Below are 89,985 nucleotides of genomic sequence, written 5' to 3'. Positions count from 1 at the left end.
AACATCCGTGCCCAGGTCGAGGGCGCGGCGCTGTGGGGCCTGTCGCTCGCGATGTACGAGAAGGCGACGTTGAAGGACGGCGGCATCGAGCAGACCAACTTCGACAGCTACACGCCGCTGCGGATGAGCCAGGTGCCGGAGGTCGCGATCTCCGTCATTGCCAATGGCGAGAAGGCCACCGGCGTCGGCGAGCCCGCCGTCACCGTGGTTGCGCCGGCGCTCGGCAACGCCATCTACAACGCCTGCGGCGCAAGGCTGCGCTCGCTGCCGATCACTGCCGCGGCGGTGAAAGCGGCGATGAAAGCTTGATAACAACAAGCAGGGTGGGGCGGTCCGCCGCTCCACCCCTGTCTACACGAGTTCTTAGCGCTGCCGATTTCTCTGCACGCGCGGTTCGTTTCGATTAGTTAGCTGATTTGTTTTGAACTTGGCGATCGGTCTGGCGACCGTATCTCGTCGATTTCTTCCGTGAGTTCGCCGCAGCGCGGCGCGCCGACCATCAGGGAAGTAAGTAGATTGGCAATCTGCCAGTCTCCGACCTCTGCTGTCGTCCCGGACAAGCGCGCTCCCGGCCACGCAGCGTTGTCGGGCCAGCGCGCGCTGGGACAACACCTGTGGTGTGGCGACTTGTGTGACCAGCCCCAAAGTAGGTTCCGAGGACAGGGCGCCTCAAATCCTGCCGCAGATCCTCAAGGAAAGTTCCGCCAAAGCGCCTTGATTTGAATTCGAATTCGGAATACGAACTCAAAACGGAGGAGGGAACGACGATGAGGGACCTCTTGAACTTCGGGCAGATGCTGTTCGCCCACGCCCGCATGTCGCCGGATCGCACCGGCGTCCGTGACCTGGAGCGCGCGATGAGTTTTGCGCTCTGGAACGCGCGTGCCTGCCGGCTCGCCAATGCGCTGCTCGGGCTCGGCCTCAGCAAGGGCGATCGCGTCGCCATCCTCGCCTACAATTGCGTCGAGTGGTGCGAGATCTACGCCGCGACCGCCAAGGCCGGACTGGTCGCGCTGCCAATCAATTTCCGCCTCACCGCGCCCGAGGTGCAGTTCATCGTCCAGAATGCCGAAGCGGCCGCCGTCATCGTGCAGGACGAGCTCACAGGCCTCGTCGAAGAGGTACGCAAGGATCTCGGCATCGCCGACGATCGCTTCATCCATTTCGGCACCAGGCCGCGTCCGGCCGGCTATCGCGGCTACGAAGACATCATCGCCGCGGCTGCAGATCGCGAGCCGGATCAGCAGGTCGCGCTGTCCGATCCCTGGACCCTGATGTACACGTCGGGCACCACCGGCAAGCCCAAGGGCGTGCTGCGCAGCCATCGCAGCGCCGTGCTGCTGTCGATGGTCACCGAGATCGAGTTGAAGCTGAGCCGCAACGACGGCGCGCTGCTGGTGATGCCGATGTGCCATGCCAACTCGCTCAATTTCTTCGGCGCGTTCGGCTATATCGGCGCCGTCAACTCGATCTATTCGCGCAAGAGTTTTGATCCCGAGCACGCGGTGACGACGCTCGCCGACGGCGGCTCGACCTTCACCTCGCTGGTCCCTACGCATTACATCATGATGCTCGACCTGCCGCGCGCGATCCGCACGCAGCACGATTTCAGCGCGATCACCAAGCTGATGATCTCCTCGGCGCCGGCGCGCCCGGAGACCAAGCGCGAGGTGATGGAGATGTTCCCGAAGTCCGGCCTCTACGAGCTCTACGGTGCGACCGAGACCGGCTGGGTGACCATGCTGCATCCGCATGAGCAGTTCACCAAGCTCGGCTCGGTCGGGCGCGAATGCGTCGGTGCGGCGCCGATCCGCATCCTGGACGACGCCGGCAACGAGGTGCCGGACGGCGAGGCGGGCGAGCTCTATTCCTCCAACGCGCACACCTTCGACTGCTACTGGCGCCTGCCGGAGAAGACGAAGGAGGCGTTCCGCGGCGACTATTGCTCGGTCGGCGACATGGCCCGCCGCGACGCCGACGGCTACATCCACCTCGCCGACCGCAAGAGCAACATGATCATCTCTGGCGGCGAGAATATCTATCCTTCCGAGGTCGAGGCTCTGGTCGGCGCCCATCCCGGCGTCAAGGACATCGCCGTGATCGGGCTGCCCGACGACAAATGGGGCGAGCGCGTCCATGCCGTGATCGTGCCGCGCGACGGCATGACGGTGAAAGAGTGCGAGCTGGTTGACTGGGCCAAGGAACGCCTCGCGGGCTTCAAGCGTCCGCGCTCCTATGCCTTCATTACCGACGCCGAGATGCCGCGCAACGCCACCGGCAAGATCCTGCATCGCGAGCTGAAGAAGAGATTTTCGTGAACGAGTGGCGGCAATGCGCTGCGGTCTGATAGATAGCTGCGATGCAGGCCGTCCTCAATTCCGCTCTCCCCATCTTCGCGCTGATCCTGACCGGATTTTTGTGCGGACGGTTCGGTGTGTTCGATCGCACCGCGACCGACAATCTCAACCGCTTCGCGGTGTACCTCGCGCTGCCGGCGCTGATCTTCACGGCGATGTCCAAGATCGGCGTCGAGCAGGTCAGCCAGTTCGGCTTCATCGGCGCGTTCTGCGGCGGCATCGCCGCAACCTTTGCGACCGGCTTCATCATCAGCCGGCTACGCGGACGCCGTGTTGCGAATGCCAGCATCGAGGGGCTCGATGCCGGCTACAGCAATGTCGGCTTCATGGGCATTCCGATGTGCCTGCTGGTGTTCGGCCCCGACAGCGCGCCGGCCTCGATCATCGCCACCCTGTTCACGGCGTGCGTGCTGTTTCTGTTTGCGATCGTCGTCGTCGAGATGGATCTGCAGAAGGGCGCCACTCTGGGTGCGACGATCGCCAAGGTCGCGCGCTCGCTGCTGACCAGCCCGTTGTTCATCGCGCCCGTCGCAGGTCTTGCGGTGGGACTCAGCGGCTTTTCGCTCCCCGCGCCGTTCATGAGCTTCACGAGCCTGCTCGGCGGTGCAGCCTCGCCGGCGGCGCTGGTCTGCATCGGCCTGTTCCTGGCGCAGGAGCGCGTCGTGACGCACGATGCGACATCGATCGCCATCCTGGTGTCGCTGAAGCTCGTGATGCAGCCCGCGGTGACCGCGCTGCTCGCCTTCCACGTCTTTGCGATGCCGCCGCTGTGGTCGCATTCGGCCGTCATCCTCAGCGCGCTGCCGATCGGCTCCGGGCCGTTCACGATCGCCAAGCTGTATGGGCTGGAGGCGGGCGTGACATCAGGCTCGATCCTCGTCTCGCACATCTTCGCCGTTCTCACGGTCTCGCTGCTCGTGGCCTGGCTCGCGCCGGGCTGATCGCATCCTCATCCGCCGGAGTGGTCCGATGAAAGTCTCTCCCGACAGTGCCGCCGACCTGATCGCCCGCCTGCTCAAGCGCCGCGGCGTCAGCCGCGTCTTCGCGCTGTGCGGCGGCCACATCATGCCGATCTGGATGCGGCTCGACGCCGAGGGCATCCGCATCATCGACGTGCGCGACGAGCGCGCCGCCGTGCACATGGCGCAGGCGCATGCGGAGTTGACCGGCGAGCTCAGCGTCGCATTGGTCACGGCGGGACCCGGCATGACCAATGCGATCACCGGCATCGCCAACGCGCATGTCTCGCGGGCGCCGGTGCTGGTGATGTCGGGCGGCAATCCGCGGCCGCAGGAGAATCGCGGCGGCCTGCAGGACATGGATCACACCCAGCTGGTGCGCTCGATCACGCGCTATGCCCGCACCGTGCGCGAGCCGTCCTTGGTGCTGCAGGAGCTCGACGAGGCGATCTCGCGCGCCTTCGGCGATGGCGGCGAGCCGGGGCCGGTGTTCATCGACTTTCCGGTCGACACCTTGCGCGGCATCGTGCCCAAGGCATTGCAGCTCGAGGAGCATCTCGCGCCAAAGTCGCGCGTGTCGGTGCGGCCCGATCCGGCCGAGGTCGAGAAGGCTGTGGAGCTGTTGTGGTCGGCGCGACGCGTGCTCGTGATTTCCGGCCGCGGCGCGCGCGGCGCCGGTCCTGAACTGATCGCGCTGCTCGACCGGCTCGGCGCTGTTTATCTCGACACCGGCGAGAGCAGGGGTCTGGTGCCGGACGACCATCCCTCCGTTGTCGGCGCGATGCGCGGCGCTGTCATGGGCGATGCCGATGTGATCCTGACCGTCGGCCGAAAGCTCGATTTTCAGCTCGCCTACGGCTCGCCCGCTGTGTTCAAGGACGCGAAATTCGTCCGCATCAGCGACACCGCGAGCGAACTGCGCGACAACCGTCGCGGCGCGGCCGAGATTCTCGCATCACCAGCTGAAACGCTGCGCGCCATGATCGCGCTCGCCGGCAACCGCGAATCCGCCGTCGACAGATCATGGACGGCGAAGCTGCACGCCAGCCATCAGGAGCGCGCCGCCAAGCTGAAGCAGAGCATGGCGGCGGCGCCAGCCGGCTCCGACGGCCGGCTGCATCCCAATCGCGTGCTCTCGGCGATCCAGGACGCCATCGGTAACGACGCCGTGGTCATCACCGACGGCGGCGACTTCCTGTCCTTCGCCCGCGTGGGCTTGAGCGCGCCCCTGATGCTCGATCCCGGCCCGTTCGGCTGCATCGGCATCGGCGTGCCCTACGGCATCGCCGCGAGTCTCGCTTATCCCGACAAGCCGGTGGTGGTTGCGACCGGCGACGGCGCGTTCGGATTCAACGCGATCGAGGTCGACACCGCCGTGCGCCACAAGGCGCCGGTGCTGATCGTCGTCGCCAACAACGGTGCCTGGCAGATCGAGGTGCACGACCAGACCGTGACGCACGGCAAGGTCGTCGGCACGAAACTTCAATTCGCCGATCACGCTGCCATGGCGCGCGCCTTCGGCATGCACGCCGAGCGCGTCGAGACCGCGGAACAGCTTGGGCCTGCGATTGAGCGTGCGCTGGCCAATCGCCCGGCGCTGCTCGACATGGTGGTGACGCCGGAGGCGGTGTCGTCGGATGCCAAGACAGGACTTGCGTGGGTGCCGGATCTTCAGCCGCTCGCGGCGTGGGACGAGGCGGAGCGGAAGTGGCGGGGGACTTGAGGACTAGCTCAATCGATCCGCCGTTTGCTCAAAGGCGGAACGACGACGATCAGTCCCCCACGTGTGAGCACAAACAATGAGCCGCAGCGGTGGTGCACCCTCTCCCCTTGTGGGAGAGGGTGGTATGAGCGCGCAAAGCGCGGTCATACCGGGTGAGGGGTCTCTCTCCACTGGGACGGTCGTGCGTGCGGAGACAAACCCCTCACCCGACCGAGTTTGACGCACCGTCCTACATGCCCTCTCCCACAAGGGGAGAGGGCGCAATTACTTGGACTGCCGAGTGAACTCATTTTCCGCTTAGTGAGCGCTCGCCGAGCGAGTGGCTCGTAGCGAGCCTTACCGAGGCATCACCTCGCGCGACGACTACGTCTGCTGCAGCTGCCGCGGGGCACTCAGCCACAGCGCGAGCAATGTGCAGACCGCGCCCGACAACAGATAGCCGCCGGCCGAGAGCACGCCGAAATACGACGCCAGCAGCAGCGCTGCAAGCGGTGCGAATCCCGCGCCGAACAGCCACGCCAAGTCCGCCGTCAGCGCCGACGCCGTGTACCGATAGGTTCGCGCGAAGTTGGCGGCGATCGCACCTGACGACTGGCCGAACGACAGGCCGAGCAGGATGAAGCCGAGCACCATGTAGATGGTCTCGCCGACCGGGCCGGCGTCGAGCAGCTGCGGCGCGAAGCCGGAGAACACCGCGATCGCGACCGCCGAGCCGATCAGCAGCGATCTGCGGCCGATGCGGTCGGCGAGCATGCCCGAGGCGATGATCGCGATGACGCCGAACACCGCGCCGACGGCCTCGATGATCAGGAAGCGCGCCGGCGTCTCCTTGGTGAACAGGAACACCCAGGACAGCGGAAACACGGTCACCATATGGAAGAGGGCGAAGCTCGCCAGCGGCGCGAAAGCGCCGATCACGATGTTGCGGCCCTCGTGGCGAATGGTGCTGCTGACGCTGGCGGGCTGCAGTTCGCGCGACTGGAACAATTCGTCATATTCTGGCGTGACCACCATGCGCAGCCGCGCGAACAGCGCCACGACGTTGATGGCAAAGGCGACGAAGAACGGATAGCGCCAGCCCCAGTCGAAGAAATCGGCCGCCGAGAGATGGCCGACGAAGAACGCGAACAGTGTGCTGGCGACGATCAGCCCGAGCGGGGCGCCGAGCTGCGGAATCATCGCATACCAGCCGCGCTGATGCTCCGGCGCGTTCATCGCGAGCAGCGAAGCGAGGCCATCCCAGGCGCCGCCCCAGGCAAGGCCTTGGCCGATGCGCGCCAGCGCCAGCAGCCAGATCGCACCGGCGCCGACGGTGTAGTAGCTCGGCAGGAAGGCGATGGCGACGGTGGAGGTGCCGAGCAGGAACAGCGCGAGGATCAGCTTGGCGCTCTTGCCGTAGCGGCGGTCGATCGCCATGAAGATCACGCTGCCGAACGGGCGCGCGATGAAGGCGAGTGCGAACAGCGCGAAGGAGTAAAGCGTCTGCGTCAGCTCGTCGGCGAACGGGAAGACGAGGCGCGGAAACACGATCACGGAAGCGATGGCGTAGACGAAGAAGTCGAAGAACTCCGAGGTGCGGCCGATGATGACGCCGATCGCGATCTCGCCCGGATTCGCCTCATGCCTGCGGGAAAGATTGGTCTCGCCGTCCATGGCCGCTGCCTGTGTCATCGCCGCTCGCAGTCCTCTCGCACTCTATCTTAGCCCGTAAATGTCTGGCCGGGCGTCGGTCCGGTATTGGACAAATTGTCCAATGTTGGGCGTGACGTCCGGTCGCTACGTGAGGCCTCGTTCAGCGACTTCGACGAGGTTAATCGTGCGTTACTGGAAAACGTTGGCTCTGCTACTCCTAGGGCTTGCGCTCGGGGGCTGCAATCTGGTGGTGCTCGCGCCGTCAGGTGATGTCGCGGCCCAGCAGCGCGATCTCGTGATCATCGCCACCGTGCTGATGCTGCTGATCGTGGTCCCGGTGATGGTGGCCACCGCCATGATCGCCTGGCGCTACCGCCAGTCCAACCAGGCGGCGACCTATACGCCGGACTGGGACCACTCGACCCAGCTCGAGCTCCTGATCTGGGCCGCCCCGCTGCTGATCATCATCTGCCTCGGCGCGGTGACCTGGATGGGCACCCATCTGCTCGATCCCTACCGGACGTTGGGCCGCATCTCGGCCGACCGCGCGGTGACGCCGCAGGACAAGCCGCTTGAGGTCAACGTCGTCGCGCTCGATTGGAAGTGGCTGTTCATCTACCCCGAATACGGCATCGCCAGCCTCAACGAGCTCGCTGCTCCGGTGAACCGGCCGCTCGATTTCCGGATCACGTCCTCGTCGGTGATGAACTCGTTCTATATTCCGGCACTCGCCGGCCAGATCTATGCGATGCCGGGCATGCAGAGCCGGCTGCACGCCGTCATCAACAAGCCCGGCGTCTATCGCGGTTTCTCGGCGAACTACAGCGGCTCGGGCTTCTCCGGTATGCGCTTCGCCTTCCATGGCCTGTCGGATGCGGAGTTTTCGAGCTGGGTCGAGAAGGCCAAGGCCAGCGGCACTCAGCTCGGAAAGAGCGAATATCTGATGCTGGAGCGTCCGAGTGCCAACGAGCCGGTGCGCTACTACGCCTCCGTCGATGGGGACCTGTTCCGCGCCATCCTCAACATGTGCGTCGAGACCGGCAAGATGTGCATGAGCGAGATGATGGCGATCGACGCCCGGGGCGGCATGGGCATGGCCGGTATCAGCAACACGCTGCCGCTGGCCTATGACAAGTTCGCCGGCCGCGGCGCGGTGTTCGGTGCCGAGCCGAGCTTCGTAGCCGGTGGCGTGTGTCTGCCGGGCGACCAGGTCACGCGCATGGCCGAGGACTCCTCGCCGACCGTGCTGGCGCCGCTCGACTGGACACCGCTGCAGGGCCGCGGGCTGGAACGGCCCGGCCTGCTGCGGCCGTCCAAGGCATCCTTCATCACGTGGTCCACCTCCAAGTCAAATTCGTGAAGTCGGATTCGTGAGGGTCCATCATGTTCGACACGGCCAATCTCACCAAATTCATCTTCGGCCGGCTGACCCTGGAGTCGCTGCCCCTGCACGAGCCGATCATCGTCGGCACCTTCGCGATGGTCGCGCTCGGCGGCCTCGCGCTGTTGGGCGCACTGACCTATTTCCGGCTCTGGGGCTATCTCTGGAAGGAGTGGTTCACCACCGTCGACCACAAGCGCATCGGCATCATGTACATGGTGCTCGGCATCGTCATGCTGCTGCGTGGCTTCGCCGACGCGCTGATGATGCGGTTGCAGCAGGCGATCGCCTTCAACGGCTCCGAGGGCTATCTCAACTCGCACCACTATGATCAGGTATTCACGGCCCACGGCGTGATCATGATCTTCTTCGTGGCGATGCCGCTGGTCACCGGCCTGATGAACTATGTCGTGCCGCTGCAGATCGGCGCGCGCGACGTGTCGTTTCCGTTCCTCAACAATTTCAGCTTCTGGATGACCACATCAGGCGCCGTGCTGGTGATGTGCTCGCTGTTCGTCGGCGAGTTCGCCCGCACCGGCTGGCTGGCCTATCCGCCGCTCTCGAACCTGTCCTACAGTCCTGACGTCGGCGTCGACTACTACATCTGGGCGCTGCAGGTCGCCGGCGTCGGCACGCTGCTATCCGGCGTCAATTTGATCTGCACCATCGTCAAGATGCGGGCGCCCGGTATGACCATGATGAAGATGCCGGTCTTCACCTGGACGTCGCTGTGCACGAACGTCCTGATCGTCGCCTCCTTCCCGGTGCTGACGGCCGTGCTGGCGCTGCTGTCGCTCGACCGTTACGTCGGCACCAACTTCTTCACCAATGATTTCGGCGGCGATCCGATGATGTATGTCAACCTCATCTGGATCTGGGGCCATCCGGAGGTCTACATCCTGATCCTGCCGGCGTTCGGCATCTTCTCCGAAGTGACCTCGACGTTCTCGGGCAAGCGGCTGTTCGGCTACACCTCGATGGTCTACGCGACAGTCGTCATCACCATCCTGTCCTATCTGGTCTGGCTGCACCACTTCTTCACCATGGGCTCCGGCGCCAGCGTGAACTCGTTCTTCGGCATCACGACAATGATCATCTCGATCCCGACCGGCGCGAAGATGTTCAACTGGCTGTTCACGATGTATCGCGGCCGCATCCGCTTCGAGCTGCCGATGATGTGGACGGTGGCGTTCATGATGACCTTCGTGATCGGCGGCATGACCGGCGTCCTGCTCGCGGTGCCGCCGGCCGACTTCGTGCTGCACAACAGCCTGTTCCTGGTCGCGCATTTCCACAACGTGATCATCGGCGGCGTGCTGTTCGGCCTGTTCGCCGGCATCGCTTACTGGTTCCCGAAGGCGTTCGGCTTCAAGCTCGATCCGTTCTGGGGCAAGATGTCGTTCTGGTTCTGGACGGTGGGCTTCTACTTCGCCTTCATGCCGCTCTATGTGCTCGGCCTGATGGGGGTGACCCGTCGCCTGCGCACCTTCGACGATCCGGGCCTGCAGATCTGGTTCGTGATCGCCGGCGTCGGGGCGTTCCTGATCCTGCTCGGCATCGCCAGCTTCCTGATCCAGATCGCCGTGAGCGTCCTGCGCCGCGAGCAGTTGGTCGACGTCACCGGCGATCCCTGGGATGCGCGCACGCTGGAATGGGCGACGTCGTCGCCGCCGCCGGCCTACAACTTCGCCTTCACGCCCGTCGTCCACGACAACGACGCGTGGTGGGACATGAAGCGTCGCGGCTACACGCGTCCGCTCGCCGGCTTCAAGGCGATCCACATGCCGAGCAACACCGGCACCGGCGTGATCCTGGCGGGGCTCAGCACCACCATGGCGTTCGGCCTGATCTGGTACATGTGGTGGATGGCGGCGGGCAGCTTCGTCGCGCTGCTGGCGGTCGCGATCGCCCACACCTTCAACTATCACCGCAGCTTCCACGTCCCGGCCGATGAGGTCGTCAGTGTCGAGCGGGCGCGCACCGCGCTGCTCGCGGCAGGAGCGAAGTCATGACAGTTGCAACGGGTACCCTGAAGGCCGGCGAGCCGGTCTTCTACCTCGTCGACGAGCACGAGCACCCGGAAGGCAGCAGCACGATGCTCGGCTTCTGGATCTATCTGATGAGCGACTGCCTCATCTTTGCGATCCTGTTCGCGGTCTATGGCGTGCTTGGGGCCAGATATGCCGCAGGGCCGGCACCGAAGGACCTGTTCGATCTGTCGCTGGTCGCGTTGAACACCTCGTTCCTGCTGCTGTCCTCGCTCACCTACGGCTTCGTGATGCTGTCGATGCAGCAGAACCGGCTCGGTGCAATGCAGGGATGGCTGGTCGTGACCGGCCTGTTCGGTCTCGCCTTCCTCGGCATCGAGCTGACGGAGTTCGCCCACATGATCCATGAGGGCGCGACGCCGCAGCGCAGCGCCTTCCTGTCGTCGTTCTTTACTCTGGTTGGAACTCACGGCCTGCACGTGACGTTCGGTTTGGTCTGGCTGGTCACCCTGATCGTGCAGGTGCAGCGCTTCGGCCTGATCGAGCCCAACCGGCGCCGGCTGGTCTGCCTCAGCCTGTTCTGGCACTTCCTCGACGTGATCTGGATCGGGGTCTTCACCTTCGTCTATCTGATGGGGATGCTGCGATGAGCTCGGATGTCCACGCCCACGCGGACGCGCACCACTCGGCCGATGATCATGCCGGCACCCGGCAGGGTCAGCTGATCGGCTTCGGCCTCTCGGTCGTGCTGACCGCGATTCCGTTCCTGCTGGTGATGAGCGGATCGCTCGACAAGCAGGTGACCGCGCTGATCATCACGGCGTTTGCCGCCGTGCAGGTCGTCGTCCACATGATCTTCTTCCTGCACATGAACACCAAGGCCGAGGGCGGCTGGAGCATGATGGCGCTGATCTTCACCATCATCATGGTGGTGATCGCGCTCTCTGGCTCGCTCTGGGTCATGCACCATCTGACGACCAACATGATGCCGGTGCACGAGATGGGGTCGACGCCGTGATATCAGCTCCTGCCGACGGGGCAGGGGGACGAGTCGCGCGGCGCGCGCTGCGGCCGGCGACGCTCGCGATCGGCGCGGTGTGGATCGCGTGCGTAGTGATCCTGCTGGCGCTCGGCGTCTGGCAGGTCGAGCGCCGCGCCTGGAAGCTCGATCTGATCGACCGCGTCGAGAGCCGTGTTCACGCCGAGCCAGTGCCCGTGCCGGAGCGGGCCGCGTGGGCGACGGTCAATCGCAATGACGATGAGTATAAGCGGGTCACCTTGAGCGGCCATTTCCTCAACGACCGCGAGACGCTGGTCCAGGCGCTCACGGTCGAGGGGCCCGGCTATTGGGTGGTGACGCCGTTGCAGACGGCCGACGGCGTCGTGCTGGTGAACCGCGGCTTCGTGCCTTCGGAGCGGCGCGATCCTGCCAGCCGCAGCGCCGGGAACCCGGATGGTCCGGTGAGCGTGACCGGGCTGCTGCGCATCTCCGAGGCCGGCGGCGGCTTCCTGCGCCACAACGATCCCGCCGCCAATCGCTGGTATTCACGTGATGTCGCGGCAATCGCGGCCGCAGGCGGCCTGTCCGATGCCGCGCCCTTCTTCGTCGATGCCGATGCGACGCCGAATCCCGGCGGCTATCCGATCGGCGGCCTGACCGTGATCGCGTTTCCGAACAACCATCTGGTTTACGCGCTGACGTGGTTTACATTGGCCCTGATGCTGGCCGGCGCCGGCGTGCAGCGGCTCTGCCGCGCGCGCGGCGAGACCGGCGCGGCGGCAGCGCAGGATGCGGAATGGGACGATCGGCAGCAAGGCATGCGTGGACACGAGGCGTCATCATCTTGAGCGGCGCCGTCGCATGAGGAATGAAGCGCCGAAACTGCCGATCGGAGCCGTGGCGGCGCTCGCCGCGCCCGAGATCCATGCGCCCGTCACGACCAAGGACGCCACCAACCGCAAGAACATGGTGCTGCTGATCCAGCTGCGCTGGATCGCCGTGGTCGGTCAGATCGTCACCATCGCCTTCGTCACCACTTGGTTCGGCATCGCGCTGCCGGTGCTGCCGATGGCTGCGATCATCTGCGCGCTGGTGGCGCTCAATATTGCCAGCCACATCTGGCTGCGCCGGCGTGACGACGTCGGCAACCGGCATCTGCTGATCGCGTTGATGCTCGACGTCGTGGCGCTGACGTCCGAGCTCTATCTCACCGGCGGCGCATCCAATCCGTTCACCTGTCTCTATCTGCTGCAGGTGACGCTTGGCGCCGTACTGCTCGATGCGCGCTCCTCCTGGTCGCTGGTCGCGCTGACCGTGCTCAGCTTCGTCTGGCTCACCATCGAGTACCGGCCGCTGGCGCTGCCGCAGCATCACGTCAGCGATCCTTTCACGCTGCACATCACCGGCATGTTCGTCGGCTTCGTGCTCGACGCCGTGCTGCTGGTCGTCTTCGTCACCCGCATCAATCGGAATTTGCGCGAGCGCGACGCCAAGCTCGCCGATCTGCGCCAGCACGCCGCCGAGCAGGATCACATCATCCGCATGGGCCTGCTCGCGTCGGGCGCCGCGCACGAGCTCGGCACGCCGCTGGCCTCGATCTCGGTGATCCTCAACGACTGGCGGCGCATGACCGCGATCTCGGCCGATCCGGCGTTGGCCGAGGATTTCACCGAGATGGAAGCGGCCGTGCAGCGCTGCAAGTCGATCGTCACCGACATCCTGGTGTCCGCCGGGCAGGCGCGCGGCGAGGGCTCGTCGCCGACCACGTTGAAGGCGTTTCTGACGACGCTGGTCGACGAATGGCGCGCCGCGCGCTCGGCGCGCAATCTGATGGTCCGCAACGAGTTCGGCTCGGATCCCACGATCGTCTCCGACGTCGCGCTCAAGCAGGCCATCGTCAACGTGCTCGACAACGCCTTCGAAGTGTCGCGCGAGTGGGTGGAGTTCGCGGTCGAGCGCGACGGTGATCAGCTGCTGCTCAGCGTCAGCGATCGGGGCCCGGGCTTCGATCCCGCCATGCTGGCGCAGCTCGGGCGTCCCTATCAGTCGAGCAAGGGCCGTCCCGGCCGCGGCCTCGGGCTGTTCCTGGTGGTCAACGTGATCCGCAAGCTCGGTGGCGGCGTTTCGGCTTGGAACCACCGGGGACGCGGGGCCACCGTGCGGCTGTCATTGCCGCTCTCGATGCTTGCGATTGGAGAGCCCCGTGGAAATTGAACGCTCGCTCCTGATCGTCGAGGACGACGACGGCTTTGCGCGCACCTTGAAGCGCTCGTTCGAGCGCCGCGGCTACGAGGCCGTGATCGCGCCCTCGCTCGAGCAGGTCGACGAAGTTCTAAAGGACAAGAATTTCGGTTATGCCGTCGTCGACCTCAAGCTCGGCGGCGGCTCCGGCCTCGTCTGCGTCGAGAAGCTGCACGCGCATGATCCGGAGATGCTGATCGTCGTGCTCACCGGCTTCGCCAGCATTGCCACCGCCGTCGAAGCGATCAAGCTCGGCGCCTGCCACTACCTCGCCAAGCCGTCGAATACCGACGACATCGAGGAAGCCTTCCGCAAGGCGCAAGGCAACGCCCAGGTCGCGCTCGCCGAGCGCTCGACCTCGATCAAGACGCTGGAATGGGAGCGCATCCACCAGACCTTGATCGACACGGATTTCAATATCTCCGAGGCAGCACGACGGCTCGGCATGCATCGGCGGACGCTGGCCAGGAAGCTGGAGAAGCGGCCGGTGAAGTAGGTCGGACCGAGGCATCAGGAAGCGCCATTCGCGATCGAGACAGGCTCCGCGGCTTGTATTCCTCCTGAGGTTGTGGTTGGCTCCGCGAGCGGCGTCTCCGGAAGGGCAGAGTATGTCGAGCGAGCCAATGCGGGTCTATGTGCTGTGGGCGCCGTCGGGACCGGAGGCACGTGACGACCCTGGTGCTCGCCTTGCCACGGCTCTCCATTATCAGCTCGATGCACTGGGTATGACGCGTGACGGCGTTGGTTTTCGCATTCCCGTACGCAAGCGCAGCACAAACTGGCGCGATACCGATCGACCCCAGGCCATTGATTGGACGACGGCGCGCTCCAACATCGTCATTCTCGTGGTCGACGACGTCATGCGCAATCGTCCGGCCGAATGGGCAGACTACATCCGCGATGTCGTCACGCACGTCAAGGACAGCCAATCAGACATGTTGCTGCCTGTTCGCGTGTCGCAGGGCGAGTTGAGCTACGTACATCTGGCCACGCAGGGAATCGTCGCAGATACACCTGAGGCCGACGAAGGGTGGGAGAGCTGGACTCGGCGCATCACGATGTATGTGATGGGGGCGGTGTGGGCTCAGCAGCGCAACGTGCGGCTAGCGATGAGCCGAGCTATGATCGAGCAGAGCACGAGCGCCCAAGGGCGCTCGCCCGCGGATCTGAAGATCACGATCTTCCTCAGCCATGCCAAGATGGACGGCGAAGGCGTCGCGCTGCTGCTCGAGCGGTTCAAGGAGGCCAAGCCGAACCCGAGAGCGGGTGAGGTCCGCGTCAACAGCGTGGAGATGTTCTTCGACGCCAGCGACACCGTGGCAGGTGATGAATATGCCAAGCAGTTCGAGGACACAATCAAGGGGGGCGCACTCCTCGGGATCATCACCGATGCGTATCACGGCCGTCCCTGGTGCATGTGGGAAATGCTGACGGCGAAGAGGCATGGCAGCCCGATCGTGGTATGGGACCTCTCGCATACGGGAACCTCCCGCAGCTTCCCCTATCTCGGAAACGTGCCGCTGATCCGCACGCCGAAGGTGGGCTATGACAATAGCCAGGGCATGCCCCGCATCGACGTGAACAGCATAGACCGCGCCGACGTCGAGCGCGTACTGCTTGGGTTGCTTTCCGAAGCAATGCGGATGGAAGTTTGGGCTGCTGACGCGCAAAGGCGGGTTGATGATCGGCTGGCGCCGGGCCAGGCGATTGTGGTCTGCCCGCGCCCGCCGGAGCTTGCCGAACTGGCGCATCACCACGCGCAGACGCCAACCGACATCGTGTATCCCGACCCGCCGGTCTGCCGGCACGAGAAGGAACTGATCAACAAGGCGTTTCCGAATGTCAGGCTCATGGCGTTGAGCGAGCTGCTGTGATGATTGAACAACCTCCCAAGTACGATTGGACGCTGGCGCTGTCCGTGTCGGAAACGCCAGACCTCGCCGCGCTCGGAATGTTCGAAAACGACGACAAGCGCGTGCTTAGCGCGGTGCTGACCCCCCTGGTGTATCGTGGTGCGCGGATCGCCTATGGCGGTCGGATCGATCCACCCACGCAGACCAATTTTACACTGGAGATCTCAACCCAACTCGCTGCGGCCTATCGCTCTACGGGGCGGGCCTTGAAGAGCCGGCCGTTCATCCATTATCTCCGCGCTAACGACCTTCATCGCAAACTCCTCCCTGACGACCCCTATCGCGAACGCGAGGATAAGGTCTGGGCGCATACGCTTCGGCTTGGCGCCTTCAGCGAGATCAAGCTGCTGTCCGGTGAGACCACCGTGGCGACACTCATGTCATCCGGAAAGATAGCAGACGTGTATATCGGCGATCGGAGGCTGCCGGAGGTGCTCAAATCCGCAGCGCGGCTGAAGACCGTTCCTCAGATCGCTCTGCTGTTCGACGAAGAGCCGCCCCGCGATGGCCTCGCCGCGTTGCGGCGTGCGATGGCCAGGGAGACCGATGCGCGAATTATCCTCGGCTGCCGGGTCGCCGGCAGCAGGCATTGCGATGGGACTTGGTGGGGCGACGGTAGCTCCGGCATCGCGGCCGAGGCAGTGGCCACGTTGGAAGAAAACAAGCCGCTGATCGTGATTGGCGGCATCGGCGGTGCCAGCCGGGATATTGCTGCGGAGCTGGATCTGATCGACGCGAAGGACCAAGTGCTTCACGCGCGGTCGGGCGATCCCGGTGAGAACCAACAGTTCGACAACTACGACGCATCGATGAAATTGGTCGGCGGGTTCGCCGACGACTACCGAGCGCGGCTTGAGGCCGCGGCCTCTGGGATGACGCCAAGCGCCTCGCCGTGTCCGACAGCTATACCGAGATCGCCGAGCTGGTCATGACCATGCTGACTCGCCTGCTGCCGGCAAGCTGAAATTACTCCGCCGCCTCGCTCCTGCCCTCGATCAGCAGCACGTCCAAACTCTCGATCTCCTGCATCGCGCGGCCGGCGATGCCCTGCAGGTCGCCGTAGAGTCCCGCCGTCGAGTCCAGCACGCCGCGCAGCTGCTCCTCGCGCTTGGCCCACAGACGCATCATGGTCTTGCGCTCGCGGTCGAGGTCGGACTGCATCTCGGTGAAGCGCTCGACGATGGCGTCGATGCGGTGGCGGAAGCGCGGGCCGGTGAGATAGGCGTAGACCATCTCCATCTTGGTCTGCTGGCCCTCCTGCGCGAGCTTGCTCGAGGCGACGTCGATCAGCGACTGGCGCAGCGCCTGCGACAGCGGCAGCGCGAAGCGCGGCTCGGCGACCCACACGCCATCGATCAGGTCGAAACCGTCGACGCCCTTCGGCAAAGCCGTGGAGACGATCAGCGCGATGTCGGCCTTCGCCGCGCGCAAATCGTCGCGCAGCTTCACCAGCCAGCCATCGCTCCAGTTCTTGGTGCGCTTGGATTCCCACAGGATTGCGCCGCAGGCCTGGCCGCCGGGGCCGACCACGCGGTGGATCACGTCGCCGCCGAATTCGCCCTTCGGCACCGGCTCGACCAGGTCGCGCGGAAAGCGCGCGCGCAGCTGCGATTCCAGCTCGATCTCCAGCGCCTCGCCCTGCAGCTGCTGCGAGCCTTGCTCCGCCTTGCGGCGGAGCTCCTCGATCTGGCGCTGCATGCCGGCGATCTGGGTCTCCTTTTCGGCGACCTTCGCCTTCAACGATTCCTCGGCTTCCAGCCGCGCCTTGTCGCGCACGGCGACGAGCGACTCCTGCACCTTGGTCTCGATGGTGAGGTCGAGCTCGCGGCGGGCCTCGTCGAGATCGCGCTGCTTGCGCAGCATCTCGGCCTGCGCCTTCTGCGCGTCGGCGAGCTTGGCGTCCTTGCTGACGATGGCTTCGTGCAGTTCGGACAGCTGGCGATCGCGGTTGCCGATCTCGTCGGCGACCGCCTGCCGGGCCTTCTCGGCCTCCGCCTGCGCGATCGCCGCACGCTCGGCCTTCAGCTTGGCGGCGACCTGCTGGTCGATCGCGGCCTTGGCCTGCGCGATCTGCTCCTGCGCCGCCTTGAGCTGCGCCTCGCGGCGGCCGAAATCGGCTTCCTTGGCCAGCAGCTGCCGCTCGAACTGCCGGCGCGTCTCCGCGATCAACGGCGCCGCGAGCTGCTCGGTGAGCTTGATCTCGGTGCGGCAGGAGGGGCAGACGATCTGTGGATCGGTCATGATTCGCGTCCTTGCATGGACATCGAATCTACCCGGCCGCCGCGTGGCGTTTAACCCACGCGGACGGCTTATCCCGTGCAATTATCCGCGATTCATGCGGCGTGAGGCTTGGCGTCCGGCTCCGCCGTCGTGTCCGGCGTCTTGATGCGGAACCAGGCGACGTACAGCGCCGGCAGGAACAACAGCGTCAGGACGGTGCCGACGATGATGCCGCCCATCATCGCATAGGCCATCGGGCCCCAGAACACCTCGCGGGCAATCGGGATCAGCGCCAGCGAGGCCGCCGCCGCCGTCAGCATGATCGGCCGCATGCGGTGCTCGGTCGCCTCCATGACGGCTTCCCACGGTGGTCGTCCCTCGTCGCGCAGATGCTCGATCTGGACGATCAGGATCACCGAGTTGCGGATCAGGATGCCGATCAGCGCGAGCACGCCGAGGATGGCGACGAAGCCCAGCGGCGCGCCGCTCGGCAGCAGCGCCGCGACCACGCCGATCAGCGCCAGCGGCGCCACCGCGAACACCAGGAACAGCCGCTGGAAGCTCTGCAGCTGCAGCATCAGGATCGTGGCCATGGTGAACAGCATGATCGGCACCACCGCGATGATCGGCGCCTGGCTCTTGCCGCTCTCCTCGACGCTGCCGCCGGTCGCGACCTTGTAGCCGGCCGGGAGCTTGGCGTTGAAGGCGGCCATGGCCGGCTTGAGCTGATCGACGACCGTGTTCGGCTGCACCTGGTCGATCACGCTGGCCTTCAGGGTCAGCGTCGGCAGGCGCGAGCGGCGCCAGATTTCCGGCTGCTCGATCTGGTAGCGCAGGGTTGCCAGCGCCGCGAGCGGGATCGATTGTCCGTTGGACCCGGACAGCTGCAGGTCGCGCAAGGTCTCGAGCGATTGCCGCTCCTTGGCCTGGGCGCGGCCGCGGACGTCGATCAGATAGATGTCGTCGCGCACCTGGGTGATCGAGGTGCCGTCGAGCACGCCGTTCAGCGCGTTGGCGATGTCGGAGGAGGTGACGCCGAGCTGGCGCGCCTTGTCCTGCAGCACGTCGACCTTGACGACGCGAGCCGGCTCCATCCAGTCGAAGATGACGGCGCCGAGATGGCTGTTGTTGCGCATCACGCCGGCAGCTTCCTGAGCGATCTCACGCACCTTGGCGACATCGGGCCCGCTGACGCGGTACTGCACGGGGCGGCCGACCGGCGGGCCGATGTCGAGCAGATGCACATAGGCGTCGGTGCCGGGGAAGGTCTTGGTCAGATAGGCCTGCAGCTTGGCGCGTGCGCGATCGCGCGCCTCGAGGCTCTTGGTGACGATGATGATCTGGCCGAACGAGACGTCGGCCGGCTGCACGTCGAACGACAGCACGAAGCGCTGCGCGCCCGAGCCGACATAGGTCGACCAGTGGTCGATGTCGGGATCGCCCTTCAGCGCCTCCGCTTCGAACTTCGCCATCTGCGCGTTGGTCTCGGTGATCGAGGAGTTCTGCGGCAGGTTGAAGTCGATGACCAGTTCGTTGCGGTCGGAGGAGGGGAAGAACTGCTGCTGCACGAAGCGCATGCCGAACACCGACAGCCCAAAGATCAGGACGGTCGCAACGATCGTCGTCCAGCGGTGCCGCATGCAGGCGTTGAGCATGGCGCGGAACATCCGCGTGAGGCGGCCGCCCTCGGCATGATGGCTCGGCAGCGAGGCCGGCAGGATGGTGACGCCGAGCAGCGGCGTGAACAGCACGGCGACGATCCACGACACCAGCAGCGACACGGCGATCACGACGAACAGCGTGAAGGTGAACTCGCCGGCGGCGCTGTTGTTGAGGCCGATCGGAATGAAGCCGGCCACCGTCACCAGCGTGCCCGTCAGCATCGGGAACGCGGTCGAGGTGTAGACATAGGTCGCGGCCTTGCGCAGGGAGTCGCCGACCTCCAGCCGCGCCACCATCATCTCGACCGCGATCATGGCGTCGTCGACGAGCAGGCCGAGCGCGATGATCAGCGCGCCGAGCGAGATGCGCTGCAGGGAGATGCCGGTATAGGCCATGAACAGGAAGGTGATCGCGAGCACCAGCGGGATCGAGATCGCGACCACCAGGCCGGCGCGCACGCCGAGGCTGACGAAGGAAATCGCGAGCACGATGATGACCGCCTCGTACAGCGCCTTGGTGAAGCCGCCGACGGCCTCCTCGACGATCTTCGGCTGGTCCGAGACGAGATGCACGCCGACGCCGACCGGCAGGTCAGCCACGACCTTGGTCATCTCCTCCTTGAGCGCCTCGCCGAACTCCAGCAGGTTGGCGCCGGACTTCATGCCGATCGCGAGCCCGATGGCGGGCTGGCCGTTGAAGCGGAACAGCGAGGTCGGCGGATCCTCGTAGCCGCGGGTGATGGTGGCGACGTCGGTGAGCGGGAAGAAGCGGTCGTTGATGCGCAGGTTGATCGCCTTGAGGCTCTCCTCCGAGGTGAACTGTCCGGAGACACGCACCGCGATGCGCTCGGGGCCGGCCTGCAGCACGCCCGACGGCGACACCGCGTTCTGCGCCTGCAATGCGGTCAGGATGGTGCGCTGGTCGATGCCGAGGGCTGCCACCTTGCGCGGCGAGAATTCGAGATAGATCACCTCGTTCTGCGCGCCGACGATGTCGACGCGGCCGACATTCGGCACGGTCAGCACCTTGGCGCGGACCTCTTCGACACGGTCGCGCAACTGGCGCTGGCTCAAGCCGTCGCTGGTGAAGGCGTAGATGTTGCCGAACACGTCGCCGAAACGGTCGTTGAACCCAGGGCCGATGACGCCGGAGGGAAAGTCGCCCTTGATGTCGTTGATCAGGTTGCGCACCTGCAGCCAGGTCGGCACCACGTCGCGCGCCTTGGTGGTCGCGAGCAGATTGACGAACACCGTGGTCTGGCCCGGAACGGTCAGGCTCTTGGTGTAGTCGAGCGCCGGCAGTTCCTCGAGCTTCTTCTCGATGCGGTCGGTGACCTGGCGCGTCATCTCCTCGGCGGAGGCGCCGGGCCACTTCGCCTGGATCAGCATCGTCTTGATGGTGAAGGAGGGATCCTCCTCGCGTCCCAGATGGACGTAGGAGAACAGGCCCGCAGCCATGAAGGCGATCATGAAGTACCAGACCAGCGAGCGGTGCTCGAGCGCCCAGTCGGAAAGGTTGAACGATTTCACGGCTGCGAATCCTGATCGATGCGGACGGACTGGCCATCCTTGAGGCTGTGGACGCCGGCGGTGACGACGCGCTGTCCGGCGCCGAGACCGCCGGTGACGCGGACGCTGCCGTCCTCATTGCTGGCGATCGTGACTTCCTGCCGCTTGACGGTCTTGCTGCCACCGTCGACCAGCCAGACGAAGCGCTTGTCGTCCTGCTCGAGCACGGCCGAGCGCGGCAGCCGGATGACCGTCTTCTGATCGGTCTCCATCGACGCCGTCACCGTGGTGCCGAGCCGCATGATCTCGGGCGGGCCGTCCAGCGTGATGCGGATGCGGCGCGTGCGCGTGGTGGCGTCGGCGCGCGGCGCGATCTCGCGGACCTTGCCGGTCGCGCTGACCTTGGGATCGACTTGCAGCCGCACCGTGAAGGGGGTGCCGATCTGCAGGCTGCCGGCGATGTCGTCGCCGACGTCGATGACCGCTTCGCGAATGTCGGGCCGCGCCACCGTCACCACGCTCCGGCCCGGCGACACGACCTGGCCGACCTCCGCGCTGACCGCGGTGACGATGCCGGCGAAATCGGCCTTGAGCTGCGCATAGCCGAGCTGCTCGCGCGCCTTGGCGAGATTGGATTGCGCCTTGATCACCGAGGCCTGCGCCGCCGCGCGCGATTGCTCCGCACTTTCCAGGGTCGCCTTCGTCGTCGCGTCGGTTTCCAGCAGGGCGCGCTGCCGCCCCTCGGTCCCCGTTGCATTGGTCAGCTGCGCCTGGCTGCGCGAGACCTCGGCGGCCGAGGCGCGCACGGCCAGCTCGAGCGCGGCAGGATCGATCGCCGCCACCACCTGGTCCTGCTTGACCATGTCGCCGACATAGACCGGACGCGCGATCAGGCGCCCCAGCACGCGGAAGCTTAGATCGGCCTTGTAGCGCGGCTCGATCGTCCCGGTCACGGCGGCGGCATTGGCGGCCTGCGGCTCGACGGTCATCGACAGCACCGGCCGGACCGGCTCGGGGCTTGCTGCCTTTTCGTTGCAGCCGGCGAGCACGGCCAGTGCGCCAAGCGAAACGACACAACGCATCGGCGTCATCACGACCGAGCCTCCTCGCTGAATGTGATCTGCTGCCCGACGCTCAGGAGCTTGCCGCCCTCTGTGACGACGCGGTCGCCTGGCTTCAGCCCCACCGAGACGACGATTGCGCCGGTCTCGTAATCCTCGATCTTGATCGGCTCGAGCGTGACGGTCTTGCTGGTGGGGTCGACCAGCCAGACGGCCGGTGTCTTGCCGTCCGCGTTGAGCGCGCTCCACGGCAGCACGATGCGCTGTTCCGGCTTGATGAAGCCGGTCGCGCTGACGGCGCTGCCAAGGGTCATCTCGGGAGGCGGATTCTCGATCGCGATCTTGACCCGCACGGTGCCGGACTTCGCATCGATCGTCGGCGAGACCTCGCGCACGGTGCCCTTGGCGGTCACCGAGGGATCTGAAAGCAGCGCGAGCGCCACCTTGGTGTCGTCGAACTTGAGCGACAGCGCCGCCTCATAGACGTCGATGACCGCGTCGCGATTGCCGTCATGGGCGAGCGTGAACACCGATTGCGCCGCCTGCGCCACCTGGCCGACTTCGATGTTGCGCGCGGTGATGGTGCCGTCGGCGTCGGCGCGCAGCTCGGTGAAGCCGAGGGCATCCTTGGCGGTGTCGCGCTGGGCCTTGGCGGCCTCCAGCGAACCTTCCGCCGCGCGTAGCGTTTCCTGCGCCTGGTCGAAGGCTGCGCGCGTGGTGAAGCCGCTGGTGATCAGCGTCTGCTGGCGGCCGAAATTGGAGGTCGCGACCTTGACCTGCGACTGCGCCGCCGCGACGGCGGCTTCGGCCGAATCGAGATCGGCCTGCTGCTCGGCCGGATCGATCCTGGCGAGTAACTGGCCGGCCGTGACATGCGCACCGACCTCGACCAGCCGCTCGGTGACCCGGCCGCTGACCCGGAATGACAAGTCGGCCAGCACCCGCGCCTGGACGTCGCCGGTCAGCGTGATCGATTGCCGCCGTTCCGATAGTTTCACGACCTCGGTCCGGACCGACCGTACCGGCGGCGCGGTCGCCGCCGTCTTCTGGTCGCAGGCCGCGAGCAGCAGCCCGGTTGCGGCACAGATGGCGCCGGCCAGCAGGCGGGAGCCGGACCTGCGGAGGGAAGGTGGAGATCGCGTCAGTGAATTCATGGTTGCACGTTCGGGCCCAAGCGGGGGTTGCAAGCGGAGTTGACGGTCGTTCCGACCGGGGTCGGAGACCGTCGGTCGTCTTCTGCGTCCGGGATTGGAGGACGGTCGTTGCAAATTCGGGCCATTGAACCCCGACCGGGGTTTGGCCGTTGAGAAAGGGGATCATGGCTTTCGGAACCATGCTGAGCAGCATCCCCTTGACAGCACGTGAATTAGACAAACATTTCTAGAAAAAAATGTCTAGTAACATTCCCGTTGATGGGATTAGGCTTGGCCCAACGTCGTCGGTGGCGGCCAAGCCGGCCGCGTCGATCTGCGGAGGATCAACCGGGAGCTCGAACGCAACGTGCGACGGAAGGATGTGATCACCCAGGAAGCTTCGGTCCGAACGCCCCGCGCTCCGCGTCAGGCGCGCGGCCGCGAGCGCCGCGAGCAACTGCTCGACGCCGCGGCGGCGCTGATTGCGGAATCCGGGTTGGCTGCGGTGAGCATGCACGCGACCGCCGCGCGCGCCGGCGCATCGATCGGCTCGGTCTATCACTTCTTCCGCGACAAGGATCAGATGCTCGACGCGCTCGCCGAGAGGCACGACGTGGAATTGCAGCCTGCCTTCCATCGCATGCGCGAGCGAAGCGATGCCGAATGGGCCGCCTTGTCGGCCTCAGAGGTGCTCGAGCAATTGATCGGCTGGGCGCTGCGCTACTTCGTCCGCCATCCCGACGCGCTGGCGACGCTCGATCTGCACGACAAGACCACGCATGCCGAGTTCAGGGCCGTGATCGATCGGGTCATGCGGGCCAGGCTCGGCGCGGAGCTCGGCGCGCAGGCGGCCACCACCTTCGAGGCCGTCGTGCTCGGCACCTTGCTGTTCACGCGCGAGCAGGACCCGCGCAGCCGCGACGTCGTGGTCGCCGCGCTGCCGGAGATGATGGCGGCCTACCTGACGGCGCTGGAGGCGAAGCGGAAGCGGGCGAAGGGCTGAGGTACAGGCGGCGGATCGATGCGATCAGTGCTGCTACTTGAACACCCACTCGTTCTTCTTCCGATGGATCACCACCGGCCGCGGGCTCGCCGTGTCCCCGGTCGGCTTCGCCGAGAGGATGACCTCGTTCTCGCTGTCCCAGCGGTCGAATTCGTAGCGCCATTTGCCATCCTCCGGCGTGCGGTAGTGCCAATCCTTCAGCGTCCGGTCGCGCTTTGTGGGGATGACGTCGATGCCGTCGGGCGGCCCCGACGATTCGAGGCGAGACGTGACCGACACCAGCCAGCGCTTCTCCGGCGAATAATGCGGCGGGGCGACGATGCCGATCTCGTCGCCGACGTCGGCGCGCACCAGCAGCCAGTCGATGCCCTCAGGACGGCCGCGCTCGAGCAGCAGCAGGTCGTGATCGGGGAAATATCCGGTCAACTGATATTTGACGCAGCCCTTGTCATCGCCGGCACATTTGGCGTCCTCGTTGCGATAGACGCGCGTGCGCCGGTTGCGAAACGTCAGCTGCAACGCAGCGCCGCGGCGCTGGGCCACATCGGGGATCTGCGCGAGGCAGGCCGCCTCCGAGCGATCGAGGTCGCCGGTTCCGTTGTCGCCGATGCAGCGCCCGTCCTGCGACGGGTGATCGACGACGGCAAAGGGGGGCCGTTCAGCATGGGCAGCGCCGCCGGCGAAACAGCAGAGCGTTACGAGCCCGATCGCAAGCGCCTTACTCATAAGCCACCTCCTGCTGAAGGCGTGTTGACGTGATCCACCGTGGTCGTCCGCATCGGCTGGGGGTTGTCGATGTACGCCCTGCGACAGCGGCGGCCCCGCCGTCTCTCGGGTCCGCGGTGTCGCCGGGAGGCGAACTCCTCGACGACTCGCGCCACGACACCGACGACGGCAAAGCTGACGAGCAGCGAGACGCACAGCAGCCCCAGGTAGAGCTTGAGAACCGAGCTTGCCAAACAGGCAAGCGCGACGAGCGCGACAATGGCCAGCCGGCCTTTGGCGGAGATCGACATTGTGAGGGCGTTTCGCTGTGAGCTGATGTGGCCGGCACTCTAGCGGCGCGTTCTCTCAGCGGACAAGCAGCGTTCAGGTGGGTGGTAAATTTTGCCGCAAGGTCGTGCCGACAATCGAATGTGCTGCAGCTCCATTGTAGTTGCGCGCGCAAGTGATCAACTAAGCGTTGCGAAATTCCGGTTGTCGCGACGCGCACCTCTCGCAGCAGTCGCGACAGCTGAAGCGAAGTTTGAATAGAACTGTCTCGATCGCGCGTTCGGGAAACCTGCGGGTGTCTTGGAGGACATGTATCTGAATGTTTCTGACGGGCTGTCGCGACGAACTAATCTGGCATTTAGTAACTCCGTCATGCCCGGGCTCGCCCCGCCTGCGCGGCCGAAGCCGCTTCGGCGCGGCGAAGGCCCGGGCATCCACGTGGTTCTCGGCGTGCTGAACGACGTGGATGGCCGGGACAAGCCCGGCCATGACGACGTGGAGACGGACGAGCGCACCACTCCGACCGTCATCTGCGAGACCCCCGGCGTCCGTGGGGACGACACCTGCAATTGCAGAGCGAATAGGTGGGGATGACACGACTGTCAGCCTCTCGCTCAGCTGTCGTCCCCGCGAACGCGGGGACCCATACCGCGTGATCCTTCGAGGCACGTGGCTGCTCGTTGACCTTGCCTTCGAGCGGCGCCGATTTCCCGGCGTTTGGCGACGACGGCGGAGTGTTCGTCACTCGCTGAGCACATCCAGGCGCGTGCGCGCAGAGAAAAAATCTCCAGTCCTTTCAAGCTGATTTGGCCTGTCCAGTCCCTCCGCGAAAGATATTCTTGTTTCGTTTTATCTGAAATTGTGGTTGTCTCCTGCCATCCCGCCTCGAGCAGAGGGGCGTACGCGTCGTCACGATACGCGAGGTGGGGAGCGGTGGCCGCGACCGGCAGTGCCCGACGAGCACTGTGCGGCGTGGACGCGAAAGCGTGTGGTCCTGGCGCCCCGATGCTGGCGCCAAGTCTTTGGCCGATGATGAAGCCGAAGGCGACGGTGGCTCAACAGCCGGACACCGGGGAGAGCGCGCCATAAGCGTAAAGCCATCGCGCAGGGAGGGCCGGGTCTGTCCGGCTGTACCTGTGGTTCCTGCCCCGTGCACTTCTTTCGCACGGGGGCCACGGGCCTCAGCCGAGGTCCGGCCTTCCCTGCGCCCTCTGCATTTGCGAGAGGGACACCGTCAATGCATCACCCGGGCGCCACGCGTCGCGGGACGGCGATCGTATGTCCCGTGATGTCCTGATGTCCGTACTGATCCGCTATGCCGCGCTCTTTGAAATGTGAATCAGCTGTTTCCCCATCGTCGTCCCGGACAAGCCGCGACGCGCGACAGCGCGTTTGCGGCGCCGATCCGGGACCCATACTCCGCAGCGCTGGTGATGAGCAAAAAAGCCAATGACCGGCGTGCCTCAAACCGCTCCCTGGGGGTATGGGTCCCGGCTCGAGGCCGGGACGACAGCGAGTTTGTAGCTGCCGTAGGGTGGGCAAAGCAGCCGTCCGTCCATCCGCATCGTTGGTGGGAATGGTGGGCACGGCGCACGATAAAGCGGCGCATCACGTGGAGCGCGGTGGCGCGCCTTTGCCCACCCTACAGATCCAGCGGGCACCGTCACCACGCCTGCGACAAATTCCGGTCTCTACTGCCCGCCCGCCCAGGCGGCGAGCACGGCTCGCTCCTCGCCGGTGATCTCGGTGATGTTGCCGGGCGGCATCGCGCTCGACCACGCTGCGTTTCGCGCGATCAGCCGGGCGTTACGCTGGATGTTGTCGGGCGTGTCGAGCAGCACGCCCTTCGGGGCTGCGACGATGCCGTCCCAGACCGGCTCGGCGGCATGGCACATGCTGCAGCGGGACGTCACGATGTCGGCGACCTCCGTGAAGCTCGGCGGCGCGCCGGCGACTGTCCTGGCATCGCGCGGACCGGCCGCGGACAGCAGCAGGATCGCGATCATTCCGGCGGCGGCGACGCCCCATACCCACCACGGCGACGGGTTGCCCTTGTGGCGCTCGTTGAAGAAGTGACGGATCACCGGCCCGAGCGCCAGCACGACGGCAACGATCGCCCAATTGTAGCGGGTGCCGAACAGCAGCGGATAGTGGTTGCTGATCATCAGCACCACGACCGGCAGAGTGAGGTAGTTGTTGTGGACCGAGCGCTCCTTGCCGGTCTTGCCGAGCTTGGGGTCGGGCGCCTCGCCCGCGAGCAGCGCGGCGACGATCTTCTTCTGGTTGGGAATGATCACCGCGAACACGTTGGCGACCATGATGGTGCCGATGATCGCGCCGATCTGGTTGAAGGCGCCGCGACCGCTCAGCACGTGGGTGAAGGCGTAGGTCAACGCCACGAGGAAGATGTAGCCGCCGATCGCGAACGGCAGCTCATGCTTGGCCAGTCCGCTGCGGCAGGCCGCCTCGTAGAGCAGCCACGCCAGGGCCAGCGAGCCGAAGCTGAACAGGCCGGCCTGGATGGGCGTGAGATCGAGGATCGACTTGTCGACCAGGAACAGATCGGCGTTGAGATAGTACACCACGATCATCAGCACGAAGCCGGACAGCCAGGTGGTGTAGGCCTCCCATTTGAACCAGGTCAGCTCGCTCGGCATCTGCGCCGGCGCCACCAAATATTTGACGATGTGGTAGAAGCCGCCGCCATGGACCTGCCAGGCCTCGCCCATCACACCCTTCGGCAGGTTGTCACGCGGCTTCAGGCTGAGGTCGAGCGCGATGAAGTAGAACGAGCTGCCAATCCACGCCACCGCCGCGATCACGTGCAGCCAGCGGAAGATCAGGCTCAGCCATTCCGATATGATCGAAGCCCACATCGCGTGGTCATCTCCTATTGTTCGCTTGAGGCCGTATCGTCAGGGCTGATGCACTGCCGACTTTTCCCCGCCCAAGCAGTAGCTGAGACATCCGGCGTCTCAGACGTGCTGCGCGGACGACGCGGCGGCGGCTGCGTCGGCCTCCGCCGCGTTGCCGCTGCCGAGCCCGTTGAAGAAGGCATTGAGCAGCACGGCCGCGACGGCGCACAGCAGGATGCCGGACTCCAGCAGCGGCTGCAGATCCCTCGGCAGATTGTGGAAGAAGCCCGGCGCGGCGAGAGGGATCAGGCCGAAGCCGACCGAGATCGCGACGATGAACAGGTTGAAGCGGTTGGTTTTGAAATCGACATTGGCGAGGATGCGCGCGCCGGTCGCCGCGACCATGCCGAACATCACGAGGCCGGCACCGCCGAGCACGACCTGTGGCACCGCCTCGACCAGCGCGGCCATTTTCGGCAGCAGGCCGAGCAGCAGCATGATGGCGCCGCCGGTGATCGTCACCCAGCGCGTGCGCACCCCTGTGACCGAGACCAGGCCGACGTTCTGCGAGAACGACGTGTAGGGAAACGTGTTGAAGACGCCGCCCAGCAGCGTGCCGAGGCCATCGGCGCGCAGGCCGCGCGACAGCGCCTCGCGGTCGACGGTCTTGCCGGTCATCTCGCCGAGCGCCAGGAACATGCCTAGCGACTCGATCATGACCACGATCATGACGATGCACATGGTGACGATCGGCACCAGGCTGAACTGCGGCATGCCGAAGCGGAACGGGATCACCAGCGCGCCCCAGGGCGCCGCGGCGACCTTGTCGAAGTGCATCACGCCCAGCAGCGTCGCGAGCACCGCGCCGGCGACGATGCCGAGCAGCACCGAGACGTTGGCGACAAAGCCGGTGCCCCATCGGATCAGGCCGAGGATGAACAGCAGCACGAACAATGCGATGCCGAGGCCCTGCAGCTGGCCGTAATCCGGATTCGGGAAATTGCCCCTGACGCCGTCGACCACCTTGATGATGGTCGGCTGGCCGCCACCGGCCCAGTTGATGCCGACGCGCATCAGCGAGATGCCGATGATCAGGATGATGGTGCCGGTCACCACGGGCGGGAACAGCGGCAGCAGCCGGCTGACGAACGGCGCGACGATGATGCCGAAGATGCCGGCGGCGATCACCGAGCCGTAGATCCCGAGCAGGCCGATCTCGGGCGAGGCGGCCATCGACAGCATCGGACCGACGGAGGCGAAGGTGACGCCCATCATCACCGGCAGTCGGATGCCGACGCCGGGGAAGCCGATGCACTGCACGAGAGTGGCGAGGCCGCAGGCGAACAGGTCGGCGCTGATCAGGAAGGCGACGTCCTCCGGCGGCAACTTCAGGGCGCGGCCGATGATCAGCGGCACCGCAACGGCGCCGGCATACATCACCAGGACGTGCTGCAGCCCGAGCGCCAGCAGCTTCGGCACCGGCAGCATCTCGTCCACCGGATGAATCTTGTCGCTCATGTCTCCCCCCAGATCATCCCCATGATCATTCCTGAGATCGCGTCAGTCTCCGAATGCCTCATGTAGCTGCGGAAACAGCCGGTCCGGCTTGAACGGCGTGGCCGTGAAGCGGATGCCGGTCGCCGCGCGCAGCGCGTTGCCGAGTGCGGCGGCCACCGGATTGTACGGGCTCTCGCTCATCGATTTCGCCCCCAGCGGCCCGATGGAGTCAAGCGTCGCCGCAAACAGCACCTCGGTGCGCGGCACGTCGGCGTAGGACGGCAAATGATAGTCGCGGAAACGCGGGTTGACGACGCGGCCCGCCGCGTCGATCACGATCTCCTCGTAGAGCGCAGCACCCAGCGCCTGCGCGACGCCGCCCTCGACCTGGCCGCGGCACTGCATCGGGTTGGCGACGCGGCCGGCATCGGCGGCCTGCACGCTCTTGAGGATCCTGACCGCGCCGGTGTGCCTGTTCACGGCCACGCGAAAGCCCTGGACGTTGAACGCCACCGACCGTGGCGTGCCCTGCGAATTGCCGCTGGCGGTGAGCAGCGATCCGCTGGCCTTGGCAAGCTTGGCGAAGGTGAGGCGCTGCGCGCCGCAGGCGATGGCATCATCGGCGATCCGGCAATCGTCGGGAGCGACCTGCCAATGTTGTGCGGCGAAACTCTTGAGCTGGGTGGCCAACGCCTCGGCCGCAGCCTGGGTGGCGCGTCCCGCGACGAAGGTGCCAGTCGAGCCATAGGCGCCGGTGTCGTGGCCGCCATGGGCGGTGTCGGACTGCCTAAGGCTGATGCGGTCCACCGTGGTGCCGATTACGCTCGCCGCGATCTGGCGATGCACCGTGCTGGTGCCGTTGCCGAACTCGGCGGTGCCCACGGTGAGGTCGAAGCCGCCGTCATCGCGCAGGCTGATCGCGGCATCGGCGAAGTGGCCGTCCGGCGGCACGGTGTCGATCATCGTCAGCGCGATGCCGTCGCCGGTGAGCCATTCGGCCGACAGCTCGGGCGCCGGCGCGGCCTCGGCCATGGCGCGCTCGACCAGGTCGAGGCACTGGTCGAGACCGTAGGAACCGTACAGTACGTCGCTATGCTCCGAGCCCGGCGGCGTCAGCATCGGATCACCGGGCCGGACGATGTTGCGGCGGCGCATCTCGTAAGGGTCGATGCCGAGCTGCAGCGCCAACTCGTCGATGGCAGCCTCGACCGCGAACGTCGTCTGCGGCAGGCCGTAGCCGCGATAGGCGCCGGCCGGCACGGTGTTGGTGTAGACGGCGAGGCCGTCGACCTTCTTGTTCGGACAATTGTAGACCGAGATCGACTCGCCGCAGGCATGGAACAGCACCGGCCCGGCGTGATTGCCGTAGGCACCGGTGTTGGAGAGCACGTCGAGCTGCAACGCTGTCAGTTTGCCGTCCTTGTCGGCGCCGGCCTTGACCGTGACGCGCATCGGATGGCGCGTCGAGGTTGCGATGAACTGCTCCTCGCGGGTGAATTCGAGCTTGACCGGCCGCTTGGTCTTCAGCGCGGCGAGTGCCAGGATGTCCTCGACGAACATCTCCTGCTTGCCGCCGAAGCCGCCGCCGACGCGCTTGCAGAACACGCGGACCTTGTCGGGCGCGAGGTCGAAGATCTCGGCGAGCGCCCGCCGCGTCAGGAACGGCACCTGCGTGCTGGAGCGGACGGTGAGAATGCCATCGTCGTCGAGCCAGGCAAGACCGCCGTGAGTCTCGAGCGCGGCGTGCTGCACGCGTTGCGTCGTGAACGTACCTTCGTAGGTGGCGGCAGCGGACGCGAGCGCGGCGGCGACGTCGCCGAACTCGCCATGGGTCTCGGCGACGATGTTGCGGCTGACGTCGGCGATGCGATGTTCGCTGCCGCGGCCGGCGTGGATGACCGGGGCGCCGGGCGCGATGGCGTCGGCGGGATCGACCACGGACGGCAGGATTTCGTAGTCGATGACGAGACGCCGGCAGCCTTCCTCGGCCGCAGCTTCCGTCTCGGCGACGACGGCGGCGACCTTCTGGCCGATGAAGCGGACGACGTCATCGAGCACGCGGGTGTCAGCCGGATCCATCCAGGCCTGCTCGTGGCGCGCGGTCGAGAACAGCACGGCCGGCGCGTCCTCATGCGTCAGCACGGCGTGGACGCCGGGCACGGCCAGGGCGGCCGCCTTGTCGATGTTCTTGATGCGCGCATGGGCATGTGGCGAGCGCGCGAGCTTGACCTGCAGCAGGCCTTCGATGGCGGTGTCGAAGGTGTAGCGCGCCGCGCCGCGCACGACGTCGGGCCCGGCCGGCGCCGGCAGGCTGCGGCCGAAGGCCTCGCCGGCCGCGACGTCTTCCACATGGGTACGGCCGAGCAGCGCGTCCTCGATCGCGCGATAGCCGGTGCAGCGGCACAGATTGCCCTTCAGCGCTGCGCCGAGGTCCTTCTTCTGCGCCTGGTTGAGCGAGGCGCAGGTGACGATCATGCCGGCGGTGCAGAAGCCGCATTGAAAGGCCTGCGCGTCGAGGAAAGCCTGCTGCATCGGATGCAGGGCTTCATCAGTCGCGAGACCTTCGACTGTCGTCACCGCCTTGCCGTCGGCGCGGACGGCGGGGATCAGGCAGCTGTGCACCGGCTCGCCGTCGAGCAGCACGGTGCAGGCGCCACAGTCGCCGGCGTCGCAGCCCTTCTTGACGCCGAAATGGCCGGTATCGCGCAGGAACGTGCGCAGGCACTGCCCCGGGCGCGGCGCGGCATCGACCGCTTTGCCATCGACGATCACGCTCATGGCCTGGCGCCTGCGAGCTCGGCACGGATCTCCTCGGCGAGGCGCAAGGTCATCGCCTTGCGCCAGGCCGGCTTGCCGTGGACGTCGTCATGATAGAGCCCATCAGTGATCTCGCCGAGAATTCTGGCGCGGAGCGCGGCGGCGTCGGGCATCGTTGCGAAGCGCAGCTGCAGCGGCCTGACCGTCGAGCCGGTGACCGTGAGCAGCAGGTCGCCGTCGCGTCCGGCCGTTCCGATCAGCAGCGCACCGGAGCGACCGACCGGCGTCAGTGCGATCTGGCGGAACGCGGTGCGACGCTTCAAGGCGGCGATCGGAATGTCGATCTGGCGCAGCAGGTCGCCGGGCCCGAGCACGTTGCGGTTGTTGCCGGTGATGAAGTCCGCCACCCCAATGCGCTGCTCGCTGCCGTCGGTCTTCCAGATCGTGCAGACGCCTTCGAGCGCGGCGAGCAGCGAGATCATCGGGCCGGCCGGCAACGACATGCAGAGGTTGCCGCCGACGGTCGCCGTCTTCCAGATCTTGAACGAGGCGAGGAACGCGCGGCAGCATTGATCGATGAGCGGCGCGGCGATCCAGTCGGCGGGGCATTGCAGAGCATCGAGCTCCGCGACGCTGCAGGTCGCGGCGATGCTGAGGCCGTGGTCGCTGATGGCGAGCGGCGGCCAGGCGAGATCGCTGAGGTCGATCAGGCGCGACAGCTGCGCCTGCGGTTCCGAGAACAGCCACGTGCCGCCGGCGAGCCAGGCATCGCCTGCCTTCCAGGCGGGCAGCTCCGCCCGCGTTCGCGGGCGCACGACCTCGGTAATGGTGTTCAGGTCCATGATCACGCAAGCTCAATGGCGAAGCAGATCGCCGGTGAAATCCTTGCAAGACCAGCGCCAACTGGCAATAGGATGACGTTGGCCTTCGGCTTGCAAGTCATCCGCAAACGCGAAGGTCGCAGCAGCGAGACGAGACCGTCATGAGCACCACGCCGATCTGGATCAAGGACCCGCTCGCCATCCTGGCCGAGGACGCCGCGCGCGGCATCGTGGTCAAGGATGGCCGCATCGTCGAGCTGGTGGGGGCGGGGAAGGAGCCGGCCACCGAGGGCGCCGTGGCATTCGATGCGAGCGCCCATGTGGTGATCCCCGGGCTGATCAACACGCACCATCACTTCTACCAGACGCTGACCCGCGCGCTGCCCGCCGCGATGGACCGCGAGCTGTTCCCGTGGCTGAAGGCGCTCTACCCGGTCTGGGCGAAGCTGACGCCGGAGGCGCTGGATGCCGCCGTCACGCTCGCCATGGCCGAGCTGATGCTGTCCGGCTGCACCACGACGACCGATCATCACTACGTCTTTCCGGCAGGGCTCGAGGATGCCGTCGGCATCGAGGTCGCCGCGGCGAAGCGGCTCGGCATCCGCGTGCTGCTGACGCGCGGCTCGATGAACCTGTCGGAGCGCGACGGCGGGCTGCCGCCGGACAGCGTGGTGCAGGACGAGGATACGATCCTGGCCGATAGCGAACGGGTCGTCGCGCGGTATCACGAGCGCGGGCCGGACGCGATGGTGCAGATCGCGCTGGCGCCGTGCTCGCCATTCTCGGTGACGGGATCGCTGATGCAGAAGACCGCCGCGCTGGCGGACAAGCTCGATGTACGACTGCACACGCACCTCGCCGAGACCGAGGACGAGAACCGCTTCTGCGAGCAGATGTTCGGCTGCCGTCCGCTCGACTATCTCGAAAAGAACGGCTGGCTCGGCCCGCGCACCTGGCTCGCCCACGGCATCTTCTTCAACGCTGACGAGATGAAGCGGCTCGGCAAGGCCAGGACGACGATCAGCCATTGCGCCTGCTCGAATCAACTGCTCGCCTCCGGATGCTGTCCGGTGTGCGAGATGGAGGAGGCCGGCGTCGGCATCGGTCTCGGCGTCGACGGCTCGGCGTCGAACGACGGCTCCAATTTGATGCAGGAGGTGCGCGCCGCGTTCCTGCTGCAGCGGGCGCGCTATGGCGTGACGCGCATCAGCCACAAGGATGCGCTGCGCTGGGCAACGAAGGGCTCGGCCGCCTGCGTCGGCCGGCCCGAGCTCGGCGAGATCGCCCTAGGACAGGCGGCTGATCTGGCGCTGTTCAAGCTCGACGAGTTGCGCTTCTCTGGGGCGGGTGACCCGATCGCGGCGCTGGTGCTGTGCGGCGCGCATCGTGCCGATCGCGTCATGGTCGGCGGCCGCTGGACGGTGGTCGAGGGCGCCATTCCAGGACTGGACGTCGCCGGCCTGATCGGCCGGCACAGCGCGGCCGCACGTCGCATGCAGGCTGGGTGAGTCAGGCCACTGGCGCGTCCAGGAAGCGCTCGGCGTAGTGGCAGGCGACAAGGCGGCCGTCGAGCGGACGCAGTGCCGGGCGCTGCGCGCGGCAGAGATCCGTCACATGCGGGCAGCGGGTCGAAAACACGCAGCCTGCCGGCGGATCGAGCGGCGACGGCAGCTCGCCCTTGGGCACGATCCGCTGCCGCTTGCGGCCCAGGCCGGGCGTGGCATCGACCAGCGCCTGCGCGTAGGGATGCAGCGGCCGCGCAAAGATGCGCTCTTTTGGCCCGTGCTCCATCACCAGGCCGAGATACATGATCAGGACATCGTCGGCGATGTGCCTGACCACGCCGAGGTCGTGCGAGATGAAGAGGAAGGCGAGGCCGAGCTCACGCTGCAGGTCGGCGAGCAGATTGAGCACCTGCGCCTGCACCGACATGTCAAGCGCGGAAACCGGTTCGTCGGCGACCAAGAGCTTCGGCCGCAGCATCAGGGCGCGGGCGATCGCGATGCGCTGCCGCTGGCCTCCCGAGAACATGTGCGGATAGCGGCCATACTGCTCCGGACGCAACCCGACCTTGGCCATCATGTCGAGCGCCTGCGCACGCCGCTCCTGCCGGCCGAGGCTGGTGTTGATGATCAGCGGCTCTTCCAGGATGGCGCCGACGCGCTTGCGCGGGTTGAGCGAGCCATACGGGTTCTGAAACACGGTCTGCACGGTGCGTCGCAGGGTCTGCACGGCGCTGGCCGGCGGATTGACCGCATCGCGCCCGTCGAGCGTGAGCGTGCCGGCCGAAGGCTTCTCGATCAGCGTGACGAGCCTGGCGAGCGTCGACTTGCCGCAACCGGATTCGCCGACGATCGCGAGCGTCTTGCCGGCCTTGATGGCAAACGATACGCCGCCGACGGCCTGCAGATGCGCTGAAGCACGGAACAGGCCCTGCTTGATCTCGTAGCTCTGCTTGAGATCGTGGGCGGTGACGAGCGCCGTCATGACGATGCCTCACCCGCAATCGCATCGGTCCGGGCGCGATCGGCCGCGAGGCGCTGCTCCCGGGTCGGATCGCCGAGCGGATAATGGCAACGGATCAGGCCGTCGCGCCAGGGGCGCAGATCGGGACGGATCGCGTCGCTTACGGGCGTCGCATAGGCGCAGCGCGGGCTGAACAGGCAACCGCGCGGCCGGTCATAGACGCCGGGAACAACGCCCGGAATGGTGGCGAGCCGTCCGCCGTCGCTGACCTCCGGGCGTGCCGCCAGTAGCGCGGCCGTATAGGGGTGCTGGGGCGCGGCGAGCAGGCTCTCGGTCGGGCGCTGCTCCATGATCTGGCCGGCATACATCACGGCGACCCGCTCGGTCGTGTCGGCGACGACGCCCATGTTGTGCGTGATCAGGATCAGCGCCATGCCGCGGTCGCGCTGCAGCGACAGCAGCAGATCCAGGATCTGGGCCTGGATGGTGACGTCGAGCGCCGTGGTCGGCTCGTCGGCGATCAGGAGTTTTGGATTGCAGGCGATCGCCATCGCGATCATGACGCGCTGGTTCATGCCGCCGGACAACTGGTGCGGATAGGCCGACAGCCGGGTCTCCGCGGCGGGAATGCCGACCTGCTCCAGCAGCTCGATCACGCGCCGCCGCGCCGCCTTGCGGTCCATACCTTCGTGGATGCGCAAGGTCTCGGCCAGCTGATAGCCGATGGTGAAGGACGGATTGAGCGAGGTCGTCGGCTCCTGGAAGATCATCGCGACGTCCTTGCCGGTCAGCGCACGCCGCTCGCGCTCGGACAGGCGTTGCAGGTCGCGACCCTCGAACAGCAGCTTGTAGGCCTCGACGCGTCCGGGATGGGGAACGAGCCCCATCAGCGCGAGCATGCCGACGCTCTTGCCGGATCCGGACTCGCCGACGATTCCCAGCACCTCGCCCTTGTCGAGCGTGAGGCTGACGCCGTCCACGGCCCGCACCATGCCGTTGCGGGACGGGAAGGCGACCGACAGATTTTCGATCTCGAGAAGCGGCATCGGATCGCCTTTACGGCCTTGTCTGCATCATCGTTTGAGCTTGGGATCGAGCGCGTCGCGCAGCCCGTCGCCGAGCAGGTTGAAGGCCAGAACGGTCAGCAGGATCGCAAGGCCCGGCAGGGTCACGACCCACCAGGCCCGCAGCACGAATTCGCGCGCGTCCGCCAGCATGGTTCCCCATTCCGGCGACGGCGGCTGCGCGCCGAGGCCGAGGAAGCCGAGCGCGGCTGCGTCCAGGATCGCGGTGGAGATGCCGAGCGTCGCCTGCACGATCAAGGGCGCCGCGCAATTCGGCAGCACCTCCTTGAACATCAGCCGCAGCCGGCCGGCGCCGGCGACCTTGGCCGCGGTGACGTAGTCCTTGGAGATCTCGCTGATGACGGCGGCGCGCGCGATCCGCACGTAATGCGGCAGCAGCACGATCGCGACCGCCAGCATGGCGTTCATGAGGCCGGGACCGAGGATCGCGACGATCACGATCGCCAGCAGCAGGCTCGGCAGCGTCAAGGTGATGTCCATCACCCGCATGATCGCGATCTCGGTCACGCCGCGAAAGAACCCGGCCACCAGACCCAGGATCGTTCCCGTCACCACCGACAGCGCCACGACCGCGATTCCGATCAGAAGCGAGAGCCGCGCGCCATGGATGAGGCGCGACAGGATATCGCGTCCGATCGCGTCGGTGCCGAGCGGGTAGGTGAGCGACCCACCCTGCTGCCAGAACGGGGGCCTCAGGAACGCGGTGTTGTCGGTGAGAACCGGCGAATGCGGCGCGACGACATCGGCCGAAAGCGCGAGTATGACCAGAACCGCGATCACGGCGAGGCCTGCCACCGCGCCGGCATTCTTCTTGAAATCAAGCCAGAACTCCACGAGCGGAGACGGCGGCGCGGCCGGCTCGGTCACGATGCGGCTCTGCAGGCTCTCGCTGGTCATCGCGTGTACCGGATGCGGGGATTGATCAGCCCATAGGTCACGTCAACCAGCAGATTGATCGTCATGACGATCGCGCCGATCAGCAGCGTGCCGCCCTGCAGGACCGGATAGTCGCGGCGGTTGATGCCTTCGATCAGCCATTTGCCGACGCCCGGCCATGAAAAGATGGTCTCGGTCAGAATGGCGCCGGTGAATAGAACTCCGACCTGCAGCCCGATCACGGTCACCACCGGGATCAGCGCATTGCGCAAGGCATGGATCGCGATCACGCGGAAGCGCGGTAGGCCCTTGGCGCGGGCGGTGCGGATATAATCCTCGCCCAGCACCTCCAGCATCGCCGAGCGCGTCATGCGGGCAATCACCGCGAGCGGCACCGTGCCGAGCACGATCGTCGGCAGTACCAGATGCGACAGCGCCGACCTGAACGCGCCGAAATCGCCGTCGAGCAGCGTATCGATGAGCAGGAAGCCGGTGACCGGTTCGACGAAATACTGCACGGCGATCCGGCCCGACACCGGTGTCCATCCGAGCTGCACCGAAAACAGCAGGATCAGCAGCAGTCCCCACCAGAAGATCGGCATCGAATAGCCGGTCAGCGAGATGCCCATCACGCCATGATCGAAGATCGAGTTGCGCCGCACCGCTGCAATGATGCCGGCTGGAAGTCCGAAGCAGAGCGCGAACAGGATGGCGCAGACCGACAATTCGACGGTGGCGGGGAACAGGCTCTGGAATTCCGAGATGACAGGCTCATGGGTGACGATCGAGCGCCCGAGGTCGCCGTGCACCAGCCGCGCCAGATAGAACCCGTACTGCACCATGACCGGCTGGTCGAAGCCGTATTCCTTGCGCAGCTGCGCCAGGCGCGCCGGATCGATGCCGCGCTCGCCCGCCATGGTCTCGATCGGATCGCCTGGGATGAGCCGGATCAGCACGAACACGAGCAGGGTCAGACCAATGAAGGTCGGAACCACGAGGCTCAGCCGGGTCAGAGCGAAACGCAGCATGCCTTGCTTCTATCGTCCTCGATCGCAGACAGGCGCGGGGCGGCGTCCACCGCTCCGCGCCGTGTCCGTCAGTCCTTGACGTCGACGCCGTAGAAGCTGTGGCGGCCGAACGGCGACAGCTTGAAGTCGATCACGCGCTTGCTGACCGGCTTGAGCTGCACCGCATGGGCGATGGTGAACCACGGGGCCTGTTCCTTGAAGATCACCTGCGCCTCGCCGTACAGCTTGGTACGCTCGGCCTGGTCGCTGACCGTCTTGGCCTTCAGGACCAGATCGTCGAACGGCTTGTAGCAGAACTTGGCGACGTTGGAGCCGCCGGATTGTGCCGAGGCACAGCCCAGCAAGGTGTGCAGGAAATTGTCCGGGTCGCCGTTATCACCGGTCCAGCCAAGCATGCCCATCTGGTGCTCACCGGCCTGCATGCGCTTGCGGTATTCGCCCCATTCAAACGACTTGATCTCGGCCTTGACGCCGATCTTGGCGAGGTCGGCCTGCATCAGCTCGGCGATGCGCTTGGCGTTCGGATTGTAGGGGCGCTGCACCGGCATGGCCCACAGATCTGTCTCCAGGCCGTTCGGAAAGCCGGCCTCGGCGAGCAGCTTCTTGGCCGCCTCCGGATCATAGGGATCGTCCTTGACTGCGTCGTTGTAGGACCACATCGACGGCGGGATCGGGTTCTTCGCCGCGATGCCGGTCGACAAATAGACGGCGTCGATGATCGCCTTCTTGTTGATCGCCATGCTGATCGCCTTGCGCACGCGCACATCGTCGAACGGCTTCTTCTGGGTGTTGAACGCAAGGTAGCCGACGTTGAGACCGGGCTGCTCGAGCACCGTGACGTTCGGGTCCTTGCGGATCGCGTCGATGTCGGCAGGGTTCGGATAGGGCATCACATCGCATTCGCCCTTCTGCAGCTTGGCCCAGCGCACCGAGGAGTCCGGCGTGATCGCATAGACGAGATCGTCGATCTTGGCCTTGCCGCCCCAGAATTGCGGGAACGCCTTGTAGCGGATCACGGCGTCCTTCTGGTACTGCACCAGGTAGAACGGACCGGTGCCGATCGGATCCTGGTCGATCTTCTCGGGCGTGCCGGCCTTCAGCATCGCATCGGCATATTCCTTCGACTGGATCGCTGCGAACGGCATCGCGAGATCCGCCAGGAACGGAGCTTCCGGCTGATTGAGAGTGATCTTGATCGTGTAGTCATCGACCTTCTCGACCGACTTCAGCAGCTTTGGCATCGCCATGTCGCCGAAATAGGAATGGTTCGGACTGGTCACCTTGAAGTAGGGATTGTCCTCCTTCCACTGCCGCTCGATCGAGAACAGAATGTCGTCGGCGTTGAAGTCGCGCGTCGGCTTGAACGATTTCGAGGCCGAATGCCACTTCACGCCCTTGCGCAGATTGAAGGTGTAGGTGGTGCCATCCGGCGAGATCGTCCAGCTTTCGGCAAGGCCCGGCCCCACCTGGGTGCCGCCGCGCTCGAACTCGACGATGCGGTTGTAGATCGGCTCATTGCCGTCGAACGACGTTCCGGTCGTGTTGACGCCGGGATAGAAGTTCTCCGGGCTGCCTTCCGAGCAGAACACGAGGGTCTTGGCAACAGCCGACGGACTTGCCAGCAGCGCCGAGGCGCAGACGGCAACGAGCAGGTGATATCTGTTCACGGTTGGAACTCCAGGTGAGAACCGGCAACGCGCATGCGCCAGGGGCTGCATCGCGGCGTCCAAGCCGAGCTTGCTATCGGGTGTTGCCGCTGTCAACGCACCGGAAGATGGGGCGCACCGGCGCCTGCGCCGCGCGATGGCTGCGCTGCGCCATGCCGGCATTCCGAGGAGCCCGGAAGCGGAGCCTTGCTGCGTCACCATGCGTCGCAGCAAGGCTCGGGATCGATGGTCGTCACCGTCACCCTGCCGCCGGCGGGCGGCAGGGGGCTGTTGGCTGCTTGCCGCGCCTACTTGCCCGGCAGCTTGTCGTCGACGCCCTTGACGTAGAAGTTCATGCCGAGGATCTGGCCGTCGGCGAGGTTGGCGCCGCCCTTGCACTCGACCTCCTTGCCGTCCTGGCCGATGACCGGGCATTTGAACGGATGCAGCTTGCCGGAGGTGATCGCGGCCTGGGTCTCCTCCGCCATCTTCTTCACGTCGTCAGGCATGTTGGTGTAGGGCGCCATCTCGAACATCTTGGAGTCGAGCCCGCCCCAGGTGTCCTCCGACTTCCAGGTACCATCGAGCTCGGCCTTGACGCGCGCGATGTAGTACGGGCCCCAGGTGTCCAGGATCGACGTCAGCTGCGCCTTGGGACCGAACTTGATCATCTCGGAGTCCTGGCCGAAGGCGAGCTTGCCGCGCTCGGCTGCGACCTGCATCGCCGCCGGGCTGTCGGTGTGCTGCATGATGATGTCGGCGCCCTGGTCGAGCAGCGCCTTGGCGGCGTCGGCCTCCTTGCCCGGGTCGAACCAGGTGTTGACCCAGATGATCTTGACCTTGATGTTCGGATTGATCGACTGCGCGCCGAGCATCGTGGCGTTGATGCCGGAGACGACCTCGGGGATCGGGAACGAGCCGATATAGCCGAGCACCCCGGCCTTCGACATCTTGGCCGCGATCTGGCCCTGGATGTAGCGGCCCTGGTACCAGCGGCCCGAATAGGTCGACATGTTCTTGTCGCGCTTGTAGCCGGTGGCGTGCTCGAAATGCACGTTCGGATATTTCTTGGCGACCTTGAGCGTCGGATCCATGTAGCCGAACGAGGTCGTGAAGATCAGCTTGTTGCCGGCGCGCACCAGCTGCTCGATGGCGCGCTCGGAGTCCGGGCCTTCCGGCACGTTCTCCAGATAAGTCGTCTCGATCTGGTCGCCGAGCTCCTTGACCAGTGCCTGGCGGCCGAGCTCGTGCTGATAGGTCCAGCCGAGATCGCCGATCGGGCCGAGATAGATGAAGCCGACCTTCAGCTTGTCGGCGGCATGCGCCACGCCCGCGATGCTCCCCGCCAGCACCAGCGCGGCGGCAGCGCCCAGAAGCTTTTTCATCATCGTCAATATCTCCAAACAGCCAGGGGAAAAGGTGGTGATCCCAAGCGTGCGCCCCATCGCAGGCGCTCGGGATGAAGTCGTCAACGATCGGGAACGAACACGGTCCCCAGCGCCGCCGGGGCGGTCGAGCCGCCGGTGCGCGCGCGGGACAGCAGCACCAGCACGATCACGGTGGCGAGATAGGGCAGCGCCGACATCAATTGTGAGGGAATGCCGACACCAGCGCCCTGCGCATGCAGCTGCAGGATCGTCACCGCGCCGAACAGGTAGGCGCCGATCACGAGCCGGCCGGGCCGCCATGATGCAAACACCACGAGCGCCAGCGCGATCCAGCCGCGTCCGGCGGTCATGCCGGGGATGAAGAACGGCGTGTAGGCGAGTGGCAGATAAGCGCCGGCGAGCCCGGCGCAGGCGCCGCCGAACAGCACGGCCAGCAACCGGATGCGCAGGACGGGATAGCCGAGCGCGTGCGCGGACACGTGGTTGTCGCCGCAGGCGCGCAGCACGAGGCCTGCGCGGGTGCGGTAGAGGAACCACCAGACGGCGACGATCAAAGCGAGCGACAGATAGACGAAGGCGTCCTCGCCGAACAGGATACGGCCGACCAGCGGCATGTCGCTGAGACCGGGAATAGAGAGTTTCGGCGCGGTGGTGATGCGTTCGCCGACGAAGCGCGCGCCGATCAGCCCGGACAGGCCGATGCCGAGAATGGTCAGCGCCAGCCCTGTCGCGACCTGGTTCACCGCCAGGCCGAGCGTCATGAACGCGAAGATCAGCGACATCAGCATGCCGGCGACGATGCCGCACAGCGCGCCGACGATGATCGAGCCGGACAGCCACGCACCGCCGAAGCCGCAGGCGGCGCCGACGATCATCATGCCCTCGACGCCGAGGTTGAGGACGCCCGCGCGCTCGGTGACGAGCTCACCGGTTGCGGCCAGCAAGAGCGGCGTCGATGCGGCCAGCACCGACAGGATGATTGCTTCAACCAGCACCACTTTGCACCTGTCGCGACGCGAAGACGAGCTTGAAACGATAGAGGATGAGGGAGTCGCAGGCGAGCACGTAGAACAGCAGGATGCCCTGGAAGACCTTGGTGACGTCGAGCGGGATCTTCATCGTGATCTGGGCCTGCTCGCCGCCGATGAACGTTAGCGCAAGGAACAAACCTGCAATTAGTATTCCAATCGGATTGAGCCGGCCGAGAAAGGCGACGATGATTGCGGTGAAGCCGTAGCCCGGTGAGATCCCCGGTTGCAGATGCCCGATCGGTCCTGCCACCTCAATGATGCCGGCCAGGCCCGCCAGCGCGCCCGAGACGGCGAAGGTCAGCAGCACGAGCTGGTTGGCGTTGAAGCCGCCGAACCGCGCCGCGCGGGGCGCGACGCCGACGACGCGGATCTCAAAACCCTTGATGGTGCGGTCGAGCAGCACGAAGGCGGCGGCAACGACCACGAGCGCAATGATGCTGCCGAGATGCAGCCGGCCGCCCTCGATCAGCACCGGCACGGTGGCGACGGGATCGAACTCCGCCGTGGTCGGAAAGTTGAAGCCCGCCGGGTCGCGCCAGGGGCCGCGGACGAGGTAGTCGAGCAGCAGATCGGCGACATAGACCAGCATCAAGCTGGTGAGGATCTCGCTGGCGCCGAACTTCACACGGCACAGCGCAGGGATCAGCGCATAGAGCGCACCGGCGACGGCGCCGGCGATCAGCATGGCCGGCAGCACCCAATGACCCGCCTCGGTGCCCTGCGTCTTAACCGCGATCCAGCTGCCCGCGACGGCGCCGATCAGGAACTGGCCCTCGGCGCCGATATTCCAGGCGTTGGCGAGATAGCACAGCGACAGACCGATCGCGATCATCACCAGCGGGGTGGCCTTCACCGCGATCTCCTGCAGCGAATAACCGTCGGTCAGCGGCGCGACGAAGTAGACGCCGAGTGCGGTGAGCGGGTTCTTGCCCAGCACCGCGAACAGCACGCTCATGGTGATGAGCGTCAGCCCGATCGCGATCAGCGGCGAGACGAGGGCAATGCTGCGCGATCGCTCGGCGCGTTTCTCAAGCACCAGCTGCATGCGCGGCCTCCTTCTGCTCCAGACTGGCGCCGCCCATCAGCAGGCCGAGCTTTTCGCGCGTCGCCTCGGCGCGGGGAAGGGCCTCGGAGAGATGACCATGGAACATCACCGCGATCCGGTCGGCGATCTCGATCAGTTCGTCAAGATCCTGGCTGGTGACGAGCACTGCCGCACCGGAGCTGGCGAGATCGATCAGAGCCTGGCGGATGATTGCGGCGGCGCCGGCGTCCACGCCCCAGGTCGGCTGGTTCACGATCAGGACGGCCGGCGCGCGCAGGATCTCGCGGCCGACGACGAACTTCTGCAGATTGCCCCCGGACAGGCTCGCGGCCTCGGGATCGCGCTTGGCCTTGCGGACGTCGAACGTCTCGGTGGTGCGATCGACGGTTCGCAAGGTCGCGGCGGCGTTGACGAAGCCGTGCCGGACCATCTCGCCCGCCGCGTGTCCCGTCAGCAGCGCGTTCTCGGACAGTTTCATGCGCGGCGCGGTGCCATGCCCGAGCCGTTCCTCCGGCACGAAGGCCGCGCCCATCTTGCGCCGCTGGGTGATCGAGAGGTTGCCGCAGGCGAGCCCGTCGATGATGATCGTGCTGGGCTCCTTGACGAGGCGCTCGCCGGAGAGCGCGGCGAACAGCTCGTCCTGCCCGTTGCCGGCGACGCCGGCGATGCCAAGGATCTCGCCGCCCTTGAGCTCGAACGAGACGTTCTGAAGCCGCACGCCGTGCAGCTCGCTGGGCACCAATGTGAGATCGTTGACGACGAGGCGCGGCACCGTGGTGTGCCGCTCGGCCGGCGGCTTTACTTCCTTGATCTCGGTGCCCACCATCATGCGCGCCAGCGAGGCCGCGGTTTCGCGCTTCGGATTGCAGGTCGCGACCTTCTTGCCGCCGCGCAGAATCGTTGCGGTGTCGCAGAGGCGCTTCACCTCGTCGAGCTTGTGGCTGATGTAGAGGATGGCGCGGCCCTCGGCCTTGAGCCGCTCCAGCACGACGAACAGCTGGTCGGCCTCCTGCGGCGTCAGCACGGCGGTGGGCTCGTCCAGGATGAGGAATTTCGGGTTCTGCATCAGCGCGCGCACGATCTCGATGCGCTGCCGCTCGCCAACCGACAATTGCCAGACCTCGCGCTTTGGATCGAGCGGCAGACCGTAGTCGCGTGCGACGTCCGCGAGCCGCGCCGAGACAGCCTTGAACGGCTCCTTGCCGTCGAGGCCGAGCGCCACGTTTTCGGCGACCGTCAGGTTGTCGAACAGGGAGAAATGCTGGAACACCATCCCGATGCCCAGTGCACGCGCCTCGGCCGGACCGGACAGCTTGATCGGTTTGCCCTGCCAGCGCAGCTCGCCGGCGCTCGGCTGCACCAGGCCGTAGATGGTCTTGACCAGGGTCGACTTGCCGGCGCCGTTCTCACCGAGCAGTGCGTGGATCTCGCGCGGAAAGATGTCGATGTCGATCCTGTCATTGGCCAGGAAGTCGCCATAGCGCTTGGTCAGTCCGACCGTCTGCAGGAGCGGCGGCGTCGGATGGGAATTGGCCGGCGTAGGGTCAAGCATAGGCTGCGTCGCGGGCAGGAGATGGAACTGCCTCAATTGTGAGCTAAATTGCGGCGGCGCGTAAGAGGCGAAAAGCGCCAACCTGTGCCCAACACTTGCTCAAGCGCTGATCGAGCAGACACCGCGCGCTGCAGCGCTTTCTGGCGCAGCGGCCCTACCGTTGCGAGTGGCCGGTTTGAATAATCGGAAATGGCGTGTGGCACATTTGTGACAGTGTGTGGAAATCGCTTGGCTGAAGCAGTCTGCCCGTTGGATGAGCAACGTCATCCTATGCCTGGTCCGACGCAGCGCTCGCGGTCGCGCGTGATCGCGCTGGCGTGCGGAAGGCCAAACGCGAACTTCCGAAAAACCTCAGCAAAGTGAAGAGCCAAGGCGCACCGTTTGCGGGACGTCGGTCGCGGCCAATCGTCTCAGGCCGTGGAACCGTTCAGGGCGCGTGCGCTCCGCAATGCGGCTGAAGCTTGATGAAACTGCGGGCAAGGCCTGGAGAAAGTTGAGGCTTCTCGCGCCGAAGCAACGGCGCAACTGTGCAGGCAAGTCCGGAATCGGCGCTTGTCAATTGGGGGTGTTCTACATGTCGTTCTCTAAGTCCATCGCGGCGGCCATTGCGCTCGGCGCAGCGGTCTTCGCATCCGCGGCGCCGGCCTCGGCCGCCGATCTGCCGGCGAAGGCTGCGAAGAAGGCTCCGGCCGACGTGCCGTTCTTCCTCGTCGTCGACAACCGGGTGAGCTACTCGTACATCTTCAACGCCGTTCAGCCCGGCGCCTGGAGCCGGAACGCCAACGGCACGTTCAACGCGAACACCGCCAAGCAGGTCTACTCGTTCACCCATTTCGACGTCTGGGGCTACGGCACCAACTTCTTCACCATTTCGCTGTTCAAGTCTGACCACAACGATCCGGCCGGGCCGTGCACGCAGACCGGCGGCATCGTGTCACCGAACGCGGGCTTCGCCTTCACGCCCGCAAGCTGCGCCGGCGCCACCGAGATCTACGGTCTGTTCCGCTCGACCTTCGGCTGGAACCAGATCTTCAACACCAAGGCCTTTACGATGGGGCCGCTGCAGAACATCTCGTTCGAGGTGGGCATGGATGCCAACACCGAGAATCGCTATTTCGGCGCCGCCAAGCGCGACGTCGTCGCTGGTCTGCAGTTCGCGTTCAACCTGCCGTACAAGGGCTACTTCAACGTTGCGCCCTTGATGTACTGGGAGTTCGCCAACCACAATTCGTTCTCGCAGTGTGGCGCCGGCTGGTCGAACCCGTGCATCGCCGATGGCAATACGTCGTTCAAGCCCACCTGGGCGGTCGAGACCAACTACTACATGGACCTCGGCTTCATGCCCGAGAACATGCAGTTCTTCTCGATCTCGGGCCGCGCCGGCTGGTACGGCAAGAAGGGCACTGACACCGAGCCGCTCCCGGCCAGCGTCGCGAACGGCGTCTACCCGACCAAGATCGAGTTCAACTCGGAGCCGATCCGTCTGACCTTCGACGCCTCGAAGGCGATGTGGGGCGAGAAGCAGAGCCACATGATCGATGTCTGGGTGGCGTATCGCTACTGGCAGAACAAGTTCGGTCTCGACCACAACAACGCAGTGGGCTGCTCTGTCCCAGGTGCGGGTACGACGCGCATCTCGACCGGCGCGTGCACCGAGTCGTCGCTGTATTCCGGCGTGACCGTGAAGTTCTGAGTTCAATCGAATGGCTCAAGGCGCCGCGGCCCTGTCGCGGCGCCTTTGTTATTTGTTCCAGACCCCCGCATGCAGCGCGGCGGCTTCGTCCTCCAGTAGGGGGCCGACGACCTCGGTTGACCGCTGGCCGCTCGCGAACACGTCTCGGCAGGGCAGGTCGAGTGTCGGGTTCTCCGGATGATTGCCCGTCAAGTCGCGCAGCCGCCGCTCGCCGAGGCCGTAGACCACGCGTCCGATGCCCGCCCAATAGATGGCGCCCGCGCACATGGCGCACGGTTCTGCCGACGAATACAGCGTGGCTGTCGCTCGGACCTCTGGCGTTATCGACGTGCAGGCCTGGGTCGCAGTCAGCCGCTCCGCATGAGCCGTGGCATCGTGTGTCGGCATGTAGCCGTTCTCGGCCTCGATCAGAATGCGGCCGTCGGCGGCTACCAGCACCGCTCCGAACGGGTGATTGCCACGAGCCATCGCGCGGCGCGCGACAGCGAAGCTGTGACGCAGGAAATCCACGTCGCGCTCGCGTGGATCGGCGAGCCTCTCTCCGTCTCTCGACTCGTCCGGTCTCGTCATCAGCTCTGCCCCGTTGCGGATCGGGTGATCCTGCGCCTGCATGATCAAGTCCGCAAGCGCATGGCGGAACCCGATGGCTGCAGATTGCGTTTCCCGGCGCACGATCAGCATGACACCAGGGCAGGCGAGATGGCGGCGAACTCGGATTCCAAGATTGCCGTCTATGCCGCGCTTGTCGGCAATCTGCTCGTGGCCTCCACCAAGATTGCGGCTGCCGTCTGGACTGGCAGCTCGGCGATGATGAGCGAGGCCATCCACTCGGTCGTCGACACCTCCAACGAACTGCTGCTGCTGTACGGCATCCATCGCGCAGGCCGGCCGCCCGACCGCGAGCATCCGCTGGGCCACGGACGCGAGCTCTACTTCTGGAGCTTCATCGTTGCGCTGCTGCTGTTTGCGCTCGGCGCCGGCGTCTCGCTGTATGAAGGCGTGGCGCATCTGGTGCAGCCGCAGCCGATCGAGGATCCGACGGTGAACTACATCGTGCTCGGCCTCTCCTTTATTTTCGAGGCGGGGTCTTGGTGGGTGGCGGTGCGGCGCTTTCGTGCGGCCGCTCCAGGCCTGTCGTATCTCGAAGCTTTCAGGCGCAGCAAGGATCCGCCGGCCTTCATGGTCGTCTTCGAGGACAGCGCGGCGCTGATCGGCATCGTGATTGCCGCTGCCGCCACGGCGGCGGCGGTCGCGTTCGAGCAGCCGGCCTGGGATGGCATTGGCTCGATCCTGATCGGATTGCTTCTGGCGGCCACCTCGATGGCGCTCGCGCGGGAGAGCAAGAGCCTCCTGATCGGCGAGCCTGCGGACCCCGAACTGGCGCGTTCGGTCCTCGACATCGCGCGTGCCAGGAAAGGCGTCGAATCGGCAAACGGCCTGCTCACCGTGCAATTATCTCCGCAGCAGGTCGTGGTGGCGCTCAGCATCGAGTTTGCCGATGATCTGCGTGCCGACGACATCGAGCGCGCCGTTGTTGCGATCGAAGCCGAGTTGCGCGCTCGGCATCCGACCATTGCGGCGTTGTTCGTCAAGCCGCAGACCAGCCTCCGCTATCGACAGGTCCGCGAGCGCCAGCTCCAGGATCGCTCGGCGCCCGCATAGCGGCCTGTTGCCGCTCCGCCTCAGCGATAGACGACGTCGCTTCGCGCAGAGGACAGCCGCACCAGCATGCCGATCTGGTAGATCGCCGAGATCGCGACCAGCACGTAGACGATCCGGGCGATGGGGGAGGATGTCGCCGTTTCGGCCGCGCCGTTGCCGAAGATGGCGGTCACGAGGTCGAAATCGAACAGGCCGACGAGGCCCCAGTTCAATCCACCTACGATGACGAGAATAAGTGTGATGATGTTGAGTGCGCGCATGAAGTTGCTCCTTGACCGCGGCGTGTGATGCGAGGTCAAAGCGGCACTTTGCGGCTCGTTCCTATCCCTTCGCGGTCGCGACAAAGGGCGCGCTCGCGAGCACGATGATAAGCAGCGCGGCGAGCATCCAGAATGCAGCGGAAAGGCTGGTGGCGGCGGCGACGAAGCCGATACCGGCCGGGCCGAGCAGCACGCCCGAGTAGCCGGCAGTGGTGACGGCGGCGACGGCAAGCCCGACGGGCATCGCGGTCTGCGCGCCGGCTCTTCGGAACAGCACCGGGACCAGGTTGGAGGCGCCGAGTCCGATCAGGGCAAAGCCTGCCATGGCGGCGACAAGGGAGGGAACCGCAAGCAGGACGATGAAGCCCGCCATCGTGATGGCGCTGCCCCACAGCAAGGTCGCGCGATCGCCGATCCGCGCCACGACGGCGTCGCCGAGCAGCCGTCCGGTCGTCATCGCGATCGAGAACATGATGTAGCCAAGTCCTGCCTGGGCCGCAGGGAGACGGCCTGAGCCGGTCAGCAGCAATGCGCCCCAGTCGAGCATCGCTCCCTCGACCAGGAACATGATGGCGGCGAGTGCGGCGAGCAACATCACTGCGCCGTGCGGCAGCACGAGCAGGGGTCCGGACTGCGCCGGCTTGCCGGCCAGCAGCCGCGGCGCCGTGACGATCATGGCGACCAAGGCGAGCGCGCTGCAGGCGAGCGTTCCCGGCAGCGGCGCAACGTCGAAGGCGAGCAGCGCGGTCATGGCGCCGGACCCGGCAAAGCCGCCGATGCTGAACTGGGCGTGGAAGCCGGACATCAGCGTCCGCTCGCTCAATCGTTCGACCTCGATCGCCTGGATGTTCACGGCGACGTCGAGCGAGCCGAGCGCCGCGCCAAAGACGAACAGCGCGATTGCGAGCGTGGCGGGCGTGGCGGCGATCGTCAGCGGAGGCAGCAGGAGACTGAGAGCAATACCGCTGACGATGACGACCGGCTTGCTGCCATAGCGGGCGCTCAGAAGTCCGGCCGCCAGCATCGATGCGACCGAGCCGACGCCGAGCGAGAGCAGCAACAGCCCCAGCGTTGCGTCGTCCACGCCGAGCCGCTGCTTGGCGAACGGCACCAGAGGCGCCCAGCAGGCGAGGCCGAAGCCGGCCACGAAAAAGGCCAGGCGGGTCGCGAGCCGCGCCGCGCGAAGGTCGGAGAATGCCATGGATGATCCGGACGCAGAGAGGTCACGCCCGATGGGCCTGCCTAGAGAGAGGGAGGAGGCGCGGGGCAGCTTTGCAACGCGGCAACCAGCTTGAACGGCGGACGGCGATCAAAGCCCATGCCGCGCTTGTCGGCTTGACCTATCATGCCTATACGGCTGACGTCACCCGAAGCGACGTCTGACGGTGTCGCAGCCCGGCCGCAGAGGAACGATGAACCCGGCAGACAAGTCTAAGACGGCCTCTTCCAAGGCGGCCTTTGTTGCCGTCGACTGGGGAACCTCCAGCTTCCGCGCCTGGCTGATGGCCGGCGACGGGACGGAGCTTGCCGAGAGCCGCGGCAGCGAGGGCATGCTGCATTGTGCAACGTCCGGATTCGCGCCGGTGCTGCGTGCGCATCTGGCGAAGCTCGGCGCGCCGGAGGACACTCCTGTGCTGATCTGCGGCATGGCCGGGGCGCGGCAGGGCTGGGTCGAGGCGCCCTATCTGCACACGCCGACCCGGCTCGACGCCTTGCACGCAGGCGCCATCCGCGTCGACACCGACGGCGATGTCCGAATTCTGCCCGGGCTCGCCCAGGCGCGGCCGGAGCAGCCGGACGTGATGCGCGGCGAGGAGACGCAGCTTCTCGGCGTTACCGAGCCGGACTTCACCGGCGTCGTCTGCATTCCCGGCACGCACAGCAAATGGATCCGGATCGACAACGGTGCCGTGGCCGAGTTCGCGACCTACATGACCGGCGAGCTGTTCGCGGTCGTCTCCGAGCACAGCATCCTGAAGCACGCCGTCGAGCCGGCGGCTGCAGAGGATAACACTGCCTTCGCTTCGGGGCTGGCCACGGCGTTGTCGTCGCCGACGAGCTTGACCAGCGCGCTGTTCCGGCTTCGTGCGGCGCAACTGCTGGGCTACGAGCAGCGGTCCGGAGGGGCGGCAAGATTGTCGGGACTTCTGATCGGCAGCGAGATCGCCGATGCGCGCGCGCGGTTCGGCGTGAATGTTCCGCTCAGATTGATCGCAGCGGGCCGGCTCGGTGGCTTGTATCGTGAGGCTCTGGCTGCAAGCGGGTTCAATGCAAGTGAATGCGATGCCGAGCAGGCGTCGCGCCGCGGTCTGATCAAGGCCGCCCGGCAGATCTGGGGAGCGCGTTTTTGACATGACACAGTCCGTGGCCTGGCCCTCCGTCAAGCGGTCGCTCGTCGCGATCCTGCGCGGCATCAAGCCCGACGAGGCCGAGGGGATCGTCGAGGTCCTGATCGAAGCCGGCTTCGAGATGATCGAGGTCCCGCTGAACTCTCCGGATCCGTTCCTGTCCATCGAGCGCCTCGCCAGGCGCTTCGGCAAGGACTGCCTGATCGGTGCTGGAACGGTGGTCAACGCGCCCGATTGCGTGCGCGTCGCGGAGGCCGGCGGGCGGCTGATGGTCAGCCCGAACGTCGATGCCGAGGTGCTGGCGACGGCGCAGGCCTACGACATGGTGACGATGCCCGGCGTGCTGTCGCCGACCGAAGCGTTCCTCGCCTTGCGCTGCGGCGCCTCGGCGCTGAAATATTTTCCAGCCTCCGTGCTCGGACCGTCGGGCATCGCTGCGCAACTGGCCGTGCTGCCGAAGGGCGTTGTGGTCGGGGCCGTCGGTGGCGTATCCGACGCAAATCTCGGCAGCTATGTCGCCGCTGGTGTGCGCGCCTTCGGTCTCGGCTCGAGCCTGTACAAGCCGGGCATGACCGCGAACGACGTGCGCAAGACCGCGTCGGCCTCGGTGCTTGCCTATGATGCGGCGATCGCCCCTGCGGGTTGACGGCAGCATCGCGAACGCCTCGATCGCGGCCACGATGTCCGGCGTTGATAACGGCCCGCACATCTGCGGGCCGTTTGATTGTCGATCGATCTCAGCCGCGCCTCATCAGCTCGCGGCGGCGTTGATCTCCGGCGAGCTGCTCTGGTCTGCAGGCTGCGTGAAGGCCTGCAGCGCCTCCGCCATCTGCGCGCGGCCGCCGGTGCCGGTGATGACGACGTCGACCATCGTGAACGACGAGTGGAAATGGCCGCGCGCCTTGAGCTGTCCGACCGGCACCCCTGCAGCCGCAAGCGCTTCCGCATAAGCGACACCCTCGTCGCGCAGCGGATCGAATTCGCAGGTGACGATGTAGGCCGGCGGCAGGTCCTGCAGCTTGCCGCGCAGCGGCGACACGCGGGGATCTGTCCGATCGGCCGGCGAGCAGTAGATGTCCCAGAACCAGAACATCAGGCCGCGGGTCAGGAAGTAGCCGGCGGCGTTCTCGGTGTAGGACGGGCGGTCGAAGCTGCAATCGGTGACCGGACACACCAAGAGCTGGCCGCCGATCGCCGGTCCGCCGCGGTCGCGCGCCAGCTGGCAGGTGACGGCGGCGATGTTGCCGCCGGCGCTCCAGCCGGCGACCAGCACCGGTCCCTCGCGGCCGCCGAGTTCGGCGGCGTGCTCGGCGACCCACTTGGCCGCCGCGTAGCCGTCCTCAGCCGCAGCCGGGAAGCGATGCTCCGGCGCGTGGCGGTAGTTCACGCTGACGAAGATCATGTTGGAACGGCGGCATAGGTCGCGGCAGAACGGATCGTCCGACTGCTCGTCGCCGAGCACCCAGCCGCCGCCATGGAAGTAGACCACGATCGGATGCGGGCCGGGCGTCGCCGGCCTGTAGAGGCGATAGGCCAGGGGACCCTCGGCGCCCTGCAGCGTGCCGTCCTTGACCTCGCCCACCGGGCGGCCCGGCGGCCGGGCCTTGTTGAACTCGGCGACGAAGTCGCGTGCGCCCTGCGCGCCCATCGATTCGATCGGCGGCAGGTTCATCCCGGCGAGCATGTTGAGAACCAGACGGACATCCGGCTGCAGCTTGACGATCTCGCCGTCGTTGCACTGGGACAGTCCGTTCGGACCGGTCAGCTTGAAGCCGAGCATGCCGCGGCTGACGATCTCGTTGCAGATGCCGCGATAGGGACCGACGCCGCCGGTATAGGGCATCAGCGCCTGCGGCTTGCCCGGCACGTTGGCGCCCGTGTACCAGGTATTGGCGAGCCGATGCAGCGTCACCGTGGCGCAGTCCGCCATGTGGCGCGACCAGCCGGCTTGCGCGGTCTCCGTGGGCTCGATCGTGGTGAAGCCGGCCTCTCGCAGCGCCGCCAGCCGATCGACCACGAAGTCGACATGCTGCTCGATCGACACCGCCATGTTCGACAGCACCGACGGGCTGCCCGGACCGGTGATCAGGAACAGATTCGGGAAGCCCGCGACGGTGAGACCGAGATAGGTCTCCGGGCCATCAGCCCAGCTGTCATCGAGCGACTTGCCGCCGCGTCCCTTGATCGGATGCACGGCGCGGATCGCGCCGGTCATGGCGTCGAAGCCGGTGGCGAACACGATGACGTCGACGTCGAAGCTGCGCCTGTCGGTCTTGATGCTGTTGGCGGTGATGGACGCAATCGGCTCCTTGCGCAGGTTGACGAGGGTGACGTTCGGGCGGTTGAACGTCGCGTAGTAGTTCGTATCCAGGCACGGCCGCTTGGCGCCGAACGGATGATCATGAGGCGTGAGCGCCTCGGCCGTCTCGGGATCCTTGACGACGTCGCGAATCTTCGCGCGCAAGAGGTCGGCGGCCAGCGCGTTGCCATCGGCATCGACGCCCTGGTCGGCCCACAGCTGGGTCAGCATGCCGACGAGGTCGCCCGCGGCCCACAGCTTCTCGAAGCGCTCGCGGCGCTCGGCCTCGCTCATCGCCCAGCTGAATTCGGTGGCCGGCGGGATCGGCACCCCGGTCATCGACCAGCGCGCCTGCTCGCGCAGGCCGTTGCGATCCTCTGCCAGCTGCGCGGCGCGATCGGCCGGCAGCGGGCCGTTATGCGCCGGCAGAGCAAAGTTCGGCGTGCGCTGGAACACCGTCAACTGCGCGGCCTGCTCGGCGATGATCGGGATCGACTGGATGCCGGACGAGCCGGTGCCGATCACGGCGACGCGCTTGCCGTGGAGATCGACGCCGTCATGCGGCCAGCGGCTGGTGAAGTAGATCTCGCCCTTGAAGTTGTGCACGCCGTCGATTTCCGGCGGCTTCGGCTGCGACAGGCAGCCGGTCGCCATGATGTAGTGACGGCAGGAGACGGCAGGGCCGTTATCGGTGGTGAGTAGCCAGCGCTCTCCAGCTTCATCCCAGGACGCGCCGAGCACGCGGGTACCGAACCGGATGTCGCGGCGCAGATCGTAACGATCGGCGACGAAGCCGAGATAGCGCAGGATCTCCGGCTGGGTGGCGTATTTCTCCGACCACTGCCAGGCGGTCTCGAGTTCCGGATCGAAGGTGTAGCTGTAGTCGACGGTCTGGATGTCGCAGCGCGCGCCGGGGTAGCGGTTCCAGTACCAGGTGCCGCCGACATCGTGGGCGTTGTCGAGCGCCACGGCCGAAAAGCCCGCCTTGCGCAGCCGATGCAGCAGGTACAATCCCGCGAATCCCGCGCCGACCACGGCGACGTCCACCGTCTGGGTTTCGCCGTGAGTCGCTTCCTGCGCGCGTGCCTCGACCAATCCGTCTGACATGCCGACCTCCCGATGATTTTGTGATTGGAAGAAAGGCTAGCGCTGCTCGCATGGTTTGTCAGCTGACAATACAGCGATCTGCGGTTGTTCGCCGCAACATCTGCTGATGGTCCGTTATGCCAGGCGCTGATTTTGCATTGCGTCCGAAAACGTTGCTACGGAGTGGACAAGACCCTGAGAAAGCGACAGAAAGCGCTTCTGCTGCGTCGCATTCACCAAGTTTCAACGCATCGCGACTGTAACAATCTCTACACTCCTCCACATCCACGACTGAATCAGGCCAGGCCCATGCCGCTCTCGCTGCCCAAGCAAAAGATCCGCGTTCTGCTCCTGGAGGGCGTGAACGACTCGGCCGTCCGCATGTTCGAGGCCAGCGGCTATACCGAGGTCGAACGGCTGCCCAAGGCGCTCGGCTCGGCCGAGCTGAAGCGGATGCTGTCCGGCGTGCACATGCTCGGCATCCGCTCGCGCACCAATCTGACCGCGGACGTGCTGCAGGCCGCCGACCGGCTGATGGCGGTGGGCTGCTTCTCGGTCGGCACCAACCAGGTCGATCTCGATGCCGCCAAGCGGCTCGGTATCCCCGTCTTCAACGCGCCCTATTCGAACACGCGCAGCGTCGCCGAGCTGACCATCGCCGAGGTCGTGATGCTGATGCGGCGGATCTTTCCGCGCTCGGTGTCCGCGCATGCCGGCGGCTGGGACAAGTCCGCGAATGGCAGCCGCGAGGTGCGCGGCAAGACGCTCGGCATCATCGGCTACGGCAATATCGGCTCGCAGCTGTCGAACCTCGCCGAGGCAATGGGCATGCGGGTGATCTTCTTCGATCTGACCGACAAGCTCCGCCACGGCAACACCGAGCCGGCCGAGAGTCTCGACGAACTGTTGGCGACGAGCGACGTGGTCTCGTTGCACGTGCCGGAGACGCCGGCGACCGCCAACATGATCGGCGAGCGCCAGATCCGGCACATGAAGGACGGCGCCTATCTGATCAACAATTCGCGCGGCACAGTGGTCGACATCGAGGCGCTGGCGAGCGCGCTGCGCGACGGCAAGCTGTCGGGCGCGGCCGTCGACGTGTTCCCGGTCGAGCCGGCCTCGAACGCCGACCCGTTCGTGTCGCCGCTGCAGGGCCTGCCCAACGTGATCCTGACGCCGCATGTCGGCGGCTCCACCGAGGAGGCGCAGGACCGCATCGGCGGCGAGGTCGCGCGCAAGCTGATCGACTATTCCGACGTCGGCTCGACCTTCGGCGCGGTGAACTTCCCGCAGGTGCAGCTGCCGGCGCGCCCGACCGGCACCCGCTTCATCCACGTCCATCGCAACGTTCCCGGCGTGCTGCGCCAAGTCAACGAGGCAGTGTCGCGGCACAACATCAACATCCTCGCGCAGTACCTGCAGACCGATCCCGAGGTCGGCTACGTCGTGCTCGAGACCGACGTGGTCGGCGGCGAGGGCGAGGAGCTGCTGGCGGAGCTGCGCGCGGTCGAGGGCACGATCCGCGTGCGCGTGCTGTACGATCACGATCGGCCGTGATGGGATGAAGGGGGCGCGATGACTGGCCAGGCTCCATCGTCGCCAGCCTCGCCGGTCGTGCTGAGCACGACCGTGCCGGCGCGTGTGCTGCGTCACGATCCGCAATACGCCATGTCGACGCTGTTCTTTGCCGATGGCGAGTTGCGCGTCCCGATGGTCGATGCCGCCGTTGATGCCGGCGTGTCAGTGACGATCGAAGCGCGCGACGTCTCGATCGCGCTGTCGCGGCCGATGGACGTGTCGATCACCAACCGGCTGCCCGGCCGGATCGAGGAGATCCTGCCGCTCGAGCCGCCTTATGTGCGTGTGACCTTCGATCTTGGTTCGACGAAGCTGCACGCGCTGGTCACGCTCGAGTCGGTCGAGCGCTTGGCGCTCGAGCCGGAATTGTCAGCCTGGGCGATGATCAAGAGCGTCGCGATCGGGCCTGGCGCGGTTCGGCCTTCGGAGCTGCCTCGGCCGCGCCGCTGGCCCGCTTCTGATAGCGGGGATCCGTAGCCTTCTGCAGTTCGCCGAGCGCCGCCGCTGTGGCGGTGCGCGTGCGCCGTTGCATCGATTGATACAGCGCGACCAGCCGTTCGCCGAATGGCGTGATCTCGGCGCCGCCGCCGCGGCGGCCCGGATGGGTCTCGAACACCGGCGTTTCGAAGGTGCGGTTGAGCGCGTCGACCATCAGCCAGCATTTGCGGTAGGAGATGCCGCTTGCCCGCGCGGCGCCCAGGATCGAGCGCTCCTTGCGGATATAGTCGATCAGCAGCAGATCCTCCGGCGACAGGCTGCCGCCATTGCCGAATGTGATGGTCAATTCGATCTGAGCTTCGCGCTTCATCCCATTCCGATCCGCTCGCGGGGAGCGCCGATCATCTCATGGGCGCTCCGCGATGTCACCCTGCGGCCTGACCACGCCTCGATCCAGCCTGGACTGCGCGCGACATCGACCGGGACGCACTCGGCGAACGGGCCTGCAAAGCGCGTCCAGGCCTCCATCATGGCGGGTGAGACCGCGGTGATGATCGGCAGCCCGGCCGAGATCGCCGCGCCGAAAGCATCGGCAAGACCGCCGCCGGCCGCCTCCTGCTTGCCGAACTTGCTGAGGATGACGATGTCGGTGCCGCCAATGATCGACTGCTGCACGGCGGCGCAGGCGAGCGCGAGGCCTTCCGGATCGAGGTTGCAGGCGGGCGATCCCGGACCGAGATCCTGCGAGATCGAGAACATGCTGTTGTCGTCGAGGCTGCGCAGCATCATCGCCTTGCACGGCCTGGCCTTGTCCGCGCTGCCCTCGATGACGCCGGACACGCGCAATCCTGCGGCGGCAAGGCGCGCGGCGAAATCGCCGAGCAGATCCTGAATCGCCGTCGATGCAGCGCCCTGCAGCGCCACGATCCGACTCGTTTCGATATCAGCTGAAGTCATGGCAGTCCTCCTCACGCATTGGCGGAGACGCGGCCCGCCTTCCGACCGGTTTGCATGATCTGGTGAACGGCCGATACCACGCTGGCTGCGATCGATTGCCCACGCTCGTCCATGCCGGTCCAGGCGGCGGCACGGCCGCGCGGATCGATCTCGAGCAGCTTGACGTTGGCCGGCACGCGCAAGCCGTCGCGTGCGATGCCGCGCAGCGCGCCGTCGAGCGGCGCCAGCACCGGCGTGCCGCCAAGCGAGCCGAGCTGCAGGCCCTTGTAGACGCGCGTGCCGATGTCGAGCGGCGTGTGCCAGATGGCCTCCTGGTCCGAATAGACGAAGCGCTCGCGGCCGGCGCCGCCGAGATCGCGCGCCTTGCCGTCGGCCTTGCGCGTCGTGCCCTGCGCGACAATCGCGCCGGTCTCGCGAGGATGGGTCTCGATCGCGATGTCGCAATTGTGCCCGACCGCGAAGCACGGGCCGATGCCGACGGCGATGCCGGCAACGCCGCGCAGATCCGGCGTAGCGAGATGCTTCTGCATGCGGGCATCGACGATGACCGAGGGATAGCGGTATGCGATGATATCGGTGAGATGCATTCCGGTCACGGCGACCTGGTCGGGCTCGCGGTGAATGCGGACAACGTCCGTGATGCTCTCGGCACGCGCGCCGATCACACCGTCGAGCTCGCGCGCCTCGCCGTACAGGACGTCGTGAAACGCCATGCCGCGCCGGATCACCGGCGGGAACGTGTCATGACAGAGCACGATCGCAAACCGGGCGTGGCTGAGCTTCGCCCCGATCGCGGAGGCGATCTCGTTGGTGCCGAGGACCAGCGCGAGCGGCTTGGGCGCATTCGGATGCCAGGTGACGGCGGCGGCTTTCATGCTGATGACCTCGCGTTGCGAGATCGGATTAGCAAGCGCCGGGCCAGCAGGCCGCAGCCGAGGCAAGCCATTCATGACCTTCGCGAATCTTCAAAAGATCGAGCAGGCGCGATGCATAAGCTGTATTGTTTAGGATATAACACAGGGTGCTGTATTGTCGCGTATACAACACGCCGTCATGCTGAGATGGAGTCGGATCGTTGGCCTAGGCGAGCGGCTCTTCGCGACGGACCAGGGCAACGCCTTTGACCTGGGCGTAGACCGTGAGTCCGGCCTGCAGGCCGAGCTCGGTCCACGAGCGCTGGGTGACACGCGACAGCAGCCGGGCGCCGTTGCCATCCTCGCCAAGGCCGAGCAGGGCGGTGACGCGGTGGTCGGACTGGCTGCGGATCTCCAGGATTCTCGCCCTGAGCACGTTGACGATGGTGCTGCGGCTCGGTGCGTCCACGGCGAGGCTGACATCGTCAGCGAGCACGCGCAGGCGGCGGCGGATCCCTGGCGTAAGCGGCTCAGCCGGCACCAGGAACCGGCCGCCGGACACGTCCAGCGTTGCCATGCCGTCGGCCGCATCCTGCGCCGCGACGGTGGCGTCGAGGCTCACCGCGGCATCGCGTGACAGCGCCAGCGGCAGTGACAGATCGGCCTGCAACTCGGACAGCGGGCCTGCGGCGAGAACCGCGCCGTTCCGCATCAGCACCAGCTGATCGGCAAGCCGCTCGACCTCGGCGATGTCGTGGCTGATATAGATGATCGGCAGCTCGAGCGCGGCGTGCAGCCGCTCCAGATAGGGCAGGATTTCATCCTTGGTCATCTGGTCGAGCGCCGACAGCGGCTCGTCCATCAGCAGCAGTTTTGGCTGGCTGAGCAGCGCGCGGCCGATCGCAACGCGCTGCCGCTCGCCGCCCGAGAGATGCCGCGGGGAGCGATCGAGCAGCTTGGCGATGCCCAGCAACCCGACGATCTCGTCGAAGCCGATCGCGCCCGGCCCGCTCGTGCCGGGATGGCCGTACATCAAGTTGCGGCGGACCGAGAGGTGCGGAAACAGATTGGCTTCCTGGAACACGTAGCCGATCGGACGCTGGTGCACGGGACGGAAGGTCTTCTCGTCCTGCCAGACGTCGCCGGCGACGGAGCACAGCCCGTTCAGACGATTGAGCCCGGCGATGCAGCGCATGACCGTCGTCTTGCCGCAGCCGGAGGGGCCAAAGATCGCACTGACGCCGCGGGCCGGCACCTCGAAGCGTGCCTCCAACTTGAAGCCGCCGAGCGCGCCGCGGAAGTCGACCTTGACCGTGCTCATGACGCGCTTTTCGTCATCTTCTTCTCGATGAGCATCATGGTGAGAATGACGCAGAACGAGAACACGACCATGCCGAGCGCGAGCACGGAGGCCTCTGTCCATTGCGAGGTCTCGACATAGTCGTAGATCGCGACCGACAGCACCTTGGTCTTGCCGGGAATGTTGCCGCCGATCATCAGCACGACGCCGAATTCACCGACCGTGTGGGCGAAGCCGAGGATCGCACCGGTGAGAAAGCCGGGGCTCGCCAGCGGCACGGCGATGGTCCAGAACGCGCGCCATGGCGAAGCGCGCAAGGTCGCCGCCGCCTCCATCGGCTTCTCGCCCATCGCCTCGAAGGCGTTGCGGATCGGCTGCACCACGAACGGCATCGAGAACAGGACGGAGCCGATCACCAGGCCCGGAAAGGTGAAGGCCAGCGTGCGCGCGCCCCACAGCGAGGCCAGCGCTCCGCCGGGACCGCTCGGGCCGAGCGCCACCAGCAGATAGAAACCGAGCACGGTCGGCGGCAGCACCAGGGGGATCGCAACCAGAGCGGCGACCGCCTCCTTCCACCGCGCCCGCGACCGCGCCAGCCACCATGCGATCGGCGTGCCCACGAGCATCAATATGAAGGTCGTGAGCGCCGCGAGCTCGAGGGTGAGCCGGACCGGTTGCCAGATGTCGGCCGAGACGTGGAGGTTCATGAATCCGAGTGCTCAGGTGCCCGATTTGGGCTCCAGAGCATAGCCGAACTTCTCGATGACGGCACGCGCTTCCGGAGTCCTGAGGAAGGCGAGGAATGCGGTGGCCGCCTCGTTGCCGGCCGAGGCCTTCAGCAGCACGGCATCCTGCCGGATCTCGCTGTAGAGGTTCTGCGGCACCAGCCAGCGGGAGCCGCCGGCGTTCGGCATCAGCTGCGACAGCGCGACGAAGCCGAGCTCGGCATTGCCGGTGTCGACGAACTGGAACGCCTGCGAGATGGTGTTGCCCTGGACGATCTTCGGTTGGATCGCCTCGTAGAGCTTCAGCGCCTTCAGCGTCTCCACCGCGGCCGCGCCATAGGGGGCCGCCGTGGGGTTGGCGATCGACAGCTTGTTGAACGCGTTGGCCTTCAGGGTCTCCTCGCCCTTCACAATGTTCGGATCCTTGCTCCACAGCACGAGCTTGCCGATCGCGTAGGTGAAGCGGCTCTCGGCGACGCCGAGGCCGTCGTCGACCAGCTTCTTCGGCCGCTCGTCATCGGCGGAGAGCAGGATCGCGAACGGCGCGCTCTCCTTGATCTGGGTGTAGAACTGCCCGGACGAGCCGAAGCTCAGCACCAGCTCGTGGCCGGTCTTGGCCTTGAACAGGCCCGCGATCTCCTTGGCCGGCTCGGTGAAGTTGGCCGCCACGGCGACGTTGGCACTGCCGGCGAACGCGTTTGCGCTGGTCAGCAGTGCAATGGCCGCGCCCAGGGCGGCGGTGGCGAAGCGCATCGATCTCATCATTCTGTCCTTGTCGTATCCATCAAGACGGGTCGCTGCGGTGAAATTGCAAGTCCTGTTCCGGTGCACCGGCCAGCGCCGATGCCATGCTATATCCATTCGTATATATCAGAATAGACAACGCGGCCGGTTCCCGTCAACATGAGGGCCGCCGCGTGCCGCCGCGCTGCGCGTCCTGTTCAGCTTCCGACAATGGACGCCGCGGCGTGTCGCAAACGCGACGGCCCGCGAGTGATGGACGACGCGTCGCATCTGGCGCGTTTCGTTTGTGCGATTGGCATTGGAGCCACGCCATGGCTGGCGCACGCGCGCTGGCCATTTCCGGTCGAGCAATTTGTGGAAGTTGTGCCGGCCTGCCCGACGGGCACCTGCTGCATCCCCGCCATGCGCCAACTGCCCGTCGAGCCAGTTTGTCGCACGCTGTTCGGCTTGTGTCGTCGGGCAAATCAGGCCGATGGTCTCGGCCATCCCGTTCGCGATGAAGAGGGGCGTTTCGGCCGATCGTCACGGAGCGTAGCAGCGGGGAGCGATGGACGTGTCGGGCTCGGGGCTTTCGCGCAAGCGGGGCCGGCGAGCGAGCCTGGCACGTACGGTCAAGTCGCGTGGTCCTGGCCTCCCGACGCTGAGGTCAAGCTGGCTGATGATGCGGACACGCATCTCGCCGGTGATGGGGGCAAAAAAGCCCGGTCCCCAGGGAGATCGCGAAGCAGCCGTTCAAACCATCGCGCGGGGAAGGCCGGGTCGTCCGGCTGGACTCGTGGTACCTGCCGCCTGCATTTTTTCTGCAGGCGGGCCACGGGCCTCAGTCGAGGTCCGGTCTTCCCCGCGCCCTCTCGGTTTTCGAGGGCGATGTCGGCAGCATGACCCGGGCGCAGATGCGCCGCGGGGCCGTGGTGGGCTGCTTGCAAAACATCGTGCGGTGGATGCGAGGCGTAGAGCGCGTGCGCGGTGCTCGCCATGCCAGTGAGTTGGAACGGCCCCACGACCCCTTCGGTGTCGTCCCGGGCTTGACCCGGGACCCATAGCCACCGGCTTGTGTGTGAGGCAGGAAGGTAACTCAGACCGTGCCCAACACGATGGCCTGTGGTTATGGATCCCGGATCTTCGCGCGCGATGCGCGCTCGTCCGGGATGACGGCAAGGCTAAATGGTCGACGTGGACACGGGCAGCCTCCCGGAATCGGTCGTCTAGCCCAGCTTCTGCCAGAGCTGCTTGACCAGCATTCCCGCACGCTTTTCGATCGCCGCGGCGGCATCGAGCGCAAGGTCCTCGCGGTAGCGGCCGGCGATCAGTTGCACGCCGATCGGCTGGCCATTGTTGACCGCGACCGGAACCACCGCGCCGGGCAGGCCGAGCACGTTGATCGCCGAGATGAAGCGGATCTCGTTGAAGAAGATCTCCTGGACGCGCTCGGCGCTCACGGTGTCGTCGCGCGGACCCGGCGTCGGCTTCACCGTGGTCGGCGCCAGCACCACCGGGTACTCCTCGAAGAACAGCTGCCAGGCGCGAATGTGCGTCGAGCGCCTTGCTGTTGCATTCATCCAGCCGGCGAGGTCGAGGATCTCGGCCTTGCTGCGCATGCCGCCCCAGGCCTTGTGGAAGTCCTCGGAGGTGACGGCCAGCATCTTGGCCTCCTGCATCACCACCACCTCGGTGGTGATGACATCGCACCAGGTCTGCCAGACGCTGGAAATATCGGGCACCTCGACTTCGCTGACGCGATAGCCGGAGCGCTCGAGGTGATCCGCTGCCTGCCGGAGCGCCGCGTGCACCGATGGATCGACGTCCATGTCGTCCGGGATCTTGGCGAGTGCGACCTTGATCGGCCGCTTAGGCTTGTCGCCTTCGAGCGGTGCCGGTACCCACCAGGGATCGCGCGGATCACGCCGGCTCATTACCTCCAGCGCCAGCCGGACATCGGCGACGCTGCGCGCCAGCGGACCTTGCGACGACATCAGATGCGCCAGCATCGGCCGCTCGGCCGCGGCACTCTCATTGTAGGCGGGGATGCGGCCCTGCGTCGGCTTGATGGTCACGATGCCATTGCAATGCGCCGGCCAGCGCAGCGAGCCGCCAATGTCGTTGCCATGCGCGATGGTGCCGATGCCGGCGGCGACGGCAGCGCCCGCGCCACCCGAGGAGCCGCCGCAAGTGATCTCTGGATCCCATGGGTTCAGGGTCAGCCCATGCAGCGGATTGTCGGTGAAGCCGCGGAACGAGAATTCCGGCGTGTTGGTGAGGCCGAGCACGATCGCGCCGGCCTTCTTGAGGTTGCGCACGACCGGCGCATCCGACGGCGCGATGATTCCCATCTGCGCCGGAACGCCGTTGGGATTCGGCCGGCCCTCGTAGTCGACGTTCTCCTTGATCGTGACGGGCACGCCGTGCAGCAGGCCGGACTTGTCGCGCGCCTTGTCGGCGGCACGCGCGGCTCTCAAGGCCTCTTCGGAGAGATCGACGACGACGGCATTCAGCTTCGGATTGACCTCGTGCATGCGCGCGATGTGCGCCTGGGTCACCTCGACCGAGGACACCGCGCCCGAGCGGATCGCCGCAGCTGTCTCGAGCGCCGACCATTGCCAGGCCGGTCCCTTCGGCAGCCGCGGCTTCGACGCGGCAGCCTTCGTCGGTGGCTTGGGCTGCGGCTTGGCCTTCACGGCCTTCGTCTTGGCCCTGGCGCTCACCGCCACGCGCTTCGCAGCCGGCTTGACGGGCTTCGCCGCCGGCTTCTTCTTTGTTGCTGATTTCGCCATTTTTATTCCCCCCGGTTCAAGTCTCAAGCGATCGACATCGTCAGCGGCGGCTCGACCTCGGCAGGCAGAGGGCTGACATAGGGCGTGCGCCGCGTCCGCTGCTGCAGATCGGCCTTGGCGGCTGCGATCAAAGTGGGATCGTTGAGCGCCTTGATGCCGAGCCCGGCCATCGCCTTGGCGGCCTGCACCATCGCCTTGTGGGCGGCAGGCGTCTTGCCTTGCGCCACGACCTGCCAGGTGTGGAACGGCGTGCCGATCGCCACCGTCGGCGCGTGGACCTGCACTGTCGGCACCACCCAGCTGACGTCGCCGACATCGGTCGAGCCGATCTGCGGATTGCGCTTGCTGTTCAGCGGCACCAGGAAGTCGGCGAGCGGCTTGTCGCTCGGCTCCATGCCGATGCTGTAGTAGACCGACTCGATGTCCTTGTCGGTCAGGGTTGCCTGGATCTGACCGGCGAAATCCTTGTCGGTCGCGTCGAAATGCGGCGGCCCGAGCTCCTCCATGACCTTGTAGAGCGCTTCTTCGAGCGGCGTGTTGGGCAGGATGTTGGAGACCGCCGAGATGATCTTCATCTCGACCTTGGTCTCGGTCATCAGCGCCGCGCCCTGCGCGATCTTGTGCACGCGCTCGACCAGCTCGTTCATGCCGGGCAGGTCGCGGGCGCGGATCGAGTAGCGCACCCGCGCATGCGCCTGCACGACGTTGGGCGCGATGCCGCCGGTGTCGAGCAGCGCGTAGTGCACGCGCGCGTCACTCGGCATGTGCTCGCGCATGTAGTTGACGCCGACATTCATCAGCTCGACGGCGTCGAGCGCGCTGCGGCCAAGATGCGGCGAGGCGGCGGCATGCGAGGTGCGGCCGGTGAAGACAAAGTCGGCGCGGGTGTTGGCTAGCGAGGGCGTCATCACCACTTCCCAGAAGCTCGACGGATGCCAGGTGATGGCGATGTCGGCATCCTCGAACGCGCCCGAGCGCACCATGAAGGCCTTGGCCGCGCCGCCTTCCTCCGCGGGGCAGCCATAGTAGCGCACGCGGCCCGGAACCTTGTTCGCGGCGAGCCAGTCCTTCACGGCCGTGGCGGCGAGCAGCGCCGCCGAGCCCAGGAGATTGTGGCCACAACCGTGGCCGTGGCCGCCGGTCTCGACCGGCCGATGCTCGGCGACGCCGGCTTCCTGGCTGAGGCCGGGCAGCGCATCGTATTCACCCATGAACGCGATGACCGGACCGGCTTCGCCCCATTCGCCCATCAGCGCGGTTGGAATGCCCGCGACCTTTTCCGTGATGCGAAAGCCCTGGTGCTTCAACTCGGCGAGATGTTCGGCAGACGAGCGGGCCTCGGTGTAACAGACCTCGGGCATGCTCCACACCCGGTCGCTAAGCTCGATGAAACGGGTCTTGATCGCGTCGACGCCGCGCCAGATCTCGCTGCGGTTGTCCATTCCGGTGTTGTCCTCTGCTGCCGATCGGAAGCCGCTATGGTTATCAGCTAAGTTCCCCGACGCCTAGCGATCCCCGGCGGGAGCAGCCATGCGGCGCGCGCCAAACCGCAGTCCTGCGCGTCGGGCCTGAGCAGACGATGCTGTTGGATGCAATGCGATGTTTTCGGCGGCGCAACGTGAACGATCCGTTCTCACATTCCGGAACTGTCGCCGTGCGCCGCTACCTCCGTTAAAGGAACGATCATGGGCGCCTCCTGTTCTCGCTGTCTGGAGCGATCGCCATGCGTGCCGGACCGATCATCATCATCGTTGCATTGCTGCTGATTCTCGCAGGTGCCGTCGTCTTCGCCTATCAGGGGATGACGCTGCCCGGCGACCCCATGCCGACCGAGGGCTGGATCGCGCTGACGCTCGGCGTGGTGTTTTCGCTGATCGTGGGGATCGGGTTGATGGTGCTGTTGTTCTACAGCAGCCGCAAGGGTTACGATGAACCCTCGCAGTTCAGGCCGGACGACCGTCCCGAGTAACGGCTCACTCCGGCCGTGGCGGATGCTGGGTGCGCGGATGACGGTCGTGCAGGAGCTTCGCCAATTCGTGCCGCAGGTCGTCGTGATCGCGCATCGCCGTCTCGAACAGCGCCTCCTGGATGTCGCGCGGCATGTCGCCCCACACGCTGATCGCGGCGTTGCCGAGCAGTTCGGCGAATTGGTTGTCATCCATGCGGCACCTCCGGACGAGGAGACGTCCATGCGCCGCGAAGGTTCCAAGCGGCCTATTGGGTGACGAACAGGACGGTGGCGATCGCCACCGACGCCGCGATCGCTGACACGGTGCCGGTGGTCGACAGCACGCCCATGCGCCGCAGCGCCGCTGCGAACACGATGATGATGGGCGTGGCGGTGACGAGGCCGAGCTGTGCTTCGGTCATGGGATATGCTCCTGGCAGTGTCATCGATCCCTAGCGCAGTCCGGTGCCGCGCTGTTTGTGCACCGACAAAGAGCAGCTCTGGTCCCCAAACTAGCTTCGCGACATCCAATCGGAGGGAGCGATGTCGGCACTCACATGCGAAACGGATCAGGAGGGGGAACGCTGGGACGTGTTCGAGGGCCTGCCCGGCGACGCCATGATATGGGTGCTGATCCTCAGCGAACTCGTCGCGTTCGGCCTGCTGCTCGGCGCCTTCATCGTCGCACGCGCGCTCAATCCGGCGGTATTCGCGGCCGGGCAGGCCATGCTTGACGGACCGCTCGCCGCGTTGAACACGATCGTGCTGGTCACGAGCGGCTGGGCCGCGGCGCGCGCGGCCGCAGCCGCGCGGTTCGCATCGCGTCGCGGCGCACGGCGCTGGATCGCGCTGGCCATGCTGCTCGGTGCTGCGTTCATCGCCATCAAGCTGACGGAGTACGGCAATGAGATCGCGTCCGGTGCGAGCCTCGAATCCTCGGTCTTCTTCACGCTCTACTTTCTGCTGACCGGGTTTCACCTGCTGCACGTCGCGCTCGGGATCGTCATCCTCGCCATCGTCAGCCGCGGCGCCGCGCCCCATGGCGTCGAGACCGGGACGGCGTTCTGGCACATGGTCGACCTGGTGTGGATCGTGATGTTTCCGGTCCTCTATCTGGTGGGGTGACCCATGCTGCGCGACCCTTTCAATCTCGCCTGGCTTCAGCTGCTGAGCTTTGCCGCCGCCACGCTCGCCGTCTCGCTCCTGGTGCCGAACAGGTGGCTTCTCGATGCTCTGGTTCTTTCGCTCGCCGTCGCGAAGGGCAGGGTGATCGTGCTCGACTATCTCGGTCTGCGGCAGGCGCCGGCGCTGTGGCGCGGGCTGCTCACAACATGGCTCGCCGGCCTTGCTGCTTTTGCTGCGCTCGCAGTTGTGGTCCGTGCCCTCGTCTGACGGCTGATCGTCGCGCTCGTTGCGCCCGGACAAAGAGCCCTGCGGCATCGCCGATAGATTGCCATCACACCATCGCTCTTCACTACACGGAAAGGACGTGTCATGGCGGAACGCCTGACCAAGTCGGCCGCGCGGAACGTCTTCTACGGCGGTTCGGCCTTCTTCTTTGCGATCTTCCTCGGGCTGACCGCGCACAGCCACTACTACATGGTCACGACGTCGACCAAGGCATCGACGCTGTCCGACGGCGTCGCGCGCGGCAAGCATGTCTGGGAGCGGAACTCCTGCATCAACTGCCACACGCTGCTCGGCGAAGGCGCCTACTTCGCGCCCGAAGTCGGTAACGTCTGGGACCGCTGGGGCGGCAGAGAGGACCCGGCGGCGGCCCGCGAGATGCTGAAATCCTGGATGCAGTCGCAGCCCTCCGGCGCGCCGGGACGGCGGCAGATGCCGCAGTTCAACCTGACTGACCAGGAGCTCAACGACCTCGCCGACTTCCTGCAATGGACCAACACGATCAAGCGCCAGGACTGGCCGCCGAACAAGGCCGGCTGAGCCCTGCATCCGCCCTTCATCCACGAGAGAGATCCGCGATGAGATATGAGACCCAGAAGGTCGCGATGCTGTACTTCTACGGCGCGCTGACGCTCTTCCTCGCCCAGGTCCTGTTCGGCCTGCTCGCCGGCACCATCTATGTGCTGCCGAACACGCTGTCGGTCCTGCTGCCCTTCAACATCGTCCGCATGATTCACACCAACGCGCTGATCGTGTGGTCGCTGATCGGCTTCATGGGCGCGACCTACTTCCTGCTGCCCGAGGAGACCGAGACCGAGCTCTACAGCCCGCTGCTCGCCAAGATCCAGTTCTGGATGTTCTTCGGCGCGGCGGGCGCGGCAGTGGTCGGCTATCTCTTCCACTACCACGAGGGACGCGAGTTCCTCGAGCAGCCCTTCATCATCAAGGTCGGCATGGTCGTGGTCTGCCTGATGTTCCTGTTCAACGTCACCATGACGGCGCTGAAGGGCCGCAAGACCACGGTGACCAACATCCTGCTGTTCGGTCTGTGGGGCGTCGCGATCTTCTTCCTGTTCGCGTTCTACAACCCGGCCAATCTCGCCGTCGACAAAATGTACTGGTGGTACATCGTCCATCTCTGGGTGGAGGGCGTCTGGGAGCTGATCATGGCCTCGATCCTGGCCTTCCTGATGATCAAGCTCAACGGCATCGACCGCGAGGTCGTTGAGAAGTGGCTCTATGTCATCATCGGCCTGGCGCTGTTCTCCGGCATCCTCGGCACCGGCCACCACTTCTACTGGATCGGCGCCCCCGGCTACTGGCAGTGGATCGGCTCGCTGTTCTCCACCCTCGAGGTCGCGCCGTTCTTCACCATGGTGATCTTCACGGTGCAGATGACGCTCAAGGCCGGTCGCAAGCACCCGAATCGCGCCGCGCTGCTGTGGTCCGTCGGCTGCTCCGTCATGGCGTTCCTCGGCGCCGGCGTGTGGGGCTTCCTGCATACGCTGTCGAGCGTGAACTACTACACGCATGGCACCCAGGTCACCGCGGCGCACGGCCATCTCGCCTTCTTCGGCGCCTATGTGATGCTCAACCTCGCCGTGATGGCCTATGCGGTGCCGCAACTGCGCCAGCGCGCGCCCTACAACCAGTGGCTCTCGATCGCGAGCTTCTGGATCATGTGCACGGCGATGATGGTGATGACGTTTGCGCTGACCTTCGCTGGCATTCTCCAGGTGCATCTGCAGCGCGTGCTCGGCCAGAGCTACATGGACGTGCAGGACCAGCTCGCGATGTTCTACTGGGTGCGGCTCGGCTCCGGCGTGTTCGTCGCGATCTCGGCGCTGATGTTCGTCTGGGCCGTGCTGGTGCCCGGCCGCGCCAAGCCGGCTGTGATCCCCGGTGCCCTGCAGCCCGCGGAGTGAATGCTGGCAGGCGGCGGCCCTGCGGTCGCCGCCTGCATTCCCCAATTTTGGAGAGTGAACATGAAAGCCGCGCTGCACGCGATCGATACCGTCCCCTCGTTTCCGCCGTACACGCCGACCGGCAATGAGTGCACGCTGTTCGAGCATGCGTTCCGGCACCGCCTCCCGGTGCTGCTGAAGGGGCCGACTGGCTGCGGCAAGACCCGCTTCGTCGCGCACATGGCGGCGCGACTCGGCCTGCCGCTGCACACCGTGGCCTGTCACGACGATCTCACCGCCGCCGATCTCACCGGCCGCTATCTGCTCAAGGGCGGCGACACCGTGTGGACCGACGGACCGCTGACCCGCGCCGTGCGCGAAGGCGGCATCTGCTATCTGGACGAGGTCGTCGAGGCGCGCAAGGACGTTACCGTGGTGTTGCATCCTCTGACCGACGATCGCCGCATCCTGCCGCTGGAGCGCACCGGCGAGGAGCTGGTCGCGCCCGACGGATTCATGCTCGTCGTGTCCTACAATCCCGGCTATCAGTCGCTTCACAAGGCGCTGAAGCCGTCGACGCGGCAGCGCTTCATCGCCATCGAATTCGGCTTCCTGCCGGCTGAGCAGGAGATCGCGGTCGTGTCCGCTGAGAGCGGGCTGGCGCCCGAGCGCGTGCGGCCGCTGGTGGCGCTGGCGCATCGGCTGCGCGCGCTGCAGGGCCATGATCTCGAGGAAGGCATCTCGACCCGGCTGCTGGTGTATTGCGCCACGCTGGTCGCCGCCGGCACGCCGCTGAGCGATGCCGTGCTCGCCGCGATGATCGAGCCGCTGACCGATGACGCCGACGTCAAGGCCGCGTTGCGCGAGGTCGCGCACGCCGTGATCGGGTGAGCCATGCTCGACTTTCTCGAACTGGAGGAGACGGTCGGTCGTGCCTGGCATCGTCTGGTCGGCACGACGTCGAGCTATCCGGTCCATCTGGATCAAGTAGTCGCGCTCAGCGAGATCAGCGGCCGCATCGCCGTGATGTTCCGAGCGCTGGGCGGCGAGACCGGCGTGCAGATCGCCGGCAGCAAGGCGCGCAAATCGGGACATCGGCTCGGCTGGCGCCAGCGCATCGGCCTGGGCGACGAATGCCTCGACCAGGCGGGGCGCGACGGCGCGACCGTGTTTCTGCCCGAGACCATCGCGCTGTTGCCGGATCGCGCGCTCAACGCGCAGCTCTATCAGTGGCTCGCGGCGTGGTTCGCGACCATGGAGATGGAGCCGATCGCCGACAGCGATCCGCTGCGGCGGGATCTTCTCGCGCTGCGCCGGGCTCGTGAGACCACGATGGTCGTGCTCAGGCGCTTTCCGGGACTGAACCGAGCCTACGCCCAACTCGCGCGTGCCCTGGCCGCGACCCGGCCGCAGCGCCCGCTGCCGCGGCTGGAGCAGCAGGTCGAGCAGATCGTCATGGCGCTGTTGGGAGCCGCGGTGCCGCCCTACGGGGCATTGTGGAACGCCGTGGTCGCCGACGGCGTACTGCCGGACACGGCGCCGCCCGGCTACCGGCCGATGCTGCCGTGCCCATTGTGGGGCGATTGCTGGAGCCGCGAGGCCGTCGCGGCCGAACGCGATGACGACGAGACCCTGACGCCCGCGGAGGACGCTGCTGATCCCGACACCCGCAAGCGGTTCGCGCGGCGTGAGCGCGACGACACCGCCAAGCGCGACCCGTTCATCCTCAACCGCTTCGAGAAGATCCTCGCGATGGCGGAGATGGTGAACGTCGATCGTCCCTCCGACGACACCGATGATGACGACGCGCGCAAGGCGGCCGACGACCTCGATGAGCTCGCGATCTCCAGGCGCAAGGGCAGGCCGGCGAGCAAGCTGAAGTTCGACCTCGATCTGCCGCCCGAAGCGGTCGATGCCACCAAGCTCGAGTCCGGCCGGCTCTATCCCGAGTGGAACTACCGCAGCGGCGCGTATCTGGAGGATCATTGCCGCGTCGTCACCGGCGCCGCCGCCGAGACCGGCGAGGTGTGGGCGCCAGATGAGGCGATGCGCCGCCGCATTCGCGCCGTTCGCCGCCGCTTCGAGACTCTGCGGCCTCGCCACGAAGTCATGCGCGCGCAGGCCGATGGCCACGATCTCGACATCGACGCGCTGGTGCGCGCGCGCAGCGATCTCAATGCCGGACATGGCGGGCTCGACCGCGTCCACCTCGCCATGCGTCCGCTGGCGCATGATCTTGCGGTGACTCTGCTGGCCGACGTGTCCTTGTCGACCGATGCGTGGGTCGACGGCGTTCGCGTGCTCGACGTCGAGAAGGAGGCGCTGCTGGTGCTCGCGCATGGGCTGTCGGCCTGCGGCGACAGCCACAGCATTCTCACCTTCACCTCGCGGCGCAATTCCTGGGTTCGCCTGGAGACCGTCAAGGCATTCGGCGAGCCGATGAGCGGGCAGGTCGAGCGCCGCATCGGCGCGCTGCGGCCCGGCTACTACACGCGCATCGGCACCGCGGTGCGCCATGCCGCGGGCGAACTCGCTAATCGTCCCGAGCGCAAGCGGCTGCTGCTGGTTCTGACCGACGGCAAGCCCAACGATGTCGATCACTACGAGGGGCGGTTCGCGATCGAGGATACGCGCAAGGCGGTGCAGGAAGCGCGCCGTGGCGGCGTCGCCGTGTTCGGCGTGACCATCGACTCGGCGGCCCAGTCGTATTTTCCGACACTGTTCGGCCGCGGCGGTTACGCCATCGTCGGCAACATCCGCCGCCTGCCTGCGGCGCTGCCGGCGCTGTACCGGCAGCTGGCGCACTGACCGTCCTAGGTCGCCGGCTCGCGCAAGTTCCGCAGCGGCACCGGCAGGTGGCCCATCAGCTTGTCGAACTCGCCGGGATCGAGCTTCTCCCAGAGGATCTCGAAGATGCCGCGCGCCGCCCGGAGCGGATCGACCGGGAACTGCGGCGGCAGCTCGCGGAAGATGTCGTCGACGAACTCTTCGAGATGCCGGTCCTTGGTCGGCGTCGCCGCGTGGTGCCAGCCCTCGTAGTAGATGCCTCGGATCAAGAGCGGCAGCTGGGCGCCGAAATTCGCCGCGGTGGCCAGCGGCAGGCGGTCGCGCAGCACATGCAGCACCGCGCGGAGCGCGTTGTAGGCCTGCTGGCGGCTCGTCAGCGCCAGCCGCTGCTCGATCGCCTTCAGCCAGATGTTGGTTTCCTGGACGGTATGGTCCAGCGCGGTGACGCCGATTTCGCTCATCTGATTCTCCATGGCCATGCACAGGGATCGTTGGCGGCACGCCGAACCAGGGAACCGCAACGTGATTCGCTTGGACGTGCCGGCAGTAGGCGGCGCGTTCGGACCGAGAACGTTGACCTGCATCAATGTCACGATGTCGTGGCCGGCCGCGAGGTAAACGAACAGTCAAGGGCGAGCCCCGGCGTTTACTGTTCCGGCCTGCGGAACGAAGCACCCTCACGTATCCGCCGCGTGTCATCACGCCATGAGGTTGAACCGTAATCGTCCTGCTTGTGCAGAACGCGTCTTCGCTTGCTCGTCGCGACAGACTCACCTTACATCGGTCTCGTTCGAGGCGCGGAGACCCGCGCTCCCGGCACTCCCTCAACTCACGAATCGACGTCGGCTCGCAATGCTCAAGTCTGCCCAAGAGAAGTCTGTTCACAACAAGCCTGCTCAAGACAAATCCGGCAACGACCTTCCGCTGACCGGCTACGCGGTCGTGGTCGATGGTCAGATCAAGACCGAGTTCAAGACCAAGGATGGCGCGCATAACGGCGCGCATGACCTCAAGCGCCGCTTCCCGATGCTGCAGATCAAGGTGTATGACGCCGAGACCAAGCAGACCCACGAGATCGCCCTGGCGCGGGCGTGAGACCACGCGGCGGGAGCCTTGCCGCCACACCCACGCGAGGCTCCTGCACCGGACTGACCTTTTCGACGCTTGCTGTCCGGACGTGAGCGCGTGAACGCAGATCCGTGACGTCGTCGCAAATGCGACGTTCATGCGATCGTCGTCTGCTCCGAAGGGATGCAGCCATGACGTTTTTCATGGCGCCGTTGCCGCGAAGCCGATTGCATTTTTGGCGCTCGTTTCGTTTGATCGCGATCTCTCTCGCACTGGATAACCGGCAATGACGCCGGCGATGCCGGTCGTGCGCAGATCGGAGATCGCCGTGAGTCGTATGTTTCGCGCAGCCGCCGCCCAGATGGGGCCGACGCAACGGGCCGACAGCCGCGCGCACACGCTGTCCCGCATGATCGAACTGCTTGAACGCGCGGCCGCGCAAGGCGCGACGCTGGTGGTATTCCCGGAGCTCGCCTTCACGACTTTCTTTCCGCGCTGGATTCTGGAGGGCGAGGCGCTCGACGGCTATTTCGAGCGGTCGATGCCCAACCCGGCCGTCGCTGCGCTGTTCGAGCGGGCGCGCGCGCTGCGCGTCGGCTTCTATGTCGGCTATGCCGAGCTCACGCCGGATGGGCGCCGTTTCAACAGCTCGATCCTGGTTGATGCCGGCGGCGAGATCATCAGCAAGTATCGCAAGGTGCATCTGCCGGGCTCGGTCGAGCCGCGCGACGGCGCCAAGTATCAGCAGCTCGAGAAGCGCTATTTCGGCTACGGCGATCTCGGCTTTCCGGCGGTGCGCGCCGGATCCGAGTGGGGCGGCGCGATCATGGGCATGATGATCTGCAACGACAGGCGCTGGCCGGAATCCTGGCGCGTGCTCGGGCTGCAGGGAGTCGAACTGGTCTGCGTCGGCTACAACTCCGCGGCCTATGATCCGAACGGCGGCAACACCGAGGATGCCTCGCTGCGCACCTTTCACTCGACGCTCGTGGCGCAGGCCAACGCCTACATGAACGCGACCTGGGCGATCGCGGTGGCCAAGGCCGGCGACGAGGACGGCAGCGGCCTGATCGGCGGCTCCTGCATCGTCGACCCCAATGGCTGCATCGTCGCGCAGGCGACGACGCTCGCTGACGAGATCATCATCGCCGACATCGATCTCGACCTGTGCCGCCAGGGCAAGAACAAGATGTTCAACTTCGCGGCGCATCGCCGGCCCGATCAGTACAAGGTCATCACCGAGCGGGCCGGCGTCGTCGAGCCGGTCGCGATCGATTAGCCGCGCCGCAGGACGGGCTGGATCTGCGCATGGCGCGCAGCGTCGTCTCATTGAACTCTGTCAAACAGCTGGGCAAGCGACGTCGCCGCCGCGGCGCTGATCGCGCCCGGGTGATGCCGACGTTGGGCCCTCTGAAAGTGATGAGGGCGCAGGGAAGGCCGGGTGCCGGTCGCACCCATGGTCCGCGTGCAACAAGAAGCACGCGGCAGAACCACAGGTACGGACCGGAGCATCCGGCCTTCCCTGCGCGATGGTTTACGGGCTTATACGCGCTCTCCCCGGTGCCCGGCTTGTTGGCCACCGTCATCGGCACGATGCATTACACCAGCCGACTTGATACCAGCTTCGGGATATCAGGACCACGCGACTTCGCCGTCCGCAGAGCACCGCTCGTCCGCGCAAGCGCTTTTTCGATGCTCCGACGTCCACCGCATTGCCGGTCCAACGTTTCGTGACGACGCGTACGCCCCTCATCCGGACCGGAACGGGGAGAGCATAAGGCATAGATTCTGATTTACGGAATAGGTTTATTTTTTGCTGGAAGGTCTTGAAATCAGCCTTGTCTTTGAACCCGCATGCGAAATCAGTGTTCTTGCGCACGGCGATTCCTTCGCGCCTCGGGGCATTTTCGAAGCCGGCGCGCCGCTTCTTCTGCTCGTCGGGCAAATCAGTGTATGGGAATGGGGCGCTTGCCTTCCGACGGGCAGCGCGAAGTTCGAGGCCGCAATGAGCGTTGAACGCTATTTCGACGGAGAGATCGACGTGCTGCTCGCCGACGGCTCGCGGGTGCATGCCAGGGTGACGGCTGATGAAATCATGACCGAGGGAAAAGAGGTCTACTGCATCTCTCTCGTCCAGGGCAGTGAGGTCGAGACGGCACAGTCCGACGTCGACTTTTTCGAAGCCTTGATCGAGCTACGGCTGGAGCTGGAAAAGCGTGGTGCGCTGCTGTGCTGTTTCGGCGCCAGCGAGAACGTTTATCCCTCGGGAATGCAGCGCGACATGGGCCCGGCGATCCTGGCCTACAAGATGCGTCTCGGCCAGCCGAGCCTGACGAAGGACATGGTCAACATCTTCCACGCCGACGAGACCGTGGTGCCCGCCACGGTCGAGCAGCAGGCGCGGTTTCATCAGCAGTGGGCCGATGGGTTCAGGAAGCGATGATTGGGAGCATGGCGGCCTCATGGTTCGAGACGCGTCGCAAGGGCGACGCTCCTCACCATGAGGGTAGAGAGTGGTGTTGTCGCCAAATCGATCCGCAAACTCGACCGCATCCTGAGGAGCATCGCGAAGCGATGCGTCTCGAAGGATGGGCCGCGACGGGACTGACAACGTCACCTCGTCCCATACGCGCGGTCGCCGGCGTCGCCCAGGCCGGGGACTATGAAGGCGTCGTCGTCGAGGCCGTCGTCGATGGCGGCGGTCCACAAGGTGACGTCGGGATGCAGGCCGCGGACGCGTTCGACGCCTTCGGGGGCCGCGATCATGCAGACCATGCGGATGTCCTTGGCGCCGCGCTCCTTGAGCCGGTCAACCGCGGCGACGGCGCTGTTGCCGGTCGCCAGCACCGGGGTCACCACCACAGCGAGGCGCTCCTGCAGGTCGGACGGCGCCTTGAAGAAATACTCAACGGCCGTGAAGGTGTGCGGCTCGCGGTAGAGGCCGATATGGGCGACGCGGGCGGTCGGCACCAGATCGAGCATGCCGTCGACGAAGGTGACGCCGGCGCGCAGCACCGGTACGAACACCAGCTTCTTGCCGGCGATCTTGGCCGACTGCATCCGCGCCAAGGGCGTCTCGACCTCGACTTCCGTCAGCGGCAGGTCGCGCGTGACCTCGTAGCACAGGAGCATGCCGATCTCCTTCAGCAGCTCGCGGAATGATTTGGTCGAGATCGACTTGTCGCGGATCAGGGTCAGCTTGTGCTGCACCAGCGGATGATCGACGACCGTGACGCCTTCCATGGCTTTCATCTCCGTAGGGTAGGCAACGGCGTATAGCGCCGTGCCCACCACGATTTTAGCTCAAATCAGAACGGTGGGCATGCTGCGCTTTGCCCACCCTACGTGCAACTGATGAGCTTCGTCATTGCGAGGAGCGAAGCGACGAAGCAATCCAGACTTTCTTCCTGGCCCTGGATTGCTTCGCTCCGCTCGCAATGACGGAGCCGCGAGGTGGGTGAGTTTGGTGTAAACCCCTTAAAACACCGTGCCGTCGCTGATGATGGTCAGCGGCGGGGAGCCGTCGGGGCGGCGGGCGAAGGCGAGCTTACGGCCGGCGGCCCAGCTGCCGCCTTCGAGGATGCGGGCCAGCGGCAGCTGCTCGGCGGTCTTGCCGGTACGCTCACGGATCAGCGCGGCCAGCCGGTCGAGCAGGGCGACGGTCAGGGCGCGCCATTCCACCACCAGCGGCGAGTCGACCGTGTGCGCCCGCCCGGCATCGGCGGGGTCGCGCAACACCAGCACGCCGCCGTCGACGAACAGGCCGCCGTTGCGGTATTCGGCGAGGCCGGTGAGGCCGTCGATGTTCTCCACCACGAGGCCCGCGCGCTGCAGCGGTTCGATCAGCGAATAGCTCAGCCATTGCGACAGCTTGTGCAGCGGGACGAGGCCGGTGGTCGCATCGTCGGTGACCAGCGATGGATGGCGCCAGCAATCGCCCAGCGCAATGCCGCCCAACGTCAGCCGTGATGGCCAGATCGGGCCGAGCTGCAGCAGCACTTGCTGCAGGATCGCGGCAGCCTCGATGTGGCCCGAGGCGGCGGCAGCGGCCAACTGATCGAGCAGCCCGCCTGGCCGGGGGCCGTCCTTCGTCGCGAAAACTCCCGGGACCGCGGCCGTGACTTCGCCTAGCTGCCGGAGCAGCGCGACGCGTCCCTCCAGCCCGACCAGCGGATTGTCAGGCCCGACCTGGAAGCCGCGTTCGAGATCGGCGACGGTGAGTTGCTTGAGCTTCGCCGCGTCGGCCCGCAACGGGTCGCGCGTGTCGGCCGAAAACGCGCCACTCGCAAACATGTCGAGGCTCGCCAGCGCGAGCCCCTCGGAGCGGCCGATCCGCGCACCGGTCGCGGCATGCTGATAGCGCCAGGCCGCGCCGGCGCCGGCGTCGAGCAGCACGCTGGTGATGGCGAGATCGAATTCGGCGCGCGCCCGCGCGGCCGCATCCGGCCAGCTGACCTTGTCAGCAAGAGCAGCCCAGCGATCGGCGCCGCCGACCACGAAGTGCCGCCAGCGCGAATGGAACGGTACCTCGCCGTTCGGGTAGGCCTTGCCGGTCACGTCCAGAACGAGATCGGCGATCGCATCGAGCTTGCCGAGATCGATGCGGAAATGCGGCAGCTTGTCCGCAAGCCCCAGCGAAAGCATCTGGTGCGCCCGCTCGCGCACGGCGCGGGCGGACAGGAGGGTTGAGACGTCAGTCATGATGGCCGCTGCGCTCAGTACTTCTCGAGCGGGCGGCCGACAGTGTCGCCGAGCTCTTGCGGCTTCTGCGGCTCGAGCGAGAAATAGCCGGCGGCTTTCTTCGCTGCCATCTCGACATGAGCGTCGGCCGGGATCAGCTCGTCCGGAATCGGCACGCGCTCGACGATGTCGACGCCTTGGCCTGTCAGTGCGTCATGCTTCATGTCGCTCATCGAGATGAAGCGGTCGATGCGCTTGATGCCCAGCCAGTGAATCACGTCCGGCATCAGTTGCTGGAAACGCGCATCCTGAACGCCGGCGACGCATTCGGTGCGTTCGAAATAGGCCGCCGCGGCGTCGCCGTCCTCCTGGCGCTTGCGCGCATTGTAGACCAGGAATTTCGTGACCTCGCCGAGCGCGCGGCCTTCCTTGCGATTGTAGACGATGATGCCGAGCCCGCCGCTCTGGCCGGCGGCGACGCATTCCTCGATGCCGTGGATCAGATAGGGGCGGCAGGTGCAGATGTCGGAGCCGAACACGTCGGAGCCGTTGCACTCGTCATGCACGCGGCATGTGATCTTGGTGCGGGGCTCGTTCAGCTTGGTGACGTCGCCGAACAGATAGACGGTGGTGCCGCCGATCGGCGGCAGGAACACCTGCAGGTCCGGCCGCGTCACCAGCTCCGGATACATGCCGCCGGTCTGCTCGAACAGGCCGCGGCGCAGATTGGTCTCGCTGGTGCCGAAGCGCGCGGCAACCCCGGGCAGGTACCACACCGGGTCGATCGCGATCTTCACCACCGACACGCTGCCATTGGCATGCACGACCTCGCCATCATGGACGAGGCGCTTGGCCGCGAGCGCGGCATGCAGCTCCGGCAGCTCGATGCGCGCCTTGGTCACCGCGATGGTCGGACGGATGTCGATTCCCTCGGCGATCTCGCCGCCGAAATTCTCGGCGACCAGATGGCCCCAGGGATCGAGCGCGACGATCTTGGCCGGGTCGCGCCACTGGCCGAACGGGCCGATGGTGGCGGCGGGATGGGTGTTGGTGAGATCGGGGCGGCGGATCGGATCGAGCGCGCCGGAGGACACCGCGAGCGCGCGGTACACCGTGTAGGAGCCGCCATGGCTGCCGATGACGTTCCGGTCCTGCGGCCGCGACACGGTGCCGATGATCGGCCCGCGCTCGCGCGCGGTCTCCGCGCCCCAGTGGAGCGGGAAATTGTGCTTGGCGCCTGGCACCGGGTGCGAGGTCAGGCGGATGTGATCCGTACGGTTGGAGCGAGTCATCGGACAGCCACCCCCAAAACGGCAACGGCCCGCCTTGACGACGGGCCTGAGCAGAACGAGTTCACGTTTTCCATGCACCAATATAGCAGTTTTTCCCCGCCAAACAAGTGGTCCGCGCTCGCCGTCTATTTGTAAACGAATGGTATCGGCCCGCGGCTGGCGCTGCAACGCGGCGTCCAGCCCCTTGGCATGACGCTTGCCTTTTGAACGGCGGACCGCCAGCTTGGCGTGCACGGAATCCTCGGCGGCAAAGGCGGCATGGACCTGATCATTCGCAACGCGGTGCTGGCGCAGCAGGGCGAGCTGCGCCGCGCCGATATCGGAATTTCCGATGGCAGCATCGTGGCCATCGCGCCGGGCCTGCAGGCCGCCGGCGAGGAGCGCGACGCCGACAATTGCCTGGTCGTTCCGGGCTTCATCGAGACGCATATCCATCTCGACAAGACCTGCATCCTCGATCGCTGCACGATCAGGGAGGGCACCGTCGCCGAGGCCGTGCGCGAAACCGCCGCGGCCAAGCGCAACTTCACGGCGGAGGATGTCTATGCAAGGGCGAAGCAGACGGTCGAGCGCTGCGTCAGTCATGGCACGATGCGGATGCGCACCCATGTCGAGCTCGATCCGGGCATCGGCTTCATCGGCTTCGAGGCGATCCAGCAGCTCGCGCGCGACTATGCGTGGGCCATCGATCTCGAGATCTGCGTGTTCCCGCAGGAAGGGCTCACCAATTATCCGGGCACCGAGGAGCTGCTGATCGAAGGGCTCCGTCGCGGCGCGCGCACCATCGGCGCGGCGCCGTATTTCGACACCGACCCGCCGGCGCAGATCGACCGCATCTTCGCGATCGCGCGCGACCACGACGTCGACATCGACATGCATCTCGATCTCGCCGAGACGCTCGATCACATGCAGATCGAATATGTCTGCCGCAAGACGGAGGAATATGGCTGGGGCGGCCGCGTCGCGGTCGGCCATGTCACGCAGCTGTCGCTGCTGCCGCCGGAGCGCTTCAACGCGATTGCTGGGCAACTCGCCAATGCCGGGGTCGCGGTGACCGTGCTGCCGTCGACTGATCTGCATTTGATGGGGCGGCGGCAGGACCATGCGATCCCGCGCGGCGTCGTGCCGCTGGAGCCGCTGCGCGCCGCCGGCGTGACCTGCTCGCTCTCGACCAACAATGTGCTGAACCCCTTCACACCCTATGGCGACGGCTCGCTGATCCGCATGGCCAATCTCTACGCCAATGTCTGTCACGTCTCGCGGCCCGACCATCTCGCCGGCTGTCTCGACATGGTCACGCACGACGCGGCGAAGCTGATGCGGCTCGGCGACTACGGCATCGAGATCGGTGCCGCAGCCGATCTCGTCTGCATCGACGCCGTGACTCCGACGGAAGCGGTTGCGACGTTGGCGCAGCCCTTGTGGGGCCTGAAGCGCGGCCGCCCGTCGTTCTCGCGCACGCGGCCGGTGCTGCATCGGCCGGCGTGACGCTACGGTTATCGAATGAAGGTGTGTCAACACGCGTCATTGCGAGCGCAGCGAAGCAATCCAGAGTCTTCGCGCGGTCCTGGATTGCTTCGCTGCGCTCGCAATGACGGCGGAACTCAAATCGGAGAACAATCATGCGCATGATCAATGTTGCCGCGGCCCAGATGGGGCCGATCCAGCGGGCCGACAGCCGCGAGGCCGTCGTGGCGCGCATGATTGCGCTGATGGACGAGGCCAAGCGCCGGGGGGCCGATCTCATCGTCTATCCGGAGCTGGCGCTGACGACGTTCTTTCCGCGCTGGTACATGGAGGATCAGGACGAGGTCGACACCTGGTTCGAGCCGACGATGCCCAATGCGGCGGTGCAGCCGCTGTTCGACCGCGGCAGAGAGCATGGCATGGCGATGTATCTCGGCTATGCCGAGCTGACGCCGGACGGGCATCACTACAACACGGCCATTCTCACCGACCGCAACAGCAACATTGTCGGAAAATACCGCAAGGTGCATCTGCCCGGTCACGAGGAGTTCGAGCCACAGCGCAGCCATCAGCACCTCGAGAAGCGCTATTTCGAGCCGGGCGATCTCGGCTTTCCGGTATGGCGCAATCTTGGCGGCATCATCGGCATGGCGGTCTGCAACGACCGCCGCTGGCCGGAGACCTATCGCGTGATGGGGTTGCAGGACGTCGAGATGGTGCTGATCGGCTACAACACGCCGTCGGTGAACTCCTTGAAATCAGCCGAGGGGCTGCCGCAACGCCTGTTCCACAATCGCCTGTCGGCGCAGGCGGGCGCCTATCAGAACTCCTGCTGGGTGGTGGCGGTCGCCAAGGCCGGTGTCGAGGACGGTCATCCGCTGATCGGCGGCAGCCTGATCGTCAATCCCGATGGCGAGATCGTCGCGGAGGCGGTCACCGAGGGCGACGAGGTGCTGGTGGCGCCGTGCGATCTAGATGCGACCCGGTTCGGCAAAGAGACGATCTTCGACTTCGCGCGGCATCGCCGGGTTGAGCACTACGGACTGATCACCAGCCGCACGGGCGCTGTGCCTCCGGAGTGAGGCGGCCACACAAAGACCCAGCTGCCAAGCGTGGGCGATAGGGGCGAGAGCGCTGCTACAAATTCGGTGTCGTCCCGGCGAACGCCGGGACCCATACCGCGGAATCTATCGAGGAACGTAACTGCTAGTTGCCTGCCTCACCGCGGCCGGTGGTTATGGGTCCCGGCTCGTAGGCCGGGACGACAGCTGAGTGTGGAACTGCCAGCGGGGCAGATCCTTGCAGCGTAGAGAGTGAGATGAGCGAGCCTCCGCTCATCCTGCAAGAGCCGCCAATCACCCCGCAAACGCCACCGCGCCGAGCGCCATGGTCACCGCAGCCTGGGTCGGATCGATCACCGGAATCCCCAGCGCGTCCTCCAGATTCTTGCGATGCCGCGCCATGCCGGCGCAGCCCATGACGATGGCGCCGGCGCCGTCCTCCTCCTTCAAGGCGCGGCCGACGGCGATCATCTTCGCCAGCGTGCCTTCGCCCGACGCTGTCTCCGCCACCGTCATATCGAGCGGGCGTTCGGCGGCCAGTCGATCCATCAATCCCATCTGGCGGAGATAGCGGATGTGGCGGCGGATCGAGCGCTGCGCGATGGCGAGCACGCCGAACGTGTCGGCGCGGGTCAGCGCGGTCAGCACGCCGCATTCGGCGATGCCGAGCACCGGTCGCGCCGTCGCCTCGCGGCAGACATGCAGGCCGGGGTCGCTGTAGCAGGCGATGACGAAGGCGCTCGAGGCATTGTCGCCCTCGACGAAACGTCGCAGCGGCAGGGTGACGCTGTCGGCGTCCTTCTGGCTCTCGATGCCATAGGGGCCTTCCTTCAGCGTCTCGCAGACGATCTCCGGTCCCTCGGCGAACATCAGCGGCTTGAGCGCCGCGGCCAGGCCGTCGGTCACCACCTGGTTGGAGTTCGGGTTGATCACGGTGATGCGCGGGCGGGACATGGGAGCTACCTGCTTCTTCGGAGTTGACGGCGCCCGACAGGCAACCACTATGCGACGGTGGACGCAAGGAGGCCCACGCGGCCTCGCAGCTTCCGCGGCGTTCCATCTGGCAGAACTTTTGGAGATCGCGATGACCGAGCCGGCCTATGACCTGATCATCCGGGGCGGGCGCGTCGCCACCACGACGGATACGTTCGAGGCCGACGTCGCCATCTCGGGCGAGACCATCGCGGCGATCGGTCGCGGGCTCGGGCCGGCGAAACGCGAGATCGATGCGCGCGGCAAATATGTGCTGCCCGGCGGCGTCGACAGCCACTGCCACATCGAGCAGCTCTCGGCCGCGGGCATCGTCAACGCCGACACCTTCGAGAGCGCGACGACGTCGGCCGCGTTCGGCGGCACCACGTCAGTGATCTCCTTCGCCGCGCAGCATGTCGGTATGCAGCTGCCGCAGGTGCTCGAGGACTATCACGCGCTGGCGCGCAAGGGTGCGGTCATCGACTACGCGTTCCACATGATCATTGCCGATCCGACCAATGAGACCTTGGAGCGCGACCTTCCGGCGCTGATCCGGCAGGGGCACGGCTCGATCAAGATCTTCATGACCTATGACCGGCTCAAGATCGACGACGAGCCGCTGCTCGACATCCTCGTCGCTGCGCGCGAGGGCGGCGCGATGCTGTGCGCGCATGCCGAGAACCACGGTATCATCTCCTGGATGGTGAAGCGGCTGCTGGCGCGCGGCTACACCGCGCCGAAGTACCACGCCATCAGCCATGCGCGCTTTTCCGAGGCCGAGGCGTTCAACCGCCTGATCGGCATGGCGGCGCTGGTCGACCAGCCGATCATGATCTTCCACGTCTCGACCGCCGAGGGCGCCAAGGTGATCCGCGATGCGCGCGGGCAGGGGCTGAAGGTGTTCGCGGAAACCTGTCCGCAATACCTGTTCATGACGGCCGAGGATCTCGACAAGCCCGGCATCGAAGGCGCGAAATGGATGTGCAGCCCGCCGCCGCGCCGCGCGCCCGACCAGGAGGCGCTGTGGCAGGCGCTGTCGCTCGGCGATCTGCAGACGATCTCGTCGGACCACGCGCCGTATCGCTTCGACGAGACCGGCAAGCTGCGCGCCGGCCCCAACCCGAACTTCAAGCAGATTGCCAACGGCCTGCCGGGGCTCGAGCTGCGGCTGCCGCTGCTGTTCGACGCGATGGTGTCGAAGGGCCGGCTCGGCCTCAACAAGTTCGTCGAGCTGACCGCGACGGCGCCGGCGAAGGTCTACAACCTGCATCCGAAGAAGGGCGCGATCGCGATCGGCACCGACGCCGACATCGCGCTGTGGGATCCGGACAAGCGCGTGACCATCGCCGATGACATGATGCACGACCTCGCCGGTTACACGCCGTTCGCCGGCCGCAGCGTGCAGGGCTGGCCGGTGACCGTGCTGTCGCGCGGCCGCGTCATCGTCGACGGTGGCAAGGTCTCGGCGCAGCCGGGCTCCGGGCGGTTCCTCGCCCGCAGCGGCGGCGAGGCGGCGAAGCCGACCGGGCGGCTGGTGGCGGACATGGACCCGGAGCAGAATTTTGGGGCGAAGCTGCTGTGAGCAACGCGAAGCCGTTCGTGCTGGTCTCGCTGGTTCGTCATTCTCCGCCGTCATGCCCGGGCTTGACCCGGGCATCCACGTGCGTCCCAGGATGCCGCCCGACGTGGATGGCCGGGACGGGGCCCGGCCATGACGTGGGGAGAGATCTGAACGTCCATCCTCTAGCGCTGTCTGCGCGAGGAGTTCTCTGATGTATGTCCTGATCTTCGGCGGCGCCGGCTTCGTCGGGCTCAACATCGCGCAAGGTCTGCTGGAGCGCGGCCATGCCGTGACGATTTTCGATGCTGCCGGTCTGCCCGCGGCGGCGCAGCGCGCGTTTGAAGCCCATCGTGAGCGTCTGCAACTGGTGCAGGGCGACGTCACCGATGCGAGTGCTGTTGCGGCCGCTGTCGGCAATGGCTGTGATGCCGTTGTAATGGGCGCCGCGATCACCGCGGGTCCCGAGCGCGATGCTGCGGACCCCGAGAGCATCCTCGCGGTCAACCTGCTGGCACAGGTGCCGATCCTACGGGCGGCGCGCAGCAGCGGCGTCCGCCGCGTGATCAATCTCTCCTCCGCGGCGTCCTACGGCGCGAGCGGCCAGCGCTATCAGGTGCTGGAGGAAACAACGCCGTGCGAGCCGGTGTCGCTTTATGCGATCACGAAGTTCGCGTCCGAGCGCGTCGCGGCGCGGCTGTCGGAGCTGTGGCAGACCGACGTCGTCAGCGTGCGCCTGTCGGCGGTGTTCGGCCCGTTCGAGCGCGGCGGCGGCGTGCGCGACACGCCATCGCCGCAGGCGCTGATCGCAGCCTGCTGTGCGGGCAACGCGCCTGCGTTGTTGAGCGAGCCCGGCGACAAGGACTGGGTCTACGCGGTCGACGTTGCCGATGCGGTCTGTCTGCTGCTGCAGGCCACGAAACCGCAGCACACGCTCTACAACATCTCCAATGCGGCGACGTTCACGGCGGAGGCCTGGGGCCACGCCTTCGCAAGCGGTCGTGCAGGATTCACGTGCCGGGTCGCGGAGCCGGGAGAAACGCCGACCGTGCCGGTGTTCGCGCCGAACCGCGGCCGGCTCTCGACGACGCGGCTGGCCGACGAATTCGGCTGGCGCGCGCGGTTCGACTGCGCGGCTTCGGCGGCGCATTTCGGCCGCTGGTTCGATCAGTATGGGAGAGACTGAGATGAGGCTCGAGGGCAAGATCGCGGTCATCACCGGCGGCGGCTCCGGCATCGGCCGCGCCAGCGCCGTGATGTTCGCGCGCGAGGGCGCGCATCTCACGCTGGTCGATCGCGATGCCGGAGGCGCTGAGGAGACGCTGGCGCTGGTGCGTAGCGCGGGCGGTGACGGCAGCGTGCATGTCGGTGATGTCGGTGATGCGGACTTCGCCAAGGCGACGATCGAGAGCGTCGCCGCCGCGCGCGGTCGGCTCGACGTGCTGATGACCGCCGCCGGTTTCTCCTGCGGCGGCACCGTGGTGACGACCGATCCCGCCGATTGGGACGCCGTGTTCCGCGCCAATGTCGGCGGCACCTGGCTGTGGGCGAAGGTGGCGGTGCCGATCATGCAGCAGCAGAAGTCGGGCTCGATCATCACGGTGGCGTCGCAGCTCGCGGTCGCCGGGGGAAAAAGCAACAGCGCCTATATCGCGGCCAAGGGCGCGATCATCAGCTTGACGCGCACCATGGCCGTCGACTTCGCCACCGACGGCATCCGCGTCAACGCGCTGGCGCCGGGCGCGATCGACACGCCGCTGCTGCGCCGGAGCTTTGCCCGCCATGCCGATCCCGAGCCGGTGCGCGAAGCCTCGCGCCAGCGCCACGCCATGAAGCGCTTCGGCGAGGCCGACGAGGTCGCGGCGGCCGCGCTGTTCCTGGCCAGCGACGAGGCGTCGTTCACGACCGGCATCGTGCTGCCGGTGGATGGCGGATGGTTGGCGGCGTGAGCAAGGATCTGGCCGCGCTCACCGCGCAAGTCCGCGCCGATCTCGCAAGCATCGCGCATCCAAGCGCCCCATGGCTGAAGCCCGTCACCGGCCCCGATGGCCGGCCTGCGCTCGACGTGCTGCTCGTCGGCGGCGGACAATCGGGACTGGCCACCGCGTTCGGGCTGTGGCGCTCGCGCGTCACCAACATCCTGGTGCTCGACAAGGCGGACGCGGGACGCGAGGGCCCCTGGCTCAGCTACGCGCGCATGCCGACCCTGCGCAGCCCGAAGGACTTCACCGGTCCCGACCTCGACATTCCCAGCCTGACCTATCAGTCCTGGCACGAGGCGACATTCGGCGTCGACAGCTGGCGCGATCTTGACCTGATTCCGCGCGAATATTGGGCAGACTATCTCCGCTGGTATCGCGAGGTGCTCGATCTTCCCGTGCGCAATGGCTGCGAGGTGGTCGACATCGCGCCTGCTGCTGATGGCCTGCTGCAGGCGACGGTGCGCAGCAAGGACGGCGAGACGACCATCCTGGCCCGCAAGATCGTGCTCGCGACCGGGCAGGAGGGGATGGGCGACTGGAGCATTCCGGAGCCGCTGCGCCATCTGCCGCTGGCGCGCTGCGTTCATTCCGGTGCCGAGATCGACTTCGTTGCCCTGCGTGGCCGCCGCGTCGCGGTCATCGGCGCCGGCGCCTCCGCCTTCGACAACGCCGCCGTTGCGCTCGAAGCCGGAGCGGCACGAGTGGACCTCTTGTGCCGCCGCGCGGAAATCCAGCTGATCCAGCCGTATCGCTGGCTCACCTTCCGCGGCTTCCTGCGGCACTTCTCCGAGCTCGACGATTCCTGGCGCTGGCGCTTCATGCGCGCGGTCCTCGAACTCCGCGAGGGTTTTCCGCAGCACACCTATGATCGCTGCGCGCGCCACGCCGCGTTCCATCTGCACGAGGGTGCGCCCGTGACGGCCGCGCGCGACACCGCGGACGGCGTCGTGCTGCAGACAGCGAAAGGCGAACTCATCGCCGACTTCGTCATCAGCGCCACCGGGATCACGATGGATTTCGCGCAGCGTCCTGAACTGCGACGCTTCGCCGCGAACATCGCGCGCTGGTCCGATCGCTACACGCCTGACGAGAGCGAGCGCAACGACCGGCTCGGCGCTTTTCCCTATCTCGCCGACGACTATGCGTTGTGCGAACGCAACCCGGGTGAGACGCCGTGGATCAGCGACATTCACGTGTTCGCCATCGCATCCACCATGAGTTTCGGCGCCTCGGGATCATCCATCAACGCGATGACGACGGCGGTGCCGAAGCTGGTGCACGGGCTGACGCGCGGCTTGTTCAAGGCGGATATCGAGCAGCACTGGGCGGCATTCAAGGCCTATGATGTGAAACAGGCGACCGTGCACCGCGAGGCGTGATCGAGGTTGCAAGCGGCTTGTCGCGCTGCGTCATGCAAGACCTCTCGTCATTTCGCGTGGCACATGATTTGCTGCTGCGCTGGCGTCGCCAGTGACGGCTGGCAAGGCGTTCAGTTCCGATTCTTGGGACTATCGAAGCAACAGGGGGCGATGGATTTCATGATGTCGAAACGTTCGTTGTTCGCGGCGACCGCGTGGTTCGCGCTGACCTTGGCCGCGCCTGCAGCGCACGCGCAGAGCCGCGCGGAAACGCTGCGCTATGTCACCGGCGCGACCGTCAACACGCTCGATCCGAACATTCCGGGCTCGACCCGCGAGGCCTTTGCGCTGTCGATGTCGAGCTACGACCGGCTGGTGTCGTTCGGCCGCAAGCAGCTCAATGGTAAGTGGGTGTTCGATCTCGACACCATCACCGGCGAGCTCGCCGAATCCTATTCCGTCAGCTCTGATGGTCTGAAGATCACCTTCAAGCTGCGCCCCGATGCCAAGTTCCAGGACGGTTCGCCGGTCACCGCCGAGGACGTCAAATGGTCGCTCGACCGCTGCGTCACCGCGCCGATCCTCGGCAAGGCGCAGTTGCTGACGGGCTCGCTGACCTCGGCCGATCAGTTCAAGGTCATCGATCCCTTGACGATCGAAGTCACCCTGCCGAAGCCGGATAAGCTGGCGCTGCCGAATCTGGCGACCGTCTATCCGATCATCATCAACTCCAAGCTCGCCAAGGCGCATGCGACGGCTGAGGATCCGTGGGCGCTGAACTGGACCAAGGAGAACGCGGCCGGCAGCGGCGCCTATGTCGTCGAGACCTTCAAGCCCGGCGAGCAGGTGATCGCCAAGCGCAACGACGCCTGGAACCGTGGCACGGCGGACAAGCCGGCGGCGTTCAAGCGGCTGATCATCCAGTCGGTGCCGGAGCCGGCGACGCGCGCCAACCTGGTCGAGCGCGGCGATGCCGATCTCGTCCTCGACCTACAGGCCAGCGACGTGCAGTCGCTCGAAGGCAAGGGCAAGCTGAAGGTGATCTCGACGCCGCAATACAACGCGGTCACCTTCATCTCGATGAACAACACCCTCCCGCCGTTCGACAATGTCAACGTGCGCCGCGCCGTCGCCTATGCGCTGCCCTATGACGACATGTTCAAGGCGGCGCTGTTCGGCCGCGGCGCGCCGCTGTTCGGCGCGAGCTGGGCCGACGGCAAGCCGCCGAGCGGCGGCTATCCGATCCCGCAGCCGATCAAGCTCGACCTGGAGAAGGCCAAGGCCTATCTGAAGGACGCCGGCATGCCCGACGGCTTCTCCACCACCTTCAGCTTCAATGTCGGCCAGGCCGCGACCGCCGAGCCGATGGCTGCGCTGGTCAAGGAGTCGTTGGCCAAGATCGGCATCAAGGTCGACATCCAGAAGCTGCCGGATGCGCAGATGTCGACCGCGATCAACGAGAAGAAGCTGCCGTTCTTCACCGAGAGCATCGTCGCCTGGCTGCCCTCGACGGACTACTTCTACCGCAACTTCTACACCGGCAAGCAGCGCTGGAACTACTCCTCCACCGACAACGCCGAGCTGGAGAAGATCGCGCAAGAGGCGCGTTTCGAGGCCGACAAGGCGAAGTACGAGGAGCAGGGCAAGGCGCTCAACGCCATCCATTTCGACCAGATGTTCCAGATCCCGATCTGGCAGGCGGCACAGGATGCGGTGATGCAGCCGACGGTGGATGGCTACGTCTACCAGTTCACCCGCCAGGTCGATTATCGTAACCTGAGCCGGAAGTAAGACGACTGGCTCTGCTCAGGATCGTCATGGCCGGGACGAGCCCGGGCATGACGGAGTAACAAACCACGACTGGACCGGGGTCGTGAGAGTTTTGGATCGCGACAGGCGCTGCGGTTCAATTGACAATTGATCGAGTTAGGAGAACCAACAGACATGGGCACGATCGGCGCGACGTTGCTGCGGGCGGGACGGCGCTTCGTCTCGTCGCTGCCGGCGCTGTTCGGCGTCCTGGTCTTCACCTTTCTGCTGATGCGCGTGCTGCCGGGGGACCCGGCCGTGTTCTTCGCCTCCGGCCCGAATGCCGGCCAGGAGGAGATCGAGGTGATCCGTCGGCAGCTCGGGCTCGACAAGCCGCTGCCGAACCAGCTCGCGATCTATCTCACCGATGTCGCCCGCGGCAATCTCGGCCGCTCGATGATGACCGGGCAGGCGGTGTCGAAGGATCTCAAGGAGCGACTGCCGGCCTCGCTGGAATTGACCTTGACGGCGCTGCTGATCGCGCTGGTCTCGGCGGTTCCGCTCGGCGTCATCGCCGCGCTGCGGCCGGGCTCGGCGGTCGACCATGGCGTGCGGCTGTTCTGCTCGCTCGGCGTCTGCGTGCCGACCTTCGTGTCGGGACTGCTGCTGATCTACGTGTTCTATTATCTGCTCGGTTTCGCGCCCGACCCGACGGGACGCATCGATATCTTCACCACGCTGCCGCCATCGCGCACCGGATTCCTGATCATCGACTTCCTGCTCGCCGGCGATCTCGACGGCTGGTCGGCGGCGGCGCGGCAATTGATGCTGCCGGCCGTCACCATGGCACTGTTCGTGATCGCGCCATTGGCGCGGATCACCCGCGCCTCGATGCTGGTGTCGCTCGGCAGCGACTTCGTGCGCACCGCGCGCTCGGTTGGATTGTCCTGGTGGCGGATCGTCGTCACCTATGCGCTGAGGAACGCGATCCTCCCGGTCATCACCATCGCAGGCATCGTGTTCTCGACCATGCTGGGTGCGAACGTGCTGGTGGAGAAGGTGTTCTCCTGGCCGGGTGTCGCCTCCTACGCGCTCGATGCGCTGCTGGTCTCCGACTACGCGCCGGTGCAGGGTTTTGTCTTGCTGATGGCCACGATCTTCGTGATCGTCAACCTCGTCGTCGATCTGCTCTACGGCATCGCCGATCCCCGCGCGA

Annotated in this window: 78 protein-coding genes and 1 pseudogene (1 of these 79 cut by a window edge); 40 read left to right on the top strand and 39 right to left on the bottom strand. The window is 66.1% G+C overall.

What is annotated here, in order from left to right; translation table 11 throughout:
• The 4 genes and pseudogenes from ACQR1I_RS29285 to ACQR1I_RS29270 all read left to right on the top strand — a co-directional run.
• Window positions 1-309: pseudogene (locus tag ACQR1I_RS29285) on the top strand (xanthine dehydrogenase family protein molybdopterin-binding subunit); the annotation flags it as partial.
• Window positions 310-767: 458 nt separating this feature from the next.
• Window positions 768-2,318: an AMP-binding protein gene (locus ACQR1I_RS29280; RefSeq protein ID WP_434868782.1), complete on the top strand. Its 1,551-nt coding sequence runs from the start codon at window positions 768-770 to the stop codon at window positions 2,316-2,318.
• Window positions 2,319-2,359: 41 nt separating this feature from the next.
• Window positions 2,360-3,298 carry an AEC family transporter gene (locus ACQR1I_RS29275; protein WP_434868781.1) on the top strand — a complete coding sequence of 313 codons (939 nt, stop codon included), beginning with the start codon at window positions 2,360-2,362 and terminating at the stop codon, window positions 3,296-3,298.
• 28 nt (window positions 3,299-3,326) lie between these two features.
• Window positions 3,327-5,039, top strand: coding sequence for a thiamine pyrophosphate-binding protein (locus ACQR1I_RS29270; RefSeq protein ID WP_434868780.1), 1,713 nt, complete (start codon window positions 3,327-3,329; stop codon window positions 5,037-5,039).
• 363 nt (window positions 5,040-5,402) lie between these two features.
• Here the strand turns inward: ACQR1I_RS29270 and ACQR1I_RS29265 are convergent, their stop codons facing one another.
• Entirely contained in the window at window positions 5,403-6,710 is a 1,308-nt protein-coding gene (locus tag ACQR1I_RS29265) for an MFS transporter (protein ID WP_434868779.1), read from the bottom strand.
• A 145-nt stretch (window positions 6,711-6,855) separates the two neighbouring features.
• On the opposite strand from ACQR1I_RS29265, the gene cyoA reads away from it, so the two are divergent.
• The 9 genes from cyoA to ACQR1I_RS29220 all read left to right on the top strand — a co-directional run bounded on the left by cyoA (window position 6,856) and on the right by ACQR1I_RS29220 (window position 16,126).
• A complete protein-coding gene (gene cyoA / locus ACQR1I_RS29260; protein WP_434868778.1) occupies window positions 6,856-8,031 on the top strand; it encodes a ubiquinol oxidase subunit II in 1,176 nt (391 codons plus the stop codon).
• 23 nt (window positions 8,032-8,054) lie between these two features.
• Window positions 8,055-10,064, top strand: a complete 2,010-nt coding sequence (gene cyoB / locus ACQR1I_RS29255) for a cytochrome o ubiquinol oxidase subunit I (protein ID WP_434868777.1) — start codon at window positions 8,055-8,057, stop codon at window positions 10,062-10,064.
• The gene (gene cyoC, locus ACQR1I_RS29250; protein WP_434868776.1) at window positions 10,061-10,690 is read left to right on the top strand and encodes a cytochrome o ubiquinol oxidase subunit III; all 630 of its coding nucleotides are present in this window, start codon (window positions 10,061-10,063) and stop codon (window positions 10,688-10,690) included. The genes cyoB and cyoC overlap by 4 nt, the downstream gene beginning before the upstream one ends.
• Window positions 10,687-11,058 carry a cytochrome o ubiquinol oxidase subunit IV gene (cyoD, locus tag ACQR1I_RS29245; RefSeq protein ID WP_434868775.1) on the top strand — a complete coding sequence of 124 codons (372 nt, stop codon included), beginning with the start codon at window positions 10,687-10,689 and terminating at the stop codon, window positions 11,056-11,058. Before cyoC ends, cyoD begins: the two co-directional genes overlap by 4 nt.
• Window positions 11,058-11,888, top strand: a complete 831-nt coding sequence (locus ACQR1I_RS29240) for an SURF1 family protein (protein ID WP_434868806.1) — start codon at window positions 11,058-11,060, stop codon at window positions 11,886-11,888. Before cyoD ends, ACQR1I_RS29240 begins: the two co-directional genes overlap by 1 nt.
• Before the next feature lie 13 nt (window positions 11,889-11,901).
• The gene (locus ACQR1I_RS29235) at window positions 11,902-13,254 is read left to right on the top strand and encodes an ATP-binding protein (RefSeq protein ID WP_434868774.1); all 1,353 of its coding nucleotides are present in this window, start codon (window positions 11,902-11,904) and stop codon (window positions 13,252-13,254) included.
• On the top strand, window positions 13,244-13,777 hold the full coding sequence (locus ACQR1I_RS29230) for a response regulator transcription factor (RefSeq protein WP_434868773.1): 534 nt from the start codon (window positions 13,244-13,246) through the stop codon (window positions 13,775-13,777). Before ACQR1I_RS29235 ends, ACQR1I_RS29230 begins: the two co-directional genes overlap by 11 nt.
• 127 nt (window positions 13,778-13,904) lie before the next feature.
• Entirely contained in the window at window positions 13,905-15,155 is a 1,251-nt protein-coding gene (locus tag ACQR1I_RS29225) for a hypothetical protein (protein ID WP_434868772.1), read from the top strand.
• Window positions 15,155-16,126: a hypothetical protein gene (locus ACQR1I_RS29220; RefSeq protein ID WP_434868771.1), complete on the top strand. Its 972-nt coding sequence runs from the start codon at window positions 15,155-15,157 to the stop codon at window positions 16,124-16,126. Before ACQR1I_RS29225 ends, ACQR1I_RS29220 begins: the two co-directional genes overlap by 1 nt.
• Before the next feature lie 34 nt (window positions 16,127-16,160).
• On the opposite strand, the gene ACQR1I_RS29215 is transcribed toward ACQR1I_RS29220, so the two are convergent.
• From ACQR1I_RS29215 to ACQR1I_RS29200, 4 genes are all read right to left on the bottom strand, one after another.
• Window positions 16,161-17,435, bottom strand: coding sequence for a DUF2130 domain-containing protein (locus tag ACQR1I_RS29215; protein ID WP_434868770.1), 1,275 nt, complete (start codon window positions 17,433-17,435; stop codon window positions 16,161-16,163).
• 92 nt (window positions 17,436-17,527) lie between these two features.
• Complete coding sequence (locus tag ACQR1I_RS29210) at window positions 17,528-20,605, bottom strand: efflux RND transporter permease subunit (protein ID WP_434868769.1); 3,078 nt, start codon at window positions 20,603-20,605, stop codon at window positions 17,528-17,530.
• Window positions 20,602-21,678: an efflux RND transporter periplasmic adaptor subunit gene (locus ACQR1I_RS29205; RefSeq protein WP_434868768.1), complete on the bottom strand. Its 1,077-nt coding sequence runs from the start codon at window positions 21,676-21,678 to the stop codon at window positions 20,602-20,604. Before ACQR1I_RS29205 ends, ACQR1I_RS29210 begins: the two co-directional genes overlap by 4 nt.
• Window positions 21,675-22,799, bottom strand: coding sequence for an efflux RND transporter periplasmic adaptor subunit (locus tag ACQR1I_RS29200; RefSeq protein WP_434868767.1), 1,125 nt, complete (start codon window positions 22,797-22,799; stop codon window positions 21,675-21,677). Before ACQR1I_RS29200 ends, ACQR1I_RS29205 begins: the two co-directional genes overlap by 4 nt.
• Window positions 22,800-23,145: 346 nt before the next feature.
• Here ACQR1I_RS29200 and ACQR1I_RS29195 point away from each other — a divergent pair, with 346 nt between their 5' ends.
• A complete protein-coding gene (locus ACQR1I_RS29195; protein WP_434868766.1) occupies window positions 23,146-23,781 on the top strand; it encodes a TetR/AcrR family transcriptional regulator in 636 nt (211 codons plus the stop codon).
• Between the two features lie 33 nt (window positions 23,782-23,814).
• Here ACQR1I_RS29195 and ACQR1I_RS29190 read toward each other — a convergent pair whose 3' ends face one another.
• Together ACQR1I_RS29190 and ACQR1I_RS29185 are read right to left on the bottom strand one after the other, a co-directional pair.
• Window positions 23,815-24,507, bottom strand: coding sequence for a hypothetical protein (locus ACQR1I_RS29190; RefSeq protein ID WP_434868765.1), 693 nt, complete (start codon window positions 24,505-24,507; stop codon window positions 23,815-23,817).
• Window positions 24,504-24,797 (bottom strand): hypothetical protein, encoded by a 294-nt coding sequence (locus ACQR1I_RS29185; RefSeq protein WP_434868764.1) that lies wholly within the window; start codon window positions 24,795-24,797, stop codon window positions 24,504-24,506. The genes ACQR1I_RS29190 and ACQR1I_RS29185 overlap by 4 nt, the downstream gene beginning before the upstream one ends.
• A 286-nt stretch (window positions 24,798-25,083) precedes the next feature.
• Here ACQR1I_RS29185 and ACQR1I_RS29180 point away from each other — a divergent pair, with 286 nt between their 5' ends.
• Entirely contained in the window at window positions 25,084-25,368 is a 285-nt protein-coding gene (locus ACQR1I_RS29180) for a hypothetical protein (RefSeq protein ID WP_434868763.1), read from the top strand.
• 1,097 nt (window positions 25,369-26,465) lie between these two features.
• Here the strand turns inward: ACQR1I_RS29180 and ACQR1I_RS29175 are convergent.
• The 4 genes from ACQR1I_RS29175 to ACQR1I_RS29160 all read right to left on the bottom strand — a co-directional run bounded on the left by ACQR1I_RS29175 (window position 26,466) and on the right by ACQR1I_RS29160 (window position 32,725).
• Window positions 26,466-27,650, bottom strand: a complete 1,185-nt coding sequence (locus tag ACQR1I_RS29175) for a urate hydroxylase PuuD (RefSeq protein WP_434868762.1) — start codon at window positions 27,648-27,650, stop codon at window positions 26,466-26,468.
• A gap of 99 nt (window positions 27,651-27,749) precedes the next feature.
• A complete protein-coding gene (locus ACQR1I_RS29170) occupies window positions 27,750-29,147 on the bottom strand; it encodes a nucleobase:cation symporter-2 family protein (RefSeq protein WP_434868761.1) in 1,398 nt (465 codons plus the stop codon).
• A 42-nt stretch (window positions 29,148-29,189) separates the two neighbouring features.
• On the bottom strand, window positions 29,190-31,904 hold the full coding sequence (locus ACQR1I_RS29165) for a molybdopterin-dependent oxidoreductase (RefSeq protein WP_434868760.1): 2,715 nt from the start codon (window positions 31,902-31,904) through the stop codon (window positions 29,190-29,192).
• Window positions 31,901-32,725, bottom strand: coding sequence for an FAD binding domain-containing protein (locus tag ACQR1I_RS29160; protein WP_434868759.1), 825 nt, complete (start codon window positions 32,723-32,725; stop codon window positions 31,901-31,903). Before ACQR1I_RS29160 ends, ACQR1I_RS29165 begins: the two co-directional genes overlap by 4 nt.
• A 140-nt stretch (window positions 32,726-32,865) precedes the next feature.
• Here ACQR1I_RS29160 and ACQR1I_RS29155 point away from each other — a divergent pair, with 140 nt between their 5' ends.
• On the top strand, window positions 32,866-34,212 hold the full coding sequence (locus tag ACQR1I_RS29155) for an 8-oxoguanine deaminase (protein ID WP_434868758.1): 1,347 nt from the start codon (window positions 32,866-32,868) through the stop codon (window positions 34,210-34,212).
• A gap of 1 nt (window position 34,213) precedes the next feature.
• On the opposite strand, the gene ACQR1I_RS29150 is transcribed toward ACQR1I_RS29155, so the two are convergent.
• The 9 genes from ACQR1I_RS29150 to ACQR1I_RS29110 form a co-directional block, all read right to left on the bottom strand.
• Window positions 34,214-35,191 (bottom strand): peptide ABC transporter ATP-binding protein, encoded by a 978-nt coding sequence (locus ACQR1I_RS29150; protein WP_434868757.1) that lies wholly within the window; start codon window positions 35,189-35,191, stop codon window positions 34,214-34,216.
• Entirely contained in the window at window positions 35,188-36,216 is a 1,029-nt protein-coding gene (locus ACQR1I_RS29145) for an ABC transporter ATP-binding protein (protein ID WP_434868756.1), read from the bottom strand. The genes ACQR1I_RS29150 and ACQR1I_RS29145 overlap by 4 nt, the downstream gene beginning before the upstream one ends.
• A 27-nt stretch (window positions 36,217-36,243) precedes the next feature.
• Window positions 36,244-37,152: an ABC transporter permease subunit gene (locus ACQR1I_RS29140; protein ID WP_434868755.1), complete on the bottom strand. Its 909-nt coding sequence runs from the start codon at window positions 37,150-37,152 to the stop codon at window positions 36,244-36,246.
• The gene (locus ACQR1I_RS29135) at window positions 37,149-38,159 is read right to left on the bottom strand and encodes an ABC transporter permease subunit (protein ID WP_434868754.1); all 1,011 of its coding nucleotides are present in this window, start codon (window positions 38,157-38,159) and stop codon (window positions 37,149-37,151) included. Before ACQR1I_RS29135 ends, ACQR1I_RS29140 begins: the two co-directional genes overlap by 4 nt.
• Window positions 38,160-38,227: 68 nt before the next feature.
• Window positions 38,228-39,826, bottom strand: coding sequence for an ABC transporter substrate-binding protein (locus tag ACQR1I_RS29130; protein ID WP_434868753.1), 1,599 nt, complete (start codon window positions 39,824-39,826; stop codon window positions 38,228-38,230).
• A 287-nt stretch (window positions 39,827-40,113) separates the two neighbouring features.
• Window positions 40,114-41,193, bottom strand: coding sequence for a BMP family ABC transporter substrate-binding protein (locus ACQR1I_RS29125; protein ID WP_434868752.1), 1,080 nt, complete (start codon window positions 41,191-41,193; stop codon window positions 40,114-40,116).
• A gap of 80 nt (window positions 41,194-41,273) precedes the next feature.
• A complete protein-coding gene (locus tag ACQR1I_RS29120) occupies window positions 41,274-42,191 on the bottom strand; it encodes an ABC transporter permease (protein WP_434868751.1) in 918 nt (305 codons plus the stop codon).
• Window positions 42,178-43,269: an ABC transporter permease gene (locus ACQR1I_RS29115; RefSeq protein ID WP_434868750.1), complete on the bottom strand. Its 1,092-nt coding sequence runs from the start codon at window positions 43,267-43,269 to the stop codon at window positions 42,178-42,180. Before ACQR1I_RS29115 ends, ACQR1I_RS29120 begins: the two co-directional genes overlap by 14 nt.
• A complete protein-coding gene (locus ACQR1I_RS29110; protein ID WP_434868749.1) occupies window positions 43,253-44,821 on the bottom strand; it encodes an ABC transporter ATP-binding protein in 1,569 nt (522 codons plus the stop codon). Before ACQR1I_RS29110 ends, ACQR1I_RS29115 begins: the two co-directional genes overlap by 17 nt.
• Before the next feature lie 574 nt (window positions 44,822-45,395).
• On the opposite strand from ACQR1I_RS29110, the gene ACQR1I_RS29105 reads away from it, so the two are divergent.
• Complete coding sequence (locus ACQR1I_RS29105) at window positions 45,396-46,514, top strand: hypothetical protein (RefSeq protein WP_434868748.1); 1,119 nt, start codon at window positions 45,396-45,398, stop codon at window positions 46,512-46,514.
• Between the two features lie 48 nt (window positions 46,515-46,562).
• Here ACQR1I_RS29105 and ACQR1I_RS29100 read toward each other — a convergent pair whose 3' ends face one another.
• Window positions 46,563-47,084 (bottom strand): nucleoside deaminase, encoded by a 522-nt coding sequence (locus ACQR1I_RS29100; protein WP_434868805.1) that lies wholly within the window; start codon window positions 47,082-47,084, stop codon window positions 46,563-46,565.
• Between the two features lie 129 nt (window positions 47,085-47,213).
• Here ACQR1I_RS29100 and ACQR1I_RS29095 point away from each other — a divergent pair, with 129 nt between their 5' ends.
• Window positions 47,214-48,176 (top strand): cation diffusion facilitator family transporter, encoded by a 963-nt coding sequence (locus tag ACQR1I_RS29095; RefSeq protein WP_434868747.1) that lies wholly within the window; start codon window positions 47,214-47,216, stop codon window positions 48,174-48,176.
• Between the two features lie 20 nt (window positions 48,177-48,196).
• Here the strand turns inward: ACQR1I_RS29095 and ACQR1I_RS29090 are convergent, their stop codons facing one another.
• Window positions 48,197-48,436, bottom strand: a complete 240-nt coding sequence (locus tag ACQR1I_RS29090; RefSeq protein WP_434868746.1) for a DUF378 domain-containing protein — start codon at window positions 48,434-48,436, stop codon at window positions 48,197-48,199.
• A gap of 61 nt (window positions 48,437-48,497) precedes the next feature.
• A complete protein-coding gene (locus ACQR1I_RS29085; protein ID WP_434868745.1) occupies window positions 48,498-49,637 on the bottom strand; it encodes an MFS transporter in 1,140 nt (379 codons plus the stop codon).
• A gap of 211 nt (window positions 49,638-49,848) precedes the next feature.
• On the opposite strand from ACQR1I_RS29085, the gene ACQR1I_RS29080 reads away from it, so the two are divergent.
• Together ACQR1I_RS29080 and ACQR1I_RS29075 are read left to right on the top strand one after the other, a co-directional pair.
• Window positions 49,849-50,787, top strand: a complete 939-nt coding sequence (locus tag ACQR1I_RS29080) for a 2-dehydro-3-deoxygalactonokinase (protein ID WP_434868744.1) — start codon at window positions 49,849-49,851, stop codon at window positions 50,785-50,787.
• A gap of 1 nt (window position 50,788) precedes the next feature.
• A complete protein-coding gene (locus ACQR1I_RS29075; protein WP_434868743.1) occupies window positions 50,789-51,430 on the top strand; it encodes a 2-dehydro-3-deoxy-6-phosphogalactonate aldolase in 642 nt (213 codons plus the stop codon).
• Between the two features lie 105 nt (window positions 51,431-51,535).
• Here the strand turns inward: ACQR1I_RS29075 and ACQR1I_RS29070 are convergent, their stop codons facing one another.
• Window positions 51,536-54,190: an alpha/beta hydrolase fold domain-containing protein gene (locus ACQR1I_RS29070; RefSeq protein WP_434868742.1), complete on the bottom strand. Its 2,655-nt coding sequence runs from the start codon at window positions 54,188-54,190 to the stop codon at window positions 51,536-51,538.
• A gap of 288 nt (window positions 54,191-54,478) precedes the next feature.
• On the opposite strand from ACQR1I_RS29070, the gene serA reads away from it, so the two are divergent.
• A complete protein-coding gene (serA, locus tag ACQR1I_RS29065; RefSeq protein ID WP_434868741.1) occupies window positions 54,479-55,726 on the top strand; it encodes a phosphoglycerate dehydrogenase in 1,248 nt (415 codons plus the stop codon).
• Window positions 55,727-55,744: 18 nt separating this feature from the next.
• Window positions 55,745-56,224: a TOBE domain-containing protein gene (locus ACQR1I_RS29060; RefSeq protein WP_434868740.1), complete on the top strand. Its 480-nt coding sequence runs from the start codon at window positions 55,745-55,747 to the stop codon at window positions 56,222-56,224.
• Here the strand turns inward: ACQR1I_RS29060 and ACQR1I_RS29055 are convergent.
• The 8 genes from ACQR1I_RS29055 to ACQR1I_RS29020 all read right to left on the bottom strand — a co-directional run bounded on the left by ACQR1I_RS29055 (window position 56,133) and on the right by ACQR1I_RS29020 (window position 64,978).
• Complete coding sequence (locus ACQR1I_RS29055; RefSeq protein ID WP_434868739.1) at window positions 56,133-56,555, bottom strand: winged helix-turn-helix domain-containing protein; 423 nt, start codon at window positions 56,553-56,555, stop codon at window positions 56,133-56,135. The two genes, ACQR1I_RS29060 and ACQR1I_RS29055, sit on opposite strands and share 92 nt — an antisense overlap.
• Entirely contained in the window at window positions 56,552-57,142 is a 591-nt protein-coding gene (locus ACQR1I_RS29050; RefSeq protein WP_434868738.1) for a DUF2478 domain-containing protein, read from the bottom strand. The genes ACQR1I_RS29055 and ACQR1I_RS29050 overlap by 4 nt, the downstream gene beginning before the upstream one ends.
• An 11-nt stretch (window positions 57,143-57,153) precedes the next feature.
• Window positions 57,154-58,017, bottom strand: coding sequence for a xanthine dehydrogenase (locus ACQR1I_RS29045; RefSeq protein ID WP_434868737.1), 864 nt, complete (start codon window positions 58,015-58,017; stop codon window positions 57,154-57,156).
• A 205-nt stretch (window positions 58,018-58,222) separates the two neighbouring features.
• Window positions 58,223-59,317: a molybdenum ABC transporter ATP-binding protein gene (gene modC / locus ACQR1I_RS29040; RefSeq protein WP_434868736.1), complete on the bottom strand. Its 1,095-nt coding sequence runs from the start codon at window positions 59,315-59,317 to the stop codon at window positions 58,223-58,225.
• Window positions 59,314-60,003, bottom strand: coding sequence for a molybdate ABC transporter permease subunit (gene modB / locus ACQR1I_RS29035; protein WP_434868735.1), 690 nt, complete (start codon window positions 60,001-60,003; stop codon window positions 59,314-59,316). Before modB ends, modC begins: the two co-directional genes overlap by 4 nt.
• Before the next feature lie 12 nt (window positions 60,004-60,015).
• Window positions 60,016-60,783 (bottom strand): molybdate ABC transporter substrate-binding protein, encoded by a 768-nt coding sequence (modA, locus tag ACQR1I_RS29030; protein WP_434868734.1) that lies wholly within the window; start codon window positions 60,781-60,783, stop codon window positions 60,016-60,018.
• Window positions 60,784-61,970: 1,187 nt separating this feature from the next.
• Window positions 61,971-63,536, bottom strand: coding sequence for an amidase family protein (locus ACQR1I_RS29025; protein ID WP_434868733.1), 1,566 nt, complete (start codon window positions 63,534-63,536; stop codon window positions 61,971-61,973).
• A gap of 23 nt (window positions 63,537-63,559) precedes the next feature.
• On the bottom strand, window positions 63,560-64,978 hold the full coding sequence (locus ACQR1I_RS29020; RefSeq protein WP_434868732.1) for a M20 family metallopeptidase: 1,419 nt from the start codon (window positions 64,976-64,978) through the stop codon (window positions 63,560-63,562).
• A 281-nt stretch (window positions 64,979-65,259) separates the two neighbouring features.
• Between ACQR1I_RS29020 and ACQR1I_RS29015 the strand changes: the two genes are divergently transcribed.
• Entirely contained in the window at window positions 65,260-65,505 is a 246-nt protein-coding gene (locus tag ACQR1I_RS29015; protein WP_434868731.1) for a hypothetical protein, read from the top strand.
• Between the two features lie 4 nt (window positions 65,506-65,509).
• Here ACQR1I_RS29015 and ACQR1I_RS29010 read toward each other — a convergent pair whose 3' ends face one another.
• Complete coding sequence (locus ACQR1I_RS29010; protein WP_434868730.1) at window positions 65,510-65,698, bottom strand: hypothetical protein; 189 nt, start codon at window positions 65,696-65,698, stop codon at window positions 65,510-65,512.
• Between the two features lie 52 nt (window positions 65,699-65,750).
• Entirely contained in the window at window positions 65,751-65,906 is a 156-nt protein-coding gene (locus ACQR1I_RS29005) for a hypothetical protein (RefSeq protein WP_009028352.1), read from the bottom strand.
• A 121-nt stretch (window positions 65,907-66,027) separates the two neighbouring features.
• Here ACQR1I_RS29005 and ACQR1I_RS29000 point away from each other — a divergent pair, with 121 nt between their 5' ends.
• The 6 genes from ACQR1I_RS29000 to ACQR1I_RS28975 all read left to right on the top strand — a co-directional run bounded on the left by ACQR1I_RS29000 (window position 66,028) and on the right by ACQR1I_RS28975 (window position 71,603).
• Window positions 66,028-66,609, top strand: coding sequence for a cytochrome c oxidase subunit 3 (locus ACQR1I_RS29000; RefSeq protein WP_434868729.1), 582 nt, complete (start codon window positions 66,028-66,030; stop codon window positions 66,607-66,609).
• Between the two features lie 3 nt (window positions 66,610-66,612).
• Complete coding sequence (locus ACQR1I_RS28995; RefSeq protein ID WP_434868728.1) at window positions 66,613-66,876, top strand: cytochrome C oxidase subunit IV family protein; 264 nt, start codon at window positions 66,613-66,615, stop codon at window positions 66,874-66,876.
• A 102-nt stretch (window positions 66,877-66,978) separates the two neighbouring features.
• Window positions 66,979-67,431 carry a c-type cytochrome gene (locus ACQR1I_RS28990; RefSeq protein WP_434868727.1) on the top strand — a complete coding sequence of 151 codons (453 nt, stop codon included), beginning with the start codon at window positions 66,979-66,981 and terminating at the stop codon, window positions 67,429-67,431.
• 38 nt (window positions 67,432-67,469) lie between these two features.
• Window positions 67,470-68,816, top strand: coding sequence for a cbb3-type cytochrome c oxidase subunit I (locus ACQR1I_RS28985; RefSeq protein ID WP_434868726.1), 1,347 nt, complete (start codon window positions 67,470-67,472; stop codon window positions 68,814-68,816).
• Window positions 68,817-68,876: 60 nt separating this feature from the next.
• Entirely contained in the window at window positions 68,877-69,686 is an 810-nt protein-coding gene (locus ACQR1I_RS28980; RefSeq protein ID WP_434868725.1) for a CbbQ/NirQ/NorQ/GpvN family protein, read from the top strand.
• Window positions 69,687-69,689: 3 nt separating this feature from the next.
• Window positions 69,690-71,603 (top strand): nitric oxide reductase activation protein NorD, encoded by a 1,914-nt coding sequence (locus ACQR1I_RS28975; protein WP_434868724.1) that lies wholly within the window; start codon window positions 69,690-69,692, stop codon window positions 71,601-71,603.
• A gap of 5 nt (window positions 71,604-71,608) precedes the next feature.
• Here the strand turns inward: ACQR1I_RS28975 and ACQR1I_RS28970 are convergent, their stop codons facing one another.
• Window positions 71,609-72,043, bottom strand: a complete 435-nt coding sequence (locus ACQR1I_RS28970; RefSeq protein ID WP_434868723.1) for a DUF2267 domain-containing protein — start codon at window positions 72,041-72,043, stop codon at window positions 71,609-71,611.
• A 391-nt stretch (window positions 72,044-72,434) separates the two neighbouring features.
• Between ACQR1I_RS28970 and ACQR1I_RS28965 the strand changes: the two genes are divergently transcribed.
• From ACQR1I_RS28965 to ACQR1I_RS28955, 3 genes are all read left to right on the top strand, one after another.
• Window positions 72,435-72,677, top strand: a complete 243-nt coding sequence (locus ACQR1I_RS28965) for a hypothetical protein (protein WP_434868722.1) — start codon at window positions 72,435-72,437, stop codon at window positions 72,675-72,677.
• A 310-nt stretch (window positions 72,678-72,987) separates the two neighbouring features.
• On the top strand, window positions 72,988-73,929 hold the full coding sequence (locus ACQR1I_RS28960; RefSeq protein ID WP_434868804.1) for an N-carbamoyl-D-amino-acid hydrolase: 942 nt from the start codon (window positions 72,988-72,990) through the stop codon (window positions 73,927-73,929).
• A 534-nt stretch (window positions 73,930-74,463) separates the two neighbouring features.
• Complete coding sequence (locus ACQR1I_RS28955) at window positions 74,464-75,093, top strand: hypothetical protein (protein WP_434868721.1); 630 nt, start codon at window positions 74,464-74,466, stop codon at window positions 75,091-75,093.
• Window positions 75,094-75,263: 170 nt separating this feature from the next.
• Here ACQR1I_RS28955 and upp read toward each other — a convergent pair whose 3' ends face one another.
• The 3 genes from upp to ACQR1I_RS28940 all read right to left on the bottom strand — a co-directional run bounded on the left by upp (window position 75,264) and on the right by ACQR1I_RS28940 (window position 78,622).
• Window positions 75,264-75,893 carry a uracil phosphoribosyltransferase gene (gene upp / locus ACQR1I_RS28950; protein WP_008961936.1) on the bottom strand — a complete coding sequence of 210 codons (630 nt, stop codon included), beginning with the start codon at window positions 75,891-75,893 and terminating at the stop codon, window positions 75,264-75,266.
• Window positions 75,894-76,127: 234 nt separating this feature from the next.
• Window positions 76,128-77,351, bottom strand: a complete 1,224-nt coding sequence (locus tag ACQR1I_RS28945) for a URC4/urg3 family protein (RefSeq protein ID WP_434868720.1) — start codon at window positions 77,349-77,351, stop codon at window positions 76,128-76,130.
• Between the two features lie 14 nt (window positions 77,352-77,365).
• Complete coding sequence (locus ACQR1I_RS28940) at window positions 77,366-78,622, bottom strand: GTP cyclohydrolase II (protein ID WP_434868719.1); 1,257 nt, start codon at window positions 78,620-78,622, stop codon at window positions 77,366-77,368.
• Window positions 78,623-78,880: 258 nt separating this feature from the next.
• On the opposite strand from ACQR1I_RS28940, the gene ACQR1I_RS28935 reads away from it, so the two are divergent.
• Complete coding sequence (locus ACQR1I_RS28935; RefSeq protein WP_434868718.1) at window positions 78,881-80,110, top strand: amidohydrolase family protein; 1,230 nt, start codon at window positions 78,881-78,883, stop codon at window positions 80,108-80,110.
• Window positions 80,111-80,244: 134 nt separating this feature from the next.
• Window positions 80,245-81,171: an N-carbamoyl-D-amino-acid hydrolase gene (locus ACQR1I_RS28930; RefSeq protein WP_434868717.1), complete on the top strand. Its 927-nt coding sequence runs from the start codon at window positions 80,245-80,247 to the stop codon at window positions 81,169-81,171.
• Window positions 81,172-81,444: 273 nt separating this feature from the next.
• On the opposite strand, the gene ACQR1I_RS28925 is transcribed toward ACQR1I_RS28930, so the two are convergent.
• Window positions 81,445-82,104: an aspartate/glutamate racemase family protein gene (locus ACQR1I_RS28925; protein ID WP_434868716.1), complete on the bottom strand. Its 660-nt coding sequence runs from the start codon at window positions 82,102-82,104 to the stop codon at window positions 81,445-81,447.
• Window positions 82,105-82,234: 130 nt separating this feature from the next.
• On the opposite strand from ACQR1I_RS28925, the gene hydA reads away from it, so the two are divergent.
• The 6 genes from hydA to ACQR1I_RS28895 form a co-directional block, all read left to right on the top strand.
• Complete coding sequence (gene hydA / locus ACQR1I_RS28920) at window positions 82,235-83,704, top strand: dihydropyrimidinase (RefSeq protein WP_434868715.1); 1,470 nt, start codon at window positions 82,235-82,237, stop codon at window positions 83,702-83,704.
• A 190-nt stretch (window positions 83,705-83,894) separates the two neighbouring features.
• Complete coding sequence (locus tag ACQR1I_RS28915; RefSeq protein ID WP_434868714.1) at window positions 83,895-84,866, top strand: NAD-dependent epimerase/dehydratase family protein; 972 nt, start codon at window positions 83,895-83,897, stop codon at window positions 84,864-84,866.
• Between the two features lies 1 nt (window position 84,867).
• Entirely contained in the window at window positions 84,868-85,629 is a 762-nt protein-coding gene (locus ACQR1I_RS28910) for an SDR family oxidoreductase (RefSeq protein WP_434868713.1), read from the top strand.
• Window positions 85,626-87,041 (top strand): NAD(P)-binding domain-containing protein, encoded by a 1,416-nt coding sequence (locus tag ACQR1I_RS28905; protein ID WP_434868712.1) that lies wholly within the window; start codon window positions 85,626-85,628, stop codon window positions 87,039-87,041. The genes ACQR1I_RS28910 and ACQR1I_RS28905 overlap by 4 nt, the downstream gene beginning before the upstream one ends.
• 150 nt (window positions 87,042-87,191) lie before the next feature.
• The gene (locus tag ACQR1I_RS28900) at window positions 87,192-88,811 is read left to right on the top strand and encodes an ABC transporter substrate-binding protein (RefSeq protein WP_434868711.1); all 1,620 of its coding nucleotides are present in this window, start codon (window positions 87,192-87,194) and stop codon (window positions 88,809-88,811) included.
• 153 nt (window positions 88,812-88,964) lie between these two features.
• Window positions 88,965-89,985, top strand: partial view of an ABC transporter permease gene (locus ACQR1I_RS28895; protein ID WP_434868710.1) — the 5' portion only. It continues 11 nt past the right edge of the window; the window shows 1,021 of its 1,032 coding nt (coding positions 1-1,021); it begins with the start codon at window positions 88,965-88,967; its stop codon lies off the right edge, out of view.

Origin of the sequence: Bradyrhizobium sp. HKCCYLS2038 (assembly GCF_051167655.1) — a bacterium.
GTDB lineage: Bacteria > Pseudomonadota > Alphaproteobacteria > Rhizobiales > Xanthobacteraceae > Bradyrhizobium.
This window is presented reverse-complemented; position numbering and strand designations above follow the sequence as displayed.

Coding starts and splice junctions, on each gene's coding strand:
- ACQR1I_RS28965 (WP_434868722.1), top strand. CDS start 72,435: ATGCTCAAGTCTGCCCAAGAGAAGTCTGTTCACAACAAGCCTGCTCAA.
- ACQR1I_RS29100 (WP_434868805.1), bottom strand. CDS start 47,084: ATGACGAGACCGGACGAGTCGAGAGACGGAGAGAGGCTCGCCGATCCA.
- ACQR1I_RS28980 (WP_434868725.1), top strand. CDS start 68,877: ATGAAAGCCGCGCTGCACGCGATCGATACCGTCCCCTCGTTTCCGCCG.
- modA (WP_434868734.1), bottom strand. CDS start 60,783: ATGAGATCGATGCGCTTCGCCACCGCCGCCCTGGGCGCGGCCATTGCA.
- ACQR1I_RS29060 (WP_434868740.1), top strand. CDS start 55,745: ATGACTGGCCAGGCTCCATCGTCGCCAGCCTCGCCGGTCGTGCTGAGC.
- ACQR1I_RS29280 (WP_434868782.1), top strand. CDS start 768: ATGAGGGACCTCTTGAACTTCGGGCAGATGCTGTTCGCCCACGCCCGC.
- ACQR1I_RS28985 (WP_434868726.1), top strand. CDS start 67,470: ATGAGATATGAGACCCAGAAGGTCGCGATGCTGTACTTCTACGGCGCG.
- ACQR1I_RS28930 (WP_434868717.1), top strand. CDS start 80,245: ATGCGCATGATCAATGTTGCCGCGGCCCAGATGGGGCCGATCCAGCGG.
- ACQR1I_RS29085 (WP_434868745.1), bottom strand. CDS start 49,637: ATGGCATTCTCCGACCTTCGCGCGGCGCGGCTCGCGACCCGCCTGGCC.
- ACQR1I_RS28975 (WP_434868724.1), top strand. CDS start 69,690: ATGCTCGACTTTCTCGAACTGGAGGAGACGGTCGGTCGTGCCTGGCAT.
- ACQR1I_RS29045 (WP_434868737.1), bottom strand. CDS start 58,017: ATGAAAGCCGCCGCCGTCACCTGGCATCCGAATGCGCCCAAGCCGCTC.
- ACQR1I_RS29215 (WP_434868770.1), bottom strand. CDS start 17,435: ATGACCGATCCACAGATCGTCTGCCCCTCCTGCCGCACCGAGATCAAG.
- ACQR1I_RS29265 (WP_434868779.1), bottom strand. CDS start 6,710: ATGACACAGGCAGCGGCCATGGACGGCGAGACCAATCTTTCCCGCAGG.
- ACQR1I_RS29075 (WP_434868743.1), top strand. CDS start 50,789: ATGACACAGTCCGTGGCCTGGCCCTCCGTCAAGCGGTCGCTCGTCGCG.
- ACQR1I_RS29235 (WP_434868774.1), top strand. CDS start 11,902: ATGAGGAATGAAGCGCCGAAACTGCCGATCGGAGCCGTGGCGGCGCTC.
- cyoC (WP_434868776.1), top strand. CDS start 10,061: ATGACAGTTGCAACGGGTACCCTGAAGGCCGGCGAGCCGGTCTTCTAC.
- ACQR1I_RS29160 (WP_434868759.1), bottom strand. CDS start 32,725: ATGGACCTGAACACCATTACCGAGGTCGTGCGCCCGCGAACGCGGGCG.
- ACQR1I_RS29150 (WP_434868757.1), bottom strand. CDS start 35,191: ATGACGGCGCTCGTCACCGCCCACGATCTCAAGCAGAGCTACGAGATC.
- ACQR1I_RS29090 (WP_434868746.1), bottom strand. CDS start 48,436: ATGCGCGCACTCAACATCATCACACTTATTCTCGTCATCGTAGGTGGA.
- modB (WP_434868735.1), bottom strand. CDS start 60,003: ATGAACCTCCACGTCTCGGCCGACATCTGGCAACCGGTCCGGCTCACC.
- ACQR1I_RS29185 (WP_434868764.1), bottom strand. CDS start 24,797: ATGTCGATCTCCGCCAAAGGCCGGCTGGCCATTGTCGCGCTCGTCGCG.
- ACQR1I_RS29070 (WP_434868742.1), bottom strand. CDS start 54,190: ATGTCAGACGGATTGGTCGAGGCACGCGCGCAGGAAGCGACTCACGGC.
- ACQR1I_RS29155 (WP_434868758.1), top strand. CDS start 32,866: ATGAGCACCACGCCGATCTGGATCAAGGACCCGCTCGCCATCCTGGCC.
- ACQR1I_RS29105 (WP_434868748.1), top strand. CDS start 45,396: ATGTCGTTCTCTAAGTCCATCGCGGCGGCCATTGCGCTCGGCGCAGCG.
- upp (WP_008961936.1), bottom strand. CDS start 75,893: ATGGAAGGCGTCACGGTCGTCGATCATCCGCTGGTGCAGCACAAGCTG.
- ACQR1I_RS29165 (WP_434868760.1), bottom strand. CDS start 31,904: ATGAGCGTGATCGTCGATGGCAAAGCGGTCGATGCCGCGCCGCGCCCG.
- ACQR1I_RS28915 (WP_434868714.1), top strand. CDS start 83,895: ATGTATGTCCTGATCTTCGGCGGCGCCGGCTTCGTCGGGCTCAACATC.
- ACQR1I_RS29135 (WP_434868754.1), bottom strand. CDS start 38,159: ATGCTGCGTTTCGCTCTGACCCGGCTGAGCCTCGTGGTTCCGACCTTC.
- ACQR1I_RS29050 (WP_434868738.1), bottom strand. CDS start 57,142: ATGACTTCAGCTGATATCGAAACGAGTCGGATCGTGGCGCTGCAGGGC.
- ACQR1I_RS28960 (WP_434868804.1), top strand. CDS start 72,988: ATGTTTCGCGCAGCCGCCGCCCAGATGGGGCCGACGCAACGGGCCGAC.
- hydA (WP_434868715.1), top strand. CDS start 82,235: ATGACCGAGCCGGCCTATGACCTGATCATCCGGGGCGGGCGCGTCGCC.
- ACQR1I_RS29080 (WP_434868744.1), top strand. CDS start 49,849: ATGAACCCGGCAGACAAGTCTAAGACGGCCTCTTCCAAGGCGGCCTTT.
- ACQR1I_RS29005 (WP_009028352.1), bottom strand. CDS start 65,906: ATGACCGAAGCACAGCTCGGCCTCGTCACCGCCACGCCCATCATCATC.
- cyoD (WP_434868775.1), top strand. CDS start 10,687: ATGAGCTCGGATGTCCACGCCCACGCGGACGCGCACCACTCGGCCGAT.
- ACQR1I_RS29225 (WP_434868772.1), top strand. CDS start 13,905: ATGCGGGTCTATGTGCTGTGGGCGCCGTCGGGACCGGAGGCACGTGAC.
- ACQR1I_RS29015 (WP_434868731.1), top strand. CDS start 65,260: ATGCGTGCCGGACCGATCATCATCATCGTTGCATTGCTGCTGATTCTC.
- ACQR1I_RS29140 (WP_434868755.1), bottom strand. CDS start 37,152: ATGACCAGCGAGAGCCTGCAGAGCCGCATCGTGACCGAGCCGGCCGCG.
- ACQR1I_RS29110 (WP_434868749.1), bottom strand. CDS start 44,821: ATGCTTGACCCTACGCCGGCCAATTCCCATCCGACGCCGCCGCTCCTG.
- ACQR1I_RS29270 (WP_434868780.1), top strand. CDS start 3,327: ATGAAAGTCTCTCCCGACAGTGCCGCCGACCTGATCGCCCGCCTGCTC.
- ACQR1I_RS28935 (WP_434868718.1), top strand. CDS start 78,881: ATGGACCTGATCATTCGCAACGCGGTGCTGGCGCAGCAGGGCGAGCTG.
- ACQR1I_RS29125 (WP_434868752.1), bottom strand. CDS start 41,193: ATGATGAAAAAGCTTCTGGGCGCTGCCGCCGCGCTGGTGCTGGCGGGG.
- ACQR1I_RS28995 (WP_434868728.1), top strand. CDS start 66,613: ATGCTGCGCGACCCTTTCAATCTCGCCTGGCTTCAGCTGCTGAGCTTT.
- ACQR1I_RS29025 (WP_434868733.1), bottom strand. CDS start 63,536: ATGGCGAAATCAGCAACAAAGAAGAAGCCGGCGGCGAAGCCCGTCAAG.
- ACQR1I_RS29010 (WP_434868730.1), bottom strand. CDS start 65,698: ATGGATGACAACCAATTCGCCGAACTGCTCGGCAACGCCGCGATCAGC.
- serA (WP_434868741.1), top strand. CDS start 54,479: ATGCCGCTCTCGCTGCCCAAGCAAAAGATCCGCGTTCTGCTCCTGGAG.
- ACQR1I_RS29175 (WP_434868762.1), bottom strand. CDS start 27,650: ATGTGGGCTTCGATCATATCGGAATGGCTGAGCCTGATCTTCCGCTGG.
- ACQR1I_RS29145 (WP_434868756.1), bottom strand. CDS start 36,216: ATGCCGCTTCTCGAGATCGAAAATCTGTCGGTCGCCTTCCCGTCCCGC.
- ACQR1I_RS29115 (WP_434868750.1), bottom strand. CDS start 43,269: ATGCAGCTGGTGCTTGAGAAACGCGCCGAGCGATCGCGCAGCATTGCC.
- ACQR1I_RS28945 (WP_434868720.1), bottom strand. CDS start 77,351: ATGACTGACGTCTCAACCCTCCTGTCCGCCCGCGCCGTGCGCGAGCGG.
- ACQR1I_RS29180 (WP_434868763.1), top strand. CDS start 25,084: ATGTATCTGAATGTTTCTGACGGGCTGTCGCGACGAACTAATCTGGCA.
- ACQR1I_RS28925 (WP_434868716.1), bottom strand. CDS start 82,104: ATGTCCCGCCCGCGCATCACCGTGATCAACCCGAACTCCAACCAGGTG.
- ACQR1I_RS29020 (WP_434868732.1), bottom strand. CDS start 64,978: ATGGACAACCGCAGCGAGATCTGGCGCGGCGTCGACGCGATCAAGACC.
- ACQR1I_RS28940 (WP_434868719.1), bottom strand. CDS start 78,622: ATGACTCGCTCCAACCGTACGGATCACATCCGCCTGACCTCGCACCCG.
- ACQR1I_RS29275 (WP_434868781.1), top strand. CDS start 2,360: ATGCAGGCCGTCCTCAATTCCGCTCTCCCCATCTTCGCGCTGATCCTG.
- ACQR1I_RS28990 (WP_434868727.1), top strand. CDS start 66,979: ATGGCGGAACGCCTGACCAAGTCGGCCGCGCGGAACGTCTTCTACGGC.
- ACQR1I_RS29170 (WP_434868761.1), bottom strand. CDS start 29,147: ATGAGCGACAAGATTCATCCGGTGGACGAGATGCTGCCGGTGCCGAAG.
- ACQR1I_RS28900 (WP_434868711.1), top strand. CDS start 87,192: ATGGATTTCATGATGTCGAAACGTTCGTTGTTCGCGGCGACCGCGTGG.
- ACQR1I_RS28970 (WP_434868723.1), bottom strand. CDS start 72,043: ATGAGCGAAATCGGCGTCACCGCGCTGGACCATACCGTCCAGGAAACC.
- ACQR1I_RS29055 (WP_434868739.1), bottom strand. CDS start 56,555: ATGAAGCGCGAAGCTCAGATCGAATTGACCATCACATTCGGCAATGGC.
- ACQR1I_RS28910 (WP_434868713.1), top strand. CDS start 84,868: ATGAGGCTCGAGGGCAAGATCGCGGTCATCACCGGCGGCGGCTCCGGC.
- cyoB (WP_434868777.1), top strand. CDS start 8,055: ATGTTCGACACGGCCAATCTCACCAAATTCATCTTCGGCCGGCTGACC.
- ACQR1I_RS29095 (WP_434868747.1), top strand. CDS start 47,214: ATGGCGGCGAACTCGGATTCCAAGATTGCCGTCTATGCCGCGCTTGTC.
- ACQR1I_RS29220 (WP_434868771.1), top strand. CDS start 15,155: ATGATTGAACAACCTCCCAAGTACGATTGGACGCTGGCGCTGTCCGTG.
- ACQR1I_RS29000 (WP_434868729.1), top strand. CDS start 66,028: ATGTCGGCACTCACATGCGAAACGGATCAGGAGGGGGAACGCTGGGAC.
- ACQR1I_RS29190 (WP_434868765.1), bottom strand. CDS start 24,507: ATGAGTAAGGCGCTTGCGATCGGGCTCGTAACGCTCTGCTGTTTCGCC.
- modC (WP_434868736.1), bottom strand. CDS start 59,317: ATGAGCACGGTCAAGGTCGACTTCCGCGGCGCGCTCGGCGGCTTCAAG.
- ACQR1I_RS29200 (WP_434868767.1), bottom strand. CDS start 22,799: ATGAATTCACTGACGCGATCTCCACCTTCCCTCCGCAGGTCCGGCTCC.